This window comes from Saccharopolyspora elongata, from assembly GCF_004348985.1.
In the GTDB taxonomy this organism is placed as follows: Bacteria; Actinomycetota; Actinomycetes; order Mycobacteriales; family Pseudonocardiaceae; genus Saccharopolyspora; species Saccharopolyspora elongata.
Window position 1 is genome coordinate 173015 of the sequence record NZ_SMKW01000004.1, and the last position, 113432, is coordinate 286446.

General features: G+C 69.0%; 112 protein-coding genes (1 of these 112 cut by a window edge). 56 read left to right on the forward strand and 56 right to left on the reverse strand.

Annotated features, from left to right (window positions below; all coding sequences use genetic code 11):
* Together E1288_RS04970 and E1288_RS04975 are read right to left on the reverse strand one after the other, a co-directional pair.
* A protein-coding gene (locus tag E1288_RS04970; RefSeq protein ID WP_132481452.1) for an FAD-dependent monooxygenase crosses the window boundary here: on the reverse strand, positions 1-1152 show its 5' portion. Its footprint begins 474 nt before the window's first position; only the first 1152 of its 1626 coding nucleotides appear in the window; it begins with the start codon at positions 1150-1152; the stop codon falls past the left edge of the window.
* 81 nt (positions 1153-1233) lie between these two features.
* Positions 1234-1842 carry a TetR/AcrR family transcriptional regulator gene (locus tag E1288_RS04975; protein ID WP_132481455.1) on the reverse strand — a complete coding sequence of 203 codons (609 nt, stop codon included), beginning with the start codon at positions 1840-1842 and terminating at the stop codon, positions 1234-1236.
* 95 nt (positions 1843-1937) lie between these two features.
* Here E1288_RS04975 and E1288_RS04980 point away from each other — a divergent pair, with 95 nt between their 5' ends.
* The 4 genes from E1288_RS04980 to E1288_RS04995 all read left to right on the forward strand — a co-directional run bounded on the left by E1288_RS04980 (position 1938) and on the right by E1288_RS04995 (position 4388).
* Positions 1938-2306 (forward strand): DoxX family protein, encoded by a 369-nt coding sequence (locus tag E1288_RS04980; protein ID WP_132481458.1) that lies wholly within the window; start codon positions 1938-1940, stop codon positions 2304-2306.
* 43 nt (positions 2307-2349) lie between these two features.
* Positions 2350-2667 (forward strand): hypothetical protein, encoded by a 318-nt coding sequence (locus E1288_RS04985; RefSeq protein WP_132481461.1) that lies wholly within the window; start codon positions 2350-2352, stop codon positions 2665-2667.
* Positions 2668-2926: 259 nt separating this feature from the next.
* Positions 2927-3496, forward strand: a complete 570-nt coding sequence (locus E1288_RS04990; RefSeq protein WP_132481464.1) for a TetR/AcrR family transcriptional regulator — start codon at positions 2927-2929, stop codon at positions 3494-3496.
* Positions 3497-3674: 178 nt separating this feature from the next.
* Entirely contained in the window at positions 3675-4388 is a 714-nt protein-coding gene (locus tag E1288_RS04995; RefSeq protein ID WP_235883342.1) for an alpha/beta hydrolase, read from the forward strand.
* Positions 4389-4400: 12 nt separating this feature from the next.
* On the opposite strand, the gene E1288_RS48590 is transcribed toward E1288_RS04995, so the two are convergent.
* Together E1288_RS48590 and E1288_RS48595 are read right to left on the reverse strand one after the other, a co-directional pair.
* Positions 4401-4667: a hypothetical protein gene (locus tag E1288_RS48590; protein ID WP_235883343.1), complete on the reverse strand. Its 267-nt coding sequence runs from the start codon at positions 4665-4667 to the stop codon at positions 4401-4403.
* Positions 4668-4675: 8 nt separating this feature from the next.
* Positions 4676-5125, reverse strand: coding sequence for a hypothetical protein (locus E1288_RS48595; protein ID WP_235883344.1), 450 nt, complete (start codon positions 5123-5125; stop codon positions 4676-4678).
* A 518-nt stretch (positions 5126-5643) separates the two neighbouring features.
* Here E1288_RS48595 and E1288_RS05005 point away from each other — a divergent pair.
* A complete protein-coding gene (locus E1288_RS05005) occupies positions 5644-6555 on the forward strand; it encodes a glutaminase (RefSeq protein ID WP_132481470.1) in 912 nt (303 codons plus the stop codon).
* A 146-nt stretch (positions 6556-6701) separates the two neighbouring features.
* Here the strand turns inward: E1288_RS05005 and E1288_RS05010 are convergent, their stop codons facing one another.
* Both E1288_RS05010 and E1288_RS05015 read right to left on the reverse strand, forming a co-directional pair.
* Positions 6702-7898 (reverse strand): cytochrome P450 family protein, encoded by a 1197-nt coding sequence (locus E1288_RS05010; protein WP_132481473.1) that lies wholly within the window; start codon positions 7896-7898, stop codon positions 6702-6704.
* A gap of 55 nt (positions 7899-7953) precedes the next feature.
* Positions 7954-9630 carry a prenyltransferase/squalene oxidase repeat-containing protein gene (locus E1288_RS05015; protein ID WP_132481476.1) on the reverse strand — a complete coding sequence of 559 codons (1677 nt, stop codon included), beginning with the start codon at positions 9628-9630 and terminating at the stop codon, positions 7954-7956.
* Positions 9631-10247: 617 nt separating this feature from the next.
* Between E1288_RS05015 and E1288_RS05020 the strand changes: the two genes are divergently transcribed.
* The 4 genes from E1288_RS05020 to E1288_RS05035 are packed head-to-tail and all read left to right on the forward strand — an operon-like array spanning position 10248 to position 14608.
* A complete protein-coding gene (locus tag E1288_RS05020; protein WP_132481479.1) occupies positions 10248-11318 on the forward strand; it encodes an aminotransferase class I/II-fold pyridoxal phosphate-dependent enzyme in 1071 nt (356 codons plus the stop codon).
* A gap of 1 nt (position 11319) precedes the next feature.
* Complete coding sequence (locus tag E1288_RS05025) at positions 11320-12327, forward strand: polyprenyl synthetase family protein (RefSeq protein ID WP_132481482.1); 1008 nt, start codon at positions 11320-11322, stop codon at positions 12325-12327.
* A 2-nt stretch (positions 12328-12329) separates the two neighbouring features.
* Positions 12330-13313: a UbiA family prenyltransferase gene (locus E1288_RS05030; protein ID WP_207954179.1), complete on the forward strand. Its 984-nt coding sequence runs from the start codon at positions 12330-12332 to the stop codon at positions 13311-13313.
* A complete protein-coding gene (locus E1288_RS05035) occupies positions 13310-14608 on the forward strand; it encodes an FAD-dependent oxidoreductase (RefSeq protein WP_132481485.1) in 1299 nt (432 codons plus the stop codon). Before E1288_RS05030 ends, E1288_RS05035 begins: the two co-directional genes overlap by 4 nt.
* 23 nt (positions 14609-14631) lie before the next feature.
* Here E1288_RS05035 and E1288_RS05040 read toward each other — a convergent pair whose 3' ends face one another.
* The gene (locus E1288_RS05040; protein ID WP_132481488.1) at positions 14632-15660 is read right to left on the reverse strand and encodes a methyltransferase; all 1029 of its coding nucleotides are present in this window, start codon (positions 15658-15660) and stop codon (positions 14632-14634) included.
* A 181-nt stretch (positions 15661-15841) separates the two neighbouring features.
* Between E1288_RS05040 and E1288_RS05045 the strand changes: the two genes are divergently transcribed.
* Positions 15842-16687, forward strand: coding sequence for a TauD/TfdA dioxygenase family protein (locus E1288_RS05045; RefSeq protein WP_132481491.1), 846 nt, complete (start codon positions 15842-15844; stop codon positions 16685-16687).
* 209 nt (positions 16688-16896) lie between these two features.
* Here E1288_RS05045 and E1288_RS05050 read toward each other — a convergent pair whose 3' ends face one another.
* From E1288_RS05050 to E1288_RS05065, 4 genes are all read right to left on the reverse strand, one after another.
* A complete protein-coding gene (locus E1288_RS05050; protein WP_132481494.1) occupies positions 16897-18321 on the reverse strand; it encodes an MFS transporter in 1425 nt (474 codons plus the stop codon).
* Between the two features lie 367 nt (positions 18322-18688).
* Positions 18689-19204, reverse strand: coding sequence for a magnesium transporter (locus E1288_RS05055; RefSeq protein ID WP_132481497.1), 516 nt, complete (start codon positions 19202-19204; stop codon positions 18689-18691).
* A 4-nt stretch (positions 19205-19208) separates the two neighbouring features.
* Positions 19209-20963 carry a VWA domain-containing protein gene (locus E1288_RS05060; RefSeq protein WP_132481500.1) on the reverse strand — a complete coding sequence of 585 codons (1755 nt, stop codon included), beginning with the start codon at positions 20961-20963 and terminating at the stop codon, positions 19209-19211.
* 1 nt (position 20964) lies between these two features.
* On the reverse strand, positions 20965-23640 hold the full coding sequence (locus tag E1288_RS05065; RefSeq protein ID WP_132481503.1) for a P-loop NTPase fold protein: 2676 nt from the start codon (positions 23638-23640) through the stop codon (positions 20965-20967).
* Between the two features lie 110 nt (positions 23641-23750).
* On the opposite strand from E1288_RS05065, the gene E1288_RS05070 reads away from it, so the two are divergent.
* Positions 23751-24212: a sigma-70 family RNA polymerase sigma factor gene (locus tag E1288_RS05070; protein ID WP_132481506.1), complete on the forward strand. Its 462-nt coding sequence runs from the start codon at positions 23751-23753 to the stop codon at positions 24210-24212.
* Between the two features lie 22 nt (positions 24213-24234).
* Here the strand turns inward: E1288_RS05070 and E1288_RS05075 are convergent, their stop codons facing one another.
* The 3 genes from E1288_RS05075 to E1288_RS05085 form a co-directional block, all read right to left on the reverse strand.
* The gene (locus E1288_RS05075) at positions 24235-24744 is read right to left on the reverse strand and encodes a putative glycoside hydrolase (protein WP_132481509.1); all 510 of its coding nucleotides are present in this window, start codon (positions 24742-24744) and stop codon (positions 24235-24237) included.
* Between the two features lie 99 nt (positions 24745-24843).
* On the reverse strand, positions 24844-25077 hold the full coding sequence (locus E1288_RS05080) for a hypothetical protein (RefSeq protein ID WP_132481512.1): 234 nt from the start codon (positions 25075-25077) through the stop codon (positions 24844-24846).
* Positions 25078-25400: 323 nt separating this feature from the next.
* On the reverse strand, positions 25401-25724 hold the full coding sequence (locus E1288_RS05085; protein ID WP_132481514.1) for a hypothetical protein: 324 nt from the start codon (positions 25722-25724) through the stop codon (positions 25401-25403).
* Positions 25725-25945: 221 nt separating this feature from the next.
* Between E1288_RS05085 and E1288_RS05090 the strand changes: the two genes are divergently transcribed.
* The 9 genes from E1288_RS05090 (at position 25946) to E1288_RS05130 (ending at position 44462) form a co-directional block, all read left to right on the forward strand.
* Positions 25946-27082, forward strand: a complete 1137-nt coding sequence (locus E1288_RS05090; protein WP_132481517.1) for a 3-deoxy-7-phosphoheptulonate synthase — start codon at positions 25946-25948, stop codon at positions 27080-27082.
* A gap of 54 nt (positions 27083-27136) precedes the next feature.
* Positions 27137-27355, forward strand: a complete 219-nt coding sequence (locus E1288_RS05095) for an MbtH family protein (RefSeq protein WP_132481520.1) — start codon at positions 27137-27139, stop codon at positions 27353-27355.
* On the forward strand, positions 27352-28221 hold the full coding sequence (locus E1288_RS05100; protein WP_132481523.1) for a siderophore-interacting protein: 870 nt from the start codon (positions 27352-27354) through the stop codon (positions 28219-28221). Before E1288_RS05095 ends, E1288_RS05100 begins: the two co-directional genes overlap by 4 nt.
* A gap of 96 nt (positions 28222-28317) precedes the next feature.
* Complete coding sequence (locus tag E1288_RS05105) at positions 28318-29310, forward strand: ABC transporter substrate-binding protein (protein ID WP_132481526.1); 993 nt, start codon at positions 28318-28320, stop codon at positions 29308-29310.
* A gap of 68 nt (positions 29311-29378) precedes the next feature.
* Positions 29379-30338, forward strand: coding sequence for a FecCD family ABC transporter permease (locus tag E1288_RS05110; protein WP_132481529.1), 960 nt, complete (start codon positions 29379-29381; stop codon positions 30336-30338).
* Positions 30335-31354: a FecCD family ABC transporter permease gene (locus E1288_RS05115; RefSeq protein ID WP_132481532.1), complete on the forward strand. Its 1020-nt coding sequence runs from the start codon at positions 30335-30337 to the stop codon at positions 31352-31354. Before E1288_RS05110 ends, E1288_RS05115 begins: the two co-directional genes overlap by 4 nt.
* Entirely contained in the window at positions 31351-32127 is a 777-nt protein-coding gene (locus E1288_RS05120; protein WP_132481535.1) for an ABC transporter ATP-binding protein, read from the forward strand. Before E1288_RS05115 ends, E1288_RS05120 begins: the two co-directional genes overlap by 4 nt.
* A 469-nt stretch (positions 32128-32596) precedes the next feature.
* Entirely contained in the window at positions 32597-43042 is a 10446-nt protein-coding gene (locus tag E1288_RS05125) for an amino acid adenylation domain-containing protein (RefSeq protein WP_408012955.1), read from the forward strand.
* Entirely contained in the window at positions 43035-44462 is a 1428-nt protein-coding gene (locus tag E1288_RS05130; RefSeq protein ID WP_132481538.1) for a DHA2 family efflux MFS transporter permease subunit, read from the forward strand. The genes E1288_RS05125 and E1288_RS05130 overlap by 8 nt, the downstream gene beginning before the upstream one ends.
* On the opposite strand, the gene E1288_RS05135 is transcribed toward E1288_RS05130, so the two are convergent.
* The gene (locus tag E1288_RS05135) at positions 44459-44812 is read right to left on the reverse strand and encodes a hypothetical protein (protein WP_132481541.1); all 354 of its coding nucleotides are present in this window, start codon (positions 44810-44812) and stop codon (positions 44459-44461) included. The genes E1288_RS05130 and E1288_RS05135 overlap by 4 nt on opposite strands.
* A gap of 157 nt (positions 44813-44969) precedes the next feature.
* Between E1288_RS05135 and E1288_RS05140 the strand changes: the two genes are divergently transcribed.
* Positions 44970-46592, forward strand: a complete 1623-nt coding sequence (locus E1288_RS05140; RefSeq protein ID WP_235883370.1) for a thiamine pyrophosphate-binding protein — start codon at positions 44970-44972, stop codon at positions 46590-46592.
* 91 nt (positions 46593-46683) lie between these two features.
* On the opposite strand, the gene E1288_RS05145 is transcribed toward E1288_RS05140, so the two are convergent.
* The 7 genes from E1288_RS05145 to argH form a co-directional block, all read right to left on the reverse strand.
* Positions 46684-48087, reverse strand: coding sequence for an MmgE/PrpD family protein (locus E1288_RS05145; protein ID WP_207954180.1), 1404 nt, complete (start codon positions 48085-48087; stop codon positions 46684-46686).
* Positions 48071-48952: a polysaccharide deacetylase family protein gene (locus E1288_RS05150; RefSeq protein ID WP_132481547.1), complete on the reverse strand. Its 882-nt coding sequence runs from the start codon at positions 48950-48952 to the stop codon at positions 48071-48073. Before E1288_RS05150 ends, E1288_RS05145 begins: the two co-directional genes overlap by 17 nt.
* 1 nt (position 48953) lies before the next feature.
* Positions 48954-49808, reverse strand: coding sequence for a polysaccharide deacetylase family protein (locus E1288_RS05155; protein WP_207954181.1), 855 nt, complete (start codon positions 49806-49808; stop codon positions 48954-48956).
* The gene (locus E1288_RS05160; RefSeq protein ID WP_132481550.1) at positions 49805-50674 is read right to left on the reverse strand and encodes an ABC transporter substrate-binding protein; all 870 of its coding nucleotides are present in this window, start codon (positions 50672-50674) and stop codon (positions 49805-49807) included. Before E1288_RS05160 ends, E1288_RS05155 begins: the two co-directional genes overlap by 4 nt.
* Positions 50675-50929: 255 nt before the next feature.
* On the reverse strand, positions 50930-51691 hold the full coding sequence (locus E1288_RS05165; protein ID WP_132481553.1) for an amino acid ABC transporter ATP-binding protein: 762 nt from the start codon (positions 51689-51691) through the stop codon (positions 50930-50932).
* Complete coding sequence (locus tag E1288_RS05170; RefSeq protein ID WP_132481556.1) at positions 51691-52605, reverse strand: amino acid ABC transporter permease; 915 nt, start codon at positions 52603-52605, stop codon at positions 51691-51693. Before E1288_RS05170 ends, E1288_RS05165 begins: the two co-directional genes overlap by 1 nt.
* Positions 52602-54026: an argininosuccinate lyase gene (gene argH, locus E1288_RS05175; protein ID WP_132481559.1), complete on the reverse strand. Its 1425-nt coding sequence runs from the start codon at positions 54024-54026 to the stop codon at positions 52602-52604. The genes E1288_RS05170 and argH overlap by 4 nt, the downstream gene beginning before the upstream one ends.
* Positions 54027-54179: 153 nt before the next feature.
* Between argH and E1288_RS05180 the strand changes: the two genes are divergently transcribed.
* Positions 54180-54779, forward strand: coding sequence for a helix-turn-helix domain-containing protein (locus E1288_RS05180; protein ID WP_132481562.1), 600 nt, complete (start codon positions 54180-54182; stop codon positions 54777-54779).
* 35 nt (positions 54780-54814) lie between these two features.
* Here E1288_RS05180 and E1288_RS05185 read toward each other — a convergent pair whose 3' ends face one another.
* Positions 54815-55990 carry a cytochrome P450 gene (locus E1288_RS05185; protein ID WP_132481565.1) on the reverse strand — a complete coding sequence of 392 codons (1176 nt, stop codon included), beginning with the start codon at positions 55988-55990 and terminating at the stop codon, positions 54815-54817.
* A 145-nt stretch (positions 55991-56135) separates the two neighbouring features.
* Here E1288_RS05185 and E1288_RS05190 point away from each other — a divergent pair, with 145 nt between their 5' ends.
* Together E1288_RS05190 and E1288_RS05195 are read left to right on the forward strand one after the other, a co-directional pair.
* Positions 56136-56681 carry a TetR/AcrR family transcriptional regulator gene (locus E1288_RS05190; RefSeq protein ID WP_235883371.1) on the forward strand — a complete coding sequence of 182 codons (546 nt, stop codon included), beginning with the start codon at positions 56136-56138 and terminating at the stop codon, positions 56679-56681.
* Positions 56682-56883: 202 nt separating this feature from the next.
* Positions 56884-57360 carry a nitroreductase family deazaflavin-dependent oxidoreductase gene (locus tag E1288_RS05195; RefSeq protein ID WP_132481571.1) on the forward strand — a complete coding sequence of 159 codons (477 nt, stop codon included), beginning with the start codon at positions 56884-56886 and terminating at the stop codon, positions 57358-57360.
* Between the two features lie 133 nt (positions 57361-57493).
* Here E1288_RS05195 and E1288_RS05200 read toward each other — a convergent pair whose 3' ends face one another.
* The gene (locus E1288_RS05200; protein WP_132481574.1) at positions 57494-58564 is read right to left on the reverse strand and encodes a DUF2867 domain-containing protein; all 1071 of its coding nucleotides are present in this window, start codon (positions 58562-58564) and stop codon (positions 57494-57496) included.
* Positions 58565-58660: 96 nt separating this feature from the next.
* On the opposite strand from E1288_RS05200, the gene E1288_RS05205 reads away from it, so the two are divergent.
* Positions 58661-59263, forward strand: coding sequence for a TetR/AcrR family transcriptional regulator (locus tag E1288_RS05205; RefSeq protein ID WP_132481577.1), 603 nt, complete (start codon positions 58661-58663; stop codon positions 59261-59263).
* Positions 59264-59283: 20 nt separating this feature from the next.
* Here the strand turns inward: E1288_RS05205 and E1288_RS05210 are convergent, their stop codons facing one another.
* Both E1288_RS05210 and E1288_RS05215 read right to left on the reverse strand, forming a co-directional pair.
* Entirely contained in the window at positions 59284-59637 is a 354-nt protein-coding gene (locus E1288_RS05210) for a hypothetical protein (protein ID WP_132481580.1), read from the reverse strand.
* 118 nt (positions 59638-59755) lie between these two features.
* Positions 59756-60445: an SRPBCC family protein gene (locus tag E1288_RS05215; RefSeq protein WP_132481583.1), complete on the reverse strand. Its 690-nt coding sequence runs from the start codon at positions 60443-60445 to the stop codon at positions 59756-59758.
* A gap of 141 nt (positions 60446-60586) precedes the next feature.
* Between E1288_RS05215 and E1288_RS05220 the strand changes: the two genes are divergently transcribed.
* Positions 60587-61231, forward strand: coding sequence for a TetR/AcrR family transcriptional regulator (locus E1288_RS05220; protein ID WP_132481586.1), 645 nt, complete (start codon positions 60587-60589; stop codon positions 61229-61231).
* A gap of 224 nt (positions 61232-61455) precedes the next feature.
* Here E1288_RS05220 and E1288_RS46735 read toward each other — a convergent pair whose 3' ends face one another.
* The 4 genes from E1288_RS46735 to E1288_RS05235 form a co-directional block, all read right to left on the reverse strand.
* Positions 61456-61608 carry a hypothetical protein gene (locus tag E1288_RS46735; protein WP_165967989.1) on the reverse strand — a complete coding sequence of 51 codons (153 nt, stop codon included), beginning with the start codon at positions 61606-61608 and terminating at the stop codon, positions 61456-61458.
* Between the two features lie 20 nt (positions 61609-61628).
* Positions 61629-63011 (reverse strand): NAD-binding protein, encoded by a 1383-nt coding sequence (locus tag E1288_RS05225; RefSeq protein WP_235883346.1) that lies wholly within the window; start codon positions 63009-63011, stop codon positions 61629-61631.
* 150 nt (positions 63012-63161) lie between these two features.
* Positions 63162-64349: a serine hydrolase domain-containing protein gene (locus E1288_RS05230; RefSeq protein WP_132481589.1), complete on the reverse strand. Its 1188-nt coding sequence runs from the start codon at positions 64347-64349 to the stop codon at positions 63162-63164.
* 26 nt (positions 64350-64375) lie between these two features.
* Positions 64376-65374, reverse strand: a complete 999-nt coding sequence (locus E1288_RS05235; RefSeq protein WP_132481592.1) for an amidohydrolase family protein — start codon at positions 65372-65374, stop codon at positions 64376-64378.
* 65 nt (positions 65375-65439) lie between these two features.
* On the opposite strand from E1288_RS05235, the gene E1288_RS05240 reads away from it, so the two are divergent.
* The gene (locus E1288_RS05240) at positions 65440-66078 is read left to right on the forward strand and encodes a TetR/AcrR family transcriptional regulator (protein ID WP_207954182.1); all 639 of its coding nucleotides are present in this window, start codon (positions 65440-65442) and stop codon (positions 66076-66078) included.
* 267 nt (positions 66079-66345) lie between these two features.
* On the opposite strand, the gene E1288_RS05245 is transcribed toward E1288_RS05240, so the two are convergent.
* A complete protein-coding gene (locus E1288_RS05245; protein WP_207954183.1) occupies positions 66346-67116 on the reverse strand; it encodes an HD domain-containing protein in 771 nt (256 codons plus the stop codon).
* Between the two features lie 346 nt (positions 67117-67462).
* On the opposite strand from E1288_RS05245, the gene E1288_RS05250 reads away from it, so the two are divergent.
* Complete coding sequence (locus tag E1288_RS05250; protein ID WP_132481595.1) at positions 67463-68638, forward strand: macrolide family glycosyltransferase; 1176 nt, start codon at positions 67463-67465, stop codon at positions 68636-68638.
* A 112-nt stretch (positions 68639-68750) separates the two neighbouring features.
* Here the strand turns inward: E1288_RS05250 and E1288_RS05255 are convergent, their stop codons facing one another.
* A complete protein-coding gene (locus E1288_RS05255; RefSeq protein ID WP_207954184.1) occupies positions 68751-69377 on the reverse strand; it encodes a maleylpyruvate isomerase family mycothiol-dependent enzyme in 627 nt (208 codons plus the stop codon).
* A gap of 179 nt (positions 69378-69556) precedes the next feature.
* On the opposite strand from E1288_RS05255, the gene E1288_RS05260 reads away from it, so the two are divergent.
* Complete coding sequence (locus tag E1288_RS05260; protein WP_207954185.1) at positions 69557-70519, forward strand: excinuclease ABC subunit UvrA; 963 nt, start codon at positions 69557-69559, stop codon at positions 70517-70519.
* Between the two features lie 572 nt (positions 70520-71091).
* On the forward strand, positions 71092-71448 hold the full coding sequence (locus E1288_RS05270; protein WP_456320498.1) for a Tn3 family transposase: 357 nt from the start codon (positions 71092-71094) through the stop codon (positions 71446-71448).
* Here E1288_RS05270 and E1288_RS48600 read toward each other — a convergent pair.
* From E1288_RS48600 to E1288_RS05280, 3 genes are all read right to left on the reverse strand, one after another.
* Entirely contained in the window at positions 71378-72067 is a 690-nt protein-coding gene (locus E1288_RS48600; RefSeq protein WP_235883347.1) for an integrase core domain-containing protein, read from the reverse strand. The genes E1288_RS05270 and E1288_RS48600 overlap by 71 nt on opposite strands.
* Positions 72049-72474 (reverse strand): hypothetical protein, encoded by a 426-nt coding sequence (locus tag E1288_RS48605; RefSeq protein ID WP_235883348.1) that lies wholly within the window; start codon positions 72472-72474, stop codon positions 72049-72051. The genes E1288_RS48600 and E1288_RS48605 overlap by 19 nt, the downstream gene beginning before the upstream one ends.
* Positions 72475-73053: 579 nt before the next feature.
* On the reverse strand, positions 73054-73407 hold the full coding sequence (locus tag E1288_RS05280) for an ArsR/SmtB family transcription factor (RefSeq protein WP_235883349.1): 354 nt from the start codon (positions 73405-73407) through the stop codon (positions 73054-73056).
* Positions 73408-73461: 54 nt separating this feature from the next.
* Here E1288_RS05280 and E1288_RS05285 point away from each other — a divergent pair, with 54 nt between their 5' ends.
* Both E1288_RS05285 and E1288_RS05290 read left to right on the forward strand, forming a co-directional pair.
* A complete protein-coding gene (locus tag E1288_RS05285) occupies positions 73462-74226 on the forward strand; it encodes an SDR family NAD(P)-dependent oxidoreductase (RefSeq protein ID WP_132481601.1) in 765 nt (254 codons plus the stop codon).
* Positions 74227-74582: 356 nt separating this feature from the next.
* On the forward strand, positions 74583-74840 hold the full coding sequence (locus tag E1288_RS05290) for a hypothetical protein (protein WP_132481604.1): 258 nt from the start codon (positions 74583-74585) through the stop codon (positions 74838-74840).
* Positions 74841-74917: 77 nt separating this feature from the next.
* Here E1288_RS05290 and E1288_RS05295 read toward each other — a convergent pair whose 3' ends face one another.
* Positions 74918-75898, reverse strand: a complete 981-nt coding sequence (locus E1288_RS05295) for a S1C family serine protease (RefSeq protein WP_132481754.1) — start codon at positions 75896-75898, stop codon at positions 74918-74920.
* 140 nt (positions 75899-76038) lie between these two features.
* Here E1288_RS05295 and E1288_RS05300 point away from each other — a divergent pair, with 140 nt between their 5' ends.
* The gene (locus E1288_RS05300; RefSeq protein WP_132481607.1) at positions 76039-76620 is read left to right on the forward strand and encodes a TetR/AcrR family transcriptional regulator; all 582 of its coding nucleotides are present in this window, start codon (positions 76039-76041) and stop codon (positions 76618-76620) included.
* 21 nt (positions 76621-76641) lie between these two features.
* Positions 76642-77799: an FAD-dependent monooxygenase gene (locus E1288_RS05305; RefSeq protein WP_132481758.1), complete on the forward strand. Its 1158-nt coding sequence runs from the start codon at positions 76642-76644 to the stop codon at positions 77797-77799.
* 54 nt (positions 77800-77853) lie between these two features.
* Here E1288_RS05305 and E1288_RS05310 read toward each other — a convergent pair whose 3' ends face one another.
* On the reverse strand, positions 77854-78216 hold the full coding sequence (locus tag E1288_RS05310; protein WP_132481610.1) for a hypothetical protein: 363 nt from the start codon (positions 78214-78216) through the stop codon (positions 77854-77856).
* Positions 78217-78298: 82 nt separating this feature from the next.
* On the opposite strand from E1288_RS05310, the gene E1288_RS05315 reads away from it, so the two are divergent.
* The 4 genes from E1288_RS05315 (at position 78299) to E1288_RS05330 (ending at position 82276) form a co-directional block, all read left to right on the forward strand.
* Positions 78299-78910, forward strand: a complete 612-nt coding sequence (locus E1288_RS05315; protein ID WP_207954186.1) for a hypothetical protein — start codon at positions 78299-78301, stop codon at positions 78908-78910.
* Between the two features lie 391 nt (positions 78911-79301).
* Positions 79302-81122: an MMPL family transporter gene (locus tag E1288_RS05320; protein ID WP_408012982.1), complete on the forward strand. Its 1821-nt coding sequence runs from the start codon at positions 79302-79304 to the stop codon at positions 81120-81122.
* A gap of 272 nt (positions 81123-81394) precedes the next feature.
* Positions 81395-81853: a MarR family winged helix-turn-helix transcriptional regulator gene (locus E1288_RS05325; protein WP_235883352.1), complete on the forward strand. Its 459-nt coding sequence runs from the start codon at positions 81395-81397 to the stop codon at positions 81851-81853.
* Positions 81854-82003: 150 nt separating this feature from the next.
* Positions 82004-82276: a lipopolysaccharide assembly protein LapA domain-containing protein gene (locus tag E1288_RS05330; RefSeq protein ID WP_132481619.1), complete on the forward strand. Its 273-nt coding sequence runs from the start codon at positions 82004-82006 to the stop codon at positions 82274-82276.
* 20 nt (positions 82277-82296) lie between these two features.
* On the opposite strand, the gene E1288_RS05335 is transcribed toward E1288_RS05330, so the two are convergent.
* Complete coding sequence (locus E1288_RS05335; protein ID WP_132481622.1) at positions 82297-83007, reverse strand: CPBP family intramembrane glutamic endopeptidase; 711 nt, start codon at positions 83005-83007, stop codon at positions 82297-82299.
* A gap of 63 nt (positions 83008-83070) precedes the next feature.
* Positions 83071-83502 carry a universal stress protein gene (locus E1288_RS05340; protein ID WP_165967990.1) on the reverse strand — a complete coding sequence of 144 codons (432 nt, stop codon included), beginning with the start codon at positions 83500-83502 and terminating at the stop codon, positions 83071-83073.
* A gap of 312 nt (positions 83503-83814) precedes the next feature.
* On the opposite strand from E1288_RS05340, the gene E1288_RS05345 reads away from it, so the two are divergent.
* From E1288_RS05345 to E1288_RS05355, 3 genes are all read left to right on the forward strand, one after another.
* Entirely contained in the window at positions 83815-84999 is a 1185-nt protein-coding gene (locus E1288_RS05345; RefSeq protein ID WP_132481628.1) for a site-2 protease family protein, read from the forward strand.
* Between the two features lie 103 nt (positions 85000-85102).
* Entirely contained in the window at positions 85103-85954 is an 852-nt protein-coding gene (locus tag E1288_RS05350) for a copper chaperone PCu(A)C (RefSeq protein WP_235883353.1), read from the forward strand.
* 89 nt (positions 85955-86043) lie between these two features.
* Positions 86044-86535 (forward strand): hypothetical protein, encoded by a 492-nt coding sequence (locus E1288_RS05355; RefSeq protein WP_132481631.1) that lies wholly within the window; start codon positions 86044-86046, stop codon positions 86533-86535.
* Positions 86536-86632: 97 nt separating this feature from the next.
* Here E1288_RS05355 and E1288_RS05360 read toward each other — a convergent pair whose 3' ends face one another.
* From E1288_RS05360 to E1288_RS05370, 3 genes are read right to left on the reverse strand one after another with little or no spacing between them, the layout of a single operon-like run.
* Positions 86633-88498 (reverse strand): glycoside hydrolase family 15 protein, encoded by a 1866-nt coding sequence (locus E1288_RS05360; protein ID WP_132481634.1) that lies wholly within the window; start codon positions 88496-88498, stop codon positions 86633-86635.
* Between the two features lie 37 nt (positions 88499-88535).
* Positions 88536-89618 carry an SPFH domain-containing protein gene (locus tag E1288_RS05365; protein WP_132481637.1) on the reverse strand — a complete coding sequence of 361 codons (1083 nt, stop codon included), beginning with the start codon at positions 89616-89618 and terminating at the stop codon, positions 88536-88538.
* Between the two features lie 3 nt (positions 89619-89621).
* Positions 89622-90053: an NfeD family protein gene (locus E1288_RS05370; protein WP_132481640.1), complete on the reverse strand. Its 432-nt coding sequence runs from the start codon at positions 90051-90053 to the stop codon at positions 89622-89624.
* A gap of 530 nt (positions 90054-90583) precedes the next feature.
* Here E1288_RS05370 and E1288_RS05375 point away from each other — a divergent pair.
* The 4 genes from E1288_RS05375 (at position 90584) to nhaA (ending at position 93656) form a co-directional block, all read left to right on the forward strand.
* Complete coding sequence (locus E1288_RS05375) at positions 90584-91432, forward strand: ATP-dependent DNA ligase (protein WP_132481643.1); 849 nt, start codon at positions 90584-90586, stop codon at positions 91430-91432.
* An 84-nt stretch (positions 91433-91516) separates the two neighbouring features.
* On the forward strand, positions 91517-91786 hold the full coding sequence (locus E1288_RS05380; protein ID WP_408012964.1) for a lipopolysaccharide assembly protein LapA domain-containing protein: 270 nt from the start codon (positions 91517-91519) through the stop codon (positions 91784-91786).
* 255 nt (positions 91787-92041) lie between these two features.
* Positions 92042-92308, forward strand: a complete 267-nt coding sequence (locus tag E1288_RS05385) for a DUF3040 domain-containing protein (RefSeq protein WP_235883354.1) — start codon at positions 92042-92044, stop codon at positions 92306-92308.
* A 139-nt stretch (positions 92309-92447) separates the two neighbouring features.
* Positions 92448-93656, forward strand: coding sequence for a Na+/H+ antiporter NhaA (gene nhaA / locus E1288_RS05390; RefSeq protein WP_235883355.1), 1209 nt, complete (start codon positions 92448-92450; stop codon positions 93654-93656).
* Between the two features lie 84 nt (positions 93657-93740).
* On the opposite strand, the gene E1288_RS05395 is transcribed toward nhaA, so the two are convergent.
* On the reverse strand, positions 93741-95321 hold the full coding sequence (locus E1288_RS05395) for a BCCT family transporter (RefSeq protein WP_235883356.1): 1581 nt from the start codon (positions 95319-95321) through the stop codon (positions 93741-93743).
* 386 nt (positions 95322-95707) lie between these two features.
* On the opposite strand from E1288_RS05395, the gene E1288_RS48610 reads away from it, so the two are divergent.
* Complete coding sequence (locus E1288_RS48610) at positions 95708-95911, forward strand: hypothetical protein (RefSeq protein WP_235883357.1); 204 nt, start codon at positions 95708-95710, stop codon at positions 95909-95911.
* 21 nt (positions 95912-95932) lie between these two features.
* Here E1288_RS48610 and E1288_RS05405 read toward each other — a convergent pair whose 3' ends face one another.
* Positions 95933-96763 carry a PucR family transcriptional regulator gene (locus tag E1288_RS05405; protein ID WP_235883358.1) on the reverse strand — a complete coding sequence of 277 codons (831 nt, stop codon included), beginning with the start codon at positions 96761-96763 and terminating at the stop codon, positions 95933-95935.
* 371 nt (positions 96764-97134) lie between these two features.
* Between E1288_RS05405 and E1288_RS05410 the strand changes: the two genes are divergently transcribed.
* Positions 97135-97389, forward strand: coding sequence for a Rossmann-fold NAD(P)-binding domain-containing protein (locus tag E1288_RS05410; protein WP_235883359.1), 255 nt, complete (start codon positions 97135-97137; stop codon positions 97387-97389).
* On the opposite strand, the gene E1288_RS47895 is transcribed toward E1288_RS05410, so the two are convergent.
* Entirely contained in the window at positions 97287-97652 is a 366-nt protein-coding gene (locus tag E1288_RS47895) for a hypothetical protein (protein ID WP_207954187.1), read from the reverse strand. The genes E1288_RS05410 and E1288_RS47895 overlap by 103 nt on opposite strands.
* Before the next feature lie 464 nt (positions 97653-98116).
* Between E1288_RS47895 and E1288_RS05415 the strand changes: the two genes are divergently transcribed.
* A complete protein-coding gene (locus E1288_RS05415) occupies positions 98117-99748 on the forward strand; it encodes a hypothetical protein (protein ID WP_235883360.1) in 1632 nt (543 codons plus the stop codon).
* Between the two features lie 86 nt (positions 99749-99834).
* Here E1288_RS05415 and E1288_RS05420 read toward each other — a convergent pair whose 3' ends face one another.
* Together E1288_RS05420 and E1288_RS05425 are read right to left on the reverse strand one after the other, a co-directional pair.
* Positions 99835-101343, reverse strand: coding sequence for a sensor histidine kinase (locus tag E1288_RS05420; protein WP_132481658.1), 1509 nt, complete (start codon positions 101341-101343; stop codon positions 99835-99837).
* The gene (locus E1288_RS05425; protein WP_132481661.1) at positions 101340-102026 is read right to left on the reverse strand and encodes a response regulator transcription factor; all 687 of its coding nucleotides are present in this window, start codon (positions 102024-102026) and stop codon (positions 101340-101342) included. Before E1288_RS05425 ends, E1288_RS05420 begins: the two co-directional genes overlap by 4 nt.
* 201 nt (positions 102027-102227) lie before the next feature.
* Here E1288_RS05425 and E1288_RS46740 point away from each other — a divergent pair, with 201 nt between their 5' ends.
* From E1288_RS46740 to E1288_RS05440, 4 genes are all read left to right on the forward strand, one after another.
* Positions 102228-102371, forward strand: a complete 144-nt coding sequence (locus E1288_RS46740; protein WP_165967991.1) for a hypothetical protein — start codon at positions 102228-102230, stop codon at positions 102369-102371.
* Positions 102372-102451: 80 nt separating this feature from the next.
* A complete protein-coding gene (locus tag E1288_RS50300) occupies positions 102452-102835 on the forward strand; it encodes an aldolase/citrate lyase family protein (protein ID WP_408012984.1) in 384 nt (127 codons plus the stop codon).
* A gap of 60 nt (positions 102836-102895) precedes the next feature.
* Complete coding sequence (locus tag E1288_RS48615) at positions 102896-103045, forward strand: HAD family hydrolase (protein ID WP_235883361.1); 150 nt, start codon at positions 102896-102898, stop codon at positions 103043-103045.
* Complete coding sequence (locus E1288_RS05440; RefSeq protein ID WP_235883362.1) at positions 103042-103590, forward strand: HAD-IA family hydrolase; 549 nt, start codon at positions 103042-103044, stop codon at positions 103588-103590. Before E1288_RS48615 ends, E1288_RS05440 begins: the two co-directional genes overlap by 4 nt.
* A gap of 71 nt (positions 103591-103661) precedes the next feature.
* On the opposite strand, the gene E1288_RS05445 is transcribed toward E1288_RS05440, so the two are convergent.
* Positions 103662-104420, reverse strand: coding sequence for a class I SAM-dependent methyltransferase (locus E1288_RS05445; RefSeq protein WP_207954188.1), 759 nt, complete (start codon positions 104418-104420; stop codon positions 103662-103664).
* Between the two features lie 284 nt (positions 104421-104704).
* On the opposite strand from E1288_RS05445, the gene E1288_RS05450 reads away from it, so the two are divergent.
* A complete protein-coding gene (locus E1288_RS05450) occupies positions 104705-105148 on the forward strand; it encodes a hypothetical protein (RefSeq protein WP_132481667.1) in 444 nt (147 codons plus the stop codon).
* A 261-nt stretch (positions 105149-105409) separates the two neighbouring features.
* Here the strand turns inward: E1288_RS05450 and E1288_RS48620 are convergent, their stop codons facing one another.
* From E1288_RS48620 to E1288_RS05460, 3 genes are read right to left on the reverse strand one after another with little or no spacing between them, the layout of a single operon-like run.
* A complete protein-coding gene (locus E1288_RS48620; protein WP_235883363.1) occupies positions 105410-105583 on the reverse strand; it encodes a hypothetical protein in 174 nt (57 codons plus the stop codon).
* Positions 105580-106209, reverse strand: coding sequence for a class I SAM-dependent methyltransferase (locus tag E1288_RS05455; RefSeq protein ID WP_235883364.1), 630 nt, complete (start codon positions 106207-106209; stop codon positions 105580-105582). The genes E1288_RS48620 and E1288_RS05455 overlap by 4 nt, the downstream gene beginning before the upstream one ends.
* On the reverse strand, positions 106206-106958 hold the full coding sequence (locus E1288_RS05460; RefSeq protein ID WP_235883365.1) for a hypothetical protein: 753 nt from the start codon (positions 106956-106958) through the stop codon (positions 106206-106208). Before E1288_RS05460 ends, E1288_RS05455 begins: the two co-directional genes overlap by 4 nt.
* A 215-nt stretch (positions 106959-107173) precedes the next feature.
* On the opposite strand from E1288_RS05460, the gene E1288_RS05465 reads away from it, so the two are divergent.
* The 3 genes from E1288_RS05465 to E1288_RS05475 are packed head-to-tail and all read left to right on the forward strand — an operon-like array spanning position 107174 to position 109220.
* A complete protein-coding gene (locus tag E1288_RS05465; protein ID WP_132481670.1) occupies positions 107174-107530 on the forward strand; it encodes a DUF427 domain-containing protein in 357 nt (118 codons plus the stop codon).
* Positions 107527-107811, forward strand: coding sequence for a hypothetical protein (locus E1288_RS05470; RefSeq protein ID WP_132481673.1), 285 nt, complete (start codon positions 107527-107529; stop codon positions 107809-107811). Before E1288_RS05465 ends, E1288_RS05470 begins: the two co-directional genes overlap by 4 nt.
* Positions 107812-107840: 29 nt before the next feature.
* On the forward strand, positions 107841-109220 hold the full coding sequence (locus tag E1288_RS05475) for a dihydrolipoyl dehydrogenase family protein (RefSeq protein WP_132481676.1): 1380 nt from the start codon (positions 107841-107843) through the stop codon (positions 109218-109220).
* A gap of 358 nt (positions 109221-109578) precedes the next feature.
* Here E1288_RS05475 and E1288_RS05480 read toward each other — a convergent pair whose 3' ends face one another.
* The 5 genes from E1288_RS05480 to E1288_RS50310 form a co-directional block, all read right to left on the reverse strand.
* Positions 109579-110328, reverse strand: a complete 750-nt coding sequence (locus E1288_RS05480; RefSeq protein ID WP_132481679.1) for a Crp/Fnr family transcriptional regulator — start codon at positions 110326-110328, stop codon at positions 109579-109581.
* Positions 110329-110507: 179 nt separating this feature from the next.
* Entirely contained in the window at positions 110508-111986 is a 1479-nt protein-coding gene (locus E1288_RS05485) for a SulP family inorganic anion transporter (RefSeq protein WP_235883366.1), read from the reverse strand.
* Between the two features lie 311 nt (positions 111987-112297).
* Entirely contained in the window at positions 112298-112705 is a 408-nt protein-coding gene (locus E1288_RS05490) for a MerR family transcriptional regulator (RefSeq protein WP_408012971.1), read from the reverse strand.
* 1 nt (position 112706) lies between these two features.
* On the reverse strand, positions 112707-113105 hold the full coding sequence (locus tag E1288_RS50305; RefSeq protein ID WP_408012973.1) for an MFS transporter: 399 nt from the start codon (positions 113103-113105) through the stop codon (positions 112707-112709).
* A 14-nt stretch (positions 113106-113119) separates the two neighbouring features.
* Positions 113120-113263, reverse strand: a complete 144-nt coding sequence (locus tag E1288_RS50310; protein ID WP_408012974.1) for a hypothetical protein — start codon at positions 113261-113263, stop codon at positions 113120-113122.
* Between the last annotated feature and the right edge of the window lie 169 nt (positions 113264-113432).

The window sequence follows — 113432 nt, forward strand, 5'->3', positions numbered from 1 at the left end:
GAGGTGTTCGCCGAAGGCGTTCGACAGCCGTTGCTGCACGGGGTTGAGCCGGCCGAACAGGCGCAGCGCGTGCCGCCTGGCTCTGCGGGCGACCAGCGTGCTGCCGGTGGCGACCTTCGTGGTGGCCGAGGTCGCCTCGACCACGGCCTTGACCACGGGCCACCGTTCGGCCTCGTAGCTGTCCAGGAGGGACTCCTCGGCGAGCCCGGCGACGACGAGCGCGAGTTTCCAGCCCAGGTTGTAGGCGTCCTGCATGCCCGTGTTCATGCCCTGACCGCCCACCGGGCTGTGGCTGTGCGCGGCGTCGCCGGCTAGGAGGACCCGGCCCTGGCGAAGCCGGTCGGCCAGGCTCTCGCGGGCCACGAACGACGAACTCCACTGCAGATCGCGTACGCGAGAGTCCAGGGGCGTGCGTTCGGCGACGTAGGCGGCGAAGTCGTCCAGCCCTGGAGTCTGTGGCGGCTGGTCGTCCGGCGTGCTGGCCAGGATGCGCCAGTAGCCCCCGATCATGGGGAAGACGGCCACGAGGCCGGACTTGCCGAAGTAGACATGGAAGCGGTCCCGCGTGAGCGGCCAGTCCGCAGCGACGTCGCCCAGGATGAACCCCCGCTTCAGGTCGGCTCTCTCCCGGGTGATTCCCGCCGTCTCTCGCACGGTGCTGTGGGCGCCGTCGGCGCCGATCAGCCAGCGGGTCTCGCACCGTTCGCCGCGACCGTCCCCGTGTCCGAGTTCCACGCTGACGCTGTGCTCGCCGGCCTGCTGCCCGACCAGGCGGGTGCCCCATTCGATGGTGACTCCGAGTTCTTCGACGCGCTCGCGCAGCAGCGTGACCGTCTGCCACTGCGGGATGCACAGGTCCAGCGGGAACGGGGAGTCCACGGCCGTCACGTCCATCTCGGCCAGGGCCGTTGTGCCCTGGTAGAAGTTCAGCGTGTGCAGCGGGACACCTCGTTCGATGGCGGCTTGAGCCAGCCCGAGATCGTCCAGCATCTCCAGCGATCTCGCCACGATCGACACCGCTCGACTCTCCCGGTGGTCCGCGCGCCCGGCGTCGATGATCCGTGGGATCACTCCCCGCCGTGCCAGGTCGATGGCCAGCACCAGGCCGGTCGGCCCCGCGCCGACGATGAGAACGTCCGCTTTCGTAGTCACGAACCCACCTCTTAGAACGAATGATCGTTCTTTTTAGAAGAGCATGCTCCTCCGATCGTCGTCAAGAGTGCATGTTCATCTCTATCGGGCGGCTTGCGCGGGCGCCGACATCAGGGTTCGCATGCCGTTCCTGAAGGCCGCCGAATCCGCGTGGCCGTATACCGCGCGGCGCACCAGAAACCCGTCGACCAGAGCCATCAGGACGTCGGCCACGTGCTCGGCAGGGGCGTCGGCGGGAAGCAGTCCGCGCTGCTGATGCCGCGCCACGAGGCCACCGACCACGCCGCGGGCCTCCGTCATGACCTCCTTCAGTTGCGTGCGCAGCGACGGCGATCGCAGCGCCTCCGACCAGACCTGGACCAGCAGCTGGGCCGACTCCTGCGATCCGGACAGCGGCGGGCGCTCGACCTCCAGCACGAGATCGACGATGTTGTCCAGATCCGGCGGCCGCGCGCCGTCGTCCGCCTCGAATGCCGACGCGACCTCGGCGAGAGCCTCGGCGGCGGTCGCCGCGATGATGTCGTCCTTGCTCTTGAAATAGCGGTACACGGCCCCCGCCGACAAGTCGGCCTCGGTCAGCACGTCCTGCATGGACGTGGCATGGAAGCCGTTGCGGATGAAGCAGTGCCGGGCGGCGTCCAGGATCTGGCGGCGGCGGGCTTCGAGGTGCTCCTTGGGCATGCGTGCCATGGCGTCACAACATAGAACGAACATTCGTACTTGACAACTTCGCCGCCTCTATTTTAAAAAAAGAACGTTCGTTCGCTGTCGTGAAAGGTCGTGCCATGTCGTTCGCCGCCAACGCACTGAGCACTCTGGTCGCTCTCGTCTTCCTGCTCGCCGGCGCCCAGAAGGTCCTGTTGCGGGATCCAGTGACGGCCAACCTGCTCAGGCTCGGCGTCGGCTCGACGATGACCCGATCGATCGGCGCCCTGGAGATCTCTGGCGCGCTCGGGCTCGCGACCGGCCGCTGGCTCAAACCGCTCGCCATCACGGCCGCGGCCGGTCTCACGCTGCTGTTGATCGGCGCAGTGGGATTCCACCTCCGCGCCCGCGACTTCGCGCACCGGCGTCACCGCTCCCACGCCGTGGCGCCCGTGGTGCTGGCCGTGGTCACCGGAACAACCATGGCCTTGTTGCTCGCGACTTCCTGAATGAAGAGCGCGGTGACAGCACCGCTTCATCGCTCGGGGTCGCATGGAACTACCCGCCGCCGAATCCGCCGACGGCGAGCCCGGTCCCTGCCGCGACGCCATCGTCGGCAAGCCGGCGCGCATCCGCCGCGCGCAGCAGGACGGCCTCCTCGATGCGGCCTGGGACCCGATCGACATCATGGTCCTGGTCTTCCAGATCGCCCTCACCTGGAGCGACCAGGCAGAACTCGCCGCCCTCGTCCCCGCACCGCCGCCGACCCCGCCCCGGCCGCCTGTGGGAACGCTCGCAGGAGCTGCTGGACTGAACGCACAGTTCAGCCCAGGGCACGTCGGGGTGGCTGGAGCTATTCGGGCCAGTTAAGGCGAAGGAGCTGGGCGGCCAGGCGGGGTGAAGCCGCAGCCCCGACAGCTCGCTAACGCCACTGGCCGGTCGGTTGCTGCTCGCTTTCCCTTGGGTGTCCCACATTGGCCGCCTGCGGCGCGACCAACTCGGTGAGGACCGCGACGAACGGCGATCATCTCGTTTGGGGCTCATGACACGTTTCTCACCGTCGCCCCTAGTTGCACCCTCGCTTTTCCTAAGTATATTAGGTTTAAACCTAGGGAGGTTAGGAAACCTGATGCCGCGTGAGAGGATCACTCCGGACGCCCTGGTGTCCGCCGCCGCCGATCTCGCCGACGAGATCGGCTTCGAGAATCTGACGCTGGCGGCGCTCGCGAAGCGCTTCGGCGTCCGCGACGCCAGCCTCTACACCCACATCCGGGGCCTCGCCGACCTGCAGGAGCGCGTGGCGCTGCTCGCGCTCACCGAATGGGCCGACGCGCTGGGCTCGGCCGTGGCGGGACGCTCCCGTTACGACGCCCTGATCGCCTTCGCCGACGCGTACCGGGCCATGGCGACCGGGCATCCGGGCCGCTACGCGGCCACCCGGTACCCGGTGTCGTCCGAGGGGCTCGCCGCATCGGCGGGCGTGGCTCGCATCGTCGAGGTCTGCTACGCGCTGCTGCGCGGCTACGACCTCGCCGAACCCGACGCCACCGACGCGGTCCGGTTGCTGCGCAGCACCTTGCACGGCTTCAGCGACCTGGAGGCCACCGGCGGTTTCACCGCCGACCACAGTCTCGACATCTCATGGCGGCGGGCGGTCGACACGCTCCACCACACCCTGACCAACTGGCCGAAGATCTAGAAACCCGAAACAGGAGAAACCCATCCGCACCGGAACGCTCAACCTCGACGGCACTCCCATCGACTACCGCGAATGCGGCGACGGCTCCCCGCTGCTGCTCCTGCCCGGCGGCGCCGGCCACGCCGGCGTCCTCGACGGGATCGCCGCGCACCTGGCCGACCACTACCGCGTCGTCGCCATGTCCAGCCGCTTGGCCTCGGCGCGGCCGGGCACCGAGCACGGCGACCAGCACCCGAAGGTCTACGTCGAGGACACCCTCGGCCTGATCGAGGCGCTCTTCGACGAGCCGCCGACCGTGTTCGCCTTCAGCGCCAGCGCCATTACCACCCTCGACCTGCTGACCCGCCATCCCGACCGCCTCCGCCTCGCGGTCGTCCACGAGCCCCCGGTGCTCGGCCTGCTGCCGGACGCCGCACGCTACCGGGACGCGCTCGAAGCGGTCCGGACGGCCGCGCGCACCCAGGGGATGGACGAAGCGGGCCGGCTCATGACCGAGACCATGACGGCCCCGGAACCCGGCACGGACTCACCGGACCTGCGCCACCCCGGCGACTGGTTCGACGGCTACGCCGAGACCGTCCCCGAACCGCCCACCCCGGAAATGCTGGAGCTGTTCTCCCGGCTCGGCGAGCTCCAACCGCTGTTCCTGGAGCACGTCCTGATCCCGTTCACCACCGCCGAGGTCGATCTGTCCGCGCTCGGCGGGGTGGGCCCGCGACTGGTCCCCGTCGCCGGCATCGACTCCCGGGGCCAGCTGCCCTACCGGGCCGCCGCGGCCCTCGCCGCCGGGCTCGGACTCCCGCTGAACGAGTTCCCCGGAGGCCATCTCGGGCCCATCGAACGCCCCGCGCAGTTCGCCGGCGCGCTCAGGGCACTCCTCGAAGGACGCTGACGCGAGGGCGGTCTAGCTGCCGGGTGCGGCGGCGATCTGCTGGGTCGGGCTGTCCGGGGCGGTCAGGCTCGCGCTGACCGTTCGCTGCAGGTTCCGGTGCGCGTTGTTGAGCTCGTGGCGCAGGCCCAGGATCTGCTTGGTCAGCGCATCGCCTTCGGCCAGCGTGCTCGTTTCGACCGCCCGCAACAGCACTCCGAGGTGGCCGTGGAGGCGTTGGTGCACGTCGGAGAACGTGACGAACTGCTGCTGCACTTCCAGCGGCGGGGACGTTCGCGCCACCGCCTTGATCATCGTTTCCTGCCAGCGGCGGGTGGTTTGGCGGTAGTAGCGCTCCGCGGCGACGCGGTGGTGCGGGCCACCTGGGTGTCCAGGGCGCTGCGGATCAGCTCCTGGCCCGTGTCGACCAGCTCCCGGGCGACCGTGGTCACCGCGTAGGCCCATTCCCATTGTTCCGTCTGGGTGGCGGTCCGGCGCTCCTGCCGCGCCTCCTCGAGCTGCCGGTCGGCCAGCTTCACCTGCTCCCAGGCTCGTTCGGCCTGCGCGCGTGAGGCTTGCGCGGACCCCGCCGCCTTGGCGGCGTTGCTTTCCACGGCCGCCGCCAGGCGGCGCATCGCCTCCGCTCGTTCCAGTGCTTCGCGGGCCGCGCGGTGGGCCAGCCAGAGCTGCCAGGCCGCGAGCCCGACGGCCACGATCGCCAGGCCGGCGGAGATCCACGTGGCGAGCTCAGCAATCAGCATGAGGCCAGACCCTGGCACAACCGCGCCGCTCGGTGGTCCAGGTGCGCTAAATCTCACGGCCCTTCGTGCAATGCGCGGCTTGACTTGCCCGGTGCCCTGTGTCCGCCGGTGGATCTTGCCGCCGGGCCAGTTCCTCCGATGGCCGTGCACTGCCGACCTGGCGGTTGCGGGAACCCCACGCCGTGCGGACGGCGGTGATCCCGCAGTTTCAATTGAAACTGCGGGGATCGGAGTGCGGTCGTCGCGGATCCGGTCGCCTTGGTCCACACCAGGCCGGGTGCGCGCCTGCGCACCGGTCGTCGCTGACCGAGACCTTTGTGGACTGTCCAAGACGGCGCGACCGGCCTTCACCGCCCGCCGTCGGGTTCGGATGATCGATGCAGTCGGCGCAGCGCGGCAATGAAGTCCTCGCAGCGGCACCGATCAGCTTGTGGCACAGGTGGATCCCGGGGCCGTGGCGACCGTGAACGGGCACCGTGGGTAGGGGACTGGTCGCGGCGATGACATGATGGTCCTTCGTGGAATTGAGTCAGCTGCTCGAACGGATCGCGGACGAGGTCGCCCCGCTGCGCGGGGCCGGAACGGTCGCGGATTACATCCCGGCGCTCGCGCGAGTCGACCCCGGCCACTTCGGCATCGCGCTCGCCGATCTCGACGGCGGCGTCCACGGGGTCGGCGACTGGGAGACGCCGTTCTCGATGCAGAGCATCTCGAAGGTCTTCACCCTCGCACTCGTCCTGGCCCGCAGCGATGAGGCGCTCTGGCGGCGCGTCGGCCGGGAGCCGTCGGGCAGTGCCTTCAACTCGCTGGTCCAGTTGGAGCACGAACGCGGGATTCCCAGGAACCCGTTCATCAACGCGGGCGCGTTGACGGTCACCGATGAGCTGATCTCCCTGGTCGGCGACGCCACCGGGGAGCTGCTCGCGTTCCTGCGGGCCGAGAGCGGTAACGCGGCTTTGCGGGTCGACGAGGAGGTTGCTGCCTCCGAAGCGGCGCACGCGGACCGCAACCTGGCGCTGACCCATTTCATGGCGTCCTACGGCAACATGCGCAACCCGGTGGCGACCGTGCTCGACCACTACGTCCGGCAGTGCTCGATCGAGATGAGCTGCCGCGACCTGGCCCTGGCGGGGCTGTTCCTCGCCGCGCACGGTGTCCGCCGCGACGGTTCGCAGCTGGTCGCCCACAGGCAGGCCAAGCGGATCAACGCGATCATGCTCACCTGCGGGACCTACGACGCCGCCGGGGATTTCGCCTACCGGGTCGGCGTCCCGGGCAAGAGCGGGGTCGGTGGCGGGATCCTCTCGATCGTGCCGGGCCGGTGCGCGATCGCGGTGTGGAGCCCGGGGCTGGACAAGCGCGGCAACTCCGTGGCCGGGGTGGCCGCGCTCGATCACTTCACCACGCTGACCGGATGGTCGGTCTTCTGACCGGACGATCCGCCGGGCGGGCGCTGACCGACGCGCGGGATCTCCGCGCACGTTGCGAAGCGCGCGGCATTAGGACGTGTCCGCCGGGACATGTTCGTGGCGGAAAACGGGGTGGCCCACTGCTCCGTGCCACCCCGTCACGTGCCTCAGCCCCCGAGCACTACTGGCAACGTGCGCGGGGCGTGCACGTGGACGCTGCGGCGGTAGGTCAGCTCGGCCGGGTCGGCCACGATGCGCAGTCGCGGGAAGCGGTTGAACAGGGCGGCCAGCCCGACTTCGCCCTCCAGCCGGACCAGGGCGGCACCCAGGCATCGGTGGATGCCGTAGCCGAAGGCGAGGTGGCCGGTGGTGTTGCGGTCCGGGTCCAGCACGTCCGGATCCCCGAACCGCGCCGGGTCGCGGTTGGCCGCACCAGTGGACAGGGTGACCGATGCACCCCTGGGGATCGTGACCCCGCCGATCTCCAGGTCTTCGGTGGCGAACCGCAATGAGGCGTTGAGGGCCGGCGAGAGCCAGCGCAGCAACTCCTCGATCAGCGACGGCGCCGACTCGGGCCTGGCGAGTCGCTCGCGCGCGGAGTCGTCGGCCACCAGGGCGCGGACGCTGTTGGTGATGAACACCGCGGTGGTCTCGTGGCCCGCCATCAGCAGCAGCATGGCCATCGCCACGATCTCCAGGTCGGAGAGCCGGTCACCCTCGTCGGACGCCGAGATCAGCGCGGAGAGCAGTGCGTCGTCGGGCGCGGCGCGCTTGGCCGCGACCAGCCCCTCCAGGTAGGTGGCCATCTGGGCGGAGGCACGCTCCAGCTCGGGCTCGGGGCATTCGTCGATGAGGACGGTGGACAGGCGTGCGAACTCGTCACGATCGATCTCGGGGACGCCGAGCAGTTCACTGATCACCACCATCGGCAGCACGATCGCGTACTGTGCCACGAGATCGACCGGTTCGTCCTCGGGCAGAGCGGCCAGCAGTTCCCCGGCGACGGCCTCGACGCGCGGGCGCAGCCTGGCGATCCGCCGAGCGGTGAACGCCTGGGTGACCAGGCTTCGCAGCCGGGTGTGTTCAGGCGGGTCGAGCGAGGTCAGCATGTGCGACATCGGGGCGGGCAGCCCAGGCGGTGCGGACGCGCGTTCCTCGGCGGGCAGACTGGACCGCCAGTCCTTCGCCAGCCGCTCGTCGGCGAGCCCCGCCCGCACGTCGTCGTAGCGGGTGACCAGCCAGGTCCGTCCACCCTCGAAGTCGACCTCGCGGACGGGACAGGTCTCGCGCGTCCCGGCGAGCGCCGCGTGCGGGTCTCGCCAGTAGTGCTCGGTGAAGGAATCCTCTTGCGTCGCACCTGTCATGGGGTTCTCCGTTCCTTGGAGTGTGCCGTACGGCGATGCCGGAATACCTGCGGGATCAGCGCACCGCATCCCGGTAGCGGCCGAGCGCGCGAAGGGCCATGCCCTGCGTGAACGCGGGGTTGCTGTATCGGCTCACGTAGCGCACGTACTCGTGGACGCTCTCCGCCGGCCACCCACCGCCGGGCGTCCGCCTCGCCAGCAACCAGTCCACCCCAGGACGCACGTGAGCCGGATCGGCGCCCGAGGCCAGCAGGCCCGAGATCGCCCAGCCGGTCTCTTCGACAGTGGCGGACGCACCAGCCCCGTCGCCCCACGAACCGTCGGACAGCCGGGCACGTTCCAGCCATGCCCTCGCGCGGCGGGCCGTTCCGTCGTCCGCCAAGCCGGCTTTGGAGAAGGTTTCGAGCACGGCGGCGGTAGCCATCGTGTGGTGCCGATACCACACCGACTCGAAGGCGCCGTCCGGCAACTGGGCCTTGGCGAGCCAGCGCAGCGCGCGGCGAACCCGGCGGTCATCCGCCGGGACACCCGCGTCGAGCAGCGCATCGACGGCCTGCACGGTGGTCATCGGGCACGGCCCGCTGTTGGCGACCTTGGTGTTGCGCACGCAGAGCCCCCAGGAACCGCGGGTGTCCTGCAACCGGGTCAGCCAGTCGACACCGAGCTCGATCGCCCTGGCCTGCCCCTCGCCGGGCAGCCGGCACAGCACGGAAAGGATCTCGCTCGTTTCCAAGGTCGAGGGCCAGCCCTCGGTGCCCGCCCAGCCCCAGTAGCCCGGCGGGCACCCGAACGCGAGGAACGGGCGATGCTGCTGGAGGCGCACGAACAGCCCGGCCGACGCGGCCAGCCTCGGGTCGTCCGCGTAACCGGCCTCGGCAAGCCCGCGCGCGGCGTACATCGTCCACGCCGCGTCGAGCGGCCCGGTCTGCCACCAGCCGTCGGGGTCCATCGTCCGGCGAAACCACTTGACCGCGGCTTCGACCATGTCCGGCGCCAGGTCCGCGCGGGCCAGACCGGTGCAGACCAGACCGGTGACCCAGGCGTTCTCGCACCAGGCCCCGGTCGAGCCCTCATGCTCGTAGACCTGCCGGATCGCCGTCAGCGCGTTCGGCTTCCCCAGCCGGGCCAGCACCCGCTGGAAGCCGGTGAGGGGCTTGTGCCGGGCCTGGGCGAGGCCGAGCGCGAACGCCATCGGCACGCGCAGGTCGAACAGCCTGCGGTACAGGCCCGGAAATAGCGCCACCTCCAGCGGGAAGCGGCGCATTTCCTCGGGAGCCAGCCAGCCGACGAAGCCGTAGTACTGCCGGCACCACGAGACGACCTCCGGGTGCGGGATCGCGTCCAGGCCGCCGAAATCCGTCATCCAGCGCTGCCCGGCCGCCACCGACTCGGCGCTGCCCACCGGGTCGACCAGGTGGAGCACGGCCGAGCCGACGGCCGTCGGCCCGGCCTCGCTGGACAGGCCGGGAACCATCGCCCAACCGCCGTCGGCGTTCTGCGTTCGCCTGAGCCACCCGGCGCCCGCCGCGATCAAGTCCGCGCTGCCGCCCGGATCGGCGTAATGCAGCGCGGACAGCGCACCGACCGTCCCGAGCGTCGAGGTCAGATTGTCCTCGCTGTAGTCGAACACGCCGTCGGCACGCTGAGCGAGGAACAGCGCCTCCGCGCCCTCACGGATCGCCTTGTCGAGCGCGTCCGTGAACGGATCGGGGTCGGCCTGCACCATCGTCATGCGGATTCCTCCAGCCCAGTCGTGGTATTCGGCAGCTCGTGGCGGGGCACGGCGGCCCGGAAGGGATTTGGTGGGTACCCGAACCCGCCACAACCGCCGACCAGGTGACGACCTGTTGATCGGGCAGGTCGTCGGTGTCGCAGTCGCGGATACCGGTCGCGGATCACGGGCGAAATGCGTTGTCCGCTAACCGATTTCGCGCATGCTTCACCGTACTCGATCATTCCTGGATCGACCAGTTCTTCACGCTGTGTGTCTGCAATGAGCCAGATCGAGCCCGGAGGGTCCGGATGCTGGAGAGTCCGGGTACCGGGGCACGCGGGAACAACCACTTTTCAGTAGTATACCGGTGATTTCGTACGAGTCGGTACAACGCCGGTCTGCCGTCCACCCGCGATGCACCGTAGGCAGGGCATCTCAAGTTGATGGACTTCTAGGGGTTTTCGGGCAACGTCATTTGCCCATTCGCGCCCTTCTTGGCGCGGACCCGTTGACACGATGGCGTCTGGTCTGAAGTAATCAAGATCAGTATCCCGTTTCGGTCAAGCCTGTTCGCCTTTCGCGGCTCCATCGGCCGCGACCGGATTCCGCTTGCGCGGTGAGAACGTGTGCACGTCATGAACGGAGATCAGCCTGTGACTACCATCCGGCACCAGTTGTCCCTGAACGAGAATTTCGCGGCACCACTGCCTGGAGTGCGTGAGGCCATTGTGGACGGATCCGGTCGGGTCAACCTGACGCTCGACGCGATGTCCACCGGGTTGACGCGGGCGATCGCCGGACATTTCGGGCTGGATTCCGCGCAGGTGTTCGTCGGTCCCGGCTCGGGGGCGCTCCTGCAGCAGTTCCTCACCGCCTTCGCGGGCGGCGGCGAAGTCGTGCACGCGTGGCCGTCGTTCGAGATGTATCCGCTGCTGGTGCAGAATGCGGGTGCCACGGCGGTGCCGGTGGCGCTCCGGGAGGACGCTCACGACCTGGCCGCGATGGCCGACGCCGTCACCGAGCGGACCAAGGTCGTGCTGCTGTGCAATCCGAACAACCCGACCGGAACCGTGTTCGGCGAGGCCGAGATGCGGACGTTCCTGGACCGCCTTCCCGCGGGCGTCCTCGTGCTGATCGACGAGGCGTACGCTGATTTCGCCGATCAATCCGCGATCGCCAACGGCATCCGGCTCGCCGCCGAAGATCCGCGCGTTTGCGTGGTGCGCACTTTCTCCAAGTCCCACGGGCTGCTCGGGCTCCGGGTCGGCTACCTGATCGCCGACGAGGCGGTGGTCACCGGACTCCGGCCCGGCTCGTACTTCTTCCGGGTCAGCACCGTGGCACAGGATGCCGCGATCGTCGCGCTGCGCGCCGAAGAGGTGATGCGAAGGCAGTGCGCCGAAGTCGCCGCAGAACGCGACCGGGTGTACGCGCGGTTGCTCGCGCTCGGCCTGGAGGTGCCCCGCAGTCATGGCAACTTCCACTGGCTGACGCTCGGCGAGGCGAACGAGTCGTTCGTGCGCTTCTGCGCGGCCGGTGGCATCGAGGTGCGGACGCTCGCCGGCGGCGCCGGGGTCCGGGTGACGGTAGGCACTCCCGAGGCCAACGACGCATTGCTCGAACTCACCCGGCGTTTCCTGCACGGCGACGAACCGCCGGGCGGCGACTCCCAGGCGCGGCAGCCGGTTTCCGTCGATCGCGCCTGACATGACCAACACCGAAACCTACGCGGTGCCCACCGGGTTCGGTTCGCCGGAACTGATCGGGTTGCTCAACCGCGAGATGCGGAAAAGGTGGTCGGCGGTCGCCGAGCGGACCGACCAGATGGCCGGCTACGCACTGCTGGCGCCCGGCAAAATGCTGCGACCGATGCTGCTGCTCACCTCGGCGGATGCCACCGGCGGCGACAGTGCACAGCTGCTACCGGCCGCCCTGGCCGTGGAGTACCTGCACGTGGCCACACTGGTGCACGACGACATCATCGACGATGACGAGCTGCGCCGGGGCCGGCCCACCGTGCACACCCATTACGGCATGCCCGACGCGCTTGTCACGGGCGATTTCCTGATCCTGAACATGACCAGCACGCTCCTCGAATGCACGGCCGTGCAGCCGGCCGCCGTGCTCGAGGCGGCCCGGGTCCTGTCCACCGCGGGATCCGATGTGTGCCGTGGGCAGGTCCGGGAAGCCGGAATGGCCGGCGATCTGAACTGCCCTGTCGGCGACTACCAGGAAATGGTGGCGCTCAAGACCGGCGCACTGTTCCGGGGCGCCTGCCGGGCCGGGGCGATCCTCGGCGGCGCCACCGCCGAACACGCCGACGCCGTCACCCGGTACGCCGAGCATCTCGGCGTGGGCTTCCAGATCTTCGACGATCTGCTGCCCTACCTGGCCGATTCCCCGACGACGGGCAAGCCGGCCACCAGCGACGTGGCCAATCTGCGCCCCACCTTCCCGGTGCTCGTCGGCTACCAGGCCGCCGGGGACGGCGACCGGCGCCGGTTCGCCGAGGCGTTGTCGGGCCGGATGCCGGTCGCGGATTCGCACCGGCTCATGCGGGAACTCCTGATCAGCACCGGAGCGCTGGACCTCAGCCGGGCGCGCGCCGCCGAAGAGATCGCCTGGGCGCGCGAGAGCATCGCGGACCTGCCGGGGACAGCGGCGGTCGAGCAGATGCTGGCCATCGCCGATCTGTCCATCGACCGGAACCGGTAGCCATGCGCGACCGATGGGAGCGAGCGCGCCGAAGCCTGTGGGCGCACGTGCAGACCTGCCGGCCGTACACGCTTTGCTATCCGGTGCTCGTGGGCGTCGCGGGGGCCGGTGTCGGCGGCGCGGCCGGGCTCGCCGAGTTCGTCATCGCCGGCTGCGGGCCCGCGTTCGGCTGGCTGTCCGGGCACTACCTCGGTGACTACTTCGACCGGGAGCTGGACCGGGTCGCGAAACCGCAGCGCCCCATCCCGTCCGGAAGGCTGCCGGCCGGGACCGCGCTCACCTGCGGCATCGGGTTCGCGGTCGGCGCGGCGACGCTGCTGACCTGGGCGAACTGGCGGACGCTGCTGCTGGTGGTCGTGGCACTGGGCGGAATCGTGGCCTACAGCAGGTTCTGCAAGGCCCGTGGTCTCTCCGGGAACCTGGTGCGCGGCCTGATCACCGCGCTGGCCTTCCTGATCGGCGCCATGGTCGTGGATCCGCTGCCCGGTTGGCCGGCAGTCGTGTTCTCCGTGGTCTTCCTGCTGCACGACACGGCGTCCAATCTGGTCGGCACGCTCCGCGACGTGGACGGTGATCGCGCCGCCGGTTACCGGTCGGTGCCCGTGCGATACGGGATGCGCTACGCCACCCGGCTGATCACGATGCTGTACGCCTCGGCGATCGTCACCGCCGCATTCGGCCTCTTGCTGCCGCACCGGCCCGGCTACCCGGTGCTGCTCACCGCAGCGGCCTGCGTCGGCCTGGTCGCGGTGCTGCCGCTGCTGTGGCTGGCGCCGACGCTGAGCCAGACCCGTGCGTTGCGGGCACATGAGCTCCTGGTCGCCGAACGCCTCGTTCTCGCCGGCGCGGTCCTCGCCCGCACCGTCCCCGCGGTCACGGTCGGCTCGCTGCTCGTCCTGGTGCTGGTCTTCAGCCTGTGGACCCAGGCCGTGATGCGGTCGAAACACGAAATCGCCGCCGACGACAAGGAGACCCAGCCGACATGAGCTCTCCCGCTTTCGAGGAAGTCGGCACCGAGCGTGCGGACGTCGTGGTCTGCGGGGCGGGTGTGGGCGGCCTGGCCGCCGCACATGCGCTCGGTGCGCTGGGGCTGCGGGTCGTGGTCGTCGAGAAGCAACCAAGGGTGCCCCGGATACCGAAGGGCGAGGTGCTGCAGCCCGGGGCGTTGAAGATCCTGGATGCGTGGGGGGTCACTAAACGCCTGGAACATCAAGGCGCGGTAAGGCTTTCCGCGCTGGTCGCCTGCGAGGGCCGGGGCGACGCCCGGATGTCGCTGGACTACACGCAGTTGCCGGACGCGACCAACTGGCTGCTGTCGGCCGACCACGAGTCGATCCTGGGCGCGCTCGCCGAAAGCCTGCCGGAGACCGTCGGGCTTCGCCGCGGTGTGACGGTCCGCGAGGTGGTTCGCGACGACACCGGACGAATCACCGGCGTGACCGTGCGGGAAGGCGGACGTGCGCACGAAATCCGTGCACCGCTGGTGATCGCGGCCGATGGCGTTTCATCGCGGCTTCGGCGTGCGGCGGGCATCGACGCGAACCGGAAGGACTACCCGCACCGGCTGGTCGCCCTCGACATCCCCGACGTGCCCGGCGCGGCGGCGGAGGTGACCGCCTACGTCACCGGCCGCGGTCTGCGGATGCGCTACCCGCTGCCCGGGGACCGGGTCCGGCTCTACGTCCAGGTAGAACCGAACGAGCTCCGGGGCATGGAGCACGACGCGATGCGGCGCTGGGGTGACGCGCTGATCGCGGAACTGCCCGATCTGGCGACGTTCGAGGACCAGTTGCGGGGCAGTCTGCAGAAGCGGCAAACGCTTCCGGTGGCCCGGTTCGTCGCCGACGGCCTGTCCGCGCCCGGCATGGCTCTGGTCGGCGAAGCGGCACATTCGGTGCATCCGATGGCGGCGCAAGGCATGAACAGCGCAATCTACGACGCCCACGCCCTGAGCACCTGCATCGCCGACCGGTCCCAGTCCCTCGAATGGTCCGATGTGGACATCGCGTTGCGCGAGTACCAGCGTCGACGCCTGCCCGAACTGCGCCAGATCGGCAAGATCAGCCACAACGCCGCGCGCATGCTGACCGACCTGTCGTGGGTGGGTCGCACGATCGGCCGGCGGGCACTGCGGAACACCGGCGCCAACCAGCGGCTCAGCTTCACCGTCATGCACAACCTGGCCGGTCTCGGCCTGCACCGGCTTTCGCCGTTCGACCGGCTCTGCCAGCTCGGGTTGCTGCCGGATCCGCTGGCCCGGCGCCGGCCCGGATGGGCATGAGGACCGGCGCCGTGCCAGGGGCGTCACCGCGGGCTGCACTCCACGACGACGAGGCCACCGGGCCAGGTGCGGGTCTCGACCAGGCTCAGCCCCGCCTTGCCGACCAGCGCCTCGAAGTCCGCGACGCTGCGTTCCTGGCCGCCCAGCAGGACCAGGGACTGCAGGTCGAAGGAGGTGTTCTGCTTGGCGTGGTCGTCGCCGGCGAGAACTTCCACGACCAGTACCCGGCTGCTGTCGCCGGCGGCTTCGGCGCAGCGCCGCAGAATCCGCACCGCGTCCTCGTCGTTCCAGTCCGTGAGCACGCGGGAGACCAGGTAGACGTCCCGGCCGGGCGGCAGCGGGTCGAAGAAACTGCCCGGCACGAACGAGATCTGCCCTGCCACGCCCGCCTCGGTCAAGAACTGCTCGGCCTCCGGGGCGACCGCCGGCAGATCGAGCACCTCGCCGCCGAGGTGCGGATTGGCCCGGACGACCTCGGCGAGCAGGGCGCCGTGCCCCCCGCCGACGTCGATGACGGTCCGCACCCGCGTCCAGTCGAACTCCGTGGCCAGCACCGGTCCGGTCTGCCAGGCGTAGGCGGCCATGACGCCGCCGAAGAAGCGCCGAAGGTCGTCGTTTCGCTGGTAGTCGTCCCAGAACGGGGTGCCGTGCACCGTGCCGTAGGCCGACGTGCCGGTGCGGATGGAGTGCAGCATGCCGCTGAACGCCAGGTCCATCCGGGTGCCCGGCCCCTCCAGGTCGAGCCAGTCCCGCAACCACTTGCCGTCCCCGGAGAGCAGCTGCCGGGACAATGCCGTCAGTCCGTAGGTGCCCGGCTCGGTCTCGGCGAACAGTCCGATGTGGACGAGGTGGCGCAGCAGCCGCGCCAGGGATTCCCGGTGTGCCCCCGTGGCGGTCGCGAGCGGACCGAGTTCGGTCGTGCCCCCCGACACCAGCTCCGGCAACCGCAGCGTCACCGCGACGCGAATGGCGAAAGGTGTTGCCAGATCGATGAGTCTGGCCAGTTCGAGACTTGTCTCGGTGACAGCATCTTGAGATTCCGAGGAATCCATGGACACCTGTTTCCCTTCGTATTGAAGACCCGACCGCCTCCGTCCTTCCATCCTTACCGGCCGCCGGTCGTCGCGTCAACGACCGCGATCAGGAGGAGAGCCGCATCGGAAATCCCGGTGCGGGCTCGCGCAAGCATGCCAGAAACATCCGAGTACAAAAGGAAAATGAGGTGACCGTCCAATGGCGAGCAGCGACATCGACGTACGTCCCGTTTCCGGCGCACTGGGCGCCGAGGTGCGCGGCCTGGATCTGGAGAAGCTGACCGAGGAATCCTTCGCGCAGTTGCACGAGCTGCTCATGGAGAATCTCGTGCTGTTCTTCCCGGAGGCCGATCCGCTCTCCGCCGAGGCGCACAAGAACTTCGGCCGCTTCCTGGGAGAACTGGAGGTTCATCCGTTCCTGCCCAAATTGGACGGCCACCAGGAGATCGTGGTGCTCGACTCCGATCAGGGCGCGAAGGCCGACGTCTGGCACACCGACGTGACCTTCCAGGCGAATCCGCCGGTCGCGTCCATCCTGCAGATCGTGCAGTGCCCGCCGCGCGGCGGCGACACGATGTGGAGCAACCAGTACCTGGCCTACGAGGGCCTCTCCGCGCCGCTCAGGGACTTCCTGGACGGGCTGACGGCCGTGCATGCCTTCACGCACCCGAACGGCACCTCCTTCGAGGCCGAGCACCCGGTGGTGCGCGTGCATCCGGTGACAGGCAGGCGATCGCTGTACGTGAACCGGATGTTCACCATGCACTTCCCCCAGTTGCGCCGGGCGGAAAGCGATGTGCTGCTCGAACACCTCTTCACCGTGGCGGAGCGGCCGGAGAACATCTGCCGGTTCGGCTGGCGGCCGGGCGCGATCGCCATGTGGGACAACAGGGTCACCCAGCACTATGCCGTCAACGACTACACCGAACGCCGTGTCGGGCACCGCGTGACGATCCTGGGTGACGAACCGAAGGGCGACGAGCCGCGCTGGCCGCACCTCGCGGACACCGGAAGCACCGCTGCCGACTTCCGGCAGCGAGCCTGAAACAGGGCATGACGGCATCGGCCTGCCCCGACATGCGCCGTCCTGCCCCGGCCTGGACACCAACAGCGGAACCCCACCGGTGAAACCACCGGTGGGGTTCCGATCTGTGCAGATGGTGCGCGCGATACCTGGATGACCTCTGGGCGGGGAAGGTGCAGATCCACAGCCGGAGTCGTGCGGGCACCCGGTCCCTTCGGTCGACGACCGGGCTACCGGTCCGCGGAACGCGCGGAGCCAGGCAGGAAGGCGGCGATCAACAGGGCGAAGAGCGCGGCGACCGCGCCGATGGTCAGCACGACGCGGAACCCGTCGAGCGAGGGGACCGACGCGCTGCCCAGGTCGATCGTCATGTGCGCGAGCACGACCCCTGCGACCGAACTGGACAGCGAGGTGCCGATGGAGCGCATCAGCGTGTTGAGGCTGTTGGCCGCCGCGGTCTCGGACACCGGCACGGCGGCCATGATGAGCCCGGGCATCGCGGCGTAGGCGAGTCCGACGCCGACACCGACGATGCTGGAGACGATCACGAGCTGCCAGATGCTCGACATCATCACCTGGCTCAAGCCGTACCCGATGGCGACCACGAGCGCGCCGGCCATCAGCGTGACCTTCGGGCCCCTGGTCCGCGAGATCCGCGCCGACACCGGCGCCATCGCCATCATGATCAGCCCGTTCGGCGCCATCACCAGGCCCGCCACGAGGAGCGATTGCCCGAGCCCGTGTCCGGTGGCCACGGGCAGTTGCAGCAGTTGCGGGACGACCAGGGACATAGCGAACATCGCGAACCCGAACACCACGGAACCGATGTTGGTGAGCAGCACCTGGCGGCGCACGGTGGTGCGCAGGTCGACCAGCGGCTGCGGCGCGCGCAGTTCCCACCAGCCCCACACCGCCAGCACCGCCAGTCCGGTGACGAGCAGGCCGGGAGTCAAACCGCCGGTCCAGCCCCAGTCCGCGCCCTTGGAGATCACCAGCAGCAGGCACAGCAACGCGATCGACAGGCCCACCGCGCCCGGCAGGTCGAACCGCCCGCCGGTGCGGACCTGCGACTCCGGCACGAGCGAGATCACGAGCGCTGCTCCGACGGCGCCGAGGGCCGCGGCCACCCAGAACAGGGTGCGCCAGTCGGCGTTCTCGGCGATGAACGCCGCCGCGGGCAGCCCCAGCGCCGCGCCGACGCCGAGGGAGGCGGTCATCACCGCGGTCGCGCCGCTGAGCCGTTCCGGCGGCAGCTCGTCGCGCATGATGCTGACGCCCAGCGGGATCACGCCGGCGGACAAACCCTGCAACACCCGGCCGGCCAGCATCGGGGCGAGCCCGCTCGACAGCGCGCAGACGACCGAGCCCAGCACCAGCATCCCGAGGCTGAACAGCAGCATCCGCCGCTTTCCGTACATGTCACCGAGCCGGCCGACGGTGGGCGTGGCGATGGCCGCGGCGAACAGCGCGGCGGTGATCGCCCACGCGGCATCCGCCGCGCTCGCGTTCAGCATCCCGGGCAGCTTGGGCACCAGCGGGATCATCAGGGCCAGCGTGAGCGAGACGACGATGCCGCTGAACGCCAGCACCGGGACGACGGTGCCCGGCCGCACCTGCGGGGCTGCGACGGGAGGCGTGCTGGAGGCACTGGTCATGGTCGGATGAGCTCCCATCGTCTGCGCGGTCGGGCGACTCGGACTCCGGCGGGCTCCACGAAGCCTTCAACCACCGAAGCATCGCGATTATGCCGGTAGCGCCCGTCTTTCCCTGACAGGAGTAGCGTTTTCTTTGGTGTCCGGTACAGCCTGCGTGGGGTCCGTTGTTGTTGCACCGTATGGGATTCAGCCCGCAGATGCCTGCACATCGACCGATCGACGGCGGCTACTGCGCCGTGCGGACGAGGCCTGCTGCTGCCGGAGGACGTGCCCGCCGCGGGCGAGGTCGCCAGCGGCTGAGCTCCCGCCGGGATGCGACGTGGCGAACGGGCCGGCTCCGCGCGAGTGGAGCCGGCCCGTTCGCTGTTCACGATTTCCGGGGGAGTTTCCCGAGTTCTCCCTTGAGCTCTTCCTGGGCCGTCCGGAGGTGCCTCACCAGCACGTCCCACCCGACCGCCTGTTCCGGGGCGTGCTTGCGCGTCTCGACGAAGTCGACGATCGTGCGCAGCCGCTTCGCCGCCTCCGCTCGCGCCGAGTCGTCTTCGACGAACTGCATGGCCCGCTCGCACTGGAACTTCAGGATCACGATGTCGCCGGCCAGCTCGACGGCCTGGTCGGCGTGCCCGCGGGCGTTGTCGCCGGCGTTCCTCGCCCAGACGCGGACCCGTTCCTCGATGTCGAACTCGGTGGGGTCCGGCCGGGGCGGGGCCGGCGCGAGCTTGCGCCACGTCGCGATCAGGAACACCACGACGGCGATCGCCGGCCCGACGACCGCCGCCAGCCACGGCCACGGCCACCACAGCGCGAAGATCCCGCTCAGCAACCCGAAGACGATCGCCTCGGCGATCGCCACCCGATCACGGAACCGCTCTGGAAACGACATGTGCTCACCCGAAATTCCGGAAGACGCGTTCAAACGTCTGGTCGATGTCCAGGGGATTGGTCGTGTCGTTGTACGTGGCCTTGGTGATCCTGGAGATCTCCTGCAGCGCCTTGATGTTCTCGTCCCCCGACTGTCCATAGGGGATGGTGAAGATGGGGATCGGTGTCTCCCGCGCCTGCGGGTCGAGCTTCGCCAGCAATGCCGGTGCGCCGCCGGGGTAGGGCTCGGTGTTCGCGCCGTCGCTGAGCAGCACGATCGCGTTGATGCGATCCGGGTTCGCCTCTCGTGTCATCGTCTGGTACGCCTCATCGATCGCCTGGTACAACGCCGTTTCCCCGACCGCGGTCAGGCCCTGGATCCTGGCCTGGAGCTCCTCGCGCACGTCACCGACGCGGGACACCGGCACCAACTTGATGACGGACGGGTTCGACGAGAACGTCCACAGGCCCACCTCGTCGTCGACGTTGAGCAGATCCAGCGCCCGCTGGGCCGCCGGGATCATCAGCTGCAGCTTGGACGGATCCTGGTTCGTGTCCGGGTCGTTGACGGATTCCTTCATGGACCCCGAGAGGTCGAGCAGGAGCAGCACGCGTGCCTTGCGGCGCACGTTCTGCCAGCTCTCCAGCATCGCCGCCAGCAACTGGCCGTCGGGCGGCGGCACGAAGTTCAGCTGCTGATCGGCCGGCACGTGAAGGGTTCGCCTGAGCTGATCGGTCGGCCGCGTCGCGTCCTCGAGGGAGCGGAAGCCGAGGTCGGCGAAGCGCTTCTGCTGGTCGGGCTCGATCAGGAACCGGTAGAAGTCCTCTGCGATGGCCCGCTGTTCACTGGTCGCCGCGGACATGACGACGAAAGGATGATCGAGCTCCAGCGTCCCGTCCCGCGGGTGCACCGCGCGCAGCGGGTTCTTCGGGCCCTGGCTGTTGATCCGACCGGGGTCACCGGTCGGCGCGCCGAGGTTGTAGACGTAAGCCATCTGCTCCTGGATCACGACGGCGTCGAGGTACGGCCGGTAGGCCGGGTCGTTGCTGTCCCAGCGCTGTTCCTGGTCGTAGATCGTCTGCATGTACTGCACGGCCTCGTCGCCGTAGTTGGACACCGACAGCTCGATGTCCCGCACGAACTGCTGGACCTCGACGGCGTTCAGCCGTTCCCGGGTCAACTCGCCCGGTGCCGCGTTGTAGGTGACGACCGTGGCGGCCAAGCCGGAGGTCGAGGTCTCGGCGTTGTCCCTGCCGAGGATGAAGTCGTCCCAGTCCGGCTTTCCGTAGCTGGACCACCCGGACTGGGCCAACTGGAGCACGTCGGCCCACGTGCTGAGCGGCCTGTTGCGCTGTTCGAGCGCCGCGGCCACCGACCCCGGCATGGCGATGACCAGCGTGCTCCTGGTGATCGACCGGGCGCCCGGCACCAGCAGGTCGCCGTGGCCCTCGTGTTCGAGCAGCCGCAACCACATCGACGACGTCGGCAGCCACACCTCCGGCGGTTTCGCGCCCTCGGCGAGCAGGTTCTTCATCTTCCCCGAGGTGAGCGCGGTCATCTCCACGCGCGCGCAGAGACCGCCCACCGCGCGGTGCGCGTCGTTGTACTCCTTGATGAGTTCCGCCACGAGGGCTGCCTTCTCCGACGACGAACTGACGCGGATGGTCTCCGTCCGGCTGCATCCGGTCGAGGTGGACAGCGATATGGCGCCGGCCGCGCCGGCCAGTGCGACACCGGCGATCCCGCCGAGCACGTGGCGTCGTTGAACGAGTCGAGCCACGTCAGTCCTCCCCAGATCGCGTGCGAGGCTCGGTCAGGTCCCAGGTCTCGAAGCTGAACCGAGCGATCGTACCCGCCCAGCGGCGGTAGGTCGAAGGATTCCCGTGCACCGCGGGCCCGCGGCTCAGCACGCCCAGCAACCTCGTCCAGATCTCGCGCACTCGTGCCGGCTGTTCGGCGGCGGCGAGTTCCTCCACCAGCGCAACGACGTCCCCCTCGTGGCTCGGGTCGCGCAGCATCGCGATGAGGGCCCGGCATCCTTCCGGTGCGGCGACGAGCACCGCCAGGAGCACGAGAACGGCCTGGTACTCCCCGGTGCGGATGAAGTCCTTCTCGTCGCGGACGGTCGTGCGCACGAGGCGGTAGAGGTTCACGAACCGCTTCACCGCGCGGGGCGTTGCCAGCAGCGGGCGGAGCCGCTGGATGAACTCCAGCTCGTCGGTCTGCAGCCACAGCTTCTCCGGCTGCGGATCGGGCGACTGCGGCCGGGGTTCGGCCGGTCTTGCGCCCTCCGGCGCGAACATCTCCGGGCTGACACCGCCCGACAGTGGGGTGCCCGGCGACGGTGCCGTCGGCAACGCGGTTTCGGTCGGCACGAGAGCCTCGACGAACCGCTCGGCCTCGGTTCCCATGGGGCGCAGGCCGAACACCACCTGGAAGATCTTGTCGAGGTAGTCCAGCGGCGTCGCGCCGTCTTCCCCATCGGCATGGCCGCCGAACAGTTCCGAGTGGTACTGCTCCAGGCAGCGCCGCAGCCACCGGGGATCGACCGCGACCACTACGACGAAAAGCCGGAGCGCGAGCAGCATGTGCACGGCGGCGAGCACGTCGACGACCTTGCGCGGCGAGCAGCGGTCGAGGTCGTCGATGTGGAGGATGACCCGTTCCAGCGGTGGTGAACCCGCGGAGGCCGCCCGCTGCTGCTCGTCGGCCTGATCCCACTCCGCGAACGCCTTCTCGGCGGATTCGCTGAGCCTGCGCAGATCGGCGTGCGCGCGGCCGAACAACCCGCGGTACTGCTCGTAACCGCCAGCCCGGGCCTCCTCGATCACCAGCGCCAGCTCTTGGGCGGCGTCGAGCTTCGCGAGCTGCATCTTGGTGTCCCGCACGCGGCTGTCCAGGTTCGGGGAGTCGCCCGCGGTGAGCCGCCGGGCCGTGGGCCACGTCGTGGTGATCAGTTCGATGATCGGCAGCACGGTGCTCACCGCGCCCACCAGCCACGCCCAGACGGCGCCGCCGGTCAGCCACACCACCAAACCGGTCGCGGCGGCGAGCAGCAGTGCGATTCCGGCTGCCCATGCGAGACGAGCACGCCGGAGCACGAGCTTCGCCCACCACAGCCGCATGCGCGCACGCAGCCGCCGGCCCAGGCCGGCCTCGGGATCGGCCAGCTCTTCGAGGAAGTGGAGCTCCTTGCGGAGGGTGGTGCGTTCGGTGCGGACGTCATCGGCGTCGGGAGGCACGGGTTCGGCGAGGGTGGCGAACAGGTGCTCCACGATCCCGACCCACAGGTGGTCGTCGTTGTAGTGCCACGCGTCGAAGCGCACCTGGCGCACCGCCGTCGCGAAGACGCTGCGCGCCGGATTCCGGCCGGCTTCCTTCGCGAGCCGTTCGACGTTCTTCTCGAGCTGGCGCAGGAAGCTCGACTTGCCCGATCCCCAGCGGCCGAGCAGTGCGATCGCCAGCGGTGGCCTGGTCTCCCGGTCGAGGACGAGCTCGGCGAGGCCGCGCACGTCGTCGGCGAAGTCGAGCAGGTCTTCGTCGCTCTCCTGGTCGCTGGCGAGCCCGGCCTGCGGTCGCTGCTTCGTGCCGGGATCCGCGGGGCCGCCCGTCGTCAGGTCCCAGACGCGGATCGAGCCGTCCTCGGCCCCGCTGATGAGCAGCCTGCTGTTGGGAGTGACGGCGAAGGACCGCACGGCGCCGTCGTGCCGGCCGTGCATCTGCATCGGCTTGGTGGGGCGCTCCGGCTCCCAGGCCCAGACCCCGCCGCTGAAATCGCCCGCGACGACCTGCCGTCCGTCGTGCGTCACGGCCACCGCGACCACGTCTTCGCAGCCGGCCAGCTGCACCGTGCTTTCCTTCTGGCCGCGGTTCCAGCAGAGCACGCCGTCCAGGGTTGCGCAGGCGACGCGCGTGCCGCCGGGGGAAGCCGCCACCGCGGCGTTGCCGGGCGCATGGCCGTTCAGCCGGCCCAGTTCCTCGCCGGACCAGTCCGTGACGCGGATGAGCGGGTCGGAGCCGGCGGTGACGACCTGCCGGTTCCTGGTCACCGCGATGCTCTCGACGAGCCGGTGCCCGCTGGGCCAGCTGCTGCCGTCGGGCGGTTGCAGGACGGTTCCCGCGAGGTCGATGGCCGCGACGGCGTCGCCGCTGGGCGAGATGGCGGCTGCCGTGACGCGAACGCGGTGCCGCGCGGGGGAGGTCCCGCGGTTCGGGACCGCCCATTCGACCGTCGCGGTCCGGCCGCACGAAACGACTCGGTCGTCGGCGGCGACCGAGACGGCGAGCACGGCGTCCTCGTGCTCGGAGTGCTTGTGCAGCAGCACGCCGGTGCGCAGGTCCCAGACCCGGACCGTGGCGTCGTCGCCGCCGGTGACGAACCTGCGGCCGTCCGGGAAAACGGCGATGGCGCGAACGGCGCCGCGATGGCCCGCGAACGGTTCCGGAGTGCTCGTCATAGTGATCACCGACACTAGCGCGATCAAGGCCGGGCACACATGGATTCGGGAAGAAAGGCAACGCCTTCGCCACGCAGGCCCCGCGCCACGGCCCTACCAGGCGAAACGGGGTGTGGCTGCTTTCCTACGCCACCCGCCTCACCGGCGACCGGTATCTGGCCGAGGACGTCGTGCAGGAGACGTGGCTGCGGGCCTGGCGCCACGCCGACCGCCTCACCAACGGCAAGGGCTCGGTGCGCGGCTGGCTGCTGCGCATCGCCCAAAACGTCGCCATCGACATCCACCGCGGCCGGCGGGCCCGGCCGACCGAGGTCGGCTTCGACGGCGAAGCACTGGCGAACACCGCCGTGCAGTCGGCGCCGAGCGACGAGGTGGAGAACCGCATGGTCGTGGGCGAGCTCCTCGACCACCTCTCCCCGGTGCACCGCAGCGCGGTGGTGGAGGTCTACTTCACCGACCGCACCGCGGCATCCGTGCTCGGCGTTCCCGTCGGCACCGTGAAGAGCAGGCTGCACAACGCACTTCGCACGCTGCGCGACCAGTTCCCCAGCCCGCTCCCGGAAGCCGCGTGACGGAATGGCAGGAGTGGACGGGTCAGCGCAACTCGGTGCAGGACGTGGCGTCCGCGTCGTCCGCGGCGCCGGTCTCGATGCACACGTTGGCGAACGTGACGTCCATGCGCCGCTGGGAGTAGACCACGAACGGGGTGTTGACCTTCCTCGGGTCCAGCCCCGCCGACACGAAGCAGGACAGCGGAATCTTCACCGCGGCCTGCTTCTCCACCGGCAGCCCGCCGAACAGCGAAGTGGCCGGCAGCTCGGCGACGCACGGGTACTGGCAGTGCACCGCGATCTTCGCGGTGTCGTCCGGCGGCGGCGCGTGCAGCACCGCGTCGAAGACCAGCGCGCCCCCGTTGTCCACATAGGACGAGAGGTCGATCGAGTCCCGCTGGTTCGCGGTCTGGAGGTAGAACTGCCCCGGCTGGTCGTCCAGCCAGGACACCCGTAGGCCGTTGTTGCCGGGGGCGGGCGCCGCCTTGATCAGCGGCGACTGCTCCGCGCCGTTCGCGGCAAGGGCGAGCGGGTTTCGCCGATGTTCACGCATTCGTCGCATTGCCGCTCGGATCGCCCCGGTGGAGGAGCGGGGAGGCGCCCGGTTTTCGCCGGACGCCTCCCCGCTCCGTGCTCGGTCAGGCGCGAGCCGTCACCGCATCCGCCACAGCTCGTAAACGCCGTTCGTCGGCCTGCACTCGTGCGGCAGGTCCACGCCCGGGCCGCCCGGGCCGCCGACCATGTCCTGGTAGCCCTGCTCGCACGCGGCCGCGGTGTGGTACCAGTAGCCGGTGTAGTACCACTCGGCCGGTGCGGCGGTCGCGGACGTCGCGGTGGCGACGAGCATGCCGAACCCCACGAGGGCACCGGCCATGAGCTTCTTCACAGTTGATCCTTCCTTCGCCCGGGAAAATGCCGAATTCGCATTCCCGCCATGGATTGCCGCCGGCGCGCGCCGGTGTTCCAGCCTCGCGGTTGACTGGGATTCGGCGCGGCGGCGGTCTTTCGGATGAACCTGCGATCGTTGCCGGGATCGGATGAACGCCGTCCGCGAACTCGATCGCTGCGGCCGAAGTTATCAGCGCGGTGACCGGGGCCACCGGAATTGTCCGCGGGCGGGGAAGAACGGGCAGCGGATTTGCCCCACGATCTGGGCGAGGAGCGCGGAGTGAACCGTGCGCGGTGGATCCGCGTTCGTGGGGCCGGGCTTCAGCCGCAGCAGAAGGGGTCGTCGCAGGGGGTGCCGGCCTCGCTGCCGTAGGCCACGAAGTCCCGGACGGGGGCGAGGATCTCCTCCGCGGTAGCGGCGGCCAGTGCGGGGTGCGCCCGGTTCAACGGCTTTCCCCAGGTGGGCGGCGTGCTGTCGGTGTCGAAACGCGCCGCGCCGTCGACGAACAGGGTCCACAGCGGATGATCCGGGAAGCTGTTGAGCCGCAAGACCCACGATCGGCCGTCGACGGTGGCGGCCACCGGAAAGCGGGTGTCGCCGGTTCGTCGCCATTGCGGCCTCGCGAGCAGTTCTTGCGGTGGCATGCGCTCAGTCTCGTCGAGTGATCGGGAGCGTGGAAGCCCCGGCCCGCCGTGATGCGTGCCCGCCCGCGTCTGGATGGTCCTTTTCGCGCAGTGCTGTTCCCTAGATCACTTGAGCCCTGCGTCCGATTTGATTAGGTTAGGCTAACCCAAGTGGTCTGCTGGGTTTCGTGCTCCCGGCGCCGACCGCTTCGGGAATCACGACGGAGGAGGAGCTCGCCGGCATGGCTGGACCCGCGGTACCCCTCGAACTGCCCGCCATCGCGGACGAGCCGCTCGCCCTGGCATGGCCGGACGACTCGGCACGGGTCCTCGGGCCGCTGCCCACCCCGGCCGAGCTGGCCGAGCGCTTCCCGCGCGGCGAACGGCTGCGCGCTCAGGTGGCCGGGCACCGCCGCGCAGTGCGGGAGATCGTCGACGGCGCGGACGACCGGCTGCTGGTCATCGTCGGGCCGTGCTCCGTGCACGACCCGGACGCCGCGCTGCAGTACGCCCACGAGCTGGCGGCCGCCGCCGCGGCGCACGACCGCGACCTGCTGGTGGTGCTGCGCGCGTACCTGGAGAAGCCGCGAACCTCGGTCGGGTGGAAGGGCCTCCTGCACGATCCGCACCTGGCCGGCCGGGAGGACCTGGCCGAGGGGCTGGCGATCGGGCGCGAATTCCTCGTGCGCGCAGCGAATTCCGGCCTCCCGCTGGCGTACGAGTTCGTGGACCCGTTCCTCGCCCCGTACGTGCTCGATCTGGTGTCGTGGGGCGCGCTCGGCGCGCGCACGGTGGCCTCCCAGCCGCACCGGCAGCTCGCGTCGGCGCTGCCGATGCCCGTCGGCATGAAGAACGGCGTGACCGGGGACGTCGAGGTCGCGATCGCCGCGGTGCGAGCCGCGCGGGCGCCGCACACCTTCCCCGCGCTGGCCGCCGGCGGAGCCCTGTCCGCTGTCGTCGGCGCGGGCAATTCCGCTTGCCATGTCGTGCTTCGCGGTGGCGCGCGGCCCAACTACGACGCGGCGTCCGTCGGCGCGGCGCTCGACGAGCTGCGCGCCGCGGGCGTCGGGGCGGGCGTCGTGGTCGATGCCTCGCACGGCAACAGCGGGAAGGATCACCGGCGGCAGCCGGGCGTCGTCGAAGACGTGGCGGCGCAGGTCGCGTCGGGCAACCGCGGCCTGCTCGGAGTCATGATCGAATCCTTCCTGGAGGCGGGCAACCAGGACATCGCCGCGAGGCCGCTGCGCTACGGCGTCAGCGTCACCGACGGCTGCCTGGACTGGCCCGCCACCGCGCGCTGCCTGGACGTCCTCGCGGAGGCGGCGCGCCGCAGGCGGATCGCGCCGGTGCGGCCCTGGACCCGGCCGGCCGGGCGGTGAGCGGTCTGCGGGCCCGGTCGGCGTCAAGCACTATTCGAGAGAGGTGAGCAAGTCCTGATGAACCCGTTCGACGACCCGGAGGGCACCTTCCTGGTGCTGGTCAACGACGAGGAACAGCACTCGCTCTGGCCGGAGTTCGCCGAGATCCCGGCGGGCTGGCGGCAGGTGTTCGGCCCGGACGCCCGCGAGGCCTGCCTGGACCACATCCGGGCGAACTGGACCGACCTGCGGCCGAAGAGCCTGCGGATCGCGATGGGGGAGGGGGCCGCATGACGCGTGCGGAGGCTGAGCGGATCGGGCACCTGGACCGGATCGCGCAGGTCCGGGAAGGCCGGCACGCGGAGAAGGTGGGCTACCCGATCCGGATCCGCGAGACGGAGGTCGTGCGGACCGAGATGATCGGGGCCGGGCTCCTGCGCGTCACGCTCGGCGGCCCGGGCACCGAGGGCTTCGAGGCGCACTCGCCGTGCGAGCACGTCAAGCTCATGTTCCCGGACCCGGACGGCAGGCTGCGGTTGCCGGAGCAGAACGGACTGCTGCTGCGCTGGCCCAAGCCGTCCCCGACGTCGCGCGAGTACACGGTGCGCCGGTACGACCCCGCCGCGGGCGAGATCGACATCGACATCGTGCTGCACCCCGGCGGCCTCGCCTCGGAGTGGGCGCGCGCGGTCGTGCCCGGCGACGTCATGCACGTGGCGGGCCCGCCCGGTGGGCTGATCGTGCCGCACACCTACGACCGCTACCTGCTGGCCGGCGACATCACCGCGCTGCCCGCGATCGCGCGCCGGCTGGAGGAGCTGCCGCGCACGGCGAAGGGCTGGGCGTTCATCGAGGTCGCCGACGCCGACGAGGAGATCGAGCTGTCCGCGCCCGAGGACGTCGAGGTGCGGTGGCTGCACCGGGGTCCGAAGCCGCCGGGCACGTGCGACGCGCTGGAGAGCGCCGTCCGGTCGGTGCCGGTGCTCGACGGCGAGCGGCTGTACGTGTGGCTGGCGGGCGAGGCCGGCGTGCTCAAGCCGCTGCGCCGCTGGGTCAAGGGCGAGCTGGGGCTGGACAAGCGCGACTACGACGTCACGGGCTACTGGAAGCGCGGCATCGCGGACTTCGACGACGACCACGACCACCACCACGAGGCGTGACCGGGTGAGCGGTTGCGGCAGATCGTTCTTGTGGACGCCGCAGGCCGCCAATTAAGGTTAGGCAACCCTAAATGAACCTCTAGCAAGGACACACGAATGCGTTTAGCTCGGTCTCTCGGGGTCGTCGCCGCCCTCGTCGTAGCCGCGGCCGGTCTCGCCGGCTGCGGGGCGGGCGGCTCCGCCACGACCGCGGATGCCCAGACCCGGGTCTTCGCCGCGGACAACGGCCAGATCACCATTCCGGCCAAGCCCCAGCGCGTGATCGCGACCGGGTACGCGGTGCCGGCGCTGATCGAGGCCGACGCCCCGCTGGTCGGCATCTCGGCCTGGGCGCGCGGCGTCCCGATGTTCACCCCGGAAGACCTCGCGACGTACGAGAAGCTGGACAAGGTCGCGGGCGAGTCGGCGGCGGAGACCAACTACGAGGCGATCGCCAAGGCACGGCCCGACCTGATCGTGATCGGCGTGCCCACCCCGGTGCTCGGCGACGTCGACGTGGAGCGGCTCAACGCGGTCGCGCCGGTCGTCGCGATCGGCCCGAAGAACCCGGCCGAGTGGCGCGAGCTCACCCGCAAGTACGCCGACGCCGCGGGCGCGCTGGAGAACTACGACGCCGCCAAGACGGAGTACGAGGCGAAGGCAGCCGAGCTGAAGCAGAAGTACCAGCCGGTGCTGCCGGGGCTGAAGCTCGGGCACGTCGGCTCCTACGGCCAGGTGGCCAAGGGCAACTTCCAGCGCGAGTTCAACAAGTCGTGGGGCACCAGCGTCATCAACGACATCGGCGGCAACTACTACGGCGACGTCAAGGTCAAGGGCGGCGGCTCGCGCGACGTCAGCGAGTACCCGTCCATCGAGGAGCTGCCCGCCGCGTTCGCGGAGGCCGACGCGATCACCTACTCCGTCAAGCCGGACGGCACGGCCTCCCCGGCGGTGCAGTACGTGCTCGACTCGGAGCTGTGGAAGAACCTGCCCGCGGTCAAGGCCGGCAAGGTCTTCCCGATCCGCTACACGGAGGCGGCGACCTACCCCGAGGCGATGCGCGCCCTCGACGCGATCGACCAGGCGTTCGCCCCGTTGCTGGCGAAGTGATCTCCGGCAGTCGCGTGAGTTCAACGAGAGGAGGCACGGCGCCTGGGTCGACCGGGCGCCGTGCCGTGATGCTGCTGGGAGCGGCCGTCGCCCTCGCGGCGGCGGCCGTGCTCGGCATCGCCATCGGCGCGCAGTCGCTGCGACCCGCCGAGGTGCTGCAAGCGCTGGTGGCCTTCGACGGCTCGTCCGAGCACCTGATCATCTGGGATGTCCGCGTGCCGCGCGTGCTGCTCGGCATCAGCGTCGGCGCGGCGCTGGCCGTCGCGGGCGGGCTGATCCAGACGCTGTCCCGCAACCCGCTCGCGGAGCCCGGCATCCTCGGCGTGACCGTGGGCGCCGGCTTCGCCGTCGCGGTCGGTTCCGCGCTCGGGGTGGCGGTTTCCCAGCTCGGCGAGCTGCTCGCGGCGATCGTGGGCGCGGTGCTGGCCGCGCTGCTGGTCTACGCGGTCGGGCGCCGGTCGCCGCTGCGGCTGGTGCTCACGGGCGTTGCGCTGAGCGCGGTGCTGTCCGGGCTGTCGCTCGGCTTGCGCCTGATGAACCCCGAGGTCTTCGACCAGTACCGCTTCTGGGCGGTGGGCTCGCTGGCCGGTCGCGAGCAGGTGCCGCTGGAGGTGCCGCTGGTCGCGATCGGATTGGCGCTGGTCGCGGCGATGCTGCTCGCCCGGTCCCTGAACGCGATCGAGCTCGGCGAGACCGTCGCGCGCACCCTCGGCACGCGCGTGGCGCGGGTGCGGGTGGCGACGCTGGTCGTGATCACGGTCCTGACCGGGGCGGCGACGGCGCTGGCCGGGCCGATCCTGTTCGTCGGGTTGATCGTGCCGCACCTCGCCCGCCGGATGGCCCCCGGCTCCATCCCCTGGCAGCTGGCCTACACCGCCGTGCTGGGTGCGGTGCTGATGCTGCTGTCCGACGTCGGCGCCCGCGTGCTGCTGCCGACGGGAGAGGTGCCGGTGGCGATCGTGACCGGCTTCCTCGGCGGCCCGGTGCTGATCTGGGCGGTCCGGCGGTACGGGTCGGTGGCGCTATGAACGCGATCGTGGTGCGTGCGCGCGGCCGGGCGCTGCGCCTGCCGCGCCGGACGGTCCTGCTCGCCGCCGCGCTGATCGTGCTGATCCTCGCCCTGTCGCTGCTCGGGCTGTGCTTCGGCGCGTCCTGGCTGACGCCGGGGGAGGTGCTGGCCGCGCTCGCGGGCACCGGAGACTGGACGGTGGTCGTCGCGCAGTGGCGGCTGCCGCGCGTGCTCGCCGGGGTCGTGTTCGGCGCGGCGCTCGGGGTGGCCGGGGCGATCTTCCAGAACATCACCCGCAACCCGATGGGCAGCCCGGACGTCATCGGCCTCGACGCGGGCGCCTACACCGGCGCGCTGTTCGCGATCACCGTGCTGTCCGGGACCTCAGCGCAGCTGGCGGGGAGCTCGGTGCTCGGCGGCGTGCTGGTCGCTGCGGTGATCTACCTGCTCTCGGCCAAGGGCGGGCTTTCCGGGCTGCGCCTGGTGATCGTCGGCATCGCGATGAACGCCATCCTCACCTCGGTGAACGCCTGGATCGTGCTGCGCGCCGAGCTGGAGGTGGCGATCGCCGCGGTCGGCTGGAGCGCGGGCTCGCTCAACGGCATCGACTGGGCGGACGTGTACCTGCCGTTCGCGATCATCCTGGGCCTGCTGGCGCTGCTGGCCACCCAGGCGCACGCGATGCACCAGACCGCCCTGGGCGACTCCGTCGCCGTGGCCACCGGTGTTTCGCTGCACCGGCACCGGTTGCTGCTGGTGCTGGTCGGCGTCGGATGCACGGCGACCGTGACCGCGGTGGCCGGGCCGATCGTATTCATCGCGCTGGCCGCGCCCCAGATCGGGCGACGGTTGGCCAAGGCCGCCGGCGTGCCGCTGCTGCCCGCCGCCCTCACCGGCGCGGTGCTGTTGCTCGCCGCGGACCTGATCGCGCAGATGCTGCTGGCGCCGGTGTCGCTCCCGGTCGGCGTGGTGAGCACCGCGATCGGCGGCTGCTACCTGATCTGGCTGCTCACCAAGGAGGTGGAGCGAGCATGACCTCGCGACTGAGCGCGCAGGAACTCACCCTGGGCTACGGCGACAGGGTGGTTTCCACCCGGCTCGGCCTCGACATCCCGGACGGCGCGTTCACCGCCATCGTGGGCCCGAACGCGTGCGGGAAGTCGACCCTCCTGCGCGCGTTCGTGCGGCTGCTGAAGCCCGTTTCGGGCGCGGCGAACTTCGACGGCCGGCCGGTCGGGTCGTACCCGACCAAGGAGCTCGCCCGCTCGCTGGGCTTCCTGCCGCAGGACCCGGCGGTGCCGGAGAACATCCGGGTGAAGCAGCTGGTCGGCCGGGGCCGGTTCCCGCACCAGTCCTTCCTCGCCACGACATCGGAGGAGGACGAGCGGGCGGTCGCCGAGGCGATGGAGGCCGCGGGTGTCGCCGAACTGGCCGAGCGGCCGGTCGCCGAGCTCTCCGGCGGGCAGCGGCAGCGGGTGTGGGTGGCGATGGTGCTGGCCCAGCAGACGCCCTACCTGCTGCTGGACGAGCCGACGTCGTTCCTGGACATCGCGCACCAGTACCAGCTGCTGACGCTGCTGGCGAAGCTGCGCGACGAGGGGCGGACGATCATCGCGGTGCTGCACGACATCAACCAGGCCTGCCGCTACGCCGATCACCTGGTGGCGATGAAGGACGGCCGGGTCGTGGCCGAGGGCGCCGCCGCCGACATCGTCGACGAGACGCTGCTCGAGGACGTCTTCGACCTCCCCAGCATCGTCGTCCCGGACCCGCTGACGGGCACGCCGATGGTCGTCCCGAAGCCCTGACCCCGAGTGCCGTCCCGCAATTTCAATGGAAATCGAAGATCCGATTTCCATTGAAATTGCGGGAGTTGTCCACAGCCTTCGGCGTGTCGTGGCCCGACGCGCCGAAGGACCGCAATTTCCATTGAAATTGCGGGACCGGGTTCGCGCCGCCGAGCCCGCGGGTGAGATCGGCGCGACGTTCGCTTGAGATTGCCTTGGGGGCTTTTCAGGATGCGGCGTCAGCCGCATGCGGTGTGGGACTCAGCTCGCACCGCCGCGGGTTCTCAGACTGTGCCCACCCCGTCGGGGTTCTTGGCGAGGCCAGTCCCCAGCGCCGCGTATTGGTCATACGTCAGTCGGGGGTCCCGGAGTCCAGACGGCGTCTGAGGTTCCGCTACCCGCACCGCTACGCAAACCGCCCCTGCCAGCATTCGTTAGCTTAGCCTAAGCTAACGATGACCTTGGTCTTTGTCATCCCCAGGAGCCAGCGTTGAGCACTGCCAGCATCGAGTCCCGCACTCCCGCCGAGTCGCCGGGCGACCAGGCGATGGAGCTGACCCGCGCGCAGCTCGGCGTCTGGAACGCGCAGCGGCTCGAGCCGGACTCGCCATACTACGTCGTCGGCGACGTGGTGGAGCTCTCCGGGCCGGACCCGATCGACGTGGACGCGCTGGCCGATGCCGTGCGGGCCACCACCGACGAGGCGGAGAGCCTGCGGCTGCGGGTGTTCGAGACCCCGGACGGGCCGCGCCAGTACATCGACGAAGGCCCGACCGAACTGCCCGAGATCGTCGACCTGCGGGCCGAGGCCGATCCGGCGGCCGCCGCAGAGGCGTACATCGCGGCCGAACGCGCGCGGCTGGCCGCGGAGTGCCGGGAGATGGTGGGCCGCAGGCTCTACACCCGGACCGTGCTGCGGCTCTCCGACCGAGAGGTCTGGTACACGCAGCTCGGGCACCACCTGGTTTTCGACGGCTACAGCGCGGCGATGCTGGCTCGCCGCACCGCCGAGCACTACACCGCCCGGGTGCAGGGCGTCGAGGTCTCGCCGTCGCCGTTCGGCCGGTTCGCCGAGCTCGTCGAGGCGGACCGGGAGTACCTCGCGGGCGAGCGGTTCGCGGCGGACCGCGACTACTGGCGCGACGTGCTCACCCCGCTGCCGGAGCTGGCCACCGCGGTGGACGAGCCCGCCGGGCCCGCGGACGAGACGCTGATCGCGCGTGCGGTCCTGCCCGCCGACGAGGTGGCGAGGCTGCACGCGGTCGCCGAAGCGGCGCGCACCAGCTGGGGCGAAGTGCTCATCGCCTGCTACGCCGCGTTCGTGCACCGGGTGTCGGGGGAGTCGGACGTGGTGTTCGCGCTGCCGCTGATGTGCCGGTTCGGCTCCGGCCTGCGGACCCCCGGGATGGCGGTGAACGTGCTGCCCCTGCGGGTGCCCGTGCGCGGCGGCGACCGGCTACCCGAACTCAGCCGCCGGGTGGCCAAGGCGATGCGCGACATGCGCAGGCACCAGCGTTACCGGGGCGAGAACCTGCCGCAGGACCTCGCCGCGCCGGGTGCCGGCGCGCTGCTGCACGGCCGGGGCATCAACCTCAAGGCGTTCGACTTGACCATCGACTTCGGCGGCGCGACCGGCGTGATGCGCAACATCGCGGGCGGGCCGCCGGAGGACCTCGGGCTGAGCGTGCTGCCGACCGCCGACGGTGGCCTGCTGCTCGGCTTCGAGGTGGACGCGCGCACCAACACCCAGTCCGATGTGGACGGCAGGCTCGCCGCGCTGCGCGGGCTGCTGGCGCAGCTCACCGCCGATGACGCCCCGGCCGTGGGGCAGGTGGAGCTGATGGCGCCGGCCCTGCGGGACGAGCTGCTCGCCGAGTGGTCGGTGCCCGCGCTGCCGGGCGAACCGGTCGACGTCCCGACCGCTCTGAACGAGCTCGCGGCCGCGGAACCGGAACGGACCGCGCTGGTGCACGGCTCCGAGAGGCTGTCCGCCGCGGAACTCGCCGCGCGGGTGCACCGGCTCGCCCGCGCACTGCGGGCACGGGGCATCGGCCCGGACGACGTGGTGGCGCTCGCGCTGCCCCGCTCGGTCGATCTGGTCGTGGCGCTGCTCGCGGCGCAGGACGCGGGCGCCGCGTACCTGGCGCTGGACCTCGCGCATCCGCCGGAACGGCTGCGCGAACTGCTCGCGGACGCTCGCCCAGCCCTGCTGCTCACCAGTGGGGAAACCGGGCTCGACGCCGAAGTGGACCTGCACGACGCGGAGTTCACCGCCGAACTCGCGCGCTACGCCGGTACCCCGCTGGCGGACGACGAGCTGGCCGCGCCGCGGCACCCGGAGCACCTCGCGTACGTGATCTACACGTCGGGTTCGACGGGGCGGCCGAAGGGCGTGCTGGGCCGGGTCGGCGCGCTCGCCGGTCTCCTGCACCACAACCGCAGCACCGTCGTGGCCGAGGCGCACCGGCAGGCGGGGCGGCGGCTGCGCACGGCGCACACCTACTCCTTCGCCTTCGACGCCTCCCTCGACCAGCTGCTCTGGCTGCTGTGCGGCCACGAGATGCACCTCTACGACGTCGAGCTCGCCAAGGACGCCGACGCGCTGCTCGCCGCCTACCGCGAGGACCGGATCGACGTCGTGGACACCACGCCGTCGATGGCGGCGCCGCTGGTGGACGCGGGATTGCTGGACGCCGAAGACCACCGGCCGTCGCTGCTCGTGCTGGGCGGCGAGGCCACGCCGGGCGCCCTGTGGCAGCGCGTCGCCGGCTCGCCGGTGCCGGGGCGCAACCTGTACGGCCCGACGGAGGCGACCGTGGACGCCACCGCCGCGGTGATCGACGGCGCCGAACCGACCATCGGCCGGCCGCTCGCGGGCACCCGCATCTACTTGCTGGATGCCGCGCTGCGGCCCGTCGCGCCGGGCGCGATCGGCGAGCTCTACCTGGCCGGGCCGCACCTAGCCCGCGGCTACCTGAACCTGCCCGCGACCACCGCCGAGCGGTTCGTCGCCGACCCGTTCGGCGCGCCCGGCGACCGCGCCTACCGCACTGGCGACCTCGCCCGCTGGGTGCCCGGCCGCGGCCTGGAGTACCTGGGGCGCGGCGACGGACAGGTGAAGATCCGCGGCTACCGGGTCGAGATCGGCGAGGTCGAGGCCGCGCTCGCCGCGGTCGCCGGGGTGAGCGCGGCGGCGGCCGTGCTGAACACCGGCGGCGAGCGGCCGAGGCTGATCGGCTACGCCGTGCCGTCGGACGGGGCATCGCTCACCCCGGAGGCGGTGCGCACCGCCGTCGCCGAGCGGCTGCCGGACGCGCTGGTCCCGTCGGCCGTGGTGCTGCTCGACGAACTGCCGGTGACGATCAACGGCAAGCTGGACCGGGCGGCGTTGCCCGCGCCGCGGATCGAGTCCGGCCGCGCGCCGAGCACCGAGCGCGAGCGCCTGCTCTGCGCGGTCGTCTCGGAGGTGTTCGGCGCCGACGAGGTCGGGGTGGACGAGGACTTCTTCGGCCTTGGCGGCGACAGCATCTCGGCGATCACCGTCAGCGCCCGGCTCCGGGCGCACGGCCTGCACCTCCGGCCCCGCGACCTGCTGGCGCGCCGCACCCTCGCCGCGCTCGCGGCATCGGCGGAGGAGATCGCGGACGAGTCCGCGCAGGTTCCGGACGACCCGACCGGGCCGGTGCCCGCGCCGCCGATCGTCCGGGGACTGCTCGACCCGCACCCGGACGTCGACGTCGTGGCGGGCTACGCGCAGTGGACCGCGTTGCACGTGCCCGAGGGCCTCGCGATGGGAGACCTCGTCGTCGGCGTCCAGGCCGTGCTCGACCGGCACGACGCGCTGCGGCTGCGCGCCGAGAGCGCCGACGCGCTGACCGTGCGCCCGCTCGGCGCCGTGCCCGCGCAACGCGTCGTCCGCGAGGTGCCGAGTTCGGCGGATATCGCCGGTATCGCCGAGGAATTGGTGGCCGAGCTGGACCCGCGCGCGGGCGAGGTGCTCCGGGTGGCGCTGGTGCGCACCGAGGCGGGCATGGCCGACCGGCTCTTGGTGCTGGCCCACCACCTGATCGTCGACGGCGTGTCCTGGCGGGTGCTGCTGCCGGACCTGCACGCGGCGTGCCAGGCCGCGGCGGACGGCACGAAGGCCGAGCTCTCCCCGGCAGGCACGTCCTGGCGGCGGCACGCGACTCTCCTTGCGGAGCAGGGCGAGCAGGGGGCTCGGCGCGCCGAGTTCGAGGATTGGCGCCGGGCGGCGGAAGCCGCGGTCCGGCTCGGCAGCCGCGCGCTGGACCAGCGGCTGGACACGGTGAAGACGGGATTCCGGAGCACGACCACGGCCACGCCGGAGGCCACCGCGGCCGTGCTGACCGCGCTCCCGGAGGCCTACCGCGCCGGGGTCGATGAGGTGCTGCTGGCCGCGCTGGTGCTCGCGCTGCGCTCCGTGCGGCCCGGCACCGACGCCGCGACCGTCACGATGGAGGGGCACGGCCGGGAACCGCTCGTGGACGGCGCGGACCTCTCCAGCACGGTCGGCTGGTTCACCAGCGAGTACCCGGTGCGCGTGCCGGCGGATGCGGTGGCCGCCGATGCGGACCTCGCCGAAGCGCTGGCCGGCGGCCCGGCGGCCGGGCGGCTGCTGCGCGCGGCCAAGGAGGCCAAGCGCTCGATCCCGGACGGCGGCATCGGCTACGGCGTGCTGCGCCACCTCGACCCCGAGACCCGGACCGAGCTCGGCGCGACGCCGCCGCCGGACGTGCTGCTCAACTACCTCGGCCGGTTCGCCCCGCTGCCGGACGGGGGCTGGCGGCTGCCCGACGGCGACCCGTTCGCCGTGCTGGAACCGCCGGACAAGGCGCTGGAGCAGGTGCTGGCGCTGAACTGCTTCGTGCACGAGGCGGACGCGCCCCGCCTCGCCGTCGAGTGGACTGCCGCCGGGCTCGTGCTGACCCCAGACGACGTGGCCGAGCTGCAGCGCGCGTTCGCGACCGCGCTGGACGCGCTGGCCGCGCATGCCGAGGGCCTCGGTGCCGGCGAAGGCGGGCTCACGCCCTCCGACCTGCCACTGGTGGACCTCGACCAAGCCGGTGTCGACGCGCTGCAGGCCGCCCGGCCGATCGCGGACGTGCTGCCCGCCACCCCGCTGCAGGTCGGGCTGTCCTTCCACAGCATGGTGCGCGCCGATGCCGACGCTGACGTGTACGTCGTGCAGGCGATGACCCACCTGGCCGGCGCGTTGGAGCCGGAGCGGTTGGCGGGCGCGGCGGCGGAACTGCTGCGCCGCAACCCCGCGCTGCGGGTCTACCTGGACACGACCGCGGCGGGCGAAGTCGTGCAGGTCGTGCCCGCGGAGATGGACCTGCACTGGTGCGAGGCCGACCTGTCGGCTCGTTCTCCGGAAGAGCGGGAGCGCGCACTCGCTGAGCATGCCCGCGCGGAGCTCGACCGCCCCTTCGACCCGGCGCGGCCGCCCCTGATCCGGTTCCTGCTGTGCAAGCTCGGCGAGACCGAGCACCGGCTGCTCATCACCAACCACCACGCGCTGCTGGACGGCTGGTCGATGCCGCTGGTCGGGCGGACCCTCCTCGCGATCTACGCCGAGCTCGGCGGCGGCGAACCGGTGCCGACCGCGCCACCGCTCGTCGAGTACTTCCACTGGCTGGCCCGCAGGGACGGCGAGGCCGCGCTGCGGGCCTGGCAGGACGAGCTGGCCGGGATCGACGAGGGAACCCGGCTGGCACCGGCGAACCCGACGTCCCGGGTGGACCGGCCGGGCCGGGTCGCGATCGAGCTCGGCACCGGGTTCAGCGCCGAACTGCGCGCGTTCGCACAGGCCAGGGGCATCACCCTGACCACCGTGCTGCAGACGGCATGGGGCGTGCTGCTGGGCAGGCTCACCGGCCGGCGCGACGTGGTCTTCGGCTGCCCCGTGTCGGGCCGGCCCGCCGAGGTGGACGGCGTGGCCGCGATGATCGGGCAGCTGGGCAACACCATCCCGGTCCGGGTGCGGCACGCCGCGGGCGACACCGCCGCGCGGCTGCTCGCCGACGTGCACGAACGCGGCGTCGCCCTCGCCGATCACCACCACGTGGGCCTGCCGGACATCCAGCGCGCCGTCGGCGCGGGCGAGCTGTTCGACACGATGCTCGTGATGGAGAACTTCCCGCTCTCCAGCAGACAGCGCACACCGCTCGCGCCGGGCCTGGAACTGGCGGGCGTGGACATCACCGACGCCACGCACTACCCGCTGACCGTGATCGTCATCCCCGAGGACGAGATCGTCATCGGGCTCGGCTACCAGACGCACGCCTTCGACGAGGCGACCGTCCGCGACTACGGCCGCTGGCTGCTCGCGCTGCTGCGGGAACTCGTCGCCGACCCGGACCGGCCCGTCAACCGGCTGCCGATGCTGGAACCCGCTGAGCGGCGTGACCTGCTGGCGGCGGGCACCGGGACCGTGCCCGCACACGACTACGGCAGCGTGCTGACGCGGTTCGCGAAGTGGGTGGGCGGCAAGCCGGAGGCCGAGGCCGTGGTGTGCCGCGACCGGGTGCTCAGCTACGCCGAGCTGGACCGGCGCGCGAACCGGCTAGCGCACGCGCTGCTGGCCGCCGGCGTCCGCCCGCAGGACCCGGTCGCGGTGCTGCTCGGCCGGGACGTGGAACAGGTCGTGGCGCTGTTCGGCGTGCTCAAGGCGGGCGCGGTGTACGTCCCGGTCGACCCGGGCTACCCGGCCGACCGGCGGGCCTACCTGCTCGGCGATGTCGTCCCGGCAGCGGCCGTGACCACCGAGAACGTGCTGGCCGGCCTCGACGGCGGCCTGCCCGCTGATCTCCGGTTGCTATCGCTGGACGGCACCGCGCCGGACGGCCCCGCCGAGTGGGACTCCGACCCGGCGGACGCGCGCCGCGGCCTCACCGAGGACGCGCTGGCCTACATCATCTACACGTCCGGCACGACGGGGCGGCCGAAGGGCGTTGCGGTGCCCCACCGCGGCATTCCGGACCTGGTCGCGCTGCAGGAGGAGACGTTCGGGATCACCGAGCGCGACCGCTGCCTGCACTTCGCCTCGACCAGCTTCGACGTCGCGTTCTTCCAGACGATGATGCCGCTGCTCTCCGGCGGCACGCTGGTGATCGCGCCGGAGGAGGTGCGGATCCCCGGCGACGAGATCCTCGACTACGTCGCCGAGCACCGGGTGACGGCGCTGAACCTGCTGCCGTCCTTCCTGGCCGCGATGCCCGACGACGCCGAGGTCGACCCCGGCGTGATGTTGATGGTCGGCGCGGAGCGGCTGGACCCCGCGCTGGCACGGCGCTGGGGAAACCGGCGCGCGCTGTTCAACTGCTACGGGCCCACCGAGGTCACGATCAACGCGGTGACCTGGCGGTACGACCCCGACGACGCGGGGCCGCTGCCGATCGGCCGCCCCGATCCCAACGTGCGCGCGTACGTGCTGGACGAGGGCTTGCAGCCGGTCGGGGTCGGCGTCACCGGCGAGCTGTACCTCGGTGGCCCGGGCGTGGCCCGCGGCTACGTCGGCAGGCCGGACCTCACGGCGGCGGCGTTCGTCGCCGACCCGTTCGGCCCGCCGGGCTCGCGGGCCTACCGCACCGGCGACCTGGTGCGGTGGCGGCCGGACGGGCAGCTGGTGTTCATCGGCCGCGTCGACCACCAGGTCAAGATCCGCGGGTTCCGGATCGAGCTCGGGGAGATCGAGAGTACCCTCACCCGGCACCCGGACGTGCGCGCGTGCGTGGTGATCGTGCGCGAGGACGAGCCGGGGCAGCGGCGGCTGGTCGGCTACGTGATCCCCACCGACGGCGCCGACTTCGACGCCGCGCTGCTCCGCGAGCACCTCGCCGCCCAGTTGCCCGGCTACATGGTGCCGACCGCGCTGCTCCCGCTGACCGCGCTGCCGCTGAACACCAGCGGCAAGCTCGACCGGGCGGCACTACCCGCGCCGGGCCCGGCGGCGGCCTCGCGGGAGCCCGCAACACCCGCCGAGGCGTTGCTGCTGGACATCTTCCGCGAGGTGCTCGGCACCGACGCGATCAACCTCGACGACGGGTTTTTCGAAGTCGGCGGCGACAGCATCGTGGCGCTGCAGGTGGTCTCCCGCGCCCGGCGCCGCGGTCTGGGGGTGAGCCCGCGCGACGTGTTCGAGGGCGGCACCGTGGCGGGCATCGCGGTCCTCGCCGAAGTCGACGGCGAGGCCCGCACGGCGGCTCCGGCCTCCGGGGACGTCCCGCTGACGCCGGTCATGCGCGACCTGCTGCGCCACGGCACGGCCGCATCCGGGTTCTGCCAGTGGATGGAGGTGTGCGTTCCCGCCGGTGGCGACGAGGCGACCTGGCAGGCGGTGCTGGACGCCGTGCTCGACCGGCACGACGCGCTGCGCGGCTACCTCGTCGACCCGGTCGACGGGGAGCCGGTGCTGCGCATCCCCGAGCCCGGCGTGGTGACCGGCGCCGACGTGCTCACCCGCATCACCGCGTCGGTCGACGACGACCCGCGCCCGTTGCTCGACGCGCACATCCTCGAGGCGCAGGCCCGGATGGACCCGTGGACCGGGCCGCTGGTGCGCGCGTTCTGGCTGGACAGGGGGCCCGGCGAGCTGGGCAGGCTGGTGCTGCTCGCGCACCACCTCGTCGTCGACGGTGTGTCCTGGCGGATCCTGCTCGACGACCTCGCCCAGGCGCACGAGACGGCCGCCGTGGGCACGGCGCCGGAGCTGCCCCGGTACGGGGAGTCGTTCCTCGGCTGGGCGCGGTCGCTGCGCGCGGCGGTCGAGGCGCGGCGGCCGGAGCTGCCGCATTGGCGGGCGATCGCCGATGCGCCGGCGGCGCCGCTTGGCGCGAAGTCGCTGGACCCGGCGCGGGACACCGCCGCAGCCCTGGTGCACCACGAGATCCGGCTCGCCCCGGAGTCCACCCGCGCCCTGCTCGCCACGCTGCCCGCCGCGTACCGGTGCACGCCGGACCCGGTGCTGCTCACCGCGCTGGCCCGGGCCGTGCGGGCCTGGCGCGGGGAAGCGCCGGACCTGGTGGTCTCGCTGGAGAGCCACGGCAGGCCGCCGCACACCCCGGACCGGTCCGGCCAGGTGGACCTGTCGCAGACGGTCGGCTGGTTCACCGCGATCCACCCCGCACGCGTGGCGCTGCCCGCCGGCGGCACGGCGGAGGAGCTGAAGTCGGTCAAGGAACAGCTGCACGCGAGCGGCGACGGCCTCGGGTACGGCATCCTCGCCGGGGCGGTCCCGGCGATCCGGCCGCAGATCAGCTGGAACTACCTCGGCACCTATCCGACCGGCGGCGGCGAGGACGCGGCCTGGCGGCGCCCGGCCGACGCGGACCCGTTCGGCTCCGGCGGCGGGGAAGAACTGCCGCTGGACCACCAGCTCATGATCAACGCGCTGGCGCGCGACGACGGTGACGGCGTCGCGCTCGGCGTCCGGCTCAGCTGGCCCCGCGAGGTGTTCGCGGACGGGGAGATCGCCGGGCTCGCCGAGCACCTGCGCGCGGAACTGCTGGCCGTCGCTGCCGATCCCGGCGCGGTCGCGGGACCCGGGCTCACGCCGTCCGACCTCCCGCTGGTCGACCTCGACCAGGCCGCGATCGACCGGTTGGAGACCGAGCGCCCCGTGGCGGACGTGCTCCCGCTCGGGCCGCTGCAGGAGTTGATGCTGCGGCACTCGCGGGACCGGGCCGACGACGCCGCCGACCCCTACACGGTGCAATCGACGTTCTCCATCACAGGTGCGCTGGACGTCGACGCGCTGCACGCCGCATGCGGCGACCTGGTGCGCAGGCACCCGAATCTGGCCGCGGTGTTCCCGCCCGACCGGGCGGTGCAGGTGATCCCCGCCGACCCGCGCCCGGACTGCAGGCTGGTCGAAGTGGATCCCGGGGCGGTGGAACGAGCGCTGGCCGCAGACCTCGCGGAACCGTTCGACCTCGCGGCCGGGCCGCCCCTGCGGCTCACCGTGCTCCGGGCGTCGCCCGAGCAGGCCGAGGTGGTGCTGACCAGCCACCACGTGCTCTCCGACGGCTGGTCCGCGCCGCGCATGCTCGTGGAACTGTTCACCCACTACGCGTCACGGGTGCAGGGGAGCGCGCCGAGCGCTCTGCCCGCGCCGGTGCCGTTCGCCTCGTACCTGCGGTGGCGTGCAGAGCGGGATCACGACGCCGACGCCCGCGCGTGGGCCGCCGAGCTCGACGGGCTGCCCGAGGGCGACCACTTGGCGGCCGCCGGCGGAGCGCTCACGGCCCGGGAGTTCCCGCAGCCGGTGCTGTTCGAGGTGCCAGCGGAACTGGTCGGGGCGCTGACCTCGGCCGGGTCGGTGCGCGGTCTCACCGCCAACACCCTGCTGCAGGGCGCTTGGGCCGCGGTGCTGGCGGCGCGTTCCGGGCGCGCGGACGTCTGTTTCGGGGCGATGGTCTCCGGCCGCTCGGCCGGGGTCGACGGCGTCGAGGAGATCGTGGGACTGCTGGCCAACGCGGTGCCGGTGCGCGCGAGCTTCGCAGGCACGGTGGGCCAGGCCTTGGCCGATCTGCAGGCGCGACAGCAGGGCATGGCCGACCATCAGCACGTCGCGCTGCCCGATCTGGAGAGGCTGCTCGGCCGCCGCAGGCTGTTCGACAGCCTCGTGGTGTTCGAGAACTACCCGGCCGACCCCGAACGCCTGCGCCACCCCGCGCCGGGGCTCACGGTCACCGGCACCCGGTTCCGCGAGGCGACCCACCACCCGGTGACGCTGACCGTCGTGCCGGACGGCGACGGCTGGGCCGGCGTCCTCGGCTACCGGCCCGAAGCCATCACCGCGGCGGATGCCCGGGCGCTGAGCCGGGAACTGCTGGGCACGCTGGCCGGGCTCGCGGGCGGGCTGGACTCCGATGCGGCCGGGTTCGTCAGGCAGCTGCGGAGCACAGATGGCTGAGGCGGCCACCCGCGCGCGCATCGACCCGGCGCTGTGGCGCACCGCGTTCGTGCTGGTGCTCGGCACGTTCATGGCGACGCTCGACGCGACGATCGTCAGCGTCGGCATCCGGGAGCTGATCGCGGACTTCGACGCCTCGGTCACCGAGATCCAATGGGTGACCACGGCGTACCTGCTGGCGGTGGTCACGGCCGTCCCGGCGTCGGGCTGGCTTGCGGGCCGGTTCGACGGCAGGCGGACCTGGCTCGTCGCGGTGGCGCTGTTCCTGCTGGGCTCGGCGTTGTGCGCGCTGGCCTGGTCGGCGACGAGCCTGATCGTGTTCCGGGTGCTGCAGGGCCTCGGCGGCGGGCTGCTCCCGCCGACCGGTCAGGCGCTGCTGGCCCGCGCCGCCGGTCCCCGCCGGATCGGGCGGGTGATCAGCGTGGTCGGGGTGGTACCGCTGCTGTCCCCGGTGCTGGGGCCGCTGATCGGCGGCTCGATCCTCGGCGTCGCGGACTGGCCGTGGCTGTTCTACGTCAACCTGCCGATCGGGATCGTCGCGCTTGCGCTGGCGCCGCGATGCGTTCCGGCGGACCCGCCGGCCACTCGGCGGGAGCCGTTCGACTTCGTCGGCGCGGCGCTGCTCTCGCCGGGAATCGCGATGCTGGTGTTCGGGCTCGGCGAGGTCGGCGCGCGCACCATGCCGATCGGGGTGGCGCTGGGCGCGGCGGTGCTGGGCGTGGGCATGCTCGCCGGATTCGTGTGGCACGGGCTGCGGACCGACCGGACTCCGCTGCTGGACCCCCGGCTGTTCGCCCGGCCGCCGCTGGGCGCGGCCGCGCTCGCGCTGGTGGTGCTCGGCGCCTCGGTCTTCGGCACGATGTTCCTCCTGCCGCTGTACCTGCAGGAAGGACGCGGCCTGTCGGCGTGGGAGGCGGGTCTGCTGCTCGCGCCGCAGGGCGTCGGCGCCGCCGCGGGATCGCTGGTGGTCAACCGCCTCATCGACCGGCTGGCGACGCGGACGCTCGTGCTGACGGGGATCGCGCTCATCACGATCGGCACGGCCCCGCTCACCAACCTCGCGGTGCTCGGAACGGATGCACTGCTCGGCTCGGCGCTGCTGGTGCGCGGCGTCGGCATCGCGATGATCAGCGCCCCGGTGATGAGCGCCGTCTACCGGCGGATGCGCCCGCCGGAGCTGCCCGGCGCGTCGTGCGCGCTGAACATGCTCAACACCGTCGGCGGCTCCGTGGGCACCGCGCTGCTCGCCGTGGTGCTCCAATCCAGGCTGGCCGAGCGGGAAGCCCTCGGCGTGGCGGTGGCGTTCGCGGACACCTTCTGGTGGGTCCTCGGCTGCTGTCTCGTCGCGGTGCTCGGCGCCGCCCTGCTTCCGGGTGCCGCGACGCCCGAGCCGGACGCCGCCGCCCCGCGCGCCCGTTAGCCGGTCTGCAGGAGCTTGGCGATCTCGGCGGCGATCACGTCCGGCTCGGTGAACGGGACGTAGTGGTTGGAGCGTGCCGCGATGACGTGGCGGCCCTGAGTGGACTGCGCGGCGCGGTGGGCGTGCGAGGCGTTGGCCTCGGCGCGGATCGCGGGGCCCTTGCCGTTGCCGGTGCGCCCGCCGGAGATGACGGTGACCGGGATGGAGCCGAGGTCGGGTGCGGCGCCGCGCCAGGCGGCGAGTTCGTCCAGGAAGGTCCGGGCCTGCTGCCGCTGGGTGCGCAGGACTTCCGCGGTGAACCCCTCGCGTTCGAAGTCGCGGCGCACGTCGTCGGGCAGTTCGGCGAGCATCCGGCGGAAGCCTAACTTGATCTGGTGTGTGATTCGCCCGGGGTTTCCGCGTGGCAGCGTGGGAAACCCTTGTTTCCCGTAGAACTCGTGATGTTTCATGGTGGGCGTCTTCGCGGTTCGGCAGGGCCGCAGTGGCGGAGGGAGAGCTCGTCGCGTGATGCGCACCGGAGGATCGCTCGTCGTCGAGTCGCTGGCGGCGTTGGGCGCGGACGCCGTGTTCGGCGAGCCCGGTCAGCACGCGCTCGGGATCTTCCAAGCCCTGGCCGGGTCCGGCCTGCGGTACGCGGGATTCCGGACCGAGCTCAACGCCGGCTTCGCGGCGGCGGGTTTCGCCTGCGCCACCGGTCGTCCGGCGCCGCTGCTGGTGTCGACCGGCCCGGGCGCGCTGATCAGCCTCGCCGCGCTGCAGGAGGCGGCATCCGCCTCGATCCCGGTGGTCGTCATCGGCAGCCAGGTCCCGTCGGCCGGTTTGGGCGGCCCGCGCCGGGGTTTCCTGCACGAACTGCCCGATCAGCGCGCGTGCGTGGCGCAGGTGGTGAAATCCGCCGAAACGGCCCGGCATCCGTCGCAGATTCCGAGCGCGATCGCCCGCGCCTGGGAGGTCGCGCTCACCCCGCCGCACGGCCCGGTCTACGTCGAGATTCCCCAGGACGTCCTGCTGGCCGAGGTCGATGTCCCGCCCGTGACCGGGCTGACCGCGACGCCGCAACTACCGGCGCCACGGCCGGAGCTGATCCGCGCCGCGGCGGCCGATCTGGATCGCGCGCAGCGCCCGGTGATCCTGGCAGGCGGCGGAGTGGTGCGCGCTGGGGCCGAGAACGCCCTGCTGGAACTCGCCGAGAAGCTGCGCGCCCCGGTCGCGACGACCTTCGGCGCCAAAGGCGCGTTCCCCTGGCTGCATCCGCTTTCGGCGCAGTCCTGGATGGAGGATCAGCACACCACGGACTTCCTGGCCGACGCGGATGTTCTGCTCGTGGTCGGCAGCGGGCTCGGGGAGTTGTCCAGCAACTACCACACATTCCGGCCGCGCGGGCGCGTCATCCAGGTCGAAGCGGACCCGGGCAAGCTGGAGGCGAACGTGCCGGCGCTGGGCGTTCACGCCGATGCGCGGCTCGCCCTGGAGGAGCTGGCTTCGGCGGTCTCCGCCCGCGAACCCGACGGCGCGGCGGAAGCGCGTGTCGGCGAGCTGCTGACGAAGATCCGGCACCGGCTCGACGGCCAGGACCTGGGCACCGAACGCGCGCTCGTCGAGGCGATTCGCGCCGCGCTGCCCGACGACGCGCCGAGCTTCTGGGACATGACGATCCTCGCTTACTGGGCCTGGTCGGCTTTCGATGCGCGCGTCCCGGGCGCGATGCAGTCGGCGCAGGGCGCCGGCGGGCTCGGCTACGGGTTCCCCGCCGCGTTGGGCGCCGCCGTCGCGCTGGGCGATCAGCGGCCAGTGCTGGCGGTTTCCGGTGATGGCGGCGCGATGTACGGCATCAGCGAGCTGGCCACGGCCCGGCAGCTTGGGTCGAACGCGACCTGGTTGATCGTGGACGACGGCGGCTACGGAATCCTGCGTGAGTACATGACCGACGCCTTCGGGGCCACCTTCGGGACGGAGCTCGCGCGGCCCGATTTCGTCGCGCTCGCGCAGTCCTTCGGAGTCCCGGCGCGCAGGTCGACGCCGGAAGACCTGGAGCGGGACCTCGCGGCCGCGCTGGCAGAGCCGGGCCCGAACGTCGTGGTGCTGCAAGCGAATCCGCGCATGTTCGCGCCGACGCACCTGCCAGGCTGAGTCGACGGCTCAACGGTCGTTCCAAGATGGCTCCTCCCGGCTGGCCTTGAAGGCACCCGGCGGCGATTTCGCGCGAAATCGCCATCCGGCGTCAGGCACCGGCGCCTTCGGGATCAGCCGGGCGGAGCCATTCTGAAACGACCTCTTGGGCAAGGTGGTCCAGCAGCAGCCGGGCGTCCGGCAGTTCGTCGAGGCGCATCACGGTGTCGACCAGGCGCTCTGCGGTCGGTTCCGGAACGAGCCGGCGGAACTTGGCGATCAGGGCGTCGTCGCCGATCGGGTTGGTGGGCGAGCCCAGCGGATCGGTGACGCGGTACTGGTAGCCGGCGCTTTCGGTGACCAGGACGATGACCGGTTCTTCGGATGCCGACATCGACGAATCCACCTCCAGCACAACGGAATCCATGATCGCGCGCACCCGCTCGTCGCGACGTTGCTCCGGGCCGTACGCCGCGAGGTCCGCCGCGCCGAACGCGATCTGAGCGGCGACCGCGTACGGCAGGCTGAGCTGCGCCGTGCCGAGGGTTCGCGTGTCGCGGCCACCGCACATGTCGGCCAGGAACGGGCTGAGCCTGACGCGCACCTCGCGGATCTTTTCGGCGTGCAGACCGTGGTTGCGCATGAGTTGCGCGACGGCGTCGACGGCCGAGTGCGTGCCGCGGCACGACGCGTGGGGCTTGATGGCGCACCGCTGGATCCGCCACTGCACTCCGAGCCCGTCGGTGAGCGCGCCGTGCTCCGCCGTTTCCGGCGCCAAGGTCCTGAGGAATCCGCCCCAGACATCGTCGAGGGCGTGGACCGGGCCGGGGATTCCGCTTCCGGCGAGCACGGCAGCAGTGACACCGGCTTCCGCGGCCCGGCCCGCGTGCAGCCGCTTGCTCAAGGCACCACTGTGGACGAACGCCCAGAGGCCACCGCTCATCGAGGCGGCGAAACCCACGGCCGCGGAGCATTGTTCCGGGGCCAGCGCAAGGATGCGGGCTGCTGCGGCGGCCGAACCGAAGGGGCCGCAGGTACCGGTGGAGTGCCAGCCCGCCTGGTTGTGCTCCTGGTAACCGCCGCAGCCCTCCAGCGCGCGCCGGGCGAGGTCGTAGCCGAGGACGATCGCGACCAGCAGTTCCGCGCCGGAAACCGCTCGGTCCGTCAGCGAAAGAGCGGCCAGGGCGGCGGGCACGACGACCGCTCCGGAGTGATCGCAGCCGCCGGTGTCGTCGAGCTCCAGCGCGTGCGCCGCCACGCCGTTGGCCAGCGCGGCGTCGCGAGCCGTCGCGAGCAGGCCGGTTCCCCAGATCGCGGCTCCTGCGGCGGTCGGGGTGGTGAGGGCTGCGGTGATCCCGGCCGTTTCCGGTGTCCTGGCACCGGCCAGGGCCGCGCCGAGGGTGTCGAGGAGGTGCCGTTTGGCCTTCTCCGCGACGCTGCCCGGGAGGTCCGCGAAGCCGGTTCCGGCGATGAACTCGCCGAGGCGGCTTGCCGTGGGCTCAGGAATCGGAATCACCTCCGGTCAGCCGGGCGAAGACGTCGGCCGGGTGCCCGGGCTCGTTGACGGGGTGGTTCTCGCGCCACCAGTCCGCGATCTCGCTGCCGGTCGCGAACCACGCCCCGCCGGTGGCGCGGATGCGCCCGAGGAGCTCGCGGACGAGCCCGATGCGCCCGGGGGTTCCGGACACCTCCGGGTGCAGGCGGAGGACGTAGCAGAGCCCGAACCGGTGGTACGCCTGGAATTCCCGCCACCAGTTGTCCAACACGTCTGCGTAACCGGCGATCCGGCACTGGCCGGCGGGCATCGGCGGGTCGAGGTTGAACACGAAGTACGGGGCGTCTTCGAGCTCGTGGTGCAGCGGGATCTCCACCGGCCCGGCGGGGTGGACGTACGGCAGGTCGTCGCCGCGCCACGACGAGGACCAATCGATTCCGGCCGCCGCCAGCGCCTCGGGGAGCCCGCGCGCGAAATCGCCCTGCGGCACGCGGAATCCCCGGGGCCGCGCACCGATGATCCCGGCGAGTGCCTCCTGACCTGCTTCGACCGCGGAAAGCTGGCCGGCGAGGTCGAGCCGGTCGAAGTCCTCGTGCGCGAAGCCGTGATTGCCGATCTCGTGACCGGCGGCGTGGACGCGCTCCACCAGCTCCCGGTGCTCGCGGGCGTTCGCGCCCGGGACGAACCAGGTCGTCGGCACGTCGAGATCGGCGAACATCGCGAGCAGCCGGTCGACGCCGCGCGTCGCGCCGTAGCGGAACTGCGACAGCGCCTTCTCCCGCGATTCCAGCGAGGGATCCGCGGAAAGCAGCGCGAGGTCGCCGTCGAAATCCACCGTGACCGCCACGGCGCACTGCTGCCCGCGAGGCCAGGTCCGCGTCGCCATGTCACCCCTCCTCCGGAACGTCCTGCACCTCGCGGTGCCATTCGGCGATGTCGCGGCAGGTGGCGAACCACACGTCGCCCGGGCTGCGCATGTGGGTCAGGAGCCGTTCCAGCAGCTGCAGCCGCCCGGGCTTGCCGACCACCTTGGGGTGGAACAGGGTCGTCATGCACAGCCCTTCGGCCCGGTGCCCGTCGAATTCGCGCCGCCAGTTGTCCAGGGTCGTCGCATAGCCGGCGATGCGGTCCTGCCCGGCCGGGAAGTCCGGCCTGCGGTGGTACGCGAGGTACGCGTAGTCGTCGAGCTCCCAGCGCGCCGGAATCTCTACCAGCGGCGACGGCCGCCCGTCGATGCGGTGCCGGTAGGGCCGGTCGTCGCCGCGCATCGAACTGGAGTAGCGGAATCCGTGCTCGACCAGCAGCCGCGGGGTGTCGACGGCCCAGTCCCCGGACGGCGTGCGGTAGCCGGCCGCGGGCGAGCCCAGCACGTCCGCGAAGATCTCCTGGCTGCGCCGGAGCACCCGCCGCTGCTGGTCGGTGTCGAGGTCGCGGAACGACTCGTGCCGGTAGCCGTGATGGGCGACCTCGTGGCCGCGCGCCACGACGTCCTGGCAGCGTTCCGGCCACGTCTCCACGACCCACGCCGGGATGAAGAACGTGGCCGGGACACCGGCGGAGTCGAGGAGGTCGAGGATTCGCGGCAGCGCCCGCCACGGGCCGTACGAGCCGAGGGTGAAGTACTCCGGTTTCTGCCAGATGCTGCCGTCGAGCATGGCGGTCCCGGTCGGCCCGTCGAGGTCGAAGGCGAGGGCGACGGCCACCCGGGCGCCGCCCCGCCAGACCAACCGGCCACCGCTCACGGCTTGACGCCGTTGACCACCGGCCGGGTGGCCCCGTAGCCGAGGCCCCACTTGTCCAGGATCGACTGGTAGGCGCCGTTGTCGACCACCGCGGTCAGGGCCTTCTGCACCGCGGCGGCCATCTGCTGGTCGCCCTTCTTGACCACCACGCCGAAGGGCTTGCCGGCCAGCGGTTCCAGGACGGTTTCGAACTTCGCCGGGTCCTTCTTCTCGAAGAACGCCAGGTTCTCGCCGCTCTGCACCGCGACGTCAGCGCGGCGCTGCTCCAGCTGCAGGCGGGCAGCCGATCCCGAGTCGGTCGGCAGCAGCTCGATCGGCGGAAGTCCCTTGCCGCCGCACGTTTCCGCGTCGTACTTCTGCACCATCAGGTAGTAGTCGGTCTTCTTGCTCACTGCGAGCTTCTTGCCGCACAACGATTCCGGCGAGGTGAACTCCGCGGCGCGCTCCTGCAGCGAGTAGAACTGGGCGCGGGAGAGGAAGTAGTCGACGAAGTCGACCGTCTTCTGCCGCTCGGTGGTGTCCGAGAGCCCGGACATGACGATGTCGACGCGGCCGGTGGCCACCGAGTTGAGCAGCTGGTCGAAGGGCTGCTCGACGAATTCGGCCTTGACGCCGAGCTGCTGCGCCATGGCGTTGGCGATCTCGACGTCGACGCCGACCACCTGGCCGGTCGCCTCGTCGCGGAACTCCATCGGCGGCAGGTCCGGGGACATCCCGATCCGGATCGTCCCGGACTGCGCCACGACATCCGGCAACCCGCTGCCGTTCGATGCGCCGGTGTTGGTGCTGCCGCCCGCGCAGCCAGCCGTGCCGAGCAACCCGGCGAGCAGCGCGGCGGTGAGGACCTTGGGACCTTTTCGAAGCATGACAACCTCTCTCGACGATTCGGGGGTTAGAGGTTCTTTAATGCGGCGTCAGCCGCATGCTGTGTGGGACTCAGCTCGCACGGCCGCGGGTTCTCAGACCGTGCCCGCCCTTCTGGGCTACTGGGCGAGGACAGCCCCGATGCCGCGTATTGGACATACGAAAGTCGGGGCTCCCACAGTCCAGACGGCGGCCGTAATTCCCGCAGGGGGGCCGCCACCCGCACCGTCACGCAAAACCGAATCTGCGACCACCCCTCAGAGAACCCGTTGCAGGAATGCCTGGGTGCGGGGGTGTTCGGGGTGGTCGAGCACGGCCCCGGGCGCGCCGATCTCGACGATCGCGCCCGCGTCCATGAACGCGACCCGGTCGGCGACCTCGCGGGCGAAGCCGATCTCGTGGGTCACCACGATCATCGTCAGGCCCGACTTCGCCAGGTCCTTCATCACTTCGAGGACCTCGCCGACCAGTTCGGGGTCCAGCGCCGAAGTGGGTTCGTCGAACAGCAGCAGCGACGGCTCCATCGCCAGCGCCCGCGCGATCGCCACCCGCTGCTGCTGGCCGCCCGAGAGCTGCCGCGGATACGCATCGCGCTTGTCGGCCAGCCCGACCCGGGTCAGGAGCTCCTCGGCCCGGGCGACGGCCGTGGCCTTCGTTTCCCGTTTGACCTGGACGGGGCCCTCGATCACGTTCTCCAGCGCGGTCAGGTGCGGGAAGAGGTTGAAGCGCTGGAAGACCATGCCGACGGACTGCCGCTGCCGGGCGACCGACCGCTCGCCCAGCTCGTGGAGCTTCCCGCCGCGCGGCTCGTAGCCGATGACCTGGTCGCCGACCCAGATCCGGCCGCGGCTGATCTGCTCCAGGTGGTTGATGCAGCGCAGGAAGGTGCTCTTGCCCGACCCGGAGGGCCCGAGCAGGCACAGCACCTCGCCGTCGGCGACCTCCAGGTCGATGCCCTTGAGGACCTGCAGGTCGCCGAAGCTCTTGTGCACGCCCTCGGCCCGCACCAATGCGGTCATCACGCACCTGCTTTCTGCCGCAGCACGGCTGCCCGCAACCGCTGCAGCGGGGTGGGCGGCAGCGCACGGCTCGTGGCACCGCGCGCGTAGTGCCGTTCGAGGTAGAACTGCAGCGCGGACAGCACCGACACGGCGGCCAGGTACCAGATGGCGCAGACGATGAGCAGCTCCATGATCCGGTTGTTGACGAAGTAGATGTGCTGCGCCTCCAGCACGATCTCGGTGACGCCCACCGCCGACGCGAGCGACGTCGTCTTCAGCATGCTGATCGTCTCGTTGCCCACCGGCGGGATGATCACCCGCATCGCCTGCGGCAGCACGATCCGCCGCAACGCCTTCAGCCGCGTCATCCCGATCGCCCGCGCCGCCTCCAGCTGCCCCTCGTCGACGGACAGGATCCCGGCGCGCACCACCTCGCTGGTGTAGGCGCCCTGGTTGATGCCCAGGCCGAGCGCGGCGGCGACGAACGGTGTCACCAGCTCGACCGTGCGGCCGGTGTAGATGCCCGGGATCGAGACCACCGGGAAGATCAACGCCAGGTTGAACCACATCAGCAGCTGCAGGTACACCGGGGTCCCGCGGAAGATCCACACGTAGACCCAGGCGACGCCGCTGGTGATCGGGTTCTTCGACAATCGCATCACCGCGACGACGACGCCGAGGACGATCCCCAGCACCATCGCCACGATCGTCAGGACCACCGTGAGCACTAAGCCCTTGAGCAGCACGGGTGCCGCGAGGTACTCGCGGACCACCGACCACTCGATCTGCGCGTTGGCGAAGGAATGCGCGAACCAGGCGACCCCGGTCAGCACGACGACCGCGGCGACCCAGCGGCCGAAGTGCTTGCGCGGCACCGTTTCCCAGTCCGCGCCCGCCGTCGTCGCGGACTCGGACTGGTGCAGCGGGCTCATGATCTCGGCCCCTCGTACTCGGCCGACCACGCGCGCTGCCCGGCCGTGACGGCCGCCAGCCGGTCGATCTGCTCGACGACCCGGTCCGGAGCGGTCCCGCCGTAGCCGGTGCGGGCCGCCACGGCCGCCTCCGGCGTCAGCCGATCCCGCACCGCCGGCGTCAGCCGCTCGTCCACGGACCGCAGGTCGGCGTCCGTCACCTCCTCCAGCTCAATGCCCCTGTCCTCGCACAGCTGCACCAGAGCGCCGGTGACCTCGTGCGCCTCGCTGAACGGAACTCCTTGCTCCGCAAGCCAATCCGCCACCTCGGTCGCGAGGGTGAAACCGTCGGTGGCCTGCTCGCGCAGCACGTCCACGTCGACCCGCATCGTGCGCACCATGCCCGCCATCGCGGGCAGCACCAGCGCCAACGTGTCGACGCTGTCCAGCGCGGCCCGCTTGTCCTCGGCGAGGTCGCGGTTGTAGGCCAGCGGCAGGGACTTCAGCACCGCCATCAACCCGGCCAGGTCGCCGAGCAGGCGTCCCGCCTTGCCGCGGGCGAGCTCGGCGATGTCGGGGTTCTTCTTCTGCGGCATGATCGAACTGCCGGTGGAGAACCCGTCATCGAGCACGACCCAGCCGAACTGCCGCGAGGTCCACAGGCAGACCTCCTCGCCCAACCGCGACACGTTGACCGCGAGCATCGAGGTGGCGAACAGGAACTCGGCGACGTGGTCGCGGCTGGCGACGGCGTCGATGGAGTTCTCGCACGGCGCCGCGTATCCGAGCTCGGCCGCCGAGAGCTCCGGTCGCACCGCGACGGAGGAACCGGCCAGCGCCGCCGCGCCCAGCGGCGAGCGGGCGCTGCGCCGGTCCCAGTCCTGCAAGCGCTCGACGTCCCGGGAGAAGGACTGCGCGTGGGCGAGGAGCTGGTGGGCGAACACCACCGGCTGCGCCGGCTGCAGGTGCGTGAACCCCGGAGCGATCGACCGGACGTGCTGCCGCGCCTGCGCGATCAGGGCGTCCTGCAGGTCGGCCACCTCGGCGACGATCGTTCGCACCCGGTCCCGGAGGAACAGGCGCAGGTCGTTGGCGGCCTGGTCGTTGCGCGACCGGCCGGCCCTGACCTTGCCGCCGAGCGGCCCGAGCCGCTGGAGCAGGACCCGCTCGATGAAGGTGTGCACGTCCTCGTCGTCCGGCGTCGGCGCGACCCGGCCGGCGCGGACGTCCGCGTCCAGCTCGTCGATCGCGGTCAGCACGGCCGTGCACTCGGACTCGTCGAGGATGCCCCCTCGTTGCAGCTCGCGGACGTGGGCCCGGGAGCCGGCGAGGTCGTAGGGGGCCATCCGGAAGTACGACGGGTCGGATCGGGAGAGATCGGTCAGCGCGGGATCCGACGGCGTGCGAAACCGCCCGCCCCACAAGCGAATCGTGTCAGCCAATGTCCCATCGCCCTTCCCCTGTGCGCCAAGTAACGGGGAGCGTGGCCCCGCGAACACCCGAAGTCAACACTTGTTTTTCATAGGAAACACAGGTTTCATGGGTGCGCGGATGGCAACCTGGAACTCCAGCCCGAGAGCAAGGAGTCCCGACCCGTGGCAGGTACCCACAAGGCACCCACCGGCGAACAGCGCGGCGAAGGCATCGGCGCCCAGCTGAAGGCCATCCGGCTGTCCAGGCGCAAGACGCTCGCCGAACTGGCGGAGCGCAGCGGCCTGACCAAGGGCTATCTATCCAAAGTGGAGCGCGATCAGGTCAACCCGTCGGTGGCGTCGCTGATGCGGCTCTGCGAGGCGCTGGAGGTCTCCGTGTCGACCTTCTTCGCCGCCGCCGCGGGCGAAGTGGTCCGGCACGACGCCTACCCGTCCATCCGCTTCGGCGGCGAAGGCATGCGCGAGTACCTCCTGACGCCCGAAGGTGAGCGCCGCGTGCAGGCGATCCTGAGCGTGATCGGCCCCGGCGGCGGTAGCGGCGACGAACCGTACGTCCTGCCCACCGGCGTCGAGTTCGTCTTCGTGCTCGAAGGCCGCCTCCGCGTCGCCCTCGCAGGGGAGGAGATCACCCTGGAAACCGGCGACGCGCTCACCTTCGCCGGGGACACCGCGCACACGTTCACCAGCGTCACCGACGACGGCAGTCCGACCAGGGTGCTCTGGGTCCTCGCCCCGGCGCTCACGACGCCGAAGACCGGCTGAGCGACGCCGCGCGATCGGACGTGCCGGCCTGGTGCTCACCAGGTCACCGGGAGTGCGATCAGCCCGCCGGTGAGCACGTCGCGGCGCAGTGCCAGCTCCTCGGTGGGAACGGCCAGTCGCATCGTCGGGAACCGGGGAACCAGCTGGCTGAACACCGCCTGGAGTTCGATGCGGGCCAGCGGGGCGCCTATGCAGTACCGCGGGCCGTGGCCGAAAGCCAGGTGGCCGGCGGTCCAGCGGGTGATGTCGAAGGTATCGGGATCGGAGAAGACGGTCTCGTCGCGGTTGGCCGCCCCGGAGTGCAGCAGAACCAGGTCTCCCTTGTGGACGGTCACGCCTTCGATGTCGAAGTCGGTCCGGGCGTAGCGGGGAATCCCGTCGCCGCCTCGGCCAGGGGCGCGCAGGATTTCCTCCACCGCGTTCGGCACCAGGCCGGGTTGTTCCAGCAGCGTCCGCCACTGCTCCGGGTCGGCCAACAGCAGCAGGGCGCCCATGCCGATCTGCACGACCGTGGTCTCGTGCCCGGCGAACAGCAGGGCCATGGAAAGCATGGCGATCTCGTCATCGCCCACCGAGTCGGTGGCGCACAGCCGGGAGATCATGTCGTCGCCGGGGTCCCGGCGCTTGCGGGCGACGAGCTGCCGGCCGTAGGCGAACAGGTCGGCGAGCCCCTGTTCGGAGCGCGTCCGGTCGGTGATATCGGCCGCCGCCTGCGTCCACGCGCGGAACTGGTCGCGGTCGTCGTAGGGCACGCCGATCAGTTCGCAGATCACCAGGATCGGAAGCGGGAGCGCGAGCGCGGCGTGCAGGTCCGCCGGTGGGCCTTGTTCGGCCAAGTCGTCGAGCAGCTGGGCGGTCAGCGCCTCGACGCGGGCCCGCAGCCGGCGCATCTGCCTGGGCGAGAAGTGCGGCTGCAGCAGTGCGCGCATCCTGGCGTGGTCGACCTGCTCGGTGTCGAAGTCGCCCTGCGGGCCGCCGAACAGCGCGGACTCCCCGGTGCGGGATGCGTGTTCCGGTGCGGGATGTGAGCGCCCGAGCCGCTCGTCGGCGAGCAGTCGGCGCACCAAGGCATGGCTGGTGACCAGCCAGGCCCTGTCGCCCACCGCGGTGCGCACCTCGTGCACCGCGCGCCGTGACTGCAGGTCGCGCAGCTGCGGCGCTACCTCCAGTGGATGCCGCTGTTCGAACGGCAACTGGATCGGAGCGATCATGACACCCCCATATTTACCCAAGGTTGTATACTCTGGCGTAAATTAATGTAGATATAGACTTTGAAGTTAACAAGAGGGGGTGGCGACGATGGCGGGCCGGACGACTGGAGCCGCGGCGCCGGGAGCTGCGACGCCGACGCGGCGCATGCCTCGGGCGCAGCGGCGTGCACAGATCCTGGAGGCGGCCACCAGATCGTTCGCTCGCGGTGGCTACAGGGCGACCGGACTCGACGACGTGGCTGCCGAAGCCGAGGTCAGCCGCATGATCCTCTACCAGCACTTCGACTCGAAGGCCGACCTCTACCGGGCCGTGCTCGACCGCGCCTGCGTCCGGCTCACGGAGGCCGTCGGCGACGACGATTTCGACGACTCCAGCATCCCCGCGCTGCTGCGGGCCGCGAGTGAGGACCCAGACGGGTTTCGGCTGCTGTTCCGCTACGCGGCCCGCGAACCGGAATTCCGGGACGTCGTCGACGCGATCCGAACCGCGTCGACCGAGATCGCCGAGCGACACGTCGGCGAGGTGATCCCGGAAGGCCGGTGGCGCGACTGGGCGGCGCAGCTGGTCCCCACCGTCGCCCACGAAGCGATCATCGCCTGGCTGGACGCCGGCCAACCCGACCCCGATCACGCCGCCGACCGGATCTCCCGAGCGATCCACGCCGTGATCCAAGCCGCCCAATCACGCTGAACCCAGCAGCGCATACCTCCTAGCGCCCGAGGGTGACGCCGCATGCAGGCGAGCCTGAGCGTCATCGGTCCCGGCGGCAGCGCCGAAACGCGCGTACCCGTGACCGGGGGTGCCGCGCCTATCATCTGCCAGACAGGGCCCCAGTCCCGAAAGCGGCGAAGGCACTGGCGAATCAACCGGCCGAGAGCCGACGGGAGTGAGCATGGCCGTGACAGACCGGAAACCGCGTGGCGCGCTGCGCATCCTGCTGCGCGCGCCGATCTGGCTCTACCGGGCGAGACTCGGGTGGCTGGCCGGGAACCGGTTGCTCTACCTGGCCCACCGGGGCCGGCGAACCGGCGCCCGGCGGGAAGTGGTCGTGGAGGTCGTGGGCTACGACCCGGAGGTCCCGGAGGTCGTGGTGGTGGCGGCGTGGGGCAAGAATCCCGACTGGTACCGGAACATCCAAGCGGCCCCGGCCATCGAGGTGCGCCTCGGCGCACGCCGGTGGCCGGAGCCCGACCACCGCTTCCTCGAAGCCCGAGAGGTCCAGAAGGTGCTGCTGGCCTACCAGAAGGCCCACCCGAAAGCCTGGAAGCGCCTAGCGCCACTACTCGGTTTCCCGGCAACCCCAACAGACCCCCGCTGGCCCGACGTAGCCGAAACCGCCCGCGCAATGGCATTCAAACCATCCCGCTGAACCCGGCCGGGATCCCTTTCGGCGTCGACGCGGTCGCCCGCCTTCCAACGGCCCATTGCCTGTATCGACGCCGTCTTCATCGATGCGCTGGAATATGCGGAGGCCGTTCCGCTGGCCATGGGAGTGGGCCGGTCTACCGCCGGGCAGCCCGGACAGTTGCTTCGGCGTCGCGGAGGAGTCCGGGGGCGAGACGGCGGTGGACAGCGGCTAGTGGGGGCCACCAGATGCAGCCGAAGTGCCGGCTGTAGTGCACGACGGTGGCCAGCGAAACACGTCCGGGGGGCGTGCTGATGAGGAGATTGCCGGTCAGGAACCAGGAGGCGGCCTCGAGTCGGATCCAGTCTTCGCCGCGTTCGGCGATCCGCCATCCGGCGATGGTGTCCGGTGATGGCCCTCGGCTGAGGCGCATGCTGAGAAGACCGCGCCAAATCAGCCGTTCGGCGAGGGTGGGTACGTCTCCGAACATCGCTCTGGCCCACTGCTCCGGGGTCGCGGTCACGTCGGTGGCGAGGGTGAACATGTCGACGTAGTCGATGCGGGGCACCGAACCGAGGGCGAGGACGGGTGCGGGGACCTCGCGCGTCCCGGCCGCGCGCTCGACTGCGCCGGTGCCTTGCGGACGCGGGAGGTCGCGCTCTCGCCATGCGCGTTCCCATTGCCGGGTCAATGCCGGATAGACGATGAGGTAGCGGAACGGCCTGATGGCAGCCAGGTAGAGCCGTCCGAGCAGGCCGTTGGGTTTGACCAGGACCGCCATCCGTAGTTCGTGTTCACCGCGGTCGGTCGGCACCCACCCGAGGTGCATGACCGTGTGAACGGTCTTGTTCGCCAGCTCTTCGGCTGATTCGTTGCCCAGTACGTAGACCGGGGTGAAAGGGTCTTCGGGGTCCGCGCTGCCCGTGGTGTTGTGAAGGTCGTGCGGCAGGCACTTGCGCAGCGATCGGACCCGCATTGCGGTGCCGGCCTCGGGCTTGTCCCACCCGAAGAGGGCTCCGAGCTTGAAGCGCACCGCGAGCAGGAACCGGCTCAGTCCCGGCTGCTGCTCGGGCCTGCCGTTCGCGTTCATCGCGGCGAGCATCGCGGGGAAGTCGTCCGGACCGGCACCCGGAGTGCGGAAGGCCCACACGTCTTCCAGTTGGAAGCCGCGGGTGAGTTCGTGAATCCGCCACGGCTGGTCCGTGTGTGCCGCGCCAGGAAGTTTCATTTCGTCGCTCCACCCGATATACGATGGCGTATAGAACAAGGCTAGCCCGTTTATACGGTTCCGTATAAGCGGCCACAAGGTGAGGCAGGGCACACCGTGGGCACTACCCGTACTCCGCGCGAGAGGTGGATCGAGGCGGGACTCGAGGCTCTATCCGACGGTGGCCCGGAAGCCGTCCGCGTCGAAGTGCTGGCCAAACGCCTGGGCGTCACCAAGGGCGGGTTCTACGGGTACTTCGCCGACCGCGAGGCCCTCCTCGAAGCGATGCTGGACACCTGGGAACGAGAAAGCACCGACGACGTGCTCGAACGCATCGAACACGAGGGCGGCGACCCGAAGGCCAAAATCCGCCGCGCGGGCGAGCTCACCCTCTCGGACGACCGACTGCTCCCCATCGACCTGGCGATCCGCGACTGGGCGAGACGCGATGCAGCGGTCGCCGAACGACTCCGGCGAATCGACAACCAGCGCATGGCCCTGCTGCGCGACATGATCGGCACCTTCTGCTCCGACCCCGACGAGATCGAAGCACGCAGCCTTCTCGCATTCTGCGCGGCGATCGGCGCGCACTTCCTCGCCGCCGATCACGGCGATCGCACCCGCGCCCAGGTCCTCGCACGTGCCGCCGATCTGCTGCTCGACATCACCCACCCGGAATCTTTGCCACATCGACGGGGAAGAGGGGACCGTAGGGGTTGAACGACAAGCTAAGCGGGTCCTCAGGAGCGGGTTGAGTTCCTGCCTCGGCGGTGGCTCGCGATGGCGACCGCGATGGCTGTCGCGACGATGAGGGCCGCGAAGGCCGGGTTCATGTCCTTGGACAGGCTTGGTGCTCGGTCCGGTCCGATCGCCCAGAGGGCCAGGGGTATGGCGTAGACCGCCGCGAGTGCGGCGGCCCACCACCGGAGTGCTCGGAGGCGCGTGTCGATCAGGGTGCCGATCAGCACGAGCGCGACCGGGACCACCGCCACCATGGCGAACTGGCCGATGATCAGGACCGGCGTGGCCCACGCCGAGATGATGACGAGCCTTGTGGCGCGGAAGCGGTTGCCGCGCGGTGTTGCGGTGACCATTCGTCTCCTCCTGGGAGCGAGGCGTAGCGCGTGGAATCCGTTGCTATGCGACGAAGTTCGCGTGGACCGGACGGGCATGCGTCCGGCGCGGGTTCTTCGGCGTGGTCGCCGGGTCGCGTCAGGCGTTGCCCGTCGGGTTGTAGTGGCGGGACTCGGCGGTGGCCTTGAGGGCTGCCAGCCATGCCTCCAGCCCCTTTCCGAGGTGATCGGTCGCCAGGGGCACGTCGGCGTCGACCTGCGGGCCGGTGTGGGTTTCCTCGGTGCGCACCAGGACGCCGCCGTTGACCTCGGTGAAGCTCCAGACGTGGACGCCGTCGATGCGCAGCCCTTCGCCGATCGCGGGCCCGGTCCAGCGGATGCACTTGTTCTGCTGCAGCTGCTGGACGGTGGAGGTGATGACCAGCGTCGTGGCGGGGCTGACCGGGGTGGGCGGGACCGGCGTGGTCCACCGGAACTGCGAGTTCTTCCGGAACCGGCCCGGGTCCAGGCTTTCGGCGGTGGTGACGGGCTCCTGCCAGGACGGCCAGCTCTTCACGTCGGTCTGCAGCTCCCAGACCGTTCTCAGCGGTGCCTTGATGAAGGTCTCGGTCCGGTACCGGACCTCGGCGCTGGGATCGACACCTTCGCCCTGGCAGGTCAGCGAAGCCGGGTCGGCGGCGTGACCGCCCGTGGCCGCCAGGGTGGGGATGACGATGGCGCCGAGGATGCCGGCGGCCAGCGGAATCGCGACCAGTGCGGCACGTGCACCACCTCGGCGGCGGGGCCGGGCCTGCGGGTTCGGCGAGGTGCTCGGGTGGATGCCGGACATGGTTCTCCTCTTCGTCGGACGCAAGAGCGTTAGTAGTACTCGCTTGAGTTAGAAGCTATAACTACTCTGTGTGGGTGTCAATAAAGAAAGTGATAACCTCTAACGAGAGTGATGGCGCTGCGGCCGGGGAGGGTGACTGCGATGGGTACGGGCGGTACGAGCCCGCGGGAGCGCTACCGGGCCCAGGTGCACGCGGAGATCAAGCAGCACGCGTGGGAGCAGGTGGCCACGACCGGCGTCTCGGCGTTGTCCCTCAACGCGATCGCCAAGCGCATGGGGATGAGCGGCCCCGCGCTGTACCGGTACTTCGCCAGCCGCGACGAGCTGCTCACCGAACTCATCCGCGACGCCTACCGAAGCCTCGCCGACGCCGTCCTCGCGGCTGCCGACTCCGGCGCCGACGTGGCCGGGCTGGCGCACGTCGTGCGGGACTGGGCCCTCGCGGACCCGCAGCGGTACTTCCTCCTCTACGGCACGCCCGTTCCCGGCTACCACGCGCCGGAAGACACCGCGAAGATCACATCCGAGATGATGGCCGTGCTGATCGAAGCCCACACGGCGGCGCTCTCCGCGGAGGCCCCGGCGACACCGTTCGACGCCCATCTCGGGGAGCACCGCCATTGGGCCGACGACTCGGCGCCGACCGCGGCCCTCCGCAAGTCCCTGGCCTTCTGGACCCGCGTGCACGGCGTCGTCTCGCTCGAACTCGCCGGGCACTTCAACGGAATGGGATTCGACCCGGCCCTGCTCTTCCGGCAAGAACTGGACGAACTGCTGGCGCACTGACCGTGGCCGCGCCGCCGTTCGTCCCCTGTGGACTACGCGAACTTGTCATGCTGTCCGCCTCCTAGGTCTCTGTCCGGCATGCCCATGGGAAGTACGGTTAGCCACGCGGCAGCGATGGCGGGCGCTGCCCGCGATCTTCATGTCGGCCCTTCGCGCCTGGGCGAAGCCGGACTCGTTACTCGATCGTCCCTTGTGGATATTCGTTTGCTCTCGGCGGCCGGACGTCAGTTGTAGCCCAGGATCAGGTGGCTCTCTTCGTGGTCGTAGAACGTCGCCTCGGGGTTCTCCGGGCGCGGCGTCGACTCCTGCTCGGTGTCGGTCGCACCGCTCGCCGAGGCGGAGTTCGTCGCGGTGTCTACATGGGACTGCTGGGGCATCGTGTTGACCTTCCTCGACTTCAGTTCGCGGAAATGGCGACGTTCTCGATGGGACGGGACGCCCATTGTGCGAGGTCGACCACGAGGTCGTCGTCGAACAACGCGCAGGTGCGATCGAGCAGGGTGAAGACGCTCAGCGGTTTCAGGCCGAGCAGCCTTGCCGCGACGAACGGGCCTGCGATGCGGGTGACGTCGCAGACCGCGCCGATGCGGAACAGCGATTTGGATTCGGCTGTGACGTCGTCTCCTCCGGCGCGCAGCACGATTCGCAGCTGAGGTGCGACGGCCCGGGCCGTGACCGCGACGGCGATGTTCTCCAGGCCGTCGGACGAAACCGCCGCCAGTGCTCTGGCTTTTGGCAAGGCGAGGCGTTGCAGCAAGAATCGGTCGCCGCCCCGGCCCAGGACCACGGGGATGCCGAGCTCGCGCGCCAGCGGCAGGCACGGCGCGTGGCGGTCTCGTTCGACGGCCACGACGGGGATTCCCATCGCTTGCAGTTCGCAGCACAGCCGTAGTGCGACCTGCCCGAGGCCGACGACCACGACGTGGTTGCGGCGTGGCACCGCGCGGGAGCCGACGATTCCGGTGAGCCGCCGCGACATGAGCCGGTCCACGAAGCCCGCGGTGAACATCGCGGCGAATGCGAGCACGGCGAGCATGGATGCCGCGGAGAGCAGCTTGTACCAGTCGGGCGCGTGTTCGCTGGCGGGGGAGGAGCCGACGGTGGTCAGGGTTCGGGTGGCGTGCCAGAACGCGTCGGCCCAGTGCTCGTGCAGGAAGGTCCAGGCCAGGGTGCTGTCGAGGGCGAGCACGAGGAGAAGGCCGGCGAATCCGGTGAGCATCGCTCGTGATGAGGTCTCCACGGGCCGGAATTGGCTGCGGAGCATGTGGAATCGGCTTCGCCACGGCGCGGGCCGATGCGGCGTCCGCCTGACCCGGGTCCCGTCGGCGGTGCGTTCGACGGCCAGGAGCTGGTCGCCCGAGCGTTGGAGGCTGGCGAGGTTCGGCGTGACGCAGGTGCCCAGCAGCGCCGGCACGATTGCGTCCGTCATTCCGAGCACGGTGCAGTTCGGGACGGTGCGGGTGAGTTCGTCCGCGACCGTGCGGTCGAAGATCGTGACGACCAGCCGTACTCCGGGTGCGAGATGTTCTACGAGCAGGGCGTAGCGCAACGCCACGATGTCGTTGCGGGACACCACAGCCACGCCGTCGACGGAGTCAGGTAGTCGGTGTCGCAGCTCGTCGTCGTCCGGCCGGTGCAGGCGGTCGACGTGGTTCCCCCAGCGCTGGGCGTGGTCGGCCACCGAGCGGCCCAGGTCCTCGTCGTCGCCGATGACGAGGAGGGTGCGGCCTGTCGGCGGCGCTACCTCGTGCTCGGGCGGCGGGCCTGCGTGGTTGACCATCGATCCGTTCACCGTTCCGTCGGCGCGAGCTCGGGAAGATGTTCCGGAAGATTAGAGTTTCGGCGGCCACGAGAAGCTTGTCCGATCGGCTACTGTTGCCCGCACCCGGCTGTCCGGTCGAACAAGCCCCCGCGGCGCGACGACCCGCCGTCAGGTCCCGTCGGCCAGGTGGGCGCTGATCGCCTCGAACATCCGCAGCGACGCGAGGTGCTTCCACCGTTCCAGCGGGGCCGGCCAGCTGGAGAGCTTCACGCCCACCACATCGTTCGCGCGGTCGAGGTAGACGAGTTGGCCGTGGATGCCCAGGCACAACGCCACATCGCCGCCCGCCTTGGGGAACCAGAACTTGCTGCGGTAAGCCCCGCCAGGCAGCCCGTGCGCGTCGGCGGCCGCGGCGAAGGCCTCCGCCGCGTCCGGTGCGCCGGTGAAGATGTCCGCCACCCACTGCGCGGGCACCACCTGCTCGCCGGTGAGCGAGGTGCCGTCCGCCAGGATCATCGCGCCGAAGCGGGCGAGGTCGCCGAGCGTGGTGCAGATTCCGCCGTCGAACATCCCGGTGCCCTCCGAGTCCACGGCGATGAAGGCGTCGTGCTCCGCGCCCAGGCGTGACCAGAGCAGATCCGATGCCAGCCGGGGGAAGCGCTCGCCGGCCGCGGCCTCGCAGACCCAGCCGAGCACGTCGGTTTCCGCGCTGCGGTACTCGAACCGGCCACCGTGGGGGCGATCCTGGCGCAGGGTGGGGAGGAACGCCTTGAGCGACGCGGGGGAGTCCGCGCTGCGCCTCGGCACCCACCCGACGGCTTCGTCGAGGTGCCGCACATCCGAGTCCGGGTCGAGGTAGTCCTCGCGGAACACGACGCCGCTGCGCATGTCCAGCAGGTGCCGGACGGTGGCGCCGGCGTACCCGCTGTCGGTGAGCTCGGGCACGTAGGCGGCGACCGGGGCTTCGGGGTCGACGAGCCCGCGGCCGACCAACGCCCCGGTCACCGTGGACACCAGCGATTTGCTCACCGACATCAGGAGGTGGCGCGTCGCCGGGGTCATCCCGCCGGCGTATTCCTCGGCGACCACCCGGTTGCGGTGCAGCACCATCCAGCCGTTGGTGTCGCTGGAGCCCACGATGTCGGCCACGGTGCGGGTCGATCCGTCGTCGAGGGCCACGTCGAGCCCGGTGAGGTCGCGCGGGCTGCGCTCCAGCTCGGCCGCCGGGCCGCCGCCGCGGGAGATGTCGGCGGCGGGGCCGACTTCGTCCAGGTGCTGGAACGACCAGCGGATGAGCTCCGGTGCCTGCCAGTTCTCGAAGGTCACGGGGACGGGCGGGCGGTCCGCTGCGTGCATGTCGAATCCTTTCCGTCGCTGGCCGGTCAGCCGGCCCGGTGGGTGATCAGGCCCGCCGACACGGTGAGCCGGATCGGGGCGTCGGCGAGTTCGTCGGCCGGTGCGTCGACCGGGTCGACCGCGAACGCGGTCAGGTCGGCCCGGCACCCCACCGCGATTCGGCCGGCGTGCGACGCGGTGCCGTCCGCGATCGCGGCCTGGGTGGTCATCCCCTCCAGCGCCATCAGCCCGGTCAGCGCCTGCTCGGGGGTCACGGGCGCGATGTCGGTCCCGGGCCAGCGGCGCAGCCGGGCGAAGCCGAGCACCTCGCGGGCGTCGTACCCAGCGATCGGCCAATCCGAGCCCAGCACGAGGATTCCGCCGGATTCGCGCACGTCGCGGCAGCGCCAGGCCCGGTTGGCCCGCTCGGTGCCGAGCCGGGTCGACCACGCGTCGCTGTGGTCGGCCTTGGTGTACGCCGTGTGCGACGGCTGCATGGAGGCCACCAGGCCCGTGGCCACCAGCCGGCGGACCTGGTCGATCGGCAGCGTCTCGAGGTGCTCGATCCGGTGCCGGATGCCGTGGGTCTCCACGCCCTGGAAGCCGTCGACGACGTGGCGCACGCCGGCGTCCCCGATGGCGTGGGTCGCGGTCTGCACCTTCGCTGCCGCGAAGCGGCGGACCGCCTCGGTGTACTCCTCGGTGTCCAGCCACAACGCGTCGGTGTTCTGGCCGAGGCAGTCGGCGTGCTCCAGCCAGGCGGTGCCGCCCTCCACGGTGCCGTCGATGAAGAACTTCACCGCGGCGACCTCCCACCGCCTGCCGCGCCGGCCCTGGAGCGCGATGCGCTCGTCGATGTCGTCGCCGGGCATGCACCACGGTGCCAGCCGCAACCGCACCGGCAGATCGGTCTCGTCCTCGATCTGCGCCAGCAGGTTCAGGGTGCTTTCCGTGCCGTCCATGACGTTGCCGCCGGTGAGCCCGGACGCCGCCATCCCGCCGAGCAGTTCGACGAGCCTGCGCCGCAGGACGAGCACGCCGATCATGGCCAGCGCGGAGACGACCGGCGCGACGACGGTCCGCCAGCGGCCCCCGGTGTTGGGTGAATGTGGTGGGAGCCACGCAACGACGGGCGGGACGTCCCCGTACGGCGGTGCTGGACCGCCGGCGGATCGGCGAGATGGCGCTGGAGCTGGTCGACGAGAGCGGGGACTTCACGCTCCCCGAGCTGGCCCGGCGGCTCGGGGTCCAGACCGGCTCGCTCTACCACCACGTCGATGGCCGGGCCGGTGTGATCGAACTGCTCCGCGAGCAGATCAGCGACCGGATGGATCCGGTGCCGCTCGAGACGCACCCCTGGGACGTCGCGATGGAGGCCTTCTTCCGTTCCTACCGCGCGGTTTTCGCCGCGCACCCGCGCGTGGTGCCGCTGCTGGCCACCGCCACGATCCGCTCGCCCGAGGTCATCGCGGCGTACGACAAGATCGCCGCCAAGCTGGCGGACAGCGGCATTCCGGTCGGCCGGACGATGGAGATCCTCACCGCGATGGAGAACTTCATCATCGGTTCGGCGCTGGACCTCGCGGCGCCGGAGGTGATGTGGGAGATCCCGGAAGGGGTCGAAGCACCGAACCTCGCGGCCGCCCTCGCCGCGCAGGAGACCTCCACCGACCGAGCCGAGCGGGCGTTCGAGGTCGGCATGGCGACCCTGCTCGACGCGGCGCGAGCCGAAGCGGCCGCCTCACGCTGACGCGCTCGGCCGGCGCGCTGCGCGCGGCGGAAATGGCGATGTGGCGCGGGTTTTCCGCGCCGCAGTCGGCTAATCATCCGGTGTGGACTTCTTGGTCAATGGGCCGACCGGCGAAACCGCGCCGACCGGCAGCGCGACCCCTTCGAGGAGTCCGTCGCGCCGCATGATCCGCGATCGCGGTGTTCGGTGCGACCATCCCGCGGTTCATGTCGAAGGCCGGCACCGAGCTGCCTTCCAGCGCCGCGCTAGCGATGCCTGGGTGCGCGCTCAGGTCTTCGGTTGGTAGCCGTCGTAGTCGTTCCAGCCGGGGGTCTGGCTCATCAGTTGTTTCCACGTCGGCCAGATCGTCTGGGTCTCTTGGCGCAGAAGTTCGCCGGGCATGCTGAATGGCGGGGCCTTGTGCGGTTTTTCGAGTGCTTGACCGACGATCGTCTCGTACAGCACGGGCGCGGCGTGCAGGCGAGGCAGCACGGCGTGGATGCGGTCGGCGTAGCCGGCCGGGAGGGGGTGCGTGCCGTCGGGGCCGAGGTCGAATCCGACACCGGAGGTCACCAGCGCGATCTCGGGGCGCTTGCGGATGGCGATGTCGTAGTGCAGGTGCAGGGCAACCGCATCCCATACGACCTCGACCTTCTCGGGCGGCAATCCCTGTTCGGCGAGGAAGCGTGCGGCCAAGTCGGCGCCGTCGATGTCGAAGCGCTGATCGCCGTTGCCCTCGGGGCTGAGCCCGGCATCGTGCAGAAGGCAACCCAGAAACAGCAGTTCGTCGTCGTAGTCGCGGTCGGGTTGCAGGCCTTGCTGCTCTCCGAGGAAGCGCCCGTAGAGATAACTGCGCATGCTGTGGTTGAAGATCGCAGGGGTCTCGATGCCTTTCACGAAGCGCACCGCTTTCAGCGCCATATCGGTTCGGGGGAAGGGAAGTTCCCCGTACGGGTTGTCCATCAGGTCAGCCTTCCTGGGCTTGGGGATGGGGGATTGGCTCGCGCGGGCGCGGTTTCGGATCCGCCCCAGGATTGGGGACAGCGGCACCTCGGTCACTGCGGGTGCCTTCAGGACGGCGTCCGAATAAGTTGCCTGTCAATATGTACCAAACCTACACCTTGTTGAGTAGGCTACCTACTTATGAGGTCGAATGTGACGCGAGCACACCTGGGTCGACGGTTGCCGGACGTGCTTGAGCCGGACCCGCTGCGCGGCTACGCGATGATCGCCGCGGTCCGTGCCGAAGCGGGGCGCGTTCGAGCTGTGCGCGGACAGGATCTACCCGGGTCTTGAACCAGACGGAGCGAGCTCGCCACGACGATTGGCTCGGTCCTGAACCGCCCGCATCGCCCGGACGGGGCGGTAGGTACCTGCCCGAAAAACACGTTCAACACGAGGAATCATGAAAAAGCACTTCGCGTTCATCAGCGTGCCCGCCATAGGCCACGTCAACCCCACCCTGCCCCTGGTGACCGAACTGCTGCGCCGCGGCCACCGGGTCAGCTACGCCACCGGCCCGAAGATGGTCCAGGCAGTGGAAAGCACCGGCGCCGAGGTCGTCGAGCTGCCCACCGAAATGCCGGAAGTGCAACAGCAGAAGCAGTTCGGTCCGGAGCAGGTGGGGGAGATGGTGCAGTTCTTCCGCGACGACATCAGGGCGAGCTTCCCGATCCTGCAGCAACGATTCCACGCCGACCCACCGGATGCCGTGTGCTTCGACTCGATGACCGTCCTCGGGCGCATGCTCGCCGAGAAGCTCGGCGTTCCGGGAATCGCGCTGGTGCCCAACTTCGCCTTCAACGAGAAGTTCTCACTGCGCGACGTCCTTGCCTCCGACGGCGCCGAGTTCCCTGTCGAGGCCTTCGCCGAGTTCGGCCGGCGGATCCAGGAAATCGGCGCCGAGTTCGGTGTCCGCGCCCAACTGCCCTTCGGCGCACCGCCGGCCGAGCTCAACCTGGTGTTCCTGCCCCGGGAATTCCAGCTCGCCGCCGACACCTTCGACGAACGATTCCACTTCATCGGCCCACTACTCGGCGACCGCCACGACCAGCCCTGGCAACCCCGCGACCCAGGCGCCCCGCTGCTGTTCATCTCCCTGGGCACCGCGTTCAACAACCGCCCCGAGTTCTACCGCATGTGCTTCGAGGCCTTCGCCGACAGCCCCTGGCAGATCGCGATGTCCACCGGACACCACGTCGACCCCGCCGGTCTCGGCGACATCCCCGCCAACTTCGACGTGCGTGCCTCCTTCCCGCAGCCCGCCGTCCTGCGCCACGCCACCGTCTTCCTCTCCCACACCGGCATGAACTCCACCATGGAATCCCTGCACGCCGGAGTGCCCCTGGTCGCCGTACCGCAAATGCCCGAACAAACCGCCAACGCCACCCGCGCCGAAGAACTCGGCCTCGCCCGCCACCTCGACCCCGACACCCTCACCGCCACCGAACTACGCACCACGGTCGACGACATCGCCACCGACGAGCAGGTCCGCACCAACCTCCAGTGGATGCGCCAGATCATCCACGATTGCGGCGGAGCCACCGCCGCAGCCGACGCCCTCGAAACCCACCTGAACTAACCCCGAACCCCGGAATGGGCGTTCCCGGATCCGCTGCGGCGGCCGTGCGCGCGGGGTCGCTTGATGCTGATCGCGCGGAGATCCGGGATTCGGGCCCGTCGAAGGCGGATCGTCAGGCAGGTGCCGCGAGCTCCGCGACCCCCGGTCCGTCGAGGTCTTCCAGCGCCGTTCGGCGACGGGAGATCGCCAGGAGCAGGGAAAGCGCGGTTCCGGTTGCTTCCGGGCCGTTTCCGATCGACACGTCGGCGTCCGTCGCCGTCAGGCGGATGCGGGACATCAGTTCCTTGGCCCCGCCGAAGGACGCCGGTGTGCGGGCCTGCAGGCGGAGCGACCGGACCACGGCCTCCGGTCGGTAGTGGCGGGTGAGTCCCAAGGGACGGCGGATGTCCTCGCCGTGGACGACCTCCTCCACGAGCCGGCTGTCGAGCGGCGCCGGCGGTGTCGACGTCCGCGACGCCACCTGCCGGAGCCGCTCCAGCGTCTCCTGCGGCGTGGCGCCGCGCTCGCGCTCCACGCCGCGCGCGTTCTGGCGGTCGAAGTCGAACCGCGCCCGGACGAGGCCGGCCACGAACCCGAGGCGCGTCGTCCGCGCCGAGTCGACCAGGTGGGCGACCACGTCGTGCACCGTCCACCCCTCGCAGAGCGACGGCTCCGACCACTGCCGTTCATCGAGGTGCGCGAGGTCATCGAGCAGCGCGGCACGCTCCGCGTGCACCATCGCCCAGACGTCGTCCTGCACGGCTTCTCCTTCGTTCGAGCGCGTTTTCCGCCAGGTGTGACTCCCGGCACGGCGCGGAATCGTCGCTCGGTGAGCGGGGTCACCGGGACATCTCAGGCCCTGGAGGGCGTGGCGCGCCTCCGGTTCCTGCTCGGTAGCGTGTGGTGGCCCGCGATTCATCTACCTGTGAGGACGCAGCAGTGCCAGACCACGACAGCTCGATGGTGCGCCTGCGCGGAGTGCGGGTGCACAACCTGCGCGGGGTCGACGTCGACTTCCCGCGCGACGCGCTGGTCGCCGTCACCGGCGTCTCGGGGTCGGGCAAGTCATCGCTGGCGTTCGGCACCGTCTACGCCGAGGCGCAGGCGCGGTACCTGGAGTCGGTCGCGCCGTACGCGCGGCGGCTCATCGACCAGGCCGGCACGCCCGATGCCCGCGAGATCACGGGATTGCCGCCGGCCGTCGCGTTCCAGCAGGCCCGCGGCGTGGCCCAGGCCCGTTCCACGGTGGGCACCGTCACCGTGCTGTCGAACTCCCTGCGACTGCTGTTCTCCCGCGCCGGTACCTATCCCGCCGGCGCCGAGCGGCTTGACTCGGACGCCTTCTCGCCGAACACGCCAGCCGGCGCGTGCCCGCGCTGCCACGGCCTCGGCCGGATCCACGAGGTCAGCGAGGCCTCGCTGGTGCCGGATCCGGGGCTGTCCATCCGGGAGAAGGCGATCGCCGCGTGGCCGGGTGCCTGGCAGGGCAAGAACTACCGAGACATCCTGGCCGTGCTCGGCTACGACGTCGACCGGCCGTGGCGCGAGCTGCCCCAGGCCGACCGCGAGTGGATCCTGTTCACCGACGAGCAGCCCGTCGTCACGGTGCACCCCGAGCGCACGGCGGACCGCATCCAGCGCCCCTACCAGGGCACTTACCAGAGCGCCCGCCGATACGTCCTGCACACGCTGGCGACCACCCAGAGCACGACGCTGCGCAACCGGGCCCTGCAGTACGTGGAGGTGCTGCCGTGCCCGGCCTGCGACGGCTCGGGATTGCGGCCCGAAGCGTTGGCGGTGACGTTCGCCGGCGAAGTCGATCGAGGGTGGGTTCTACGCCGATTCTGCCGATGGAAGTCGATAAAACCGCAGGTCAAAGGTAGTAGGTCGACCCATCTCTAGGGGCAACGTTCGTGCTCTTCTTGACCCTTTTTTACCCATTTCCTGGTTTAACTTTGGTGCCCCGCGCCGGGGTGATGGCTGTCCCCGCCGCTCTAGTCTGGACGCTGAATCAGACGTGAGGCTCGACTCGAGCGTGAACCTGTTCTTCCTCTCGTCATCGCCCTGTGGGGCGTGGCCTACGGTGGACTCTTCGTGGGCGTGCAGCTGTGGGTGATCCACCCCGTCACTACCGCCCGCCTCGCCAACCAGGTTGGCGCCACCTGGAGCCGCTACACGCCAGGCGATCACTCTGTCCGTGGTCGTCAGTGTCGGGTCCGCGCGCGCTTTTTCGGGTTTGTCTCGTGGTCCTGGATGTGCACGGCGGTGTTCCACTCGTGTACGACTTGGATCGGGTGCGTGCCGAACCGTTCTTCGCACGTCACCGACTATTCGTAGGCCGGATCGGTGATGAACCGGCAGAACACGCGAACCGCTTCGGAGTACGAGTGGATCGTCGAGTACTTCCAGGCCAACCTCCAGGAAGGCCGCCACGCCCTTGCGAGGCGGATTTTCCACGGCCAGTGCGGCGAACTGTGCCAGCGCTACTACAAAGGCATGGAAGTCCCGTTGACCAGCTCGGTGCCCTCGGGCTGGTGCTCAACGCGATCGTGTTGTTCAACACCCGCTATCTCGACGCCGCGATCACCGAACTCCGCGCCGGTGGCTACGAGGTCCGCGACGACGTCGCTGCACGACTTTCCCGTTCGTGCGGCACCACATCAATGTGTTGGGCCGCTATTCGTTCCTGGCCCCTGAGCTGGCCGGTGGGCTGCGCCCGCTGCGCGCCCCTGCCTCTGCCGAGAATCTCATCCGCCTTGGTCATGCGGCATGCCGGTACTCGTGGAGGATGCCGCCGAGGCGATCGTGCCTTCGTATGTCAAGTCGGTTGATCTGTTCGGGGTCGGTGATCGGTTGGGGGAGTGGGCATAGCGGGCGGGCGTTGGCGATGCCTTGATGGGGCCGGTGCTCGTTGTAGAACCTCTCGAACTCGCGTAGGGCGTGAAGGAGATGGCGCTGGTTCCAGATCAGCGTGCGGTCCAGCAGCTCTCGCCTGCATGTCTGCACCCATCTCTCCATGATGGAGTTCATGCGGGGCACACGGATCCCGGTGAGCACGACCTCGATGCCCGCGTCCTTGAGGATCGCGTCGAACAGCGCGGGGAACTTCCCGTCCCGGTCTCTGATCGTGTATCTCGCCCGGCAGCTGGCGTCTTCGAGGTCCATGACGAGATTCCTGGCGGCTTGTGTCGCCCAGGATGCGGTCGGGTGTGCGGTGGCGCCCAGGATCCGGATTCGCCGGGTAGTGTGCCCGATCACCGCGAGAACGTACCTCCTCGCACCGGACAGTGTGACCGTTTCCAGGAAGTCACACGCCAGCAAAGCGTCGGCCCGGGAGCGCAGGAAGTCCGCCCAGGTGTTGGAGGCACGCTCGGGCGCCGGGTCTATCCCCGCCTCCTTGAGGAGTTCCCACACAGTCGAGGCCGCCACTTTCATTCCCAGGACGAGCAATTCGCCGTGAAGTAGGCGGTCTCTCCAGCTCGGGTTTTCCTTTGCCAGGCGCAGCACCAAAACTCGGACGGAGCGGACGGTGCGTGGCCGGCCAGGGTGCTTTGGCTTGGAAAGGTCGCATGGCGCCGTGCGACTAGATCGCGGTGCCACCGCAGCACTGTGTCGGGACGCACCAGCAACCGCAGCCTGCGCAGCAGGTTCTGAGGTAACCGGTGCAGTAGCGCCGCCAGAAACGCTCGATCAGCTGGGGTGAACCGCACCCTTTGCTTACCAAGTTGCCGCTCCAGCACTGTGATCTGATGGCGTAGGGCCAGGATCTCGATGTCCTTGGCCCGGTCACTCATCAGCAGCAGACGCAGCATGGCGAACGCGTTTGTCACAGCCAGGTAGGCCAGTCGCAGCAGCACAGTCGAGCATCATGCCGCGGCGCTCGATGGCAGCGAAAGCCGTCCGCTCGAGACTACGGTCGACCTACACCTACGCTGTGTCCGCCGCGTCTCACCAGGGCGGATGAGGTTGTCGGCAAGGGCAACGATGCGGTCAAGGTCACGCCAACCGCTAGGCATCCAGCTCGTCCGTTTGCGGACTGCCGTGGGGAGGTTGGTGCCGTCGCTGGAGTCGGCAGTGGATCGTTTCGGTACTTGTAGATCAGCGCACCGCCATGCAGAGCCTGCTGGGACACCTCGCCCACAGAGTTGGCGCCAGCGCCGGTCTGATGCGGAGTCGTTCATCGGGGCGACCGCTGGGGTTTCCCGTCGAGCCGGAACTCCTACAGATCGGTCCGCGTCTCCATTGCGTCGACCACCAGCCGCAGCCAGTTGATCAGTGCTTGGCGGACCCGCTCATCCAGCGCCTCTGTCAGCAGAACCGCCGCTGGCGGCTATCGTGGCAGGCCAGAATCTCGTGCAGCTCCGACAGGTCGGCCTTGTGATCCAGGATCAGCGTTTCGAGGTCGTTGGAATGTGTTAGGGGCCGCTCTCGTTCAGTCAGGCTCCTGTTGAGCCGTCGGACAGCCCGACTTGGGCGCCGACATGGTCATTGATCGCTGCGTCGAGCACGGCGTTCAGGAGTCCGGGGAATCGGGCTTCCAGGTCGCTGCGGCGTAGCTCGACGAAGCAACGGGTGCCCTCCTGGCGGGTCCGTGTGACGCCGGCATCGCGCAGCACGCGCAGATGATGGCTGAGGGTCGATTTGGCCACCGGCGCACGAAGTTCCCCCCAGCCTCGCTCGAGGCCATCGGCAAGCACGCGCACCAGGCCTACGCGGATCGGGTCGCTGAGCGCCGCCATCACCCCGATAAGGGTCATCTCGCCTGGATCCGGATGCTGAGCATGCTTCATGGCAACCATGCTAACTTTTTCGAAGTTCGTTGAACATCGAACAAGGAGTATGGGTTGAGTAGCCAGTTGCACCAGGAGTTCACTGGCAAGGTCGTTGTCGTCACCGGCGCCGGGTCGGGAATCGGCCGGGCCGTCGCCCGAGCCTTTGCCCACGCCGGGGCCCGTGTACTTGGTGTCGGGCGCCGGAGGGAGGCCCTGGAAGAGACGGCTGCGGGACATTCCGGGATCGCTGTGCATTCCGCTGACCTGCGTGCTCCGGACATACCGCAAGAAGTGGTCGACGTGGCAACCGGTCAATGGGGGCGCCTGGACATCCTTGTGAACAACGCCGGTGCGACCAGGGTGATGCCGCTGGCCGAGACCACTGCCGACGGCATCCGCAGCCTCCTCGACCTCAACGTCACCGCGCCCAGCCTGTTGGCCCGCGCCGCCTTGCCGTACCTGCGCGAGACCAAGGGCACAATCGTCAATGTCTCCAGCACCTACGGCCACCGGCCGCTGCCCAGCGCCGCGCACTACGCCGCCTCCAAGGCCGCCCTCGAGCAGCTCACCCGCAGCTGGGCGGTGGAGTTGGCAGCCGATGGTGTGCGCGTCAACGCAGTCGCCCCCGGGCCCACCGAAAGCCAGGCGCTGGCCGCCGCCGGCCTGTCTGAAACGGTCGTCGAACAGATCAAGCGGGACGAAGCTGCCCGCATCCCACTCGGCCGCCGTGGCGAGCCTGACGAGGTCGCCGACTGGATCCTTCGCCTGGCCGACCCCACCGCGACCTGGCTCACCGGCCAAGTACTCACCGTCGACGGCGGCTTGGAACTCATCTGACCAGCAGGCGATCGCAGTCTCGGCCATGGTGATCAACCGACGAGTGTCGGACCTCGCAGCTGGCGCTACGGAAATCATCAACGAAACACATTCAGGAGGCTCGAATCACTAGCGCGTTCTCGCCGTTGATCGAACCCAGGGATTTCGCAGGACGCGGTGACGGACGGCAGGCCGAAAATACAGCAGCGCCAACAGGAATCCGGCGGAACTGATCACTTTCGGACTGGCGGATCGTCTGATCAGCGCCCCAGTCCAAGCTGCTTTCGCTCCTGACGGCGCTATAGTCGGCGAGCTCACCCAAGTCTCCGACGAAGCGCCGTACGGTGTGTAGAACCATGCCGTAGATCTCGGTTGGCGTGGGCGCCACCAGGCTGGGGTCAGACAAAGCCGTTCAGGCGGCGGGCAGCGGTTTGGAACAGCTCGGTCACCTGGTCGATGCCCGCTGGTCGGCACTTCGTGAACTACTCGCGCAACTCGTCTGGTGGCTCGCCTTCGAACTGGCTCCGCAGCTCTTCGGCGACCTGGTGATCCGGCAGGCTGCCGAAGACCGCGCAGACAGGTCCGGATCGCAGCGTCCGGGAACTCGTGCCGCCATTCGCAGGGATGGCAGATGATGAGGCTTCCTCGAGCGGAGAGCCCTGGAGGCTGGCGGCAGCGACCACCTCGAACGGCGCGCGGTAGGCGGCGTGCGTCAGCCGGGATTCTCGCCGATGGTGATGGCGAGTTGCTTCTCCTGGTTCTGTCTGATCACGGTCATCTGCACGCGTTGGTCCGGCTCGACTCCGCGCATGAGCGCCAAGAGGTCCTCGACCGTGCGAACTGGTCTGTCTGCGAACGTCACGATCACATCGCCCGGCTGGATTCCGGCGGCTTCGGATGGTCCGCGCGGATCCACGCTTAGGACGATGGCGCCGTGGTCGACTGGTAGCCCGAGTGCGGTGTCTATCGCTGGAGTGACTTGGCCGAGCGAAACGCCGAGGTACGGGTGGACCGCTCTGCCGTGTTCCAGGAGTTGGTCAGCCACGTCCACCGCGGTGGACGTGGGGATGGCGAAGCCGATCGAGGTTGCTCCGGTGATCGGTCGGATGTAGGCATTGTTGATCCCGACCACTTCGCCGCGGGTGTTCAGCAGCGCGCCCCCGGAGTTTCCCGGCGAGATCGAGGCATCGGTCTGGATGAGGTCGACGAGGGCTTGGGTTTGCCTAGCCGATCCGGGGATTTCGCGGTGCAGTCCGGAAACGATGCCGGCGGTGACGGTGTTTTCGAACCCGAGCGGGCTTCCGATAGCGATGACGGTTTCGCCTGGGAGGGGTAGTTCTTGGCGGTAGTGGATCGGTGGCAAGCCGGTGCGTTCGGTTCGCACCACGGCGAGGTCGGTGACAATGTCAGTGGCCAGAACCTGGCCTGGGGTGCGAGTGGCGTCGGCGAAGGTGATCTCCACCTGGGAGCTTTCTCCTACGACGTGTGCGTTGGTCAAAACGATGTTGTCGCGATACGTGACGCCGCTTCCGGTGCTCTGTCCGGCGCTCACGGTGACCACGGCTGGCGCAGCCCGCTCAACGACGGCGGGAAGTTCAGTGCTCTGAGGTTCCTGCTGGGGGCTCGGAGGCGTCGCGTCGTGGGGTGCGGCAGTACAGCCTGACGAGATCACAAGAAGCCACACAAGCAGCATGACGGCTGACGAATGCTTAGTCACCTTTCCCTGGTACCCCGAAGCGGCCCGCGCAATTCCGGAACGGTTGTGGAAGTGGTGCGCGCGGAGATATCGTCGGTTTGGTCAGTTGTCCAAGGCGATCGCCCAAGCGAGGTGTCATGTCGGCCACGTCGGTGGAGCGGGGGCGCGATGTTCGTCGGCGGTTGCTGCGCGCGGCCGTCGAGCTCATCCCGGAACTCGGTTGGAATGCCGTCAGCACGCGTTCGGTCGCGGAACGTGCTGGTGTCACTCCCGGGCTTGTCCACTACCACTTCTCGTCATTGCAGGCGCTCCTGCGCGAAGCAGTCGTTGATGCGATGAGTACCGAGTTGAGTTCCGTGCTTCCCGCTCTGGAGCAGGCCGAGGACCTGGCCGCCGGACTCGACATGCTGGTGAGCCGACTCGACGCTTACGACGGAATGGATGCGGCCTCCTTGCTGTTCGTCGAGGCATATCTCGCCGCGACCAGGGATGAAGAACTGCGTGAAAGGCTTGCTGCGCAGCTCGGAGGGCTTCGGCGAGAGCTGGCGGCGTGGCTCGCCGAACACGGACACGGCGCGCCGGCTGCTACCGCGTCGATCCTGGCTGCGGCGGTGGATGGTGTGCTGCTGCACCGGGCGTTGATCCCGGATTCAGGTGCTGAGGAGTTGGCGCCGGTCTTGCGGCGATTGGTCACCTCGCTCGACGAGCAAAGCGGGTAACACCAACGGAAGGCGGTGGATGTGAAGGTCGTGATCTGCGGCGCGGGCATCGCGGGGCTCGCGCTGGCCGGCAGCCTGATGCACACGGGCATCGAGGTCGTGGTGGTGGAGCGGGCGAGACGTCCCCGCGAACAGGGTTACATGATCGATTTCTTCGGCCCGGGCTACGACGCCGCAGAGCATTTGGGTGTGCTGCCGAGGTTGGTCGAGCTGGGATACCGCGTCGAGGAAGCGGCATACCTGGACGCAGCCGGTCGGCGTCGTGCGGGTCTGGGTTACGAACGGTTTGCTCGTTCACTGGGCGGCAGGCTGCTGAGCATCATGCGGCCTGATCTCGAACGGGCGCTCCGGGAGCACGTTTCGGATGCAACAGACTTGCGTTTCGGCAGTGTCGTGGTGGGAGTCGAATCGGGTTCCGACGGTGTTCGCGTCGCGCTATCGGATGGATCCGCTGTCGAAGGTGATGTGCTGGTCGGTGCCGACGGAATCCATTCCACCGTGCGGCGGTTGGTCTTCGGCGAGGAAGAGCGCTACCTCCGGTACCTCGGTTTCCACACGGTTGCTTACACCTTCGAGGACCGGGAAGTGAGCCGGTTGGTGGGAGATCGGTTCTGCCTGACCGACACCGTCGAGCAGCAGATGGGGTTCTACGGGTTGCGGGACGGACGCGTGGCGGTGTTCGCAGTGCACCGCACAGACAATCCCAACCTGCCGGATGACCCTCAGGCCGAGGTTCAGCGGAAGTACGCGTCGTTGGGCTGGATTGCGCCGCGTGCGTTGGCGCAGTGTCCTCCGGCGTCGGAGCTCTACTACGACCAGGTCGCGCAGATCCAGATCGACCGCTGGAGTGCCGGTCGGGTGGTCTTGCTCGGTGACGCCTGCCAGGCGGTGTCGTTGCTGGCCGGGCAGGGCGCCTCCTTGGCGGTCGGAGGAGCTGTCGTGTTGGGGCGGCAGCTGGCGGCAGAGCCGATCGGTACCGCCCTGGAGCGGTACCAGGAATTGTGGCGACCTGTAGTGGCGGAGAAGCAGCAGGTCGGGCGACGCCTCGTGCCGTGGTTTCTGCCCAAGTCGAGGCTGCGCCTGGCCATGCGCAGGATGATGATGCGGATGACCGGCCTCCCAGGGGCCGACAGGTTCTTCGGGTCTGCGCTGGCGGGAAAATCCGGACTGCCGCTGTAGAAGACGTGTCCGTGCTGGTGCAAAGTGCGCAAGTGGCATCTGTTGCAACCGTTCCTATCCGGAGCATGCAGCTATCGCCTGCTCCAGGCGCGCCTGGAGGCGTTCGTACTCGTCGAGCACTTGTCGAAGTGCGTGCGGATCGAGTTGGCCGATTGCTTCGGCTGCCCGCTGGGTTTGAGCCAGCAGCGCTCTGCCGACATCGGCTGCGGCCGCGCACGGAACGCGTTCGCGCTCCAGCGGAGGAGGGGCCGGAACACTCACCGGTGGCTCACTGACTTCGGCTGACTCGCGGAAGGTGCCGAAGGCGTACCCGCCGACGAAGCCCGCGATCAGCACGACGAGCATGATCAGTGCCAGCAGACCGCGGCGGCTTCTCCTAGGTTGGCGATTCGACTCCGGTCCCTCATTGTTTTCCATCCTGGGCAGAGCGTGACAGGTCGCGCCGAGCTCGGCGAGTTGGCATGGTGGGCATGTGCTTAATGCGGTTGGCTTGGCTCTCTTGGCCGATCGCCGGACACAGCGGCTTCTCGATGTTGCTGCTGGGTCCTGGGCGTTGCTCTTCATCGCGCTCGGGGGCTTCGCGGCATTCCAGCTGTGGACGCTCTCGCAGCTGACTGCGGGCCTGACTCAGGCGACTGCTGCGCTGGACCAAGCGGGCGACGGTGTCTCGTTGCTGCAGCGGATCCCCGTCGTCGGCCCTCAAGTGGAGCATCTGGCGAGCAGCATTCACGGAACAGCCGCGAGCATGCGCGCAGACGTCGCTCGCGCTGAGCGTGCGATCCAGATCATCGCGCCCGTGGGAGGCGCTGCGGTGGCGCTGATCGGAATCGCTCCGCTCGGCATGACTTACCTCCCAGGACGGATCAGGCGGTTTCGCACGCTTCATCGCGTTGGGAAGCTCATGCGGCAGGAGGAAGATCCCGTGCTGGTTCAACAGCTCGCGTGGGCGGCACTCCTCGGGCTCGGTCTCCAGGACCTGAAAGGGATCACGCGAACGCCGTGGCATGACGTGGCCGAAGGCCGCTACCACCGGCTTGCCGCAGCGCAACTCCGACGCCTCGGAATCGACGTTCCTCCGTGCTGGCCGAAGGTTGACCAGAGCGGTGAGTGAGAACCGGAAAGCGAATCCGGTCCATCGCCGATGGGCATGGCGCTACGCGAGAGCCGTGGTGGCGGGACGTTGGCTGGTTCTCGCGGCGCTGGCGGGCGCGGTCTTCGCCGCGGTGAGCTTTCTGCCGCCGCTGGCGCAAACCGGTCTGGGGCTCTCCGGTGTGGTCGGCACCGAGTCGAAAGCCATCCGAGCTCAGGTCCAGGCCGTCGAGCAGTTCAGGCTACCGTTGCTGACCCGAGCAGCGGTCGTCCAGCACAGTCCTGACGGGTTGGACGTTTATGCCCAGGCGCGTGTTGTGTTGCGCGCGTTGGCTGTCAACAAGCAAGCCCTGCAGGGCGGTTCCGAAGGTAGTCTCCGGTTGGCATTGCCGGTCCTCAACCGCCCCGAACTCGTGCCTGATGGCACTGGGCGCACGACCACGGCTGTCACCTACCTGTTCACCGACCCTGGGGCCGATTTCGGGGAGCAGAATCGGGCGGCGCACGAATACGCCTCGACGATCGACAGGGCGGAAGACCCAGACCACCTGCTTGGGGTCACCGGCACGGCACCGCTCCAGATCGAACAGGCCGGGTTGGTCCACGACAACGCGCGCTGGGTGGAGATCGGTTCGATCGTGGCCGTGGCCCTGATAGTGGGTTTCACCTTCCGGTCTGTGCTCGTCCCAGCCGTCACGCTGGTCACTGCTGTGGTTGCCTACGTGGTCGCCAACAGAGTGGTGGCTGCCGGAGTCGAGCTCGCCGGGTTCACCGCGCCCGCTCAGCTGGAGCCGGTACTGGTCGCGTTGGCGCTCGGCGTGTCGACGGACTATACGATCTTCTTGATCGCAGGACTGGAACGACGGTTGGGAGCCGGTGACGACTGCCGGACCGCAGTTCGGGGAGCCGTGGCGGAGTACGTGCCCATCGTCGTTGTCGCGGGCTTCACGGTCGCAGGAGGCGTCCTCGCCCTCATCGTTTCGCGAACGGCGATCTTCCGAGCTTTCGGCCCGGGGCTGGCCGCCACCGTACTGGCCGCCCTGGTCGTGTCGATCGTGCTGGTGCCGGCTTTGCTAGCCGTGCTGGGTCGCTGGGTCTTCTGGCCGAGTCGGCCTCGCCAGCGCTTCATCGAAGAGCAACGCCGCGACGCCAGGTGGGGCGTGCGGCTGCTGACCCGCCGTGGTGGTGCTGCGGTCGTGGCCGGCGGCATCATCGCGTTGCTGGTGGTGGCCGCCCTACCGCTCCGGGATCTGCGGGAGTCTTTCTCACCGATGACGGCGTTGCCACACGACAACGCGGTCCGGGTGGCGTGGGAGGGGGCGGCAGCCGGATTCGCACCCGGGGTGCTGTCGCCGACCGAGATCATCGTGCACCGGCAAGGTGTCGCCGACGACCTCTCGGAACTCGGAGCGCTGCAGCGCGGGATTGACCACCAACCAGGCGTTGCCAGGGTTTTCGGGCCCGCGGACTTCACACTGCCGGCACCGCTTCGCCAGCAGGTGGGAGTTTTCCTCGCCCCTGACGGCAACTTCGCCCGGTTCCTGGTGGTTCTCGACGCCGACCCGCTCGGTGCCGCGGCGGTCGAGCACCTGCGTCACCTCACCGAGCGAATGCCGGGGCTCGTGGCGGAGTCAGGATTGGACGGCGGCGCCTTGTCCTACGCAGGTGATACAGCTCTAGGGCTGTCACTCATCGACAGTGCGCGTTCCGACATCCTGCGCGTCGCGCTCGCTGTCGCCGTCGTGGACCTACTGCTGCTCGCCATGTTCCTACGAGCGTGGGTTGTACCTCTGTACCTGCTCGGCGTCGGCTTCTTGTCCGTGGCCGCCACACTCGGCCTGACTACGCTGGTGTTCGACTATGCCACCGAGTCGGAGGGGCTCATCTTCTTCGTTCCGTTCGCAGCCGGGGCTCTGCTGATCTCTTTCGGCTCCGATTACAGCATTTTCAGCGTTGGCTATGTTCGGGCTGAGGCTCGTGAGCGACCGTTGAGCGAAGCCATCGCCGTGGCCGTACCCAGCTCTCGACGGGTGATCATCGCCGCAGGGCTGGCCCTGGCGGCTAGCTTCGGGTTCGTCGCTCTCGTGCCTCTCGCGCAGTTCCGCGAGCTGGCGTTCGCTCTGGGCGTGGGCATTTTGCTGGACGCTTTCGTGGTCCGTTCTTACCTGGTGCCGGCACTGATCGCGCTCCAAGGCGGTCACCGACGCGACAGCGGCTCAGAGGCGAGCCGTTAGCTCCCTCCACCAGGGCCTATCGTCGTCTGTGCCGATGATCTGAAAGAGCCCTGTGCCTCCTGCATCGCGCCGCGAGGCGCGGCACACTGCCGCGAAAGCCGTGGCGTTGTGCGACGAAGGCGAGCGTGCCAGCATTTGTTTGCAGGTCTGCATGAAAGCGACCGAACGGAGCGGTCATGTCGCGAGCTCCTGCACCTGGTGCCGGGGAAGGTGAGTTGCTGTGCGCCTTCCAGGCCGTTGCACGAGTGATGGTCGCCGTTACAGCCAGAAGCTTGGCCAGGCTCGACAGCGATGTCACGCTGTCCCAGTACCGAGCGCTCGTGTCCCTGGTGTCACTGGGACCGCAGCGCACCAGTGACCTGGCTCAGGAACTGGGGGTAGCAACTTCCACCGCGACGCGGTTGGCTGATCGGCTGGTCGGGAAGGGGCTCGTCGTACGCACGCAGCGGAGAGATGACCTTCGCGCGACCTGGATTGGGCTGACCTGCGATGGCAAGGCACTTCTGGGGCAGGCGATGAAGCTGCGCCGCGCGGAGATCCGCGCATTGCTGCGGTCGTTGCCGACCGGCGAACGCAACGGACGTGGGGTGACCACCGTGCTCAATGCCTTCGCCGAAGTGGCGAACGAGCCCACGGAAGAGGATTGGTGGAATCGATGGCAGCGTTGCGATCAGAGTGCCTCATCGCATGAGTCCTTGGTGGACCCCCAACGCGGAAAGGCCCTCCGCTAGGACGTGTCGACGGCCATAGGCGTGCATCGCCAAGATCTGTGCCAGGTGTAATGCAGTGGTGCTTCCGTCGTGCTGCGTTGCGCCCGTAAAGAGTTTACACGAACAGAGTTCCGGGTATGCCAAACTCAACTCGTTGAACAACTTCGTTGCATGATCGGACTGGTCGGCATGGGAGTACTCAGGCACAAAAACAGCGAGGACAACGCAAGTGGCATGGTGGCAACCATCGCTGCGGCGGCGATCGTGCTCGCCGCTTTGCTGGTGTTCATCCTGCAGAACGGTGAGCGGGTCACCGTCCAGTTCTTCACCGTGCAGGGAACTCTCCCGCTTGCGCTGGCAATGCTGTTCGCAGCCGTAGCGGCAGCCCTCGTCGTGGCGCTGGTCGGAAGCGCACGTGTCCTGCGCAGGACGAGGAGGAAGTAAGCAGGAAAGATTTCCGGAGTTCAAGCCGTAGCCCCGTTACCCGTGGCGATGAGGAAGAGGAACAGCGCCGGGAGGAAGTTGTTGACCTGATGGGCCGCTACGCTGGCCACCAGGTTGTCGGTGATCAGCCGGGCAAGTCCGACCGGGATTGAAACCACCGCGAGCAGCGGGGCGCGCAGCAGTTCCAGGTGCGCGATGGCGAAGATCAGCGTTGTTATGGCCAACGTGAACCACCGATTCCACCGCCAGTGTTCGAAGATGCGCCATAGGACGCCGCGGAAGAGCAGCTCCTCGTAGACGGGCGCGAGCAGCCATACCGCCAGGAACATGGCAGTGGCGATTGGTGGTGCGAGTTTCTTTCCGCCGAAGGCCTCGCCAACCGCAGAACCGTCGTGCTCGGGGCCGACCAGCTGGGACCACAAGTACGCGGCGGGCAGCGTCAGCAGCAGCCCTGCGACGCCGATGAGGAAGCCGATGCCGAGGGATCGCCAGCTCCAGCGGATTGCCAGCTCTCGCCGGATGCGCGCTTTCCGCGGGCCCGAGCCAAGGAATGTTGTGCCGCAGAGCGCGGTCAGAGCCGCCAGCACACCGGGGACGGTGAGGGCGGCCAGCAGTGGTGCCGCGGGAACTGTCCCGCTGTGGGACCGGTAACCGGCGGCGGCGAGGAACAGAAGCGTGATCAGTGATGCTGCGAAGAACGTGATCTCCGAGAGGAGGAAGACGAGCAGCATCCGCCATCCCGCACGACCACCGCAAGGTGCGCGCTCATCGATTGCGAGCATGATTGCCGCTTTTCAGCCGGACTCGGTTGGCCTGACGAGGACGACCGGGCACGGGGCGTGGCGGAGGAACTCTGCCACGACGGAACCGAGCCCCAGACCCGCCAGCGGGCCCCGACCTTTGTCATCCAGGACGATGAGATCGGTGTGCCTGGCATAGTCGAGCAGGACGTCCGCGGGGACACCGCGGTGCAGAACCGGCTTTAAGACACAGGCCGTGCTGAGTTGCGGCACTTCGGCCAACGTGGTTTCCAACGCGGCCCGAGCCTCGGCTGCGTATTCCTCCTTCGGCTTGGTGAGCTTGTCGGCGAAAGGCGGCTCGACTCGCCAGAGGGCCACTGCTCCTACTTCATCCCCGACCTTGTCGCCGTACCGCAGTCGCAGGGCAGCGCGCGATTCTGGCGAGCCGTCGACTCCCACCACGATGCGTTCCTTCGTCGAAGCCATTGCGAGACCTCTGCCAGGTGCTGTGGCCATTTGTATCAAGGGTTCCCGTGGTAGTCGTGGGCAAACGAGGGCCGCGGGTACCTGGTGCCAGGTGTGGAATCAGCCTGCCGCGCTCTTCGTCCGGATGTGGAGCGACTGCGGCGAGTGCGGGGCATTTACTTCGTTGTGTCCACTATGGCTGACGGTCAGAATTGGAATGTGCCGGTCAGCGCGCCGACGGCGCGGACGTCCGGGCGGCTGTGCGTGGCCGGCTCCGTTCCTCGGGGCGTTGGGGAGTGAAACGATGTGCGTGGAAGGGACGGTGCTGCGGGTATGACAGCGACCATCCACCTGGGGCACCTCCGGGGTGTGGAGATCGGTCTGCACTGGAGTGTGCTCGGGATCGTCCTCCTGCTGCTGTTCGGATTGGGGGCCGGTCTGCTGCCCGCGGCGTACCCCGGCTACTCGCTGGTTGCTTACGCCGTCGGCGCCTTCCTGATCACTTGCTTGTTCCTGGGGTCTTTGCTCGCTCATGAAGTGAGCCATGCGGTGGTCGCCCTTCGCGAGGGCATGCGCGTTGACGGCATCACGCTGTGGTTGCTCGGTGGAGTTGCACGGCTAAGCGGTGACGTCAAGACCGCAGGTGCGGATTTCCGGATCGCCGGAGTGGGCCCGCTCGTGAGTTTGGTACTGGCTCTTGCGTTCGGTGCGCTCGCGCTGCTGTTCGCATCGGTGCGCTTGCCAGCCCTCGTCGTGGGCGGCGCGAGCTATCTTGCGTTCATCAATGGTGTGCTGGCTGTGTTCAACCTGGTTCCCGCCGCGCCCCTGGATGGCGGGCGAGTGCTGCGCGCAGCGCTGTGGGCTTGGAGCGGGGACCGGCTCAAGGCCACCGTGTGGAGCGCGAGGGCCGGCCGGGTCTTCGGCATGGCGCTGGTAGTGCTCGGGGTGCTGCAGCTGTTCACCAGGACCGTCGGCGGCCTGTGGTGGATCTTCATCGGCCTGTTCGTCGTCGCCATCGCGGGGGCGGAGGAACGGCAGGCGCAACTGATCGCTTCCTTGGGCGGGCTGCGAGTCCGCGATGTGATGACCCCCGATCCGGACACCGCCGGTTCGCGGGAGAGAGTGGCGGAGTTCGCTCACCGGGCAGCACTCGGATGGCCCCATGCGACCTATCCGCTGAAGGACGCGTCGAACGGCGTGATCGGACTTGTGACGCTGACCCGAATTCGGGAGGTCGACCCAGCCGAACGGTCGGGCACAACGCTGGCGCGAATCGCCTGCCCCCTGGACGAGGTTCCGACCGCGACATCTGATGAACCGTTGGTGGACCTGCTGGCCAGGATGAACGGCTGTGCTGAGGGGCGCGCACTCGTCTTCGAAAACGGTGCCCTCGTCGGCATCGTCTCGCCCAGTGACATCGCTCGTGCGGCGGCTTGGCACGGACTGGCTCTGCAATCGCCCACCGGTGGAGCCGATTTGGTCAACACGCCCAGCCCTTGGGGAACTCCCACTCGGTAACCAGGAGGCGACGATCGGCCGAGGGATCGGCGCTGCGGCCAGGTTCGGGCTCCGCGACCGGGTCGGCAGCATGCGCGGCGGGCGAAAGGGGTAGGTGCTGAACATGAGGATCTGGATTGGTTGGTCGCGACAGCTGGGAACGGTCGTAGCAGCGGGTGTCTTCACGGCGCTGATGACCGGGTGCAATCCCCAGGAGCTCTGGGAGAGCCAGACGGTCGGTACGAACGCCAGGGTCGGCGACGTACTCGTGCGCAACCTCCACCTCGCTGCGACGGAGGCCGCCTACCGACCCGGAGGCGGAGCGATGGCGTACTTCGCCTTGTACAACGAAGCCCGCCAACCGGACGCTCTCATCAGTGCCCGGAGTGAACAGGCCCAGCGGGTCCTGCTGCGCTGGGATCGCGCGTGCGACGGTGAGGCCGAAGTGGTCGACCGCATTCCGCTGATACCGCAAGGCTCGGTGCCGGTCGGTCCTGGGCAGTTGCCGGGCGGCGGGACGCCGTACTCGCTGGAGATCGACGGCTTCAAACAGGTGGTGCGGCCCGGAACGACATTCCCGATCACACTCACCTTCGAACAAGCCGGAGAGGTCACGGTCGAGGCGAAGGTGCAGCCCACCCGGGTTGGCGACGAACCACCGCCTGCAGCGTGTCCTGCCGGGACATCAACACCTCAACCTCCCGTCGAAGGAACTCCTCCACCACCGATGGACGGTCCAGAGCACGACGCTGGCAAGGAGATCACCGTCACGGGTATCGTGCGGGCCGGTCAGCAGCCGGATTGCCGGCTGCTGACCGGTGAGGAGGACGGTAGGCACTACGTGCTCATCGATGGAGATCCGGCCATCGTGCGGCCGGGAGCCACTGTCGTGGTGCGCGGACGCCTCGAACCTGACGTGCCCACCCACTGCGCCCACGGTGCCGTTCTCCGTGTGATCAACGCGATTCCACGCTGAACGTAGGAACGAGCCGCAATGGTTTCCACCCTGCAAGCGACGGCAAACCCCAAGGTGTGGGAAGCGACAACGGCCTGAGGGGAACAGCAATGAGTGCAGAAGCTGTGCCTGTCACCTCGATGCCCGTGCGGATGGCGATGAGCGTGGCGGGCGGTTTGATCGCCGGGGTAGCGTTCATCGCGCTGAACTCGTGGTTCGCCACCTCGACGGGAATGGATCCATTCGCTCCGTTCAAGATGATCGCAACGCTGGCGCAAGGGCCGCCGCCGGAGAGCGGTACGGTCTGGATCGGCATGGCGATCCACCTGGTCCTGAGCATCCTGTTCGGCATTCTCTTCGCAGCGATAACCCAGGGATGGGCCGGTGGGCGAACGGTCGCCGCTCTGGGGTTGCTCTACGGCGGCGTGCTGTACGTGATCAACTTCCAGGTCCTGAGCCGATTCGTCGAGTACTGGTCGGCCTTCCACACGAGCGCCAACCAGCCGTTCGAACTCGCAGCGCACCTCGTCTTCGGTGCGGTCTTGGCGTTGTTCCTCATCCCGTTCGGGAGGTACCTCCAGCCGCGGACGAATGCTGAGTAGCCGGCCGAAGCCCGGGGCGGACGCTATCGGTCGCCGTGGTGGGACATCGACCGTAGTGGTCCATGTGTTTGCCGGACTGGTGATGTGATGCAGGCTCTCAATGGGTGAGGAACCTCGTAGTCCATTGTGTCCAGGGGTTGCTGGGTTGATGCATGCGTGGGCGCGGTCGTGACACATGCTCCTGACCGCCCGCGCGACGATCTTCGAGGCCGAGAGCAGTGTTGATCAGGGCGATGTGCGACAGAGCTTGGGGGAAGTTCCCGAGGAATCGGCCATTCTCGTAGGAGTACTGCTCTGGCAGCAGCCCGAGGTCGTTCCGCAGTGCGAGCACGTCATCGAAGAGCCTGCGGCCGTGAGTGCTGTCGCCCCGAAGCACGTAGTTGTCAGCGAGCCAGAAAGTGCATGCAAGGAAGGCGCCTTCACCCGGGGGTAGGCCGTCGATGAGGCGCGATCCGTCATCCATCGAGTAGCGCCTCACGAGGCCGTTCTCGCAAAGGTCGCGCTCCACAGCCGACACCGTACCGAGCATCCGCTCGTCATCCGCCGGCAGAAAACCGACGTCGGGGAAGGTGAGCAGTGCGGCGTCGAGCGAGTGCGAACCGAAGTATTGGGTGAAGGTGCCGCGCTTGGTGTCGTAGCCCTTCTCGCACACCTCGTTGAAGATGTCCGCGCGGATCCGTTTCCATCGGTCGGCTGGGCAGGGGAGCCCGAATGCCTGCGCATCTTTGATGGCGCGGTCGACGGCCACCCAGGCCATCACCTTGGAGTGCGTGAAGTGCTGCCGTGAGCCCCGCACTTCCCAGATGCCGTTGTCGGGTTCGTTCCAGTTCGACTCGAGGAAGTCCATGAGGGCGCGCTGCATCCGCCAGGCGTCCGGATCGGGTGGGATCCCGTGCGTGCGGGCTTGGTGCAGCGCGTCCATGAGCTCGCCGAAGATGTCCAGCTGGAACTGGTTGGCCGCGTCGTTGCCCACTCGGACCGGGCGAGAGCCGGCGTACCCGGGCAACCAGTCCAACTCGAGTTCCGGAAGCCGGCGCTCGCCGTTGAGGCCGTACATGATCTGCAGTTGCTGCGGGCTGCCGGCAACGGCCCGCAGCAGCCATTCCCGCCACTGCCGTGCTTCCTCCGCGTAGCCCGCGGTGAGCAGTGCCATGAGCGTGAACGTGGCGTCGCGGATCCAGCAGAAGCGGTAGTCCCAGTTGCGGACGCCACCGAGCTTCTCCGGCAGTGATGTGGTGGGTGCGGCGATGATGCCGCCGCTCGGGGCGTACGTGAGCGCTTTGAGCGTGATCAGGGAACGCATGACCGCGTTCCGGAGCTCGCCGCGGTACTGGCATCGCCCGGCCCACTCGCGCCACCAACGCGTCGTGACCTCGACCGCTCGACCGACACCGAGAGGTGCGGGGGCCTTCTGTTCGGAGGCCGTCCACGCAAGTCGGAAGTCGACGCTGCATCCGGCCGGCACGCTGAACTCGCCGCACATCGCGGCGCCCGCCAGCGACAGCTCCACGTCGGTGTCCAACGTGAGGCGGTCGGGCCCGGCGAGCACGTGGATTCGATGTCCTTCCGGCCGGATCCACGGAGTAACGCTGCCGTAGTCGAAGCGCGGGTTGATGGCCACTCGCATCGGAACCCGCCCGCGCACCCCTTCCACGCGGCGCACCAGATCGGCGTGGTCGTTGCGGATCGGCATGCAGTCCACGACCCGGATTTCGCCTTCGGCGCACGCCATGGTGGTCTCCAGCACGAGGCTGTCCTCGCGGTAAGCGCGCCGCACGGTGCGGAAGGGGCTGCGTGGTGCCAGCGCCCAGCGGCCGTGCTGCGGCTCACCCAGCAGAGCGGCGAAGCAGGCGCCCGAATCGAACTGCGGAAAGCACAGCCAATCGATCGTGCCGTCCGATGCGACCAGAGCGGCGGTGCGCGTGTCGCCGAGCAGTCCGTACTCCTGCAGCGGGCGTGACATCAGCTTCCTCGACACGGGAATCGTCCGGCCGGGAACGCTAGCCGCTGGCGTGATGCGATCGTTGCTCATCACGTCCGGGGGCGGCCTCTGGCGCGGACCGCGGCGACGCGATTCGATGAGCGGTATTGGTCTCCGCTGCAGCGGCCACCGCCGCTTCGGCGGCTTCGGCCGCTCGTGCCGCGTCCTCCGCCGCCTGTGCCGTCGGTTCGTCGGAGGGGCCTTCGCGAGTGGCGGTGGACTTCGGCAGGGCCTCGGTGAACGCGCGCGAGACGTCGTGGAGTGCGGAGGTGACCTCGCCCGGGATCACCCAGAACGTGTTGCCCGCGCCCTGGGCGAGCTGTGGCAGCACCTGGAGGTACTGGTAGGCGAGCAGCTTGGGGTCGGGGTCGTTCTGGTGGACAGCTTGGAACACCTGGTCGATGGCGCGGGCCTGGCCTTCCGCCTTGAGGATCTCCGCGGAGCGGTTCCCCTCGGCCCGCAGCACGGCGGCTTGCTTCTCGCCCTCGGCGGAGAGGATCTGCGATTGGCGGTTGCCTTCAGCCGACAGGATCACGGCACGCTTGTCCCGTTCGGCCCGCATCTGCTTCTCCATCGCATCCTTGATGGTTTGCGGCGGGTCGATGGCTTTGATCTCCACGCGGTTGACCCGCAGCCCCCATTTGCCGGTGGCATCGTCCAGCACGCCGCGGAGCTGGCTGTTGATGGTGTCCCGGGAGGTCAGCGTGCGCTCCAGGTCCATGGAGCCGACCACGTTGCGCAGCGTGGTGACGGTGAGCTGCTCGACTGCCTGCAGGTAGTCGGCGATCTCGTAGGCGGCCGCACGCGGGTCGGTGACCTGGAAGTACACCACGGTGTCGATCTCGACGACCAGGTTGTCCTCGGTGATGACCGGCTGCGGCTTGAACGACACGACCCGCTCGCGCAGGTCGATCTTGGGGTAGACCCGGTCGATGTACGGAATGACGAAGTTGAGTCCAGGGTGCAACGTGCGTTGGTAGCGGCCGAGCCGTTCGACGTTGCGCGCGCGTGCTTGCGGCACAATCCGCACCGCCCGGAGCACGGTGACGACGACTAACAGTGCGAGGAGCACTCCGGCGAGCAACGCGGCTGAGATTTCCATGGATCACTCCCGTGGGTAGACGATGGCGGTGCTCCCGCTGATCTGCATGACGTCGACAGTGGTGCCGGCCGTGATCACCACCGCGTCGTCGTAGGGACGTGCTGTCCACTCCTCGCCGTTGAGGCGGATCCTGCCGCTGTGACCGGTCACCTCTTGCAGGACGTAGGCGGACTTGCCGATCAGAGCCTCCACACCGAAGCGCTGGGATTCGGGGCGGAGCATGTGGCGACGCGCAGCTGGCCGCACGAGTAGGACACCGGCCGCGGAAGCGACGGCGAAGACCGCGAGTTGGGCGGGCAGTGGAAGACCGATCGCCGCGGACCCGGCTGTGATCAAGGCGGCGGCGCCCAGCATCCCGAGCGCTGCTGTCAGAGTAAAGATCTCCGCGATGCCCAGTACCACCGCGGCTATCAGCCAGATGACCCATTCGCCCATGCCGGTCCCTCTTCCGGAAGCCCATCGCGAACGCTACATACACCGTGCGCTGCTGGATCGGTGCAAACAAGGCACCGAGGCACCCAAAACAGCGACGTCTTGTTGCCGCATTCCGGCAAGGTGGATGCGCCGCCCGCCATCCTCCACCTCGGAGCCGAGGCGGAGCCGATTGCTTGGCGTACTCATCGGCTGCTGGGCCTGAGGCGCGCCTGCGGACATGCGGATCTTGCATGGCCGATGAAACGAAGCTCCGCCGAACATGGCCGACGGCGCACGTTGTCCTTCCGTTCCATCACGCCCACTCTTTACTTGTAGAAGTGCACATAACTGACGTAAAGGACGTGGCTGTTTCGGTGAGGAGCCGTGCAGCGGGATGAGTGCTTTCCCGTCGATGGCAAGGGGCCGGAGCAGATCGTGTCGAGGAAAAGAGCAGGTATGACCGTGATTCCGGAGGAGCAGGAAGCTAGTCGGTCGTCGCGAGGTGACCGGGCTGCGCTGAAAGTCGTGTGCGATGGGTGCGGGCACGCCACATGGAACTGGATCAGCGCCGCCGACGAATGGCCGACACGGTGGCACGAGTTGCACCGCTGTGGTTGGCGCGGCACGTCTTGGTCCTTCGGACCCCATTTCTGCCCGCGCTGCGCCAACGCGTACCTGCACGTCCGATTCGCGAGGTCGAGGTGATGGGGTTCTTACGAAGCAGCGGACAGCAGGTGATCGCCGCGGAGCGCGGTCCGGTTCACCGGTTGACCCCGATGCTGGCCGTCAACGGCGCGGCTCCGAACGGATTGGAGTGGGCGTACGAGTTCCGTTGGAGCGGGCGAAGGTGCCTGGCATTGGTGGAGCGCAACGTGGTGGAACTCATCGACCGCGCGGACAACTGGATGACGCAGGCGTACTCGGCGGCACTTCTGCGTGCGCTCAGCAACGACCGGGAAATGGTGCTGGATGGTGTGCTGGCCGACTTCGACGAGCGGACATGGACTTTCGCTTTTCGGTCATCGTGGGTCAACGGCCCCCGGAGGGAGGCCGGGCGCCGGGGAGCTTCCTGCTTCATCGCGTTCGACGTGCTTTGGCTGGACGGGACGAGCTTGTTGGCGGAGCCGTACCAGGTGCGCCGTTCGGTGCTGGCCAGCCTGGGCCTGCACCGGTACCCACATGTGGCGGTGCCGCCGCACTTCCGGGACATCTCTTCGGCACAAGTGCTTTCAATAGCCCGGGATTACCAACTCGGCGGGATCGTCGCCAAGCGACTGGGCTCGTCTTACCAGCCAGGGCAGTACTCATCGAACTGGGTAACGACGCGTTACGACTCAGCACAGTCGTTGGACCGAGCGGTCGCTGGGAACTCGGCGAGGGATGGCAAAAGGCAGGGGTGATCGGCCATGGAGAGACACGAGGGGTCGAATGAGAACCGGCTCAGCGACAGGACTGGCCCTTCCGGCCCTGCCGTCCACGAGAGCATGGACACCAGCCCGCAGCACACACGGGCCAGCGTCTTGTCGGGCGTGATCGTGATCGCCGCGATCGTGCTGGGCTTCTTGCTTGTCTTCATCGTGCAGAACTCGGCGAGCGCCACCGTCCACTTCCTCGGGATGCAGGGGAGCATGCCGTTGGGTGTGGCGATGGTGTTCGCAGCGCTGGCCGGTGCTCTCCTGGTCGCGCTCGTGGGTATTGCGCGCAGCCTGCAACCTCGTTCAGCGGTTCGCAAGCGCACGAGCAGACAGCACTGATCTGCCACGCAGATGCGGAGTACTTATGGTGTGAGTAGGGATTCACCGACACGATGGCTGCCGGCTACCGGCAAGGAAGGCGTGCCGTCTTTTCCTGAGGTCGACGCTGCCAGGAGCCGAGCGGATGGGAGACCAGCATCGAAGGTGCGGTCTAACAGGCATCCGAGATCCCGACTGCCGTTGGTCGGCGCCGGGTAGTGCGGGTGGGCGAGCGTTCGGGGGCTCGCGATGTTGAGCCGACGGTAGCGACGACAGTTGCGGGAGATCGAGCTCTGGTTCGAGGAGAATGATCCGGGGCTCGCAGCATACGTCCGGGAGGCGCCGGTGAGGTCCCCTCCTGACCGGCGGTTGCGGCTGCTCTCGGCAACGATGGTCGCTGGTTTCGTCTCCCTGCTGGGCGGGATCGTCGTGAGCCTGCCTGCGCTGGTGCTGCTGGGCATATGCCTTGTGGTCGGCGGATTTGCTTATATGTATTACTTGAAGGATGTTGCGGGTCGACCCGCAGACCATGATGAGCGGTAGCGTGCTCAGGCCAGCTTGATCGTAACGGTGATATTGATGGCTACCGACGCACCTGGCCCTTGCCCAGATCTGGTGCCGGGGTGAGGTCCACGTGGGTGGCTGCGGTGCGGATGATCCGAAGCGCTCGGTGACGCGGCGCTTGTTTCCTCGACTGTCCCAGGTGGAGAACCGGACAGTTGCCGAGGTTTTACGCGCTGAGTCGGTGGGCGGCGGTTTGCTGATGCTCGCGGCAGTAGTCGCGATGGGCTGGGCGAACTGGCCTTGGGGGCAGAGCTACGAGTCCGTGGTGGGATGGGTTCCGTGGCCAGGCGGCCGATTCCTCGGCCTGGACATCTCGGTCGGGCGATGGGCATCGGATGGCCTGCTTGCGATCTTCTTCTTCGTCGTCGGGCTGGAGCTGAAGCGCGAGTTCGTGGCCGGGGATCTCCGGGAGCCCCAACGGGCAGCGGTTCCCGTGGTGGCCGCGGTTGGCGGGATGATCGTGCCGGCCGTTGTCTACGTCGCCTTCAACCTCAACACCGGTGGGGAAGCTTTGCGCGGCTGGGCGATACCCATGGCCACCGACATCGCATTCGCCTTGGCCGTTCTGGCCGTGATCGGTTCGCACCTGCCCACCGGCCTGCGGGCGTTCCTCCTCACCCTGGCAGTAGTCGACGACCTGCTGGCGATAGCCGTGATCGCGGTGTTCTACGCCGGCAATGTCGACTTCGCATTGCTGTTGTCGGCGCTGGCTCCGATTGCGGTGTTCGGTCTGCTCGTGCAGATCCGCAGGACTTGGTGGTGGGCCTTGCTGCCGCTGGCGTTGGCAGCGTGGCTGCTGGTTCATGCCTCGGGTGTGCACGCCACGATTGCCGGCGTCCTGCTCGCCTTGACGGTTCCGGTTCTGAAGCGGGACACGCTGCCGGGCCTCGCGGATCGGTTCGAGCACGTGTGGCGACCGATTTCGGCGGCGGTCGCGGTTCCCCTGTTCGCGCTGTTCGCCGCAGGCGTCCCGCTGCGAGGCGGACAACTCGTCGATGCGATGACCGATCCCGTTGCGCTCGGTGTCATCGCCGGCTTGGTGATGGGCAAACTGGTCGGCGTTTTTGGATCGACCTTCGCGATGGCGAAGCTCACCCGGGCAACGCTCGACGAGAACCTCTCGTGGTGGGATGTCCTGGGACTGGCGCTGCTCACCGGAATCGGTTTCACCGTCTCACTCCTCATCGGTGACCTGGCCTTCGGCGCCGGGACCGAACGCGGCGAGCACGTCACTCTCGCGGTGCTCGTGGCCTCCCTGCTCGCGGCATGTACGGCGTCGGTGGTCCTTCGACTGCGCAACGCCGCCTACCGGAGGGCCGAGACGTAGCCGCCGCCAACGCATCCGAATGCGGGAAAGAGCTTGCGCAGCCAACATTCCGCCGGGCCTGGAAGGCGCGGCCGGTGCACGAGATCAGTCCACGTCACGGGGTGGTGACGGACGGTTCCGGCGTTGCGAACTCCGGCGAAGGTCGGTCAGGGGTTGAGGAGGATGGAGAGCCAGGGCCGCCAATCTTTCGGTTCTCAAGCCACGAACCAGCCCCAGGCACAGGAACAGCAGAACGATGCAGAACGGCAGTCCAGCGACGATCGAGGCCGTCTGCAACGCGCTAAGGGCCTCGCCGCCCGCCGCTCCACCCGCGAGCAGGAGAACGGCCGCGATGACGCCTTCCAGCACAGCCCAGAAAAGTCGTTGCTGCCACCGCGGATGCGGATCGCCACCGTTGGTGAGAATGTCGACCACCAGCGAGCCGGAATCCGAGGATGTTGCGAAGAACAGCACCACCACCAGGATCGCCACGACGGATGCCACGGCAGACACGACTTCTGGCACCGTTAGCTGGTTGAGCAGGACGAACAGCGCGGACTCCGGACTGGCACCAGCCAGCGGGTTACTCGGGTCCCTCAGCAGCAGCTGCAGGGCGGAGTTGCCGAAGATCGTCAGCCACACCATCGATGCGCCGACGGGAGCGAGCAAGGTGCCGATGATGAACGCCCGGATGGTGCGGCCGTAGGAGATGCGTGCGATGAACATGCCCACGAACGGCGACCAGGAGATCCACCAGCCCCAGTAGAACAGGGTCCAGGACGCCTGCCATTCCTGCGCAGCGCTGTCGCCTGGGAAGGTCTGCAGGCTCAGCCCGGCCAGGTTCTGCAGGTAGTGCCCGGCGTTCGCGGCGATGGTGTTCAACAAGTCCAGCGATGGCCCGGCGAAGAACACGAACAGCATCAAACCGAACGCCAGCCACAGGTTCGCCAGCGACAGCCGTCGAATCCCCTTGTCGATTCCCAGCATCACCGATACCACGGCGATCGTGGTGATGCCCAGGACGAGCACCACCTGCAGCGTGGTCGCGTTGGTGAGGCCGAACAGCGCGCTCACCCCAGCGCCCACTTGCTGGCCGCCGATGCCCAAGGACGTCGCGAGACCGAACAGCGTGCCGAAGACCGCGAGGATGTCGACCAGGTTGCCTACCCAGCTGTTGATCCGTTCACCGAGCAACGGGTACAGCGCGGCTGCAGGACGCAGCGGCAGTCCTCTGCGGAAGGCGAAGTAGCCCAACGACAGCCCCAGCACGATGTAGATGGCCCACGGGTGCAGACCCCAATGGAAGAACGTGTAGCTCATCGCGTTCTGCGCCGCCTCCGCGGTCGCGGGCGGGCCGGTTGGTGGGGCGGTGAAATGCGCGATGGGTTCGCTCACCGCGTAGAAGACCAGGCCGATGCCCATTCCCGCGGTGAACAGCATCGCGAACCAGGCCAGGTTGCTGTACTCGGGCGTGGAATCGGGCGGTCCCAACTTCACCGCTCCATACCGGCTGACCATCAGGACAACGACGAAGACGAGGAAGAACGTCGCCGCGACGATGTACAGCCATTCGAAGTAGGTGGTGATGAAGGCGTTCGCCGCGCCCGCGACCGTCGAAACGTTCCCCGGTGCGAGCACGCCCCACAGCACGAACCCCACTGCGACGACACCCGAAATCACGAACACTGGTGGGTTCGTGTGCTCCCGCACGTATTCGCGAAGCATCCGGAATCACCGCCCTGAACGGTGCGAGCGGTCTTCATTCCCTTCACACCACAGTACTCGTGCGCGTGCTGGAGGCACAGAGGAGCGCGACTCCGCGGCACCGCACGGCAGGGAATCTCGGGGCACGTGCAGAACGGTTCGAAGAGCTCGGGCGCGGGAACTTTGGAGTTGAGATGGACCCCTGCGGAAACGAGTGCTCCCGGGCAGGAGACCACGCGAGCTACCAGGCACTGCTCGCCGCGTGCGCCGCAGTCATTGTGTCGGCAGGCTGCGGGGAGCCTACGTCGCTGGCCGGCTCCCCTGCGGTCTCGGCACCGATGACATCGGCGCCCGGCGCGGAAGTGACAGTGCGCGGCACCGTGCAGCGCGGAATCGAACCGAACAGTTTGGTCCTCAGTACGGCTGATCAGGAGTACCTGCTGGTGCACCCGACGCCGGCGCTTCAGCCGGGAGTGATGGCGGTGGTCCGGGGACGGCCCGCCCGAACCGAACATGTCACGATGTGCATGCAGGGAACACCTCTGGTCGTTCTCGACGCGTCGGTCCGGTGAGCAATCGAGACGCGAGCCCGGCTACGTTGATCGATCGGGCCAGTCGAGGAGTTTGGCTCCGAGCACCGCGGCTTCCAACGTGAAGCGTTGCGCCGGATCGGTGGCCGAGTAGCCCGTGAGCTTCTTGACTCGGTCGAGCCGATAGGACACGGCGCGGACGCTCAGGTTCAGGTCGTCGGCTGCGGCATGGATCGTGCCGCAGCCGAAGTAGGAGGCGAGCGTTTCGATGAGCGGGACTGCCCCGCCCCGCGCGTGTTGCAAGGGGGCCAGGACCGTCGCGATCAGATCGTCGATGGCCGCTCGATCCCGAAGGAGTACTTGGAAGACAAGGAAATCGGCTGCCCTGATGACCCGGTCGTGGTAGCCCAAGCGGGTCGCGAAGAGCAGACTGGCGCGAGCCTCGTCGTAGGACCGGCGCACGCCGCCCGGACCTTGGTGGGCTCGACCGACCCCGATCCGCCACTCCGCCCAGGATCCGATCGCCTTGGAGATCTGGTGCGCCAGCTCGGTCGGCGTGTCCGGGAGGGTGCTGGGCGCGATGCACACCAGCGAACCGTCCTTCGTCGTGAAAAGCAGATCTCGACTGACGAAATAGCGGTACAAGGCGGTCTCGACTGCTCCGATTGCTTGACTGCTCTCCCGCAGTGGCTGATCGCCCTCGATGATGATGGCGATGTGCCCCTCCGCCAATCGAATGCCGAACCGCTGGGCTCGTTCGGCCATGCTCCCCGGCTCGCTGCGGCCGTAGAACAGATCATCGATGAACTCCCGGCGGGCGGTATCCTCCTGGCGGAGAGCCAGCCGATGCGCGCTCTCGTAGCCGTCCGCCAGCGCAGCGATCGTGTCGGCCACGGCGCGGAAACCAGCGTCCGTGACAACCGAGCCCGGTCCGTGCCCGGCCTTGTCCTCGGAGCGGGCTTCACGCCATGTCATCTGTATCGCCGCGAGGTAGAGCCGAAGGAGGTCACGCAGCGGAACGCCGGATTCCGCAGCCCGGCGCCCAGCAGCCCGGCGTTCCGCAACTTCCCGACGAGCGAGCCTCCGCCCCGTTGCGAGGACGACCTCCAGTACTTCCGGGTAGCCCTCGAGGAAAGCGGCATCGACCCCAGTCGACTTGGAGGCGCTCGCCGTGATCACGTCGGACGCTGCTTGCCGACCCCGCACAGCGGAATCGTATCCCGTCCTGCCTGGTCTGGCGTGGTCAGCCACTGCGCCCGCTTGGCGTGAATGTCTCCAGCGCCTACGGCCACCGGCCGTTGCCAGGCACTGCCCACTACGCCGCGTCCAAGGCCACCCTCGAACAGCTGACCCGCAGCTGGGGTGCTCGCTGCCGACGGTGTGCGCGTCAATGCCCTGGCCCCCGCCGTACGGAAGGTCAGGCCCTGGCCGCCGCCGGGCTGATTGAGGCCGCCATCGAACAGATCAAGCGGGACGAGGCTGCCCGCATCCCGATCGGCCGCCGGCGGCGAGCCGCATGAGGTCGCCTCGTGGTCTTGCGTACGTCGGCGTCGGTGAGGTCGAGGACGATGACGATGCTGTGCAGGTTGCCGGTGTAGTCGAACCGGTAGACCAAGTCGTTGCTGGAGGCGAAGCCCACGTACTCGGCGCATGGCATGCGCGTCGGCACCGCAGCCTTTGAGGCCGCGCGCATGCGCGGACAGCCGAGCCAGGGCTCCCCGCCTTTCGCAAGCTCCTCGTCGAACTCACAGACTTGCTCGGGCAGTGCCAGCGCGTCCAACATGCTCGCATTTCCATCGAGACAGACGAACGCCCGTGATCAGTGTCGGCACGAGGACAAGAGCCGTGGTCGCCGGAGTGTTCGAGGCCGCTCACATCACCCGCAGACGGCCGTCCGACAGGTCGCCAGCTTTCCGCATGTCACACACCACTCCACCCGTAGACCGTGGCGGTGCGCTGCGGAAGCACGGGAGTCACATCGTGGACCTGGCGAGCGGTCGAAAACGCTAGCCGTAGTGCGGGTTGTCGACGAATCGTCATATTCGGGTGAAAATTGGTGGCCAGATCGGTGATCTGCTGTCGAAGAACCGGCACATACCGCTCATAGGGTGAGGCACATCCACCGAAGTTTCGTGAGGAGCGGTTCTTCGCATGACGGCCACAGTGTCGGCCCCAACTGTCGAAACACGCGAGCAGCAACTGGTCTCGCCCGTCCGACGTGGACACCGGTCTTGGTCCTGGTTGTCCGTGCTTGGCGGAACAGCCGCGATCGGCGCGCACGGGGCGCTCTACGGCAGCTGGTTCGTCGACGACGCCGCCATCACCTTCGCGTACTCGCGAAGCATTGCTGAAGGGCTCGGCCCGGTTGTGCAGCCCGGCGCGCAGCCAGTCGAAGGGTTCTCGAATCCGACGTGGACGGTCTTGCTCTCCTGTGGTCGCCTGCTCGGTCTGTTCGACCGGGGCGAACTGTTCGGCGTTCCGGACTACGTGTTGTTCCCGAAGGGCCTCGCGCTGCTGTGCATCGTGGGAATGCTCGCGGTGTGCCACGGCGTGGCACACCGCGTCACGCAGCACGCGTGGCTGGTGACGCTCGCCGTCGGCGGGATGCTGGCTGTGATCCCGTCGTTCGTGATCTGGTGCTTCTCCGGGCTGGAGAACTCGCTGTACACACTGATCATCGTTGGGTTGGCGGCACTGCTGTGGCACGCGTCGCTGGATGGTCGGCTGCTGAGCACCAAAGTCGCGGTAGTGGCGGGTCTTCTCGCCGCGGCTGCGGCATTGACCAGGCCCGAGGGTCTGATCTACGGAGGCGCTTACCCCTTGGCCATGCTGGTCCAGCTACGCCGGTCCGAGCTGGCCGCCGCCGTGCGCGGGACCGCACTATCCGTGGCGGCGTTCGCGCTTCCGGTCGGGGCCTACGTCAGCTGGCGATACCTGGAGTTCGGTCGCCTGCTGTCGAACCCGTCCGTGGCAAAGGCCCAAGATGTCCCGGAGCTCTCCGATCTGCTTCGCCCGACCGAGCTGATCGGCTACGCCGGCCCGCTGGTGGTGCTGGCGGCTGCGATGATCGTTGGTATGGCGCTGGGCCGGTCGATGGCCTGGAAGCCCGGTCTGGCCTGTCTGCTGGTTCCGTTGCTGCTGGCCGTGGTCGCTTACGCCGTGCTCCAACCGGACTGGATGGCGCAGTACCGGTTCGCGACGCCGATCTGGGCGCTGGGCTCGTTGGTCGTCGTGCTCTCAGCGGTCGAGGTGTTCAGTCAGGGCCGGCATCGGACGGTGTTGGCATTGGGGCTCCTCGCCGCCATCGTCCCGTCGGCGCACGCTTTCCGCGCCCATGCCAGGGAATTCCGGGCAGTGCCCAACATCTCCATGTGCTACGTCGCCGATCGGCTCGGCCGGGTGCCCAACGCTTACGCCGACATCCTCGGCGCGAGCGACGCGTCGATCCTGATTCCTGACCTCGGGGGCTCTGCCATGACCAGCAAGCTGCGGCTGATCGACATGGGCGGCCTGGTGGAGCCGAAGATCGCCGACTTCATGAACAGCGGGGACATGGCGGGCATGCGTGACTGGGTCTTCGCGGAGGTCAAGCCCACCTTCATCCACTCCCGCTCTATCTGGGGCGGCTACAACGGGATCTCTTCTGACCCGCGGATGCGTGACTACGTGCAGATCTACCGCTACGAGCTCCCCGGCCCGCCGGCCGGGGACTGGGTGCGCCGGGACGCGTTGCACGGCGAAGGGACCCTGCGTGAGCTCCGCGAGTACGCCGAGTCAGTGGTGGCCGAGGTGGACCGCAAGGATGCGGCTGGGGATTGGCCGAGGCGCCACTGCGGTCCGACGCTGCGACCCGGGCAGTCCGAGGTCGGCCAGGCCTGAGCGTCGACGGGCGAGGCCGACCGGCGAAATCGCGTGGCACCGCCCGTCGGCAGACTGCGAACGACGAGTTCGGAATCAGCGGGGTCTCAGAACTCGTCGTCCGGTTCCGGTCCGCGTGGAACGGCCAGCGTGAATACGGCGCCACCGTCGTTGTGCACGGTCAGGCGACCGTGGTGGGCAAGGGCGTTGCGGCGGGCGATCGCCAATCCGAGTCCGCTTCCCTCGGTCGCGCTGCGTGCCCGATCCCCCCGAACGAAGCGGTCGAACAAGATTGGGATCAGCTCGTCGCTCACCCCAGGGCCGGAGTCGGCGACCCTCATCATGACGTGGTCGACATCCGTCCCATCGAGGCTGACGGTGACCGGTTCGGCGCCGTGATGCAACGCGTTGGCCAGCAAGTTGCAGGTGATCGTGTGCAGGCGGCGCGGATCCCCGACGAGCGTCACGTCGCCGCTGGTGCGCAACTCGATCCGCGAGCCTCCGCCGATCAGGTCGACCGCGTCCAGCACCAGGGCGTGCAGGTCGACCGCTTCCGGGCGGACCTCCGCGGCTCCGGAGTCGAGCCGGGAGATCTCCAGCAGGTCCTCGACCAACCGGGCCATCCGGCGGGCCTGCGTCGTGACCAGCAGCACGGCCCGATCACGCGAATCGAGGTCGGGATGCCGCAGGCTGTCGGCCGCTGCGACCAGCGACGCCGTGGGCGTCCGAAGGTCGTGGGCGACGTCGTCGACGAACCGCTGTTGCTGCCGTTCCTTCTGTTTGAGCTCCTCGATCAAGTCGCCGAGCCGCTCGGCCATCGAGTTGAACGAACTGGTCAGCTCGGCGATCTCGTCGTTACCGCGCACCGGAAGTCGGACGTCGAACGCGCCGTTGCCGAGCCGATGCGCTGCGGCGGCCACCCGGCGCACCGGACGCTGGATGCTGCTCGCTGCCACCAGCGCGGCCGCCACGCCCAGCACCGAGACCACGAACGCCACGACGACCAACGTCCTGCGCAGCTGCGAGAGTTCGTCTTGCAGCGGCCGCATGTCGTAGAACTCGACGAGCACCAGATCCGGATCGATCTTGGCGGCGAATGCCAGCAGACCGCCCCGCTCGATCGCGACCAGGCCGGTAACCGTGCCGCCCTGACGGGCGCGGTAAATCAGATCCCTGGTCAGGTTCACCCAAGGCGTGGTAGTTGCGACTTTCACGGGGTCGGGCAAGCCGGTGAACTCCAACGCCGTTGCGGGTTGCTCATCCAGCTGGGCTTCCGGGCCGTAGTAGCCGTTGCCGGCGGTCAACATCGCCCGTCCTCGCACTGCGTCCGGTGCGGGCATGAAGTCGAGAACGGTCCAGTCCAGGCCCTTGCGGCCCAGCATGTAGTCGGCGACCAACCGGATCCGGCCACCCGGCCCGGTGGCGTTGGCAAACCGCGTTCGCACCTGGCTCAGGTCCGACGAGAATCCGGCGTTGGCCGCTGCGGTGAAGCGGTCAGTGGTGCCGGTGGCCTGGATCCGGTACACGGCGAACGCCATCGCGATCGTCGCGGTGGTGGTGACCAGCACCACCGCGATGACGATCCGCGCCCGCAACCCGAGGTGCAGGGTTGTCATGGCTTCACGAGTCGGTAGCCGAGCCCGCGCACGGTTCGCAGAAGCACCGGGTTCCCGGCGTCTTCCTCGATCTTGGCGCGCAGCCGGGCCACTGCAGCGTCCACGATCCGGGAGTCGCCGACGTATCCGTAGTCCCACACCTGCCGGAGCAGCACCTGGCGGCTGAGCACCTGCCCTGGGCGGTCAGCGAACTCCAGCAGCAGCCGCAGTTCGGTGGCGGTGAGGTGCAGCTCCTGGCCATCACGGGTGACGACCAGCGAGAGCGGATCGATTTCCAGCGGCCCGAACCGCAGACACGGGTCGGTGTTCGCGTCGGGCGGCATGGATCTCCGCAGCACCGCCTTTATACGGGCGTCGATGATCCGTGGCTCCGTGGGCTTGACCACGTAGTCGTCCGCGCCGCCCTCTAACCCGACGACCACGTCGATAGCGTCACCGCGCGCGGTCAGCAGGATCAGCGGCACTGTGCTGGCGATCCGAATCCGACGGCAGACCTCGAAGCCGTCGATGCCGGGAAGCATCACGTCGAGCAGCACCACGTCGGTGGCGTGGCCCTCCGACAGCAGCGCCAACGCCCGTTCACCGGTTGCCGCAACCTCCACGCTGTGCCCGAGGCTGCCGAGCGCGAGGCTCAGTGCCTCCGCCAGCGCATCATCGTCCTCCACCAGCAATACCCTCGCCACACTCCTGAACGTTAGCCCAGGGGGTGAGAGAAGTGGCTACCCCCTGGAATGTCGACCGCGCGATGCTGGGTTCGGGGATGCAGCGGCGCGGGTGGTCACCGAGGACGAGGTGGCGGATGCGGTGATCGCCATGTTGCACATGTCGGGTCTGTGCTCAGCTGACTCGACATGTCCGCGGGAATGGTGGCGAGATGAGCGAATTTGAAGCAACGGCTGAATGTGGGGGAGCGGCGGCTGGTCGGAGGCATTCTCCGCATGCCGGCCGAACCTATGGTGGAGATGAGCGGCATCGCCGGCCTGGATTTCGTCGTGCTCGACTGCGAACACGGCCGGCCGATCACGTAGCGCTGCAACGCCATGTTGTGTCGGCCAGCGCGCACGGAATCTGCACGCTGGTGCGAGTGGGCGCGGACGAACCAGCGCTGGTGCAGCGGGTTCTCGACCTGGGCGCGGACGGTCTGATCGTGTCGCACGTCGACACGCGGAGCAGGTGGTGGGCTTCGCCCACTACCCGCCGCGCGGTGAACGCGGGTTTGCCGTCTACAGCCGCGCCGGGCGACACGGAGCTCAAAGCACCGCTGAGCACCTCACCGCTGCAGCGGAAACCACGATCGTCGTGCCGAATTCTCGAGGCACCACGAGCATGTGACAACGCGGCGGAGATCGTGGCGGTGCCCTGCGTCGACGCGGGGTTCGTGGGCCCCGCCGATCTCTCGGTGGCAATGGGCCTGACCGGTGGCGCAGCAGAGCCTGCGGTCTCTGGACGAAGCCCTGAACATGGCTGGCGGCAACCCGCGGACCGGAATTGAATTACTCGGGACCTGCGTGACCGGCCGAGTGCTGGTGTGGGAGGAGCGATGGAAGGCACTATGCCCACCCGACCACGGGTAGTGATCTTCGACGTTGTGGAAACGCTCATGTCGTTGGAGCCATTGCGCGACCGCCTCGCCGAGGTCGGTCTGCCGGGGCAGTTGCTGGAGCGCTGGTTCGACCGGTTGCTGCGGACGGGATGGCGTTGAGCCTGGCTGACGACTACGAACCGTTCCCGGCCGTGGCCGCGAGCGCGCTGCGCACGCTGGCCCGCGGCGACATCGGTGATGCCGGTGTTGCCCACGTGGTCACTGGGTTCGCCGAGTTGCCCGCGCATCCCGACGTCGAGCCGGCGATGAAGATCCTTGCCGAGTCCGGCACGGCGATGGTCTGCCTGACCAACGGGGCAGAGGAGACAACCGAAGGCTTCCTCCGGCGCAACGGCCTGGAAGCGTATGTGGATCAGATCATCAGCGTTTCCGAAGCTGACAGCTGGAAACCACGTACGCGGGTCTACCGCTACGCGTTGGAGCGGCTACGCCGATCCGCGGACGAGGTCGCATTGGTCGCCGTCCACGCCTTCGACTGCCACGGTGCGAAACGGGCTGGGCTCACCGTCGGGTGGGCGAGCCGACTGGAAGGCCACTACGCCGAGGTGTTCAGGTCCGCCGACGTCACCGGAACAGATCTTGTGGACGTGGTCCGGGGTCTGCTCGAACTACCCCAGTCAGTGAGGCGCCAGCAGCGCGCATGAGAGAGGTATTCAGTTCAACGATCGGGGGCCTTGTTGCCGTCTTGGCCGCGCACACTGCGGCCTCGCTCCGGCTAGGGCAAAACCTGACGTCGGGCGACGACCCGGCGCAACGGCAGGGGCAGTGTCCGGCCGGGACGGGCCCACGCACCCAGGGTGTGCTTGGCCGCGGCGATGCGATCCGCGCTGGTGCCCGGGAGGTACAGGCTGTCGACGAGTAGCTCGGCGGCTTCGCCAGTGCTGATCGGAAACAGGAATGTCCGACGATGGCTGGAGACGATCTCGAAGCTGCGCCGGCCCAGGACTTTGACAACACCGTCGCAGACACGCGGGTTGAGCCAAGGATGGCTGGTGACTCCGAGAGCGTTGAGCACGCTGGCCCAGCCGAGCCACCCGCGCGGCGCGAACCCAAGTCTCGAGGGCACCAGGGCCGCGAGGAGCCCGCCGGGCCGCAGGATGCGCGCGATCTCGGCCAGTGCGGCGCTCAGCGGTGTGAGCACCTGCAGCGACATTGCGGCGCAAACGGCATCGGCGGCGTTGTCGGCGACGGGCAGGGCATCGGCTCGTGCCTGCACGAGGGGGCAGCGACCAGCGGCGACGGCCACGGCCAACTCACTGGAGCTGAGGTCCACGCCGACCCAGCGGCGGCCGATCAGGTGCTCGCGGGTCGGGGCGGTCCCGCAGCCGATATCCACGATCAGTCCCGAGATGTCGTGCAGCGGCTCGGCCAGCCATCCGTACGGCGAGCTGTCCACCCGGCTGAGTACTCGCTCGGATGCCGGGCTTCTCACCGTGAAATGCGGCGAGGTAGTGCCGCAGTTCGCTTCGGTCATGTCCGCTCCGGTGCCACGATTGGAGAGTTTGCCGGTAGGAATCCATACCGCGCACCATGAGATCCGAGCCGATGTCGAACGCGCCGTCCATGTCGCGGTCACCGCGAATCAGCATCGCGGCTCGCGCCAGGCAGTCCTCGCGTTCGGAGGGAATGCAGTGCGGTGTCCCGGCGGCACCGGCTCACCTGCACCGGTGACCTGATGTGTAACCCGTGTTACTGACACGGTGGCGGGCGCGGGATGGACGCTTGCCGTGAAGGTTGCGTCGATGGGGAGGAATGATCATGTCTGTTGCTCATCCTGCACACCACCCGGTGCAGTTGGTCTTGTCCCGGGGGCTTTACGGGGCTCTGGCCGGTATCGGCGGTGGGATCGTGTTCGGCATCCTCATGGCGGCGATGGGAATGCTGCCGATGGTCGCGATGCTCGTCGGTAGCACCAACGTCGGGGTCGGGGTCGTGGTGCACCTGGTGATCTCGGCGATCCTCGGTGCGGGCTTCGGCCTGGTGGCTCCCTTCACCGAGTTCTGGCCGCTGCTCGGGGCCGGTGTGGTCTACGGCGCGGTCTGGTGGGTCCTCGGTGGTCTGTTGCTGATGCCCGTCGGGCTGGGCATGCCGGTGTTCCAGGTGGGGCAGATGGCCGTCATGAGCCTGGTGGGGCACCTGCTCTATGGAATCGTCATGAGCGTGGTGCTCTTCGGGTTCCGGCGCCGGGCGGGCCACGTGTGACCGACGCTGAACGTCCGGCGTTGCGGATCTACATCGCACCCGGCTGCGCCAGTTGTTGGTCGTGCTGTGCTGTGCCGCCCCGGTGATGATCGCCGCTGGAGTGTTGGGCCGCTTGGGGCTGGCTTGCCGAACCTGGCTGCTCGCTACGGCTGGACTGATCGTTCTCGACCTGCTGGTCTGGATTTGGCGGGGCGTCGTCACGGCGATGCCGGGCACAACACGTGACCCCGCCACGGCAGCTGCAACGCCCAATTCGCCCCGTCACGCGGGTTTCTCGGCGATGAGGTGGGCGTAGCCGAGGGTTCCGTTGGCGGTGGCTTCGGCGGCCAGGCGGGTGTGGCGGAGGACTGCGTCGACGTCCACACCTGCGGCGTCGAGCTGGCCGGGTGCGGTCATGCGCAAGAGTTTCAGTCGCGCCTCGATGGTGTCGATCATGGTTCGCAGGCTTCGTCGTGGCGCTGGGTGTGGGTGGTGCGCAAGTCGGCCCCGGCGAGGATGGCGGCGTAGTCCTCTAGTGGCCGGGCGTCGGCGATGCAGGCCACCCATGCGGTCAGGCCGGCGAGTTCGGATGGGAGCCCGTCGGGGTGCACGGTGACGTCGGTTATGCCGACCCGTCCGCCGGGCTGGAGCACCCGCGCGAGTTCGGCAGCTGCGGTGTGTTTGTAGGGGAAGGTACAGAAGGCGCACTCGCAAACGACGGCGTGGAAGATGTTGTCCGGCAACGGGAGTCCTTCAGCATCGCCGACGTGGAAACGCACGCTGTCCGACAACCCGTCAACGCGGGTGGTTTCCCGTGCCTTGCCGACTATAGTCGGATTGAGCTCGATCCCGTCGACGTGGACGCCGAAGCGGCCGACCAGCAGTCGGGCCGTGGCGCCGGGGCCGGAGGCGATGTCGGCGACGCGTTGCCCTGGGCGCAGGTCGAGTGCCTCGGCCAGCCGAGTGGACAGTGCTTGTCCGCCGGGGTGGTAGGAGTCGCCGAGCAGGAGCGCGACCGCATCCTGGCCGTAGGCAGCGGCACAACAGCCCTTGATCACTTCCGGATCCTGCGGTGCGGTCATGATTCCACCGCCTTGCGGCCGACATTGGTCGAATCCGGTGCGACGGTTCCTCTCCGGTGACCGTTCTTGGCGATCTTGGATCCGTAGGGCGAGTCGGTCACGATCGGTTGGAGTTCGGTGGCGTTGGGGACCACGTCTGCCACGTCCGCACCGGACATCTGGGCTCGTACCTGTTCGCGGTAGCCGACGGAGTTGTAGGCGCAGAACGGGATCATCCGGCCGTCCGGGGTGATTTCCTCGACGCAGCACTTCATGAGCTGCTTGACGTTGAGGGTGTAGGGATCCTGAAAGTCCTGGACGACGATCATGAACGCCTTGTCGCCCAGGTCCTTGGCGGCTTCGGGCAATTCGATGCCGCACGCCTCGCACTCCAGCTGTGCCGTGGTGGATTCCAGGTTGCTCATGGTCGACTCCGTACCCATGAACGCCGAGGCGCTCCACAACTGCTCCAGCGCCTCGCGCACCGCCTGATCGGGCATGACACGGTTGGTGACGTAGTCGAGGTGGTCCTCGATGTTGAGCGGCTGTGGGATGGGGATGACGTAGGTGCGGTCGTCGGTCTTGTCGACGAGCAGGTAGGTGATGGAACGACAGGTGGGGAGCCAGCGGGATTTGCGCAGGTAGACCTTGTAGTCCCGGATGTTGACCTGGGCGTCCACCACGACCTTGCACGCCGGGCAGATGCTCTTGGTGTACTCCAGGAACACCTCATCGCGATCGCGCTTCCCCGCGGGGCTCGGCTCGGCCATGCTGCTCTCTGCTTTCCTCGGCGAACTCGAACTGGGCTTCAACCCACCAGATTGCCGCGGTCGTCCACGACAACACTGTCCGCCACTCGACAATGTTCGGCATCGCCGGACCCGGGCGGTGACCGAATGTGCCATAGAGTTGACATTCCGGTGGGCGCGGAGGACCTGCCATCGCTCTACTTGTGATCGAGCAGTCGGTGTGAAATGGAGTTGTCATGCTGCGCGCGATCTACCGCGGGAAGGTCCTGGCCGAAGCCCCACGAACGGTCCGGGTGGAGTTCAACCACTACTTCCCGCCCGACTCCGTCAACCGGGAACACCTCGGCGAAAGCCCAACGAGGACGATCTGCCCGTGGAAGGGCATCGCCCACTACTACAACCTGCTGACCGACGACGACGTCGAATCCGACGGTGCCTGGTACTACCCGCACCCGACCTTGCTGGCCCGCCGGATCAAGGGGCATGTGGCGTTCGGGGTGGGTGTGCGGATTGAAGGCGAACCCGAGGACGCTGACGACCGAGCATCCGGAAAACCCGGTTGGCTGCGTGCCCTATTGCGAGGTGGCCGGTGATCGAACCCGAGAAGGCGATTTCTTCCGCTGGTCAGAACAGCCGCACCATCCGGTTGCCGATGTGGCGGATCGGTATCACCGGCGGCGTGGTCGGTCTGCTGTGTTGCATCGGCCCGACCGTGCTGGGCCTGCTGGTGTGGCTGTCGCCGCGGCGCCGCAACCAGTGCAGCATCGCCGGGGTGCGTCGCTGGCGGTGGCGACTGCTGGACGACCTGGCCATCGGCGTGGTCGCCTACGGGGTGCTGTACGCCGTGACCACCTGGTTGGGAACCTTGGCCTGAACGGAAAGCCGAATGGACGACAATACCGTGTGATCGGTGGCGGCGCCGCCGGACTGGCAGCGGCGGCGACGGCAGTGCGCGCCGGGCTGCGGGTGTCGCTGGTGACCGAGGGACCACCCGGCGGTGACTGCACGTTCACCGGCTGCGTGCCCTCGAAAACATTGCTGGACGCCGCCGCTGCGGACCTTTCTTTTGATACTGCGCTGAAGCGCGTACGGGAGACCGTTGCGCGGGTGGCGGCCACGGAAAGCGAACAGGTGCTGCGCCAGCAGGGGATCGACGTGGTGCGCGGGCGCGCCCACTTCGTCGTGCCGCGCACGATCGAAGTGGGCGGAAGCCGGCTCAGGGCCCGTCGGGTCGTCATTGCGACGGGCACCCGTCCAGCGGTGCCGCCGATCCTGGGAGTGGCGGATGTGCCGTATCTGACCACGGACACGGTTTTCGACCTCGACGCGATGCCCGGCTCGCTTGCCGTGCTCGGCGGGGGCGCGGTCGGGTGCGAGCTGGCCCAGGCGTTCGCCCGCCTGGGCGTGGAGGTCACGCTCATCGAGCTAGCCGACCGCCTCCTGCCCGCGATAGACCCGGACGCCTCAGCACTGCTGGCCGAGGCCCTGACCGAAAACGGGGTGCGAGTACATACCGGCGTGCCTGCCCACCGAGTGCGTGGCACCCGAAACAGCGTCGCGATCGACATCGGCAAGGGCGAGACCATTCGTTCTGAGCGACTGCTGGTCGCTGCCGGACGGCGCCCGGAAACAGGTGATCTCGGACTTGATGTTGTCGACGTCCGCACCGATCAGAACGGCTTCATCATCGTCGACCGACACCTGCGCACCGGGGCCGCAGGGATCTCCGCGGCAGGGGACGTCACCGGGCTGTTTCCGTTCACCCACGGCGCTTACGCCATGGGCCGCATCGCGGTGCAAGCGAGCCTGCGCCGCTCGAACAGGCCCGTGTTCAACCCGCACGCGATCCCGAGAGTGGTGTTCACCGACCCGGAGATCGCCATCGTCGGCGCAGGCGAGCACAAGCTCGACGGCGTGATCGCCAAGGTGGCCTACCTGTCCATGTCCGAAGTGGACCGCGCGATCACTGCTGCGGCAACCCGCGGTTTCGTCAAGCTCATCGCCGGACCACGCAGACCGCTCGGCTTCGCCGGCGGCGGCCGACTGCTCGGAGCAACCATCGTCGCATCACGCGCGGGCGAGCTGATCCACGAACCCGCCCTGGCCATGCAGCTCGGCATGTTCACCGGCAGACTCGCGCAGACCACCCACGCATACCCGTCCACCGCGATCCAACAGGCCGCCGCCCAATTCTTCGGCACCTACGGCGGCAGAACCGCCTATCCCGCCGAGTACCCGCGCCGCGTTTCGGGCGCAACTGCCAAGTTCGCAAACCGGGCATGAAGGTGCTCTCGGTTGCTTTCGCCTGCGGTGTCGGATTGGTCAACCATTCGCCGAGTCGACCGCCGGTGCAGTGTGGGCACAATCTTTCCCTGGCATAGCCCAGGAAAACCCGGTTTTAGCTGATGGATCAGATTGCCTACTGGTCGGGAATCTCGGGAAGAGTGTCAGAAACCGGACACTGTGCGGTGCGCATTCCGAGACGGGAGGCCACCATGTATGCGCGGCACACGCGGCCCGCGAACGCGTCACGCAGCTGCGACGGCCGTGCTTCCCGGCAGCCTGAAACGGCGCCCAGTCGTTCGAGGGGCAACCCGCACCTGCGCTATTCGGTGCTCGTGATCCACCTTGTCATGGGCGGTCATTCCGATGGCGCCTGCTCGCCGGGCGTGCGTCCGGCCCCGTCGGCGTAGGCCAATAGGCGGTCCCGGTTGGTGACGGTGATCTTTGCCCGGTGCAGCCGGATCAGTCCGTGGTTGGCCAACTCGCCCAACGCGGTGGTGGTGCGTTCTCTGGTGGCGCCCACCAGGTCGGCGAGTTGGTGGTGCGTCAGCCGGACCGGCTCCGGTACCGAACCGGCGGGCGTCCTCTTGGTCAGGGTCCACAGGGTGCTGGCCAGTCGCTCGGGCAGTGCTTTGCAAGCGAGGTCGGTCAGGCGGTGTTCGAGTTCGGTGATGCGTTCTTCCATGTGCTCGGTGATCCTGGCAGCGATCCTCGGGTCGGCAAGGAGCAGCTGGCGAACGTCCTGCGGGCTCATCAGGCACAGGACGGATTCCTCCAACGTCTCCGCCCAGTTGCCCCCCATTCGGATCCCGATCAACGGAACCTCGCCGAAGACGGTTCCTGGGCCGAGAAGTGCGGTGGTGACCGTCTGTCCGGCCGGGCCGATCCGGAACAGGCGCAGCCGGCCGCGTTTGATGATGAACAACGTGTCGGTAGGTCGCTGCGGGCTGTAGACGACCTGCCCCGATGCGACGGTGCGCAGCGGGGCGTGAACCGCCAAGTCGGCCATTTCCCGCCGGGACAGGTCGCGGAAGAGGGCGACTTCGGATAGGCAGTAGTGGTTCTCGTGCACCGGCCCTCCGTGGACAGTGGTCTCACTGTCCACCATGCGACCTCCAGCGGAGCATTGTCGAGCAGGTCTAGCAGCTCCTCCAGCAAGGCGTGACCAGCCGCCCGCCGTGCGCCGCCAGCGCGCTGGATGATCAGCAGCTGCTTGCCGGCGTAGTCCGATGCAGGCGGCCGAAGGGAGCCGCCATGCCACCTGTATCGGGATCAGTGCGGCGAGCCTCAGTGGCTGGCGGTGAGTTCACCGGTGAGCCGGTTGTGCATGGCGGCGCTGTGCTTGTTGAGGCCGATGATTTCGACGGTTTTGCCACGGGCTTCGTACTTGGTGGTGATGGCGTCGAGGGCGGCGACGGTGGAGGCGTCCCAGACGTGGGCGTCGGTGAGGTCGACGACGATCCGGTCGGGGTCGTTCGCGTAGTCGAACTGGTCGACGAGTTCGTTGCTGGAGGCGAAGAACAGCTCGCCGGTGACTCGGTAGACGACTTCGGTGCCGTCGGGGTCGGTGACGGCGGTGACGTCGACGAGGTGCGCGACGCGGCGGGCGAAGATGACCATGGCGGTGATGGTGCCGACGACGACGCCGATGGCGAGGTTGTGGGTGGCGACGACGACGGCCACGGTCACGGCCATGACGATGATCTCGCCGGTGGGCATCCGCTTGAGCGTGGCGGGGGAGATGCTGTGCCAGTCGAAGGTGCCGACCGAGACGAGCACCATGACGGCGACGAGCGCGGCCATCGGGATCTGCGAGACCAGGGGCCCGAACGCGATGCACAGGATCATCAGGAAGACGCCGGCGAGGAAGGTCGAGAACCGGGTGCGGGCGCCGGAGGTCTTGATGTTGATCATGTTCTGGCCGATCATCGCGCAGCCGCCCATGCCGCCGAAGAAGCCGGTGACGATGTTGGCGATGCCCTGGCCGATGGATTCGCGGGTCTTGTTGGAGCGGGTGTCGGTGATGTCGTCGACCAGTTTGGCGGTCATCAGCGATTCCATCAGCCCGACCAGGGCGAACGCGAGGGAGTAGGGCGCGATCAGGCTGAGGGTGTCCAGGGTGAAGGGCACGTCCGGGATGCCGGGGGTCGGCAGGGAGGAGGGCAGCGCGCCCTTGTCGCCGACGGTGGGCACGGCGATGCCGGCGGCGATGGTCAGCGCGGTAAGGGCCACGATGGACACCAGTGGAGCGGGGATGACCTTGGTGAGCTTGGGGAACAGCACCATGATCGCCAGGCCCGCGGCGAACAGCGGGTAGACCTGCCAGGGCACGTCGATCAGCTCGGGCACCTGGGCCAGGAAGATGGCGATGGCCAGGGAGTTGACGAAGCCGACCATGACGCTGCGCGGTACGAACCGCATCAGCCTCGCCACGCCGAGCGAGCCGAGGACGATCTGGAACACCCCGCCCAGGATGACGGCCGCGACCAGGTAACCGAGTCCGTGCTCGCGGGCGAGGGGAGCGACCACGAGGGCGATGGCGCCCGTGGCGGCGGAGATCATCGCGGGACGTCCGCCGACGACCGAGATCACCACGGCCATCGTGAACGAGGCGAACAGGCCGACGCTGGGGTCCACCCCGGCGATGATCGAGAACGAGATGGCCTCGGGGATCAGAGCCAGGGCTACGACCAGACCGGCGAGGACCTCAGTGCGAGCGACCTTGGGTGAGAGCCATGCCGGCCGGGACGGTCGCAGGCGGGTCACCAACGGGGACGGAGAATTCGGCACTTCACACCTGACTGCTCGGGCGCCGGACGGCGGCGCGGAACGTCGTCGCGTCGAGGCATGACGCGGCTGGCGACGCAGCAGCGCCGCCTGTGGGCGGGATGGGACGGAATTCCGCACCCCGTTCGGCGAACGGGACGCTCCCGGATTCGGGAGCTGAGGCGTCGATAACTCGTGTACGGACCGCCCGGAACTCTACCCTTACGTTAAATGAGAGTTGTGGTGGGTGCTCCAGCGCTTCGCCCCTGGGTGAGGCCGGTATCACTGCAGAGATCGGCGGCGAAGTGCTGTCAGGCAGTGGTATTTCGCGTGCGTTCGCTGCCGGTAGTACCAAGGTGCGCGCGGAGGGTGGCGGCGAACTCCTCGGCGATGCGCAGCTTGGCGCGCAGTTCCTCGCAACGCTGCTCGGCGGACTCGCTGAACGCTGCCAGCCGGGCGGCCGGATCATCGAACTCCGGGCTGCCGGGTGTGGGGTCGATGATGGCCAGCAGCTCGCGCATCTCCTCCAGCTGGAAGCCCAGCGGCTTCATGCGCATGATGAGCTTCAACCGGGCGACGTCCGGCTCGGTGTAGAGGCGGAACCCGCCCTGGCTGCGGTCGCTGGGCACAACCAGCCCGACTTCCTCGTAGTAGCGGATGGTGCGCAGGGACAGCCCCGTGCGCTCAGCGACCTCGCCGATCTGCATCCGCTCGCTCACGTCATCCCCTTCGCAGTCCGGACCGGATCCCACCGTAATCGACATGGTTCCGCGGGGTGTCGTGGCCGGGCGCAGCGCTCGGATCAGAACTCGGTCCCGCTACGGGAGCGGATGGTCGAGGCGCAGTCGACCCGGTCACGTGGCAGGCGACTTGTCGCGCGGCTTTCGCAAGGGCACAGCATGAATCTGCCGCGCCGATCGGGACGTTGATGAACAGGATCGACCGCCACGACAGGTATTCGGTGAGCACGCCACTGAGCAGGTTTCCCGCCGTGCCTCCGGCCATGCCGACCGCGGTCCAGGCGGCCAGGGCGCGCGTGCGCTGAGCTCCCTCGGGGAAGGTCGTAGTCAGGACCGTCAACGTGGCGAGGGCCAGCACCGCTGCGCCTAGGCCCTGCACTGCCCGCGCGGCGATCAGCAGCTCGGTGAGTTAGCCAGTCCACCAGCCAGGCTCGCTCCGCAGAAGGCCACCAGGCCGAGCGTGAAGATCCGCCGCAGCCCGAAGAAGTCGGCCAGGCGACCGCCGAGCAGCCTGGGAACAGACTCGGTAGACGTCAACGACCCAGTCCGCAACTCTTGACAACTTCTCCCCGGTCATCGTGGTCACCCAAACCCTGGTGGAACTGATCGGCATGGTCAGCTACTTCCACACCGTCCCCGTCTGGTTCCCGAACGGCCGCAGATGACCGCCTGACGCACGCGACTACACCGGGCGAACTGGCAGCCC

What these genes read in the sequence shown, in the direction of transcription:
- E1288_RS47895 (WP_207954187.1), bottom strand. Translation starts at nt 97,652, where the DNA reads ATGTTGGACGCGCTGGCACTGCCCGAGCAAGTCTGTGAGTTCGACGAG.
- E1288_RS05160 (WP_132481550.1), bottom strand. Translation starts at nt 50,674, where the DNA reads ATGCTTCGAAAAGGTCCCAAGGTCCTCACCGCCGCGCTGCTCGCCGGG.
- E1288_RS05380 (WP_408012964.1), top strand. Translation starts at nt 91,517, where the DNA reads ATGGACACCAGCCCGCAGCACACACGGGCCAGCGTCTTGTCGGGCGTG.
- E1288_RS05220 (WP_132481586.1), top strand. Translation starts at nt 60,587, where the DNA reads ATGGGTACGGGCGGTACGAGCCCGCGGGAGCGCTACCGGGCCCAGGTG.
- E1288_RS05340 (WP_165967990.1), bottom strand. Translation starts at nt 83,502, where the DNA reads ATGGCTTCGACGAAGGAACGCATCGTGGTGGGAGTCGACGGCTCGCCA.
- E1288_RS05030 (WP_207954179.1), top strand. Translation starts at nt 12,330, where the DNA reads ATGCGCGACCGATGGGAGCGAGCGCGCCGAAGCCTGTGGGCGCACGTG.
- E1288_RS48595 (WP_235883344.1), bottom strand. Translation starts at nt 5,125, where the DNA reads ATGCTGATTGCTGAGCTCGCCACGTGGATCTCCGCCGGCCTGGCGATC.
- E1288_RS05185 (WP_132481565.1), bottom strand. Translation starts at nt 55,990, where the DNA reads ATGATCGCTCCGATCCAGTTGCCGTTCGAACAGCGGCATCCACTGGAG.
- E1288_RS05235 (WP_132481592.1), bottom strand. Translation starts at nt 65,374, where the DNA reads ATGATCGGCGTGCTCGTCCTGCGGCGCAGGCTCGTCGAACTGCTCGGC.
- E1288_RS05460 (WP_235883365.1), bottom strand. Translation starts at nt 106,958, where the DNA reads ATGGCCGAGCCGAGCCCCGCGGGGAAGCGCGATCGCGATGAGGTGTTC.
- E1288_RS48620 (WP_235883363.1), bottom strand. Translation starts at nt 105,583, where the DNA reads ATGATCGACACCATCGAGGCGCGACTGAAACTCTTGCGCATGACCGCA.
- E1288_RS05480 (WP_132481679.1), bottom strand. Translation starts at nt 110,328, where the DNA reads ATGGTGGACAGTGAGACCACTGTCCACGGAGGGCCGGTGCACGAGAAC.
- E1288_RS05365 (WP_132481637.1), bottom strand. Translation starts at nt 89,618, where the DNA reads ATGGAAATCTCAGCCGCGTTGCTCGCCGGAGTGCTCCTCGCACTGTTA.
- E1288_RS05230 (WP_132481589.1), bottom strand. Translation starts at nt 64,349, where the DNA reads ATGCACGCAGCGGACCGCCCGCCCGTCCCCGTGACCTTCGAGAACTGG.
- E1288_RS05345 (WP_132481628.1), top strand. Translation starts at nt 83,815, where the DNA reads ATGACAGCGACCATCCACCTGGGGCACCTCCGGGGTGTGGAGATCGGT.
- E1288_RS04995 (WP_235883342.1), top strand. Translation starts at nt 3,675, where the DNA reads ATGTCCAGCCGCTTGGCCTCGGCGCGGCCGGGCACCGAGCACGGCGAC.
- E1288_RS05210 (WP_132481580.1), bottom strand. Translation starts at nt 59,637, where the DNA reads ATGGTCACCGCAACACCGCGCGGCAACCGCTTCCGCGCCACAAGGCTC.
- E1288_RS05350 (WP_235883353.1), top strand. Translation starts at nt 85,103, where the DNA reads ATGAGGATCTGGATTGGTTGGTCGCGACAGCTGGGAACGGTCGTAGCA.
- E1288_RS05225 (WP_235883346.1), bottom strand. Translation starts at nt 63,011, where the DNA reads ATGGTCAACCACGCAGGCCCGCCGCCCGAGCACGAGGTAGCGCCGCCG.
- E1288_RS05250 (WP_132481595.1), top strand. Translation starts at nt 67,463, where the DNA reads ATGAAAAAGCACTTCGCGTTCATCAGCGTGCCCGCCATAGGCCACGTC.
- E1288_RS05335 (WP_132481622.1), bottom strand. Translation starts at nt 83,007, where the DNA reads ATGCTGCTCGTCTTCCTCCTCTCGGAGATCACGTTCTTCGCAGCATCA.
- E1288_RS05110 (WP_132481529.1), top strand. Translation starts at nt 29,379, where the DNA reads ATGCTGCTGGGAGCGGCCGTCGCCCTCGCGGCGGCGGCCGTGCTCGGC.
- E1288_RS05075 (WP_132481509.1), bottom strand. Translation starts at nt 24,744, where the DNA reads ATGCGTGAACATCGGCGAAACCCGCTCGCCCTTGCCGCGAACGGCGCG.
- E1288_RS04980 (WP_132481458.1), top strand. Translation starts at nt 1,938, where the DNA reads ATGTCGTTCGCCGCCAACGCACTGAGCACTCTGGTCGCTCTCGTCTTC.
- E1288_RS05100 (WP_132481523.1), top strand. Translation starts at nt 27,352, where the DNA reads ATGACGCGTGCGGAGGCTGAGCGGATCGGGCACCTGGACCGGATCGCG.
- E1288_RS05020 (WP_132481479.1), top strand. Translation starts at nt 10,248, where the DNA reads ATGAACGGAGATCAGCCTGTGACTACCATCCGGCACCAGTTGTCCCTG.
- E1288_RS05025 (WP_132481482.1), top strand. Translation starts at nt 11,320, where the DNA reads ATGACCAACACCGAAACCTACGCGGTGCCCACCGGGTTCGGTTCGCCG.
- E1288_RS05370 (WP_132481640.1), bottom strand. Translation starts at nt 90,053, where the DNA reads ATGGGCGAATGGGTCATCTGGCTGATAGCCGCGGTGGTACTGGGCATC.
- E1288_RS05065 (WP_132481503.1), bottom strand. Translation starts at nt 23,640, where the DNA reads ATGACGAGCACTCCGGAACCGTTCGCGGGCCATCGCGGCGCCGTTCGC.
- E1288_RS05085 (WP_132481514.1), bottom strand. Translation starts at nt 25,724, where the DNA reads ATGCCACCGCAAGAACTGCTCGCGAGGCCGCAATGGCGACGAACCGGC.
- E1288_RS05045 (WP_132481491.1), top strand. Translation starts at nt 15,842, where the DNA reads ATGGCGAGCAGCGACATCGACGTACGTCCCGTTTCCGGCGCACTGGGC.
- E1288_RS05355 (WP_132481631.1), top strand. Translation starts at nt 86,044, where the DNA reads ATGAGTGCAGAAGCTGTGCCTGTCACCTCGATGCCCGTGCGGATGGCG.
- E1288_RS05090 (WP_132481517.1), top strand. Translation starts at nt 25,946, where the DNA reads ATGGCTGGACCCGCGGTACCCCTCGAACTGCCCGCCATCGCGGACGAG.
- E1288_RS05330 (WP_132481619.1), top strand. Translation starts at nt 82,004, where the DNA reads ATGATCGGACTGGTCGGCATGGGAGTACTCAGGCACAAAAACAGCGAG.
- E1288_RS48615 (WP_235883361.1), top strand. Translation starts at nt 102,896, where the DNA reads ATGCCCACCCGACCACGGGTAGTGATCTTCGACGTTGTGGAAACGCTC.
- E1288_RS46735 (WP_165967989.1), bottom strand. Translation starts at nt 61,608, where the DNA reads ATGCCCCAGCAGTCCCATGTAGACACCGCGACGAACTCCGCCTCGGCG.
- E1288_RS05040 (WP_132481488.1), bottom strand. Translation starts at nt 15,660, where the DNA reads ATGGATTCCTCGGAATCTCAAGATGCTGTCACCGAGACAAGTCTCGAA.
- E1288_RS05130 (WP_132481538.1), top strand. Translation starts at nt 43,035, where the DNA reads ATGGCTGAGGCGGCCACCCGCGCGCGCATCGACCCGGCGCTGTGGCGC.
- E1288_RS05200 (WP_132481574.1), bottom strand. Translation starts at nt 58,564, where the DNA reads ATGAAACTTCCTGGCGCGGCACACACGGACCAGCCGTGGCGGATTCAC.
- E1288_RS05195 (WP_132481571.1), top strand. Translation starts at nt 56,884, where the DNA reads ATGGCCGTGACAGACCGGAAACCGCGTGGCGCGCTGCGCATCCTGCTG.
- E1288_RS05445 (WP_207954188.1), bottom strand. Translation starts at nt 104,420, where the DNA reads ATGACCGAAGCGAACTGCGGCACTACCTCGCCGCATTTCACGGTGAGA.
- E1288_RS04990 (WP_132481464.1), top strand. Translation starts at nt 2,927, where the DNA reads ATGCCGCGTGAGAGGATCACTCCGGACGCCCTGGTGTCCGCCGCCGCC.
- E1288_RS05035 (WP_132481485.1), top strand. Translation starts at nt 13,310, where the DNA reads ATGAGCTCTCCCGCTTTCGAGGAAGTCGGCACCGAGCGTGCGGACGTC.
- E1288_RS05420 (WP_132481658.1), bottom strand. Translation starts at nt 101,343, where the DNA reads ATGACAACCCTGCACCTCGGGTTGCGGGCGCGGATCGTCATCGCGGTG.
- E1288_RS05455 (WP_235883364.1), bottom strand. Translation starts at nt 106,209, where the DNA reads ATGACCGCACCGCAGGATCCGGAAGTGATCAAGGGCTGTTGTGCCGCT.
- E1288_RS05300 (WP_132481607.1), top strand. Translation starts at nt 76,039, where the DNA reads ATGTCGGCCACGTCGGTGGAGCGGGGGCGCGATGTTCGTCGGCGGTTG.
- E1288_RS05280 (WP_235883349.1), bottom strand. Translation starts at nt 73,407, where the DNA reads ATGAAGCATGCTCAGCATCCGGATCCAGGCGAGATGACCCTTATCGGG.
- E1288_RS04985 (WP_132481461.1), top strand. Translation starts at nt 2,350, where the DNA reads ATGGAACTACCCGCCGCCGAATCCGCCGACGGCGAGCCCGGTCCCTGC.
- E1288_RS05170 (WP_132481556.1), bottom strand. Translation starts at nt 52,605, where the DNA reads ATGAGCCCGCTGCACCAGTCCGAGTCCGCGACGACGGCGGGCGCGGAC.
- E1288_RS05375 (WP_132481643.1), top strand. Translation starts at nt 90,584, where the DNA reads ATGGAACTGGATCAGCGCCGCCGACGAATGGCCGACACGGTGGCACGA.
- E1288_RS05310 (WP_132481610.1), bottom strand. Translation starts at nt 78,216, where the DNA reads ATGGAAAACAATGAGGGACCGGAGTCGAATCGCCAACCTAGGAGAAGC.
- E1288_RS05295 (WP_132481754.1), bottom strand. Translation starts at nt 75,898, where the DNA reads ATGCTGCTTGTGTGGCTTCTTGTGATCTCGTCAGGCTGTACTGCCGCA.
- E1288_RS05450 (WP_132481667.1), top strand. Translation starts at nt 104,705, where the DNA reads ATGTCTGTTGCTCATCCTGCACACCACCCGGTGCAGTTGGTCTTGTCC.
- E1288_RS05050 (WP_132481494.1), bottom strand. Translation starts at nt 18,321, where the DNA reads ATGACCAGTGCCTCCAGCACGCCTCCCGTCGCAGCCCCGCAGGTGCGG.
- E1288_RS05115 (WP_132481532.1), top strand. Translation starts at nt 30,335, where the DNA reads ATGAACGCGATCGTGGTGCGTGCGCGCGGCCGGGCGCTGCGCCTGCCG.
- E1288_RS05010 (WP_132481473.1), bottom strand. Translation starts at nt 7,898, where the DNA reads ATGACAGGTGCGACGCAAGAGGATTCCTTCACCGAGCACTACTGGCGA.
- E1288_RS05465 (WP_132481670.1), top strand. Translation starts at nt 107,174, where the DNA reads ATGCTGCGCGCGATCTACCGCGGGAAGGTCCTGGCCGAAGCCCCACGA.
- E1288_RS05055 (WP_132481497.1), bottom strand. Translation starts at nt 19,204, where the DNA reads ATGTCGTTTCCAGAGCGGTTCCGTGATCGGGTGGCGATCGCCGAGGCG.
- E1288_RS05190 (WP_235883371.1), top strand. Translation starts at nt 56,136, where the DNA reads ATGCCTCGGGCGCAGCGGCGTGCACAGATCCTGGAGGCGGCCACCAGA.
- E1288_RS05165 (WP_132481553.1), bottom strand. Translation starts at nt 51,691, where the DNA reads ATGACCGCATTGGTGCGGGCCGAGGGCGTGCACAAGAGCTTCGGCGAC.
- E1288_RS05215 (WP_132481583.1), bottom strand. Translation starts at nt 60,445, where the DNA reads ATGTCCGGCATCCACCCGAGCACCTCGCCGAACCCGCAGGCCCGGCCC.
- E1288_RS05120 (WP_132481535.1), top strand. Translation starts at nt 31,351, where the DNA reads ATGACCTCGCGACTGAGCGCGCAGGAACTCACCCTGGGCTACGGCGAC.
- E1288_RS05105 (WP_132481526.1), top strand. Translation starts at nt 28,318, where the DNA reads ATGCGTTTAGCTCGGTCTCTCGGGGTCGTCGCCGCCCTCGTCGTAGCC.
- E1288_RS05360 (WP_132481634.1), bottom strand. Translation starts at nt 88,498, where the DNA reads ATGTCACGCCCGCTGCAGGAGTACGGACTGCTCGGCGACACGCGCACC.
- E1288_RS05015 (WP_132481476.1), bottom strand. Translation starts at nt 9,630, where the DNA reads ATGACGATGGTGCAGGCCGACCCCGATCCGTTCACGGACGCGCTCGAC.
- E1288_RS05135 (WP_132481541.1), bottom strand. Translation starts at nt 44,812, where the DNA reads ATGCTCGCCGAACTGCCCGACGACGTGCGCCGCGACTTCGAACGCGAG.
- E1288_RS05150 (WP_132481547.1), bottom strand. Translation starts at nt 48,952, where the DNA reads ATGGCGACGCGGACCTGGCCTCGCGGGCAGCAGTGCGCCGTGGCGGTC.
- E1288_RS04975 (WP_132481455.1), bottom strand. Translation starts at nt 1,842, where the DNA reads ATGGCACGCATGCCCAAGGAGCACCTCGAAGCCCGCCGCCGCCAGATC.
- E1288_RS05140 (WP_235883370.1), top strand. Translation starts at nt 44,970, where the DNA reads ATGCGCACCGGAGGATCGCTCGTCGTCGAGTCGCTGGCGGCGTTGGGC.